Consider the following 115,343-nt stretch of genomic DNA (forward strand, 5'->3'; position numbering starts at 1 on the left):
GAGCCAGGATCAAACTCTCCATAATAGAGAACTTAAAAAGCTCATTTTGTTTTGCTGGCATCATCATTAAATGATGTCAAAATTGTTTTGCTATCGGACTAACCAAGTTAGTCTATCAAGCTATATGTCTTAACGTTTTGCATGTTCAGTTTTCAATGTTCATGTTGTCGACTTGTTTTGGCGACTTCTATATAATATCAAGGTTCAATGAATATGTCAACTCTTTATTCAAATAAAATATTAAACTCTTTCCTTCTTCAATAGAAACAAGGAAAGAGTTACTTTTATATCAATCTAGAATACTCTCTATGTATAAAGATCTTTTGGCAGCCAAATCAATTATTTGACCTGTTTCTGTTAAACGTATCATTGGTCTCATCGGAGAATCTCTATGAGAAAATATCACTTCTCCTGTTCTTCCATCTGATAGATGAACACGGGTTGAAATTGGCAAATCACCCACAAGTGAAATTAATGCATGTACAGCTTCGATGTTGTACTTACCAAACTCCTCTTCCCTAATCATCTCCAATACTTTGAACGAGGAACTTTTTGCACGATAAATACGCTCAGATGTCATTGCATGATAAACATCAGCTACAGCAATTATTTGTGAATAAACAGATATGTTATCCAATTTTTCACCTTTTGGATAACCACTGCCGTCTAAACGCTCGTGATGCTGAAAAATAGCGAGTTTAAGTTCAGACTTTAATAAGGGACTGTCTTGTATCATTTGCAAACTATATATAGTATGTTTTTTTATCTCTAAAAAATCTGCTTCGGTTAAATATGATTTTTTTTCTCTAATCTTGACATCTACTTTGGACATTCCTATATCAGCTAGTAAACCAGCAGTCGCTATTTGCTTAATCATCCCTGGAGGGTAATGCATTCTTTTTGCTATTGCACCAGAAATTATTCCAACGGCTATAGAATGGTGAGCAATATAGTTATCTAAAGAGGAAAAACTATTTAAGTGGGAAAATATTCTTTTGTCGGCCATGGCGCTTTCTACTAGTGGCATGATTATGTTACGTAATTTTGCTACGTCTACTTTCATTCCGGCTTCCCACGAAGTAAATTCTTTATAAAAACTAGTTACTGCATTGTTATATAACTTTACAAAACTTGTCTGGATATCTGGTTCGTTTTTTTCTTGGATAGTATTTACTTTTTCTTCATTTAATTTATTTATCTCTTCTTCGGTTCTACTAAATACATTTTCTACAACTATCGGTACTCTATTGACATTAAATGCACGTAATACTTGAATATGTTCTCTCGTTATTTTAGTGTCTTTTCGGATGATAGGATTTTTTGTGTTAACTAAAATATCTTCAGCAAGGACACTACCTAGTCTCAATTCCTCTAAATTTTCTAGAGTTTGATGCATTTTGTTCCCTCCTTTTTCTAAATGTTTCTTTAATTATACTAAATATTACCGGTTACTGTATATGTCAGAAAAAAACACTCTTAAACGAAAGTGTTTAAGAGTGTTTCTAGTGTTTTTTCCTTTATTCACTTGTTTCTTCATTAGGCGATGATTCTATGGAAGGAGAACTTTCTTCTACTTCTGTGTCATCATCTTCTTCTTCTTTTTCTACTTTTGCGACTGTAGCTATCAGCTCATCGTCTGCAAGTCTCATTAATCGGACACCTTGAGTACTTCTACCAGTTATAGAAATATCATTTACATCCATTCGAATGAGCATACCATTGATTGTGATTAACATTAAATCTTCTGTTCCATCTACTGCTTTAACAGCGGATAAGGGACCATTTTTCTCGGTAATTTGACACGTTTTCACACCCATACCACCGCGACTTTGCAAACGATACTCAGATTCTGGTGTACGTTTTCCATAACCGTTTTCTGTAACAACTAGGATTTCTTGGTCTGGTTCTATAATTTCCATACCTACAACATAATCATCGTCTTTTAAGCGGATACCTCTTACTCCACCGGCTGTTCTACCCATAGAGCGAATATCGCTTTCTTCAAATCGTACTAACTTTCCTTGTCTTGTTCCAATGATTACTTGTTTCTTTCCGTCCGTTAAACGAACAGCGATTAGTTCGTCTTCCTCTCGCAACGAAATGGCGATCAAACCATTCGCTCGAATATGCGCAAATCCAGAAACAGGGGTACGTTTAGTTACACCATGTTTTGTCGTAAAGATGAAATAACTATCTTCTTCGAAAGATGCCATTGGAATCATTGCTGTAACTTGTTCATCTTTTTCAACGCCCAAAAGATTAATAAGTGGTAATCCTTTTGCTGTCCGACCATATTCAGGAATTTCAAATCCTCTTGCACGATAAACTTTACCTTTATTCGTAAAGAACAAAATAGTATCGTGTGTCGATGTGTACAATAGATGTTCTACGAAGTCATCTTCGTTTGTTCCCATCCCTTGAACTCCTCGACCACCACGCTTTTGACTCTTATACGTGTTTGCAGGCAACCGTTTAATATATCCTTTATTCGTCAATGTTAGTACAGAGTTTTCAACAGGTATTAAATCTTCGTCCTCTAAAACTTCTGCTCCTCCAGCAACAATTTCCGTTCTACGTTTATCTGCATATCGGTCTTTAATTTCCGTGATTTCTTCTCGTATAATTTCAAGTACTCGATATTCATTTGCTAAGATGAATTTTAGTTCTTCGATTAGTTTTACTAAAGCTGTATATTCATCTTCAATCTTATCCCGTTCTAATCCCGTTAAACGCTGCAATCGCATATCTAAAATTGCTTGCGCCTGGCGTTCGGACAAGTTGAATTTTTCCATCAAACCATTTTTCGCTTCTTCTCCTGTTCGAGAAGCGCGAATTACCGCAATGATTTCATCAATATGATCTAAAGCAATTCGTAAACCTTCTAAGATATGAGCTCGATCTTCTGCTTTGTTTAATTCATATTGTGTACGACGACGGATAACTACTTTTTGATGTTCTAAGTAATAATAAAGCATTTCTTTTATGTTTAATACTTTTGGTTGGTTATCGACGAGCGCAAGCATATTAACACCAAAGCTAGATTGCAGAGCCGTTTGTTTATATAGATTATTTAAAAGTACATGTGAGTTTGCATCTTTTCGCACTTCGATGACAATTCGCATACCATTACGGTCGGACTCATCCGCTAAGTGTGTAATCCCATCAATTTTTTTATCGCGAACTAATTCTGCAATTTTTTCTATTAAACGAGCTTTATTTACTTGGTATGGTAACTCTGTAACAATAATTACTTCTTTACCACTGGCTTTTTGTTCGATTTCGACTTTTGCACGAATTAGTATAGAACCTCTACCTGTTTCGAATGCACGACGAATACCACTTCTTCCTAAAATAATACCACCCGTTGGAAAGTCAGGGCCTGGGATTATTCCCATCAATTCCTCTATCGTAATCGCAGGGTTTTCAGACAATGCTAAAACTCCATCAATTACTTCTCCTAAATTATGAGAAGGAATATTTGTTGCCATTCCAACTGCAATCCCAGAAGCTCCATTTACAAGTAAGTTAGGAAATCTACTTGGTAATACAACAGGCTCTTTTTCCTGTCCATCATAGTTATCTTTGTAATCTATTGTATTTTTATTAAGATCTCGTAATAACTCTAAAGCGATTTTAGACATTCTGGATTCGGTGTAACGCATTGCAGCTGCTCCATCACCATCAACCGAACCAAAGTTACCATGTCCATCTACTAACATATAGCGGTAGCTCCAATGCTGTGCCATACGTACCATCGCTTCATAAATAGATGAGTCACCGTGTGGATGGTATTTCCCCATTACATCCCCTACAATACGGGCAGACTTTTTGTGAGGTTTATCCGGAGTATTTCCTAATTCTTGCATTCCGTATAAAATTCGTCGATGAACAGGCTTTAACCCGTCTCGAACGTCTGGTAATGCACGGGATACGATGACACTCATTGCGTAGTCAAGAAATGAAGTTTTCATTTCTTGACTAATATTGATCCCTTTAACACCTTTATTCGGTATTTCTGACATGCTAAAGACCTCCAGTCATACACATTCTTAAATATCTAAATTTTTCACATATACAGCATTTTCTTCGATGAATTGACGTCTCGGTTCTACTTCTTCACCCATTAGCTGTTCAAACACCGCATCTGCATCCATTGCATTATCTAAGTTTACTTGGAGTAAAGTACGTACATCTGGGTCCATCGTTGTTTCCCAAAGTTGTTCTGCGTCCATTTCTCCTAGACCTTTATAACGTTGAATATTTGGTTTGGAGGTTTTTGGTAAGCGATCTAAAATCTCTTTTAATTGTTCATCATTGTAGCAATATTCGACGTGTTTTCCTTGTTTTACTTGATATAAGGGTGGTTGTGCTGCATATACATAACCAGCTTCAATTAACGGTCTCATGAAACGGAAGAAAAAGGTAAGCAATAAAGTTCGAATATGTGCACCATCAACATCAGCATCCGTCATAATAATAATTTTATGATAACGAGCTTTTTCTAACGTAAATTCTTCTCCAATGCCGGTACCAAGTGCTGTAATCATTGCACGGATCTCAGCATTTCCTAAAATTCGATCTAAACGAGCTTTTTCTACGTTTAAGATTTTCCCTCTTAGCGGCAAAATCGCTTGGAAGTGACGATCACGGCCTGATTTCGCTGATCCTCCGGCAGAGTCACCTTCTACGATATACAGTTCACTTTCCGCAGGTACACGGGAAGAGCAATCGGCCAGTTTACCAGGAAGACTAGAAACTTCTAATGCTGACTTTCTACGTGTAAATTCACGTGCCTTTTTTGCAGCAACCCTTGCTCTTGCAGCCATCAGTCCCTTTTCGATGACTTTACGGGCAGTTTGTGGATTCTCTAGTAAAAACCGATCAAAGCCTTCTGAAAATAAGCTATTAGTAATCGTACTTACTTCTGAGTTACCAAGTTTCGTTTTCGTCTGTCCTTCGAATTGAGGATCTGGATGTTTAACCGAGACAATAGCCGTTAAACCTTCTCGCACATCATCTCCAGTTAAATTGGCATCCGCTTCTTTTAACAGACCATTTTTTCTAGCATAGTCATTAATAATACGAGTTAATGCTGTTTTAAATCCTGACTCATGCGTTCCACCTTCATACGTATTAATATTGTTTGCAAAGGACAATATATTAGATGCGTAACCAGAGTTGTACTGCATAGCAATTTCAACGGAGATTCCATCTTTTTCTCCTTCTACAAAGATTGCTTCTTCTGTGATTGGCTCTTTGGATTTGTTTAAATCTTCTACGTAAGATTTTATTCCGCCCTCATAGAAATATTTAACGGATTTTTCTAAACCATCTCTCTCGTCAGCGATAGTAATAGACAACCCGCGATTTAAATAAGCTAATTCACGAACACGGTGTGCTAATATATCAAATTCATATACGGTAGTTTCTGTGAAAATCTCTGCATCTGCTTTAAATCTTGTCGTAGTACCAGTAATTTCAGCATCACCTATAATTTCTAAAGGGGAAACTACAGCACCACGTTCAAATTTAATACAATGAATTTTTCCATCACGTTTTACATATACTTCTGTAAACTCAGAAAGGGCATTTACAACCGAAGCACCAACACCATGAAGTCCCCCGGATACTTTATAACCGCCGCCGCCAAACTTACCGCCGGCATGTAGAACAGTCATAATAACTTCAACAGCAGGTTTTCCCATCTTTTCTTGTGTATCTACTGGAATACCACGGCCATTGTCTTCCACTCGAATCCAATTGTCTTTTTCAATGGTGACGATAATATGATCACAGTATCCAGCAAGTGCTTCGTCAATACTGTTATCAACGATTTCCCATACAAGATGGTGAAGTCCTTTTGAACTGGTAGTACCAATGTACATCCCTGGACGTTTTCTAACAGCTTCTAATCCTTCTAATACTTGTATTTGATCGGCATCATAAGATTTTTCTAACTCTTTTTCTTCCATAGCCAACTTGCTCACCTACTCTTTCATCACTTCAATAATGGTGAATCTTATTTTTTAAAAATATTAAATGCTAATTATTTTAACGGAGAACTGCTCCTTGTTCCACATGAAACATTTTTGCGTGTTGAATTGTTTCATGTGCAATTCCTTCTACACTCGTTGTGGTGACAAATGTTTGAACATCTCCTTGAATTGTGTTTAATAAATGGGATTGTCTAAAGTCATCTAGTTCAGATAGAACGTCATCCAGCAATAAAACAGGAGCTTCACCTACCTCCTGTTTTATCAGTTCAATTTCAGCTAATTTTAAAGATAAGGCTGTTGTTCGTTGTTGGCCTTGCGATCCATATGTTTGAACATCATAATCATTAACAAAAAATTGAAGATCATCTCGGTGAGGACCAGTTAAGGTTACCCCTCGATCGAGTTCTCTTTTTTGACTATCGACCAATTTTTTTTCAAGATGTTCTTTCATCTCATTTTCTGACCAATCTGCTTTAATACCAGACGTAGAATTATACGAAACGGTCAACTTTTCTAAACCTCTAGAAATACCGAAATGGATTGGCTCAGCCCACTTCTGTAATAAATCCATGAATTGAAATCGTTTTTGAATTACTTTCACAGCGGCATCTATATATTGTTCAGTGTATACATCAAACATAACGTCCTTTAGAAAAGCCTTCCCTTGATTTTGTTTTAGTATATGATTTCGTTGTTTTAATATCTTTTGGAATTGAAGTAAATCATGTAAATAAACAGGGGAAATTTGGCCGATTTCCATGTCTAGAAACCGCCTTCTAACTTGTGGACTTCCTTTTACCAAATATAAATCTTCTGGTGCAAACATGACGACATTTAGCTGTCCGATATAATTACTTAATTTCGTTTGCTCCAAATGATTAACTTTTGCTTTTTTTCCTTTTTTCGATAATGTTAGCTCTAAAGGTAAATGACCATACTTTTTTTGAATAGCCCCTCTTATTTTACCATAGTCTGCTTCCCAACGTATCAATTCTTTATCGTTGGAGGTTCTGTGTGATTTTGCCATAGATAATACATAAAGGGATTCCATCAAATTTGTTTTACCTTGAGCATTTTCGCCAATAAACACATTTATTTTGGAGGAAAACTCCAACTCGATTGATTCATAATTACGGAAATCTTTTAACTCTAAACGTTCAATATACATATTAATCCCCGTTCTCTGGTCCAATCATTTGGAATCTTCCTACTCCCGGAATATTTACAACGTCCTTATGACGAAGTTTGCGGCCTCTACGATCTTCCACCTCACCATTTACATAAACAGTGTGTTCACTTAAAAACCATTTGGCCATTCCACCTGAATCTATTGCATCTGTCATTTTCAATAGTTGACCAAGTGTAACAAATTCTGAGTCAAAACGAATCTCTTCCAACAATAATTCAACCTCTTCTCATTTTCATTATCCCTTTATTTTACTCCAAATAACCGAATAAGTAAAAAAAAGCGTAAGTGGCCTTTAAGTATATCTTGTTTTCCGAAGCTTTCGGTGAAGGATCGTTTGAGCAATATAGGGATAATGCGTCGTAAATAGCTTTATCAGGTGACCGTTGTGATTTTCGCTGCAGGCGGACATTTTTTTTAACTTGCTAAGACGCATTATCCCTAAAAAGTCTTACACCTTATTTTGCTGAAAAAGTTATCCACATAACCTATATTCCATAGTTTCCTAAAGAAAAAAAGATAGTCACATCGTGACTATCTTTTTTTCACATTTTATTAATTGTGAATTAATAAGTTCTTACCGGTAAAATAAGCTGCAAAATAGAATCATCATGAACGGATTTTAGTACAAAAGGTCTCATGGCTCCAGAAAATAAGATTTTTACTTCTTGACCATCTATTGCTTTTAAAGCATCCATCATATATTTTGCACTGAAAGAAAGTTTTAATTCTTCCCCGTCTATGGACTCTGCTTGAATTTGTTCTTCTACGTTTCCTATTTCAGGTGAATTAGAAGATACCTCAACAAAACCTTGTCCAATAGTCGAGAAACGAACGACATTATTTCTTTCTTCTCTAGCAAGTAAAGATGCACGATCAATCGCTTGGAGCAATGATTTTCCATTAACTAAAATAGTTGTTTTGTACTCACTTGGGATTAATCGAGATGTATCAGGATAATTACCTTCTAACAATCGGGAATAGAACAATACATCTCCTGTTTTAAACAGAATTTGTTGTTGCGTCATAACAATTGCGACTTCAGAAGATGTTTCTTCTAAAATTTTGTTTAATTCATTCAAGCTTTTCCCAGGAATTACAACGCTATATTCTTCCTCCGGTAAACCATTTAGAGCTGTTTTTCTTTTCGCTAAACGATGACTGTCTGTTGCTACGCAGTGAAGCTCTCCTTCTTTTACTTGCCAATTTACACCTGTTAATACTGGACGACTTTCTGATGTTGATACAGCAAATACTGTTTCTTTAATAATCGACTTCAATAAATCGGAAGCGATAAAGAACTGGCGATCCTCTTCAATTTGAGGAAGTAAAGGATATTCGGAAGCATCTAACCCAATTAAACTAAACTCAGATTTGCCTGATCGAATATGCGTTTGAAATTGATTTGTTACTTCGATTTCTACATCGTTAGTAGGAAGTTTTCGTACAATCTCATTGAATACGCGAGCTTGTAAAACAATAGAACCTACTTCTGTCACATTAATAATTTGTTCTCCATTTTTTTCAGTAGGTATATACGTTTGAATAGTGATATCCGAATCACTTCCAGTAATATAAAGTCCCTTCTCAGAAACCTCTAATTTAAGACCAGTTAAAATTGGGATTGTTGTTTTGGAACTTACTGCTTTCATTACATCATTTAATCCCTCTAATAAACTATCTCTCATCACTTCGAATTTCATTTTTGTACCTCACTTATATAATTATATTTATTTAAAAGATTAATAGATATAGTAATAGGTCCTGTGGATATGTTGATAAGTATATTTTAACCCATTCATACCGAACTATCCACATGTGTATAAGTTGTTCTTAAGTAAAGTCAAAAGAAATACACTTATCCACATAGATCTTATCTTCCTAAAATAGATTTAATTTGTTTTAAATCATCTTGCAAATTTAAATCATCCTTCAGCATCTTAGAAATTTTCTCGTGCGCATGAATAACTGTAGTATGATCACGACCACCAAATTCTTCGCCAATCTTAGGAAGTGAGAAATCGGTTAACTCACGTGAAAGATACATAGCAATCTGACGCGGAAAAGCAATAGATTTGGTCCGTTTTTTAGCAGAGAAATCTTCCAATTTAATGTGAAAATGCTCTCCCACTACTTTTTGAATGTCTAATATCGTAATAATTCTTGGACGTGCATTAGGCATAATATCTTTTAAAGCTTCTGTTGCAAGTTCAGGGTTTATATCTTTATTTACAAGAGAAGAATAAGCAACTACACGTATAAGTGCACCTTCTAATTCTCGAATATTCGAATCGATCTGATTTGCTATATAGGCCATTACTTCATCGGAAATATCTAGTCCGTCGGCTCTTGCCTTTTTCCGTAAAATGGCGATTCTTGTTTCTAAGTCTGGCGGTGCGATATCTGTGATTAGTCCCCATTCAAAGCGAGAACGCAGTCGATCTTCCAGTGTAGGAATTTCTTTTGGAGGTCGATCACTTGATATAATAATTTGTTTAGATTCTTCGTGTAATGCATTAAAAGTATGAAAAAATTCTTCTTGAGTTGATTCTTTTCCTGCAAGGAATTGAATATCATCTATTAACAGGACATCTATATTCCGATATTTATTACGAAATTCAATTGTTTTATTGTCACGAATAGAGTTAATAAATTCATTTGTAAACTTTTCAGAAGATAAATAAACCACTCGTGCATTTGGATCGTGTTCTTGTACATAATGACCAATCGCATGCATTAAGTGGGTTTTACCTAATCCTACTCCTCCGTATATAAATAGAGGATTATATGCTTTTGCAGGTGCTTCTGCTACAGCTAATGAAGCAGCATGAGCGAAGCGGTTACCTGATCCTATAACAAATGTATCAAATGTATATTTGGAATTTAAAATTCCGGGTGAAAACTCAGATTGTTCCCCATTATTTATAGCAATTTTCGGTTTTGGTATTTCAAAGTCTTCTACATCTTGGTTCTTTGGTACAACAAAAGAAATAAGAAGTTCGTTACCTGTCACTTCTGTTAAAATTCCGGCAATTAGATGGACATAATGATTTTCAAGCCAGTCCCTCGCGAAGGAATTAGGCGCAGCTATTGTAACGGTCTCTCCTTTATATGAAAGTAGCTTCGTCGACTTTAACCAAGTTTCAAAACTAGGTTTCGATGTTTTCTTTTCTACTTCAGAGAGAACCTTTGCCCAAAGTTCTTCTAAATGTTCCAATAATCTAGTCTCCTTTTTTAGAGTAGTAAAACGTTCTTATTTACAACTTGATTTAATAATTAATATGTATAAATAAAGACATATACACAAATCCACTCTCTGTGGATAAATATTGTGAACGTACGTGGAAAAACTTATCCACAGATTATTAACAACTGTGGATAAGGTAAAGTGGTGAAATTCATTTGAAAAAGTAAAACACAAATATCGTAACAAAAAACCATTGTAATTACAAGAGATTTAAGAGTTATCCACAATAATCAAATTATTAACAAATCGAATTATCCACATCGTATGATTATGTTTAGAACATGTTCATAACTTATGTGGATAATTTTTTTGCGTATTTTTTTATGCACAAGTAAAAATAGGAGTTTGAAAATAATTGTGGATAAACTTCTTTTTCAAGAAGTGTAGCGGATTTGAAAAGGAATTGACAAACTTCATTACTTTATATATAATATCGGAGACTGTCTAAAGAAGATTGAAAGATGATCACTCAGGAGGTGTCATATAGATGAAACGTACATTCCAACCAAATAGCCGTAAACGTAGCAAAAACCACGGTTTCCGCGCACGTATGAGTACGAAAAACGGTCGCCGCGTATTAGCAGCACGCCGTGCAAAAGGAAGAAAAGTATTATCAGCATAAGTCCACTGACCATTCAGTGGTCTTTTTTTCTTTTATAACGATTAGTCGGAGCAGGTGAAACGATGAATAAGAGACAACGAATAAAAAGAAATGCAGAATTTCAAGAGATCTTTAAAAAAGGTAAGTCTTTTGCTAATAGACAATTCGTTGTCTACTGCTTAGCAAAAGAAGAGGATTATTATCGAGTTGGATTATCCGTGAGTAAAAAAGTAGGTAATGCAGTAGTTCGTAATCGTATTAAAAGATATATAAGACAAACCTTTTTAGAAATACATGATGGAGTATATTCGAAAATGGACTATATTATTATCGCCAGAAATCCGGCGGCCAAGCTAGATTTTCATGAAACAAAAAAAAGTCTAGAGCATGTTCTCAAAATTGCAAAGGTTATCCAAAAGAAAAGCTAGTGTAGACTTTTGTGAGAAATGGTAAGATGAAATGAACATATATAATAGGGGGAAAGAAGGTTGAAAAAAAGATTATCTTTAGTACTGTTGCTAATAGTGGCAACTGCACTACTTGCTGGTTGTACTGAATTTAAGGAGCCGATCTATTCTAATTCTGAAGGATTTTGGAATCAATACATCGTTTGGCCACTAGTTTCAGCTATAACTTATTTTAAAGATTTATTAGGTACGTATGGTTTAGGAATTATTACGGTAACGATTCTTATTCGATTAATAATCTTACCATTAATGATTAAACAAACAAAAAGTTCTAAAAATATGCAAGAAGTACAACCCGAATTACAAAAGTTAAAAGAAAAATACAGTTCAAAAGATGCAGTAACTCAACAAAAATATCAACAAGAAATGATGGCTCTTTTTAAAGAAAGAGGAATCAATCCAGCTGCCGGGTGTTTACCGGTATTTATCCAAATGCCTATACTAATCGGATTTTATCATGCGATTAGTCGTATGAATAATACACCAGAAATAAATTTAGGTGAATTTTTAGGATTTGCATTAGCGGAGCCAAGTATTATACTTGCAGTTCTTGCTGGTATTATGCAATTGATCGTTTTACGTACAGGTCCAGCTATGGATAATCCTCAAATGAAAATAATGATGTACATTATGCCATTTATGATTATAGGATTTGGTATTGTATTGCCAGCAGCATTAACATTATATTGGGTTATCGGAAATATTATCTCTATTATTCAAAATTTATTCATTTATAAACCTTGGAACAAGAAGGAAACAAAACCTGTTAAATCGGGAGGGGCCAAAAAATGAATCAGATTACGCAAACTGCACCTACAAAAGAAGAAGCTATAACTATTGCACTAGAAAAGCTAAGGGTACCTATGCAAGATGTGTCAATTACAGTAGTGGAAGAGGGTAAAAAAGGTTTTCTAGGATTTGGCGCAAAACCTGCAGTTGTACAAGTAACTGTTTTAACAAGAGAAATAGTAGAAGAAGTTCCGAAAAAAGAAAAAGTTGAAGTAGAAGAGCCACAACTGGTGCAAGATGCAGAAGTGAACATGCCCCGTGTGGAAGATGAACTACCTTCAAAAGAACAAACAAATGAGTTAGCGGTAGAAGAAACGATTCAATATATTAATGAAATAGCTAAAGAGATGAAAATAGATGATTTAGTAATAACAAAAAAAAGAGATGGTAAGTTTATTCATCTTCATCTAAATAGTGAAAAAGCTGCTTTGTTAATAGGGAAGCGTGGACACACCCTAAATGCACTAGAAAATTTAGCTCAGCTTGTCGCAAATAAGTTTTCAAATTCCTACATCATTATTAAATTGGATGTTGGCAATTACCGTGAGCGTAGAAGAGAATCTTTGGAGCAGCTTGCAGAAAGAATGGCAGACAAAGCAATTCGAACAGGTAAAAAAGTAGAATTTGAACCGATGTCTTCTTTTGAAAGAAAAATAATTCATCATGCACTATCTGTTCGTGTAGATATAGAAACCTATTCAGTAGGAACAGATCCGAATCGTTATTTAGTTATAGAACCAATAAACTAAGTCAAAAATGGGTTTTAGCTCTTCATAGCTGAAATCCATTTTTTATAGAAGAAAGAAGTATATAATTTACAGCTTCAGGCGGACTCTTTATTTATGCTAATTTTCTACTACTGGTAAAAGAGTATATGACCAAAAAATAGTTAGCATCAATTGCATAGAGGAGTACTAGAGCACCCGAAATTGCATCTTTGGGTGCTTCCTTTATGAGTTGGAAAGCATCTTTTGTCGGTAATGATATAGCAAGAAGTCTGTCTAAAGCCTTCCTAAAACGATGCAAAACAAGTTTTGTACTTAGAGTGTGCTTGAACTTTTCTTAAGAGATAAGAAATTATATACTTTTTTACTTAGTATCGATCCAGATCCAGCTCCAGCGCAAGCTCGTCGCAAACAAAAGCGTTTGTGGTGGCTGAGAAGCTGCCTCCTCACTTTTCCCTATTTGCCTGTCGCTTTCTTATATGGTCAAATTGGTACATTTTGTTCACACGAATAAAAGTATCTATACTTCTGATTTTGGGTATTTTGTGGTATCGTTATATGTTAGATAGTCGTGTTCGTTTACTTATTCACATGTGGATAAGTGGTAAACTGTAAGGAGGTAGACACTTGTGGAATTTGATACAATAGCAGCGATTTCTACGCCGCTTGGAGAAGGGGCTATAGCAATAGTAAGAATCAGCGGGACTAATGCAGTAGCTATAGCAAATAAAATTTTTCGTTCACCAAACGAAAAAGATTTACTAAAACAAGCATCTCATACGATTCACTACGGACATTTAGTTGATCCTAAAACGGGTGAGGTAGTAGAAGAAGTAATGCTGTCCTTAATGAAAGGACCAAAAACATTTACAAGAGAAGATGTAATAGAGATAAATTGTCATGGAGGACTTGTATCGGTCAATCGTGTCTTACAACTTATTTTAATAAATGGTGCACGACTTGCGGAGCCTGGTGAGTTTACGAAACGTGCGTTTTTAAATGGAAGAATCGACTTATCGCAAGCAGAGGCTGTTATGGATTTAATAAGAGCAAAAACAGATAAGGCCATGAATGTTGCTTTAGGACAAATGGATGGACGATTATCTAGGCTTATTAACACATTAAGACAAGCTCTACTTGAGACATTGGCACAGGTAGAAGTAAATATAGACTATCCAGAATACGACGATGTGGAAGAAATGACACTACCGCTTATGATTGATAAATGCACTTGGGTAAAAGAAGAAATTGATAAATTGTTAATAACGTCATCTCAAGGAAAAATACTTCGCGAAGGACTTTCAACCGCAATTATTGGAAGACCGAACGTAGGAAAGTCTTCTTTATTAAATAGTTTAATACAAGAAAACAAAGCAATCGTTACAGATATTGCAGGAACAACAAGAGATATTATAGAAGAGTATGTTAATGTACGCGGAGTTCCGTTAAAATTAGTAGATACTGCTGGTATCCGAGAAACGGAAGATATAGTAGAAAGAATTGGTGTAGAAAAGTCGCGACAAGTCTTAAAAGAAGCAGACCTTCTATTACTTGTACTAAACAATGCGGAACAATTAACAGATGAAGATCTGCGACTATTTGAAGCAATTGAAGGTATGGATTACATCATTATTATTAATAAAACAGATTTACCGACCGAAATCAGTATAGATAAAGTGAAGCAACTGGCAGGAGATAAACGAGTTGTCACAACATCATTACTTCAAGAAGAAGGGGTCGATGAATTAGAAGAAGCAATCGCTTCTCTATTTTTTGAAGGATCGATTGAAGCATCCGATTTAACATATGTATCGAATGCACGTCATATATCTTTATTGCATTTAGCAAAAGCAACTGTGACTGACGCAATTGAAGCTGCACATAATGAAGTGCCAGTGGATATGATTCAAATAGATGTGACAAGAACTTGGGAAATACTAGGTGAAATAGTAGGGGATACTGTGGAAGAAAGTTTAATTGACCAGTTATTTGCACAGTTTTGTTTAGGAAAATAAAAAATGAGAGGAAGAAACGAACATGCCAAACTTTGAAGCAGGCAAGTTCGATGTGATTGTTGTTGGAGCAGGACATGCCGGTGTGGAAGCAGCACTAGCAGCTGCTAAAATGGGTGCAAAAACGCTTGTTTTAACAATAAATCTTGATATGATTGCATTTATGCCATGTAATCCATCCATCGGAGGGCCAGCGAAAGGAATTGTTGTGCGTGAAATTGACGCATTAGGCGGAGCCATGGGGAAAGTAATAGATAAAACACATATTCAAATGAGAATGCTGAACACAGGAAAAGGTCCTGCCGTTCGAGCACTTCGAGCTCAAGCAGATAAAGTGTTGTATCAAAATGAAATGAAACGACTTATGGAAGACCAAGAAAATTTAACGATTCACCAAGCAGTTGTAGAAGAATTACTTGTAGAAGATGAAAAAATTATTGGACTTGTAACACAAGTGGGAGCTATTTATAGAGCAGAAACGGTTGTCATTACTACAGGTACATTTTTACGTGGAGAAATAATCATTGGAGACTTAAAATATTCAAGTGGACCAAATAATCAGCAACCCTCCATTAAGTTAGCGGATAGTATCCGAAATTTAGGATTTGATTTAGTTCGATTTAAAACTGGTACACCACCGCGTGTGAATAGTAAAACAGTTGACTACAGTAAAACAGAAATTCAACCTGGCGATGATATTCCTAGAGCATTTAGTTTTGAAACAACTGAATTCATTATGGATCAATTGCCATGTTGGTTAACATATACAAGTGAAAAAACACATCAAATTATTAACGACAATTTACATTTATCGCCTATGTATTCTGGTATGATTAAAGGTACTGGTCCAAGATATTGTCCATCTATTGAAGATAAAGTAGTTCGTTTTAATGATAAACCACGTCATCAAATCTTCTTAGAACCGGAAGGACGAAATACAAAAGAAGTGTATGTGCAAGGTCTATCGACTAGTTTACCAGAGCACGTTCAACGTCAGCTGATAGCGTCTGTTCCTGGATTAGAACATGCAGAAATGATGCGTGCTGGATATGCAATTGAATACGATGCGATGGTTCCAACTCAATTATGGCCAACACTCGAAACGAAAAAAATTAAAAACTTATACACTGCAGGGCAAATTAATGGAACTTCTGGATATGAGGAAGCAGCTGGTCAAGGTTTAATGGCAGGTATTAATGCTGCACTGCGGGTACTAAAAAAAGAAGAAAAAGTGCTAAGTAGATCAGATGCATACATTGGAGTATTAATTGATGATTTAGTTACAAAAGGAACAAATGAGCCATATCGTTTACTTACTTCACGTGCAGAATATCGATTATTATTACGCCATGATAATGCTGATTTAAGATTACTTGAAATGGGCTATCAAATCGGTTTGGTTCCTCAAGAGAGATATGACCAGTTTTTAGTTAAAAAGAAACGAATAGAAGATGAATTAGTTCGTCTTCGTACACTAATCATTAAGCCAAATGAAGCAACACAGGCATTAATACGAAGTGTAGAGGGTAGTGAGCTTAAAGATGGTATACGTGCTGCAGATCTGCTTAAGCGAACAGAAATGCACTATGATTTAGTTGCCGAACTGGTACCTTCAGAAGTAGAATTAACATTAGAAGAAAAAGAACAAGTTGAAATTCAAGTAAAATATGAAGGGTATATTGAAAAATCTCTTCAACAAGTAGAAAAACTTAAAAAAATGGAAGACAAAAAAATTCCTGACCAACTTGATTATGATGCAATATCTGGAATTGCTACTGAAGCTAAACAAAAATTAAAGCAGGTGCGTCCATTATCTATCGCACAAGCATCTCGTATATCAGGAGTAAATCCAGCCGATATTTCTATTCTACTTATTTATATTGAACAAGGAAAAATAGCTAAGATTACTGGATAGTCTAAAATGATAAGGAGAACTACATGAACGAAGAACAATTTAAACAAGCCCTTCATGAAAAAGGAATTACACTAAGCGATGTTCAAGTAGAACAATTTAGAAAGTACTTTGAATTATTAGTTGAATGGAATGAAAAAATGAATTTAACTGCAATTACGGATGAACCTTCTGTCTATTTAAAACATTTTTTCGATTCTATTAGTGCTTCTTTTTATGAAGATTTCAATGGCCCTTTCTCTGTTTGTGATGTAGGAGCAGGGGCTGGATTTCCAAGTATCCCACTTAAAATTTGTTTTCCCGGTTTAAAAGTAACAATTGTTGATTCATTGAATAAAAGAATTCAATTTTTAACAAATTTAAGTAAAGAATTGAACTTATCCAATGTTCAATTTGTGCATGCTCGGGCAGAAGAATTTGGACAAAATAGCGAATATAGAGAAAAGTATGATATCGTAACAGCGAGGGCTGTAGCAAGACTTTCCGTTTTGTCTGAACTATGTGTTCCCCTTGTAAAAGTTGGGGGCAGATTTATTGCGATGAAAGCTGCTAGTGCTTCCGATGAGTTAAAAGATGCGAAAAAGGCACTAAGCGTACTTGGATCTGAGAAAAATGCTGAGTATTCATTTCTTTTACCGATTGAAAATAGTGAAAGAACGTTGTATGTCTTTTCTAAAACAAAAAGCACACCGAAAAGATACCCTCGAAAACCAGGTATTCCAAACAAAACGCCTATTATTTAACCTTACTCGGCATCTTGCTTCCTTTTCTACTTCAGTAGTATATTAAATGCTACTAATATAGTTAATATCTTTGATGAAGGAAAAACAGGAAGCAAGTATGTTAAGGTGCATTAAATTGAGGAACGTTCCACGTGAAACATTTATAGTAGTGTTATTTTTTCGTGAATATTAAGTGTATAGAGTTTCTAAAAGGTGGTGCTTGTTAGATGAAAAGTCCTTTTTCTCGTTTTTTCGGAAGTTCTGAAAAACAAGGACAAGATGTAGTTGTGGAACCAACACAACATCATTTAGAAGAAGTAGTAAATATAGCAATTGAAAAAATCGTACCGAATAGATACCAACCGAGAACTGTTTTTGATGAAACAAAAATAGAAGAACTTGCTCGGACTATTCATACGCATGGTGTCATTCAACCGATAGTCATCCGTAAAATGGATGATGAAAAGTATGAAATTATTGCCGGGGAAAGACGTTTTCGTGCAATGTCAAAATTGCAGTGGACAGAAGTACCAGCAATAATTCGAAATTTAAGTGACAAAGAAACCGCTTCTATTGCTTTGATAGAAAACTTACAACGGGAAGAATTAACTGCAATCGAAGAAGCAGTAGCATATCAAAAGTTGTTAAAACTACATGAACTTACCCAAGAAGCATTGGCACAACGTCTTGGTAAAGGCCAATCTACTGTTGCTAATAAACTAAGACTGCTGAAACTCCCAGAAGAAGTACAAGAAGCAGTTATGAAAAAAGAATTGTCGGAAAGACATGCAAGAGCATTAATGCAAATTAAAGAAAAAGAAATGCAGTTACAGCTGATGAATATGACGATGGAAAACCATTGGAATGTGAAACAATTGGAACAAAAAGTTGAGGAAATTTTAAATCCTCCATTGAAAGAAGATAAAAAAGCAGCTAAACCGAAAAGGAAAGCTGTCAGTAAAGATGTACGAATTGCATTAAATACGATCAAACAATCTTTATCTATGGTCACGAAGAGCGGTATTAATATTAAGACCGAAGAAGAAGATATGGAAGAATTTTATCAAATTACTGTAAGAATACCTAAAAAGAAATCATAAAATACTAATTAATTCAAACTCTCGCATTTTTGCAAGAGTTTTTCTTTTGTTACAAGAATAACACCCAATTTCCTTACGAAATTTGATAGAATGGAATAGAGTCAAAAAATTACGACGAAAGTAGGTGCAAGAGTGGGAAGAATTATTGCAATAGCCAATCAAAAAGGTGGTGTGGGGAAGACTACTACATCTGTTAACTTAAGTGCCTGCCTTGCATACTTAGGTAAAAAAGTTTTGCTAGTGGATATTGATCCACAAGGAAATGCTTCTAGTGGCGTAGGTGTGAATAAAGGCGATGTAAGTCAATGTATTTATGATGTTTTAATAGATGATGTAAGTGTTTTAGAAACAATTCAAGAGACAAAGGTGGAAAACTTACATATTGTTCCCGCTACAATCTCATTAGCAGGAGCAGAAATAGAACTTGTTTCGACTATTTCACGAGAAGTACGATTAAAAAAAGCACTACAAGAAGTTGAAAGTAAGTACGAGTATATCATTATTGATTGTCCGCCATCACTTGGTTTATTAACGATTAATTCGTTGACTGCTTCGAACGCTATTATCATACCGGTTCAATGTGAGTTTTATGCATTGGAAGGTTTAAGTCAATTATTAAGTACGATACGCCTTGTGCAAAAGCATTTAAACAAAAATTTAGAAATTGACGGTGTTTTATTAACCATGTTGGATGCTAGAACTAATTTAGGTATTCAAGTAATTGAAGAAGTAAAAAAATACTTTCAAGACAAAGTATATAAAACAATCATTCCTAGAAATGTTCGCTTGAGTGAAGCACCAAGTCATGGAGAACCAATTATTATTTACGATCCGAAGTCTAGAGGTGCGGAAGTATACTTAGAACTAGCGAAGGAAGTGATTCGTAATGGCTAAAGGTTTAGGAAAAGGTATTAATGCACTCTTTCCTGGGGAAGATTTAGAAAAAGCAGAGAAAGTAGAACAAATTAGTTTAACGGATATTAAGCCCAATCCTTATCAACCTAGAAAGATTTTTGATGTAGAAGCGATGAAGGAACTTACAGAGTCTATTAAAGAACACGGTGTACTACAGCCTATAATTCTTCGTAAAAAGGGTTCTAAATATGAAATAGTAGTAGGTGAGAGAAGATATAGAGCATCTCAACATGCTAGTTTAGATGTAATACCTGCTGTAATACGAGAGTTAACGGACCAACAGATGATGGAACTTGCAATTTTAGAAAACTTACAACGAGAAGATTTAACACCAATAGAAGAAGCAGAAGCTTATCAAAACTTAATGGAACACTTAAATTTAACACAAGAGCAACTTGCGTTTAGATTAGGAAAAAGTAGACCACATATTGCTAACCACGTACGATTACTTACATTACCAGAAATCGTAAGAAATACAATATCTGATGGCATTCTATCAATGGGCCATGGAAAAGCATTACTAGGTTTGAAAAAGAAAAAAACAATTCCAATTATCATGCAAAAAACGATTAAAGAGAACTTAAACGTTCGACAATTAGAAGCTTTAGTGCAAAAATTAAATGAGAATGTTCCACGTGAAACAAAAAAAGAAGAAAAAGATATTTTCACGAAAGAAAAAGAATCTGAGTTAAGAGATTTCTTTGGGACACCTGTTTCTATAACAAAAGGTAAAGACAAAGGCAAAATTGAGATTGAATTCTATTCAGAAGATGACTTAGAAAGAATATTAGAATTATTAGAGAATTAACCAACCTATTTCTAGGTTCTCCTAGAAATAGGTTGTATTTTTAGAGATGAGATGAGGAATACGGATGGTATTGTTGGGGACTTTTGTGAATGCTCTATTAATAATTATTGGAGCTATTGCTGGAAGATTATTAAAAGGAATACCTGATAATATGAAGCAGACAGTAATGGGTGCAATCGGGATAGTGGTGACCGTTTTAGGTATTCAAATGGGCTTAAAAAGTAGTAATTTTGTATTGATTATTATTTGTATAGTGTTTGGTGCGGTTATTGGCGAATGGATTGATTTAGATAAATGGTTAAATAGAATAGGTCAGTTTATAGAAAAAAAGTTTGGATCAAAAGCCTCTCAGGAAGGAAGTATTGCACAAGGGTTTGTAACGAGTACGCTTATATTTGTTATTGGGGCTATGGGAGTATTAGGAGCATTAAATAGTGGACTACAAAATGATCATGAACTACTCATTAGTAAAGGAATAATAGATGGCTTTACTTCCGTTATTTTATCAGCAACTTTAGGGATAGGGGTATTACTATCGGCAATTCCGGTGGCAGTGTATCAAGGATTAATTGCTTTATTTGCCACACAAATTACAAAAGTTATACCAGAAGCTGCGCTTGATTTATTTCTTCAAGAAATGACAGCTACTGGTGGAATAATGATTATCGCTATTGGTTTAAATTTACTAGGTTTAACGAAAATTAGAGTAGCGAATCTCTTACCGAGTTTAGTCGTTGTTGGCATTGCTGTTGCTTTTATTTATAACTTTTAAATTATATCGATGCCAAGCTAAGAGAAGAGAACGGGAAATAACTTTTCCCATTTCAAATGTTAGATTGAGTCGGGTACTTTGTAAAACATTGTATTCCATAAAACCTCCAATATTCACAACTGCTTTTATGGAAACTTCTCCAATTGGAGGTAATTCTTTTTTTACTGCTTTTCCTGGGTAAAGTGGACCAGGATGCACGATAATCTGTCCGATATTGTCTGCATTTCCTAAACAAGCATCAATTGCAATAATATATGGGGAATCAGGTGAGCTTTTTAACTCTTCTGTAATTTCCTCTAAATTTAAAGCATGTAATGGGTCATCCAAAGTTCCGACAATTTGAAAAGGGAAAGAAACGAGTTGAGTTAAGAAAGAACCGGTCATTGGTCCAAGAGCATCACCTGTAGAACGATCTGTCCCTATACAACAAAAAACTAAGTTTGGATGATCAAAAGGAATATGTTCTAAAAAGTAGTTGCTTAATCGCCAAACTACTCCTGTTTCTTTATAATAGATAGTAGATGGATGTTGAATAGATGTTGCTTGAGAATTCATATATTTACTCGCTTTCTTTTTAATATAGTATATGCATCTAGAAAATTATTTATTCAAGTAGAGGTGACAAATGGCTTTATGGAAGTGAAATTACAGGAACTAAAAGATTATTTAATAGCAGAGCAGACTTGGCTGGATCTTGGTATTATTTTTGCTAAAATACTTGTTATTTTATTACTAACTACTATTGTGGTGAGGGTCGGTAAAAGTATTATCAAAAGGTTGTTTTTAGTTAGACAAAAGAGTCCTTTAGGCTATTCGGAACGCAGACAAAATACACTAGAGAAGCTTCTTCAAAATATTATAGCTAACGTTGTATATTTCACTGCTATTATAGCTATATTAAGCACTTTTGGTATAAATGTGGTTGGGCTACTTGCAGGAGCAGGTATTGTAGGACTTGCGGTTGGTTTTGGTGCACAAAGCTTAGTAAAAGATATTATTACGGGGTTTTTTATTATATTTGAAGATCAATTTGCTGTAGGGGATCAAGTACAGATTGGTACGGCTAATGGAATTGTGCAGGAAATTGGCTTGCGTACTACGAAAGTGAAAAGTTATACAGGAGAACTTCATATTATTCCGAATGGAAGTATTACAGTCGTTGTTAACTATTCTATTTACAATTCTTTAGCTTTAATAGACGTTAGCGTTGCAGCGGAAACAGATATTCCAACATTAGAGAAGAATATACAAGAATTTCTTAAAGACTTACCGAACAAATACGAAGATCTTGTTAAACCACCTAGTTTTCTAGGAGTACAAAGCTTTAGTGCAACCGAGATAGTTGTGCGTATTACCGCCGAAACAATACCGACGAAACAAGCTGGAGTTGCTAGAAAAGTACGAAGAGATTTAAAAGAATTTCTTGAAAAAAAAGGTATTCAAATTTCATAATTTAGCTGGCGTAATTGATCATAGTAGAAGTAGGTGATGGAAATGGAGAAAAAGCAGTTTCAACTAAATGATATTGTAGAAATGAAAAAACAGCATCCATGTGGAACGAATGCTTGGAAAATCATTCGAATGGGAGCAGACATCCGTATTAAATGCGAAGGGTGTCAACACAGTGTACTAATTCCACGAAAAGAGTTTGAAAAAAAGATGAAGCGACTATTAAAACAAGCAGATACCGAGTAAAGATAGACTTTTAGTTTCAAAATCAATATAATGAACAGGTTATAATTAAAAAAAGTGTAGGTTAATATAGAGAAGGGTTGTGACATATATGGCATTGACGGCAGGAATTGTAGGATTACCAAACGTAGGAAAATCCACACTGTTTAATGCAATAACGAAAGCGGGGGCACTTGCAGCTAACTATCCGTTTGCGACGATTGATCCGAACGTAGGAATTGTAGAAGTTCCGGATGCACGTTTAGATAAATTAACAGAGCTAGTAGTTCCAAAGAAAACAGTTCCAACTGCATTTGAGTTTACAGATATTGCAGGAATTGTAGAAGGTGCTAGTAAAGGTGAAGGTCTTGGTAACAAGTTCTTAGCTCATATTCGCGAAGTAGATGCAATTTGCCAAGTAGTACGTTGCTTTAATGATGAAAATATTACACATGTCTCCGGTAAAGTGGATCCAATCTCCGACATAGAAGTAATTAATCTGGAGTTAATTCTGGCAGATTTAGAAAGTGTAGATAAGCGTTTAGCTCGCGTTGCAAAAATGGCGAAACAAAAAGATAAAGATGCAATGGTGGAAGAGCCGATTCTATCACGCTTAAAAGAAGCATTTGAGGCAGGAAAATCGGGTCGTTCTGTTGACTTTTCCGAAGAGGAGCTTCGAGTAGTAAAAGGTCTTCATTTATTAACAATTAAACCAATGCTATACGTTGCAAATGTTTCGGAAGATGATATTATGGCAGATGGTGAGAATGAATATGTACAAAGAGTACGTGCATTTGCAGCAGAAGAAGGTGCACAGGTAATTGTAGTTTGTGCAAAAATTGAGGAAGAAATGGCAGCTTTAGAAGATGAAGAGAAGCAAATGTTCTTGGAAGAATTAGGGATTGAAGAGTCTGGATTGGATCAATTAATTAAAGCATCTTATTCATTACTAGGATTAGCTACCTATTTTACTGCAGGTGTACAAGAAGTACGTGCATGGACGTTCCGAAAAGGGATGAAAGCTCCTCAATGTGCAGGAGTAATTCACACTGACTTTGAAAAAGGATTTATACGAGCGGAAACAGTCGCTTACGATGATTTAGTTGCTACTGGATCTATGGCAGCAGCAAAAGAAGCAGGAAAAGTTCGTCTAGAAGGAAAAGAGTACATTGTACAAGATGGCGACGTTATGTTATTCCGCTTTAACGTATAATAAAAATGGAGGATTAGCTATTTTTTGCTAATCCTTTTTTAGAACATACAGTTTTGGTTTTATAGGATCATCTTTAATTAATACATATTTTGGATATTTTCTTAACTCTTTATACATTGCAAAGTCACCAGCTGCACCAGCAATTAACCATGCTCCTAAAAGAACAAGCACTGGCATTTCTATTATATAACCAATGAACATTGGAAGAACACCCGTCATCCAAAAAGGTAGCAGTAATGCTTTTTTCATCGCATGATTGGGTAAAGGAATACTTGTTGTTGCGTATGCAATCCCCATCTTTAGATTAACACCGTACTCCATACTACTCCAAGGAACTTTCCCAAAAAGATAAAAACCGATTAAATGAAAACATTCATGCAAGATAATGAGAAGTATATATCCAATACAAACTAAGAAAAAATCTAAAAATGTAAAAGTTAGTCGTATATCTCCCTGTAAAAATGTATAGACGATCAGTCCGACAATTGAAAGAATAACGGTCATCAATAAACTGACCCAAGCTACTCTTTTTAAATCAATTTCAATGATGGATAAAAAATTTTCTTTATTTTCCATGAACGATCCCTCCACTAATGTAAATATACATGAATCGTAAAAACAATGACAATCAATCTTGAAATAATTAATTCTTTATGATACAATTCATTGATGTGAGTAATAGAATTACTTGCTCCTTGTCGATTGTTGACCAATCGACCAAAGACCATAGGGAGGTGTAAATAGATGAGAACGTACGAATTAATGTACATTATTCAACCAGCAATCGAAGAAGATGCGAAAAAAGCTTTAGTTGAGCGTTTCAATGAAATCCTAACTTCAAACGGTGCTGAAATCATCGAAGCAAAGGACTGGGGTAAACGCCGCTTAGCTTACGAAATCAATGACTTACGTGAAGGTTACTACCAAATCGTTAAAGCAAACGCTGATTCAAAAGCAATCGATGAATACATTCGTTTAGCTAACATCAATGAGGACATTATCCGTCACATTGCTGTTCGTATCGACGATAAATAATAAAATCGACTAACAAAAGCTGAATGAGGGAGGTTGTACACTGATGATTAACCGTGTCGTTTTAGTTGGAAGACTAACAAAAGATCCGGAACTTCGCTATACGCCAAGTGGTGTTGCAATGGCAAGATTTACACTAGCTGTCAATCGAACATTTTCCAACCAACAAGGTGAAAGAGAAGCTGATTTTATCAACTGTGTCGTTTGGAGAAAGCAAGCGGAAAACACAGCTAACTTCTTGAAAAAAGGTAGTTTAGCAGGTGTTGAAGGACGCATACAAACAGGCAGTTATGAAGGACAAGATGGAAAACGTGTTTATACAACGGACGTTGTCGCAGACAGTGTTCAATTTTTAGAACCACGTAGTAGTTCTGGAGACCGTGGCCAATCGGGACAACCATATGGTGGCGGACAACAGCAACAACAGCAAAATCCATATCCAACATATCAGCAAAACCAACCAATGAATCAGCAAAATTATACACGTGTAGATGAAGATCCTTTTGCAAATAGTAGTGGACCAATCGAAGTATCGGATGACGATCTACCATTCTAAGGACTTCACGCATGTTACTTTAATCGAAAAGGAGGCAATCTATTATGGCACCACGTCGCGGAGGCAAAAGACGCCGTAAAGTTTGTTACTTCACAGCTAACAACATTACACACATCGATTACAAAGATGTAGATTTGTTGAAAAAATTCGTGTCAGAACGTGGGAAAATTCTTCCACGTCGTGTGACAGGAACTAGCGCGAAGTACCAACGTAAGTTAACACGAGCTATTAAAGTATCTCGTATCATGGCTTTACTTCCATTCTCTTCTGAAGAGAGATAAGTTTATAAATCAAAGGACCGGGAAACCGGTCTTTTTTTGTTGCAAAGGAATTGATAATTAGTCACCGCGCTGATTTTCGCTACAGGCGGACGCTTTCCGCCGGGTGATAGATGAGCCATCCCGCCGCTTCGCGTTCGTTTTGATGGCTCATCTATCTCACTCATCCGGCTAGAGTCGCCGCCTTCTGCTGCAATCAATAGAACTTGCTTACTAATTTAGCATATACACTTATCAAAGCTTTAGATTTATCAGGTCGACTGTGCAATAATTATAAATCTAATGAGAAAATGCCGTCCTAATTAAGTAAAGCATTTAATAGGAAAAGTTTGATGTATTAAACCATTTTTAGGGGAATTAAACAGTCATTCATCTGCGTCTCACTTCAAGTAAACTTGTTATGTTGAAAAATGGTTGCTCTCGTGCTAACTTAGTTGCTTTCCGAATAGAACTAGTTGCTTTAGTGACTGGTTTGTTGCTCATATCCAGTTATTAGACCGTATTTTTAGGAAATTCTATATAAGATTGGATTTAGGGTAACGACACTGCTTAGTTAAGAAGCTCAAATGGATTGGAGCGATTAGCGACGAGGAGGCTGAAGCCATGCCCGCGGAAAGTACCCGCCTGCAGCGGAAATCTTAGCGGTAAATTCATTATGAAGCATTATTCCTATATTGCGCGAACTATCCTTTATAAGGGTAGTTTTTTTATTACTATGACTTGAAAAAGGAAAGTTGGCAGAGTATGGAGTTTTAGTTGAGGTAATAAATCTGTTACAATGAATAGATGACTAGGATAAAGGAAGGTACTTCATGCAAAAATATCAGTCAAACTATTTAACATATGGGTCTATGATGATTGCACTATTTGTAATTACTTTAGCAATAGTTGTATATGTTCCATTTGTAAGTATTTTAATTTCATTTATAGTACCATTACCAATTGCTTGGTACAGTGTAAAGTTTGAACGGAAGCATGCACTTTTAGTTACGCTTATCGCTGTTATATTATCTGGATTGATAGGTGGGATTGCTGGACTAATATTTGGAGTAACTTTAGCTCCATTAGGTTTTATTATAGGAAACTCCATTAGAACAAATCAATCTAAGTTTTATGTACTAATGGCTTCAGGTATATATTTATTAATCATTACCGCAATGCAATATATTGTTTCAATTTTAGTATTAAATATTAATATTTTGACGCAATTTTTAGAGGCCCTTGAAATATCCTATAAACAAGTAGGAAATATCATGGAACTAGCTGGACAGTTGCCAGCTAATTACGATGAAATGGTGGATCAACTTTTATTGCTATTTAAAATGATCATACCTTCTTTATATATTGGAACCGTATATATATATGCCTTTCTTTACGTGATTATTAATTTCTCTATATTGAACAAGTTAAAACTAGACGTTCCAAAATTTTCAAAGTTCATGGATTTTAGACTACCAAAAGCAGTGTTATGGTATTATTTAATCGTATCCATTTTCACCCTGTTCGTGACATTTGAAATTGGAACTTTTGGTTATTTACTATTTGTGAATGCGGCACTTATATTAAAAGTTCTTTTGTTTTTACAAGGTGTTTCGCTCATTCACTACTATTTTTATGTGCAAGGATGGCCAAAATGGTCGATGATTCTAGCAAGCATTCTTGCCGTACCACTTTATACGTTCACGATTATATTAGGTGTGTTAGATTTAGGGTTTAATTTGCGAGCGTATTTAAAAGACAGGTACAAAAAATAAGGAGCTGATCAAGTGGCATCTTTTTTTAGGAAACGCCCAATTCGATATCCACTCGTCTTGTTCATGTTACTCGGTGGGGTGGCAGCTTATTTACTGTTGACTAACAATTTGTTAGTTGGGTTGTTATTTGCTTTATTAGTAATTGGCGTATCCATTTATGCATGGATACTAGAACAGCGTGTATATGAAGAGACAGAAAGACATATAGAAACCCTCTCTTATCGGATGAAGAAAGTAGGGGAAGAGGCACTTTTAGAAATGCCAATTGGTATTTTATTGATAAATGATCAATTTGTCATTGAGTGGGCTAATCCATATATGATGGAAAAATTGCCATTCGATACAATCATAGGAGAAGAGTTATTTTCTATATCAAAAGATTTTAAGCAGCTTTTGAAACAAGAGGATATAAAAGAAATGGTCATATCTTTTGATGACAATAACTACAAAGTGTTGTATAAAGCAGAAGAAAAGTTATTGTACTTCTTCGACATTACAGAACAAGTAGAAATGGAATCTCTATATTATGGGGATCGTACAGTTATTGGAGTTCTGTATATTGATAACTATGATGAAATTGCCCAAGGGATGGATGATCAAACCCGAGGACAGTTAAATAGTATTGTTACCTCATGTGTGAATGATTGGGGTGCAAAATACGGAATTTATGTGAAACGCATTTCTTCGGATCGTTTTTTAGCGGTTTTTAACGAATCCATTTTAGTAGAACTAGAGAAAAATAAATTTTCGATTTTGGATGACATTAGAGAGACTACTGCTAAGTTCGGATTTTCATTAACGTTGAGTGTTGGCGTTGGTGCTGGGTCTATTTCACTTGTTGAACTTGGTGAATTAGCACAGTCAAGCCTGGACTTAGTACTAGGACGCGGTGGGGATCAAGTAGCGATCAAACACCCAAGTGGAAAAGTGAAGTTTTACGGTGGGAAAACAAATCCAGTAGAAAAAAGAACGCGTGTTAGAGCTAGAGTTATATCACACGCCCTTCGAGATTTAATCCAAGATAGTGATCAAGTGTTTGTGATGGGACATCGCATGCCTGATATGGATGCCATTGGTTCCGCTGTAGGAGTGAGAAAAATGGCCGAGATGAATAAAGTAGATGGCTACGTCGTGATTGACTTTAATGAACTAGACAATAGCGTTACTCGATTAATGGATGAAATAAAAGAAAAACCAGAGCTCTATGATCGTTTTATCAGTCCAGAAGAAGCGATGAATAAAATGACCGATAAAACATTACTAGTTGTAGTAGATACACATAAACCAAGCCTAGTTATTGATGAGAAATTACTTCAAAGAGCAGAAAAAATAGTCGTAATTGATCATCACCGTAGAGGAGAAGAATTTATATCCAATACGATGCTTGTTTATATGGAACCGTACGCATCATCTACCTCTGAGCTCGTTACAGAATTAATCGAATATCAGCCGAAACACCAAAAGATAACTAGCTTAGAAGCTACGTCAATGCTTGCAGGAATAATAGTAGATACGAAAAGTTTTACACTTCGTACGGGGGCTAGAACATTTGAAGCAGCTTCCTATCTTCGGACTAATGGAGCAGATACGGTACTTGTACAACGTTTACTAAAAGAAGACATTGATACGTATATTGAGCGGTCGAAAATCGTACAAACAGTAGAATTTTTTGGAGAAGGCATTGCCATTGCCCATGGTGCAGATGATATCGCTTATAGTCAGGTGTTACTAGCCCAAACTGCCGATATTTTATTAACGATGAATAATATTACAGCTTCGTTTGTTATTGGGCGTAAAAGTGATTCTCAAGTAGGCATAAGCGCAAGATCGCTCGGAGATGTAAACGTACAGTTAATAATGGAACGACTGAACGGCGGTGGTCATTTAACGAATGCTGCATGCCAATTAGAAGATATAACAGTAGAAGAAGCAATGACGTTATTAAAAAATGCAATTACAGAAACAATCAAAGGAGGAAATACAGAATGAAAGTCGTATTTTTAAAAGATGTAAAAGGTAAAGGAAAAAAAGGGGAAATAAAAAACGTAGCAGATGGTTATGCACATAACTTTTTATTGAAAAATAAACTTGCAGTGGAAGCAAATACTGCTGCCATTAGCGCACTAGAAGGTCAAAAGAAAAAATCAGAAAAAGAAGCTGCTGAAGAGTTAGCGGAAGCAAAAAAATTAAAAGAAGTGTTAGAGCAACTTACAGTTGAACTGAAGGCAAAATCAGGTAGCGATGGTCGTTTATTTGGTTCAGTAACAACCAAACAAATTGCAGCACAATTAGAGAAATCACATAGTATTAAACTAGATAAGCGCAAAATGGAGCTGGACGATGCTATTCGTGCATTAGGATATACAAATGTTCCAGTTAAATTACATCATGAAGTAGTAGCAACATTAAAAGTACATGTCACAGAAGAAGCGTAAGGAGAGAGATGAATGAGCGATCCATTGTTGGACCGTGTACCGCCACATAACCAAGAAGCTGAACAGTCTGTCCTCGGAGCAATATTTTTAGAACCACAAGCATTAATAACAGCTGCAGAAATCGTCATGCCGGAAGACTTTTACCGTGTAGCACATCAAAAGATATTCCAAACCATGCTACGGTTAAGTGATCAGGGGAAGGCTATAGACGTTGTAACTATAACCGAAGAGCTTTCAGCTAAAAAAGAGTTGGAAGATGTCGGAGGTATTTCATACATTAGTGAGATTGCCAATAGTGTTCCTACTGCAGCCAATATTGGTCACTATGCAAAGATAGTAGAAGAAAAGTCTATTTTGCGTCGACTTATTCGTGTGGCTACTACGATAGTAGAAGACGGATTTACGAGAGAAGACGAAGTAGAAGCCTTATTATCAGAAGCTGAAAGAAAAATGATGGAAGTCGCTAACCGAAAAAATGCTGGTGACTTTAAACATATTAAAGATGTGTTAGTAGAAACATATGATAACATCGAAAAGCTTCATTCACAAAAAGGTGAGGTTACGGGAATACCTACAGGATTTCGCGATTTAGATCGTATAACTGCTGGTTTCCAAAGAAATGACTTGATCATTGTAGCTGCACGTCCTTCGGTAGGGAAAACAGCATTTGCACTCAATGTAGCACAAAATGTAGCAACTAAGACGGATGAAAATGTTGCCATCTTTAGTTTGGAGATGGGAGCAGAACAATTAGTAATGCGTATACTCTGTGCAGAGGGAAATATAGATGCGCAAGTTCTTCGTACTGGTTCACTTACAACGGAAGACTGGCGTAAGCTTACGATGGCTATGGGAAGCTTATCAAACGCCGGTATTTATATCGATGATACGCCTGGTATTCGAGTAAATGAAATCCGAGCTAAATGCCGTCGATTAAAACAAGAATCTGGACTTGGAATGATTTTAATTGATTATTTACAACTTATTCAGGGAAGCGGTGGAAGCCAAGCAAACCGCCAACAAGAGGTTTCAGAAATTTCCCGTTCTCTAAAAGGTTTAGCTCGTGAACTAAAAGTACCAGTCATTGCACTTTCACAGCTATCTCGTGGAGTGGAACAACGACAAGATAAACGACCAATGATGTCCGATTTACGTGAATCTGGTTCGATTGAGCAAGATGCGGATATTGTATCTTTCTTATACCGTGAAGATTATTACGATAAAGAAACGGAAAATCAAAATATGATCGAAATTATTATTGCAAAACAACGTAACGGTCCAACCGGAACAGTAACGCTTGCTTTTGTGAAGGAATTTAACAAATTCGTTAATATTGATTGGAGCCAACATCAAGCTCCACCAGCATAACTATAACACGAACATAGTGTGGTGAATACCACTGAATGTTCGTGTTTTTCGTTTGAATTAGTTGACGATGATTTAGAGTATTGGTACAATTACACTGATTTTATTCAGGACATATTATGTCTGACGGAGGTGTCGGCAATGCCATCAGTAGTAGTTGTTGGAACACAGTGGGGAGACGAAGGAAAGGGAAAAATTACAGATTTTCTCTCTGAAAACTCGGAAGTAATCGCACGGTACCAAGGTGGAAATAACGCAGGCCATACCATTATTTTTGGAGGTAAAACGTACAAGCTTCATCTTATTCCTTCCGGTATTTTTTATCAGGACAAAATCTCTGTTATTGGAAACGGCATGGTAGTAGATCCACGGGCACTAGTGAAAGAAATAAATGGACTACATGATCGAGGGGTAAACACGGATAATTTACGTATTTCCAACCGGGCACATGTTATCCTTCCGTATCATATTAAACAAGATGAAGAAGAAGAAGCTCGTAAGGGTGCAAATAAGATCGGAACAACAGGTAAAGGTATTGGACCAGCCTATATGGACAAAGCGGCTCGTGTCGGTATACGTATTGCAGATCTTCTCGATTATGGAGTGTTTAAAGAAAAATTAGACCAGAACTTAGCTGAAAAAAATAGAATGTTCGAGAAGTTTTATGAAACAGAAGGCTTTACCGTTGAAGAGATTTTAGAAGAATTTTATAGCTATGGGCAAGAAATAGAGAAATACGTAACAGATACTTCAAAAGTATTAAACGACGCATTAGACGAAGGTCGTCGTGTACTTTTTGAAGGTGCTCAAGGGGTCATGTTAGATATTGACCAAGGAACATATCCATTTGTTACTTCTTCTAATCCTGTGGCTGGTGGGGTAACGATTGGCGCTGGAGTAGGACCAACTAAAATATCTCACGTAGTAGGAGTATGTAAAGCTTATACTTCTCGTGTAGGCGATGGACCATTTCCGACGGAGCTATTTGATGAAGTTGGTAGTCAAATTCGTGAAGTTGGGAAAGAGTATGGGACAACGACTGGTAGACCACGCAGAATTGGTTGGTTTGATACTGTAGTAATTAGACATGCTGCCCGAGTAAGCGGCTTAACAGATTTAACGGTTAACTCAATTGACGTTTTAACTGGTTTAGATACTCTGAAAATATGTACGGCTTATAAATACAAGGATGAATTAATCACGGAATATCCAGCAAATCTTCGTATGCTTGCGAAATGCGAACCGGTATATGAAGAGCTACCAGGCTGGAATGAAGATATTACAAAATGTAAAACGCTTGATGAACTACCAGCGAATGCTCGTCGTTATCTAGAGCGAATCGCACAACTAACCGGCGTGCAAATATCGATCTTTTCAGTTGGTCCGGATCGTACACAAACAAACATTATTTCGAGCGTTTGGAGATAATGAAACAAGTTAATGATTAATAAAAGCCGTCGAGAAGTAAACACTTTTTGACGGCTTTTTGTCGTTTTCTTCAAACATAGTGAAAAAATAGCGTTTTAAATCTTCTAATATGACAAATATAACAAAGAATTAAGTAAATTCATGTATAAAACATAGTTATTTTAGCAGAAAATAACATAAGCGAATCGATTAACTAGAAAAATAGATTATCTTTCTGCTATTTTTTTCAAGCTAATAGAATATATTGGAACTAATACTACAGTTTCTTTACAACTACTTGAATTAGTTCACTTCTCTATTTTAAATATGTTAAATTAAAGTAGTGTGAAAAATAGAGTAGATTGTAATTAGTTTGGAAGGGGCTTTACCATGTTTTTGAAAAGAAAGAATAAGGAACAGCAAATTCAACAAACTGTTCTGACAAACAGAAAATCAAGTATAGTGAAGAAAGCAACCGTATCAATTTTGCTCATTTCTAGTTTATCCTTTAATATCGCATTTGCAAATGAAGATGACAGTCATACGTTGAAAGAAATTTATCATATATATTCCAATGGACAATACGTAGGAGCATTATCTGATCAAACAGAAATGGAAACAATGATGGATCAGAAAGTTCTAGATTCGCGTTCCCAGTACAAGGATTTCTCTTTAAAAGCTGGCTCTAACTTATCGATTGTACCAGAACAAGTTTTTACAGCTTCCACAGATGATGAGGCAACACTTCAAAAACTAAATGAGCTAATAGAAGTAAAAGCAAAAGCATTTGCATTATCTGTTAATGACGAGATGGCGGTCTACGTCAAAGACTTAGATGCTTACCGAGATGCAGTACATAAGTTAAAGTTACATTTTGTTTCGGAAGAAGAGCTACAAGCAGTAGAAGCGCGAAAAGATTCTACTGAAACTTTACCCAAATTAAAAGAAAATGAAACTCGTATTATGGATTTAATTTTAAAAGAAAAAGTATCAGGTGTTACGGTTGATGTTAGTCCAGAACAAGTTGTTTCATCAGACGATGCAGTTAAACTGTTATTAGAAGGAACACTAGAACAAGAAACATATAAAGTAGCTGAAGGTGACGTATTAGGAACAATAGCTAGTAAGCATAATTTATCAACTTCTGAGCTTATGGCATTAAATCCAGGTGTTTCAGAATCTACAGTATTGCAAATAGGTCAAGAGTTAAATGTAACAGTCTTAAAACCACTTATTAACGTAGAAGTTCTATATGAAAAAAGAGCCGAGGAAGTCATCAAACATACGAAAAAAGTAGAAGAAACAGATGAAATGTATAAAGGTGATACAAAAGTAAAACAAGAAGGTTCGGATGGGAAGAAGATAGCTACTTATTTAGTCCGTAAAGAAAATGGCATAGAAGTAGGTCAATCCGTAATCGAAGAGACAATTCTTGAAGCACCTAAGGATCATATCGTTTTAAAAGGAACAAAGGTGATACCTTCTCGTGGTTCTGGTCAATTTGCTTGGCCAGCGGAAGGTGGATATATTTCAAGTAAAATGGGTTATCGTTGGGGTCGTCAGCATGAAGGGATAGATATTGCACGTCCTAATGGTTATACGATAAAGGCTTCAGACAATGGGGTTGTGGAAGCAGCAGGACAGGACGGAACATATGGTAACCGAGTAATTGTAAATCACCAAAATGGTTATAAAACGACGTATGCTCACCTTTCTTCTATAAGTGTCAGTGTAGGAGATGTTGTGCCACAAGGTTCTAAGTTAGGTGTAATGGGAAGTACGGGTCGTTCAACCGGTACACACTTGCATTTTGAAGTGGAGAAAAATGGTGTAACGATCAATCCATTATCTGTGTTAAACTAAAAAGGTAGAGACGGTCACTTGTTTGGCTGTCTCTTTTTTTAATTTCCTAGGAAATAATTCGACAAACATCGACTATAACATCTCTCATTACCAACTACTTCCTTCAAGGATGCGAAGAGTTGAAAAGAATGATAGAGTAAATACATTAAGAAAAAATTTATTTCTACAAACATATAGAGAAAAGTACGAAAGGGGATCCATATATGAGTAAAAAAATATTAGTAGTAGACGACGAGAAACCAATTGCAGATATACTGCAATTTAATCTAAAAAAAGAGGGTTACCAAGTATTTTGTGCCTATGATGGCGATGATGCATTAAAAAGAATTGAAGAGATACAACCAGATCTCATGTTATTAGATATAATGCTTCCAAATAGAGATGGTATGGAAGTTTGTCGAGAAGTAAGAAAAAAATATGATTTTCCCATCATCATGTTAACTGCAAAAGATTCAGAGATCGATAAAGTGCTCGGCTTGGAGCTAGGAGCAGATGACTATGTAACCAAGCCATTTAGTACAAGAGAGTTAATAGCAAGAGTGAAAGCAAATATGCGAAGACATCAAACGATACATGGCGATTCTGAAGTTACAACGAATGATATCGTAATAGGACCACTCACGATACAACCAGATGCTTATTTAGCATTAAAAAGGGATGTAACAATCGAACTGACCCATCGTGAATTTGAACTATTACATTATTTAGCGAAACATATTGGACAAGTGATGACCCGAGAGCATTTATTACAAACAGTATGGGGTTATGATTATTTTGGAGATGTTCGAACTGTAGACGTAACGATTCGTCGTCTGCGAGAGAAGATTGAAGATAATCCTAGTCATCCTACTTGGATTGTAACTAGAAGAGGCGTTGGTTATTATTTACGAAATCCTGAACAGGAGTAAACAAACAAATGCAAAAGGTTGGTTATTTTAAATCAATTCATATGAAAATTGTCTTTATCTATATATTACTAATAATTATTGCGATGCAAATTATTGGTTTATATTTTGTTCGAGAGTTGGAACAAACATTAAAAGATAATTTTCAAACATCCATAACGGATCGTGTAGGCATATTGGAATTTAGTGCAAGGGAAGAAATAATTAAAACTAGAAATGAAGAAGATTTAACTAAAGAACAAAGCCTACGCTCGATTCTGTCAGGTATAAATTCAGACGATATTAAAGAAGTACGTGTCATAGATGCAAGATATCAAATTTTAGCAACTTCGGATCTAAGCAACCAATCAATCGTTGGACAAAGATCCATGGATGAATTAGTGAAGCTATCCATAACAGCTGAAACTGAACAAAACAATATTTCGCTGGATAAAGAAACGCGTAAACGAATTTGGATTTTAGCAACACCGATCATCTATCAAGGAGAAGTAATTGGTTCTTTATATATCGAATCGAATATTGAAAATGTATTTGGACAGATGAATGAGATAAACCAAATTCTTGCTGGGGGAACAGCCGTTGCACTTGCGATAACTATTGTTCTTGGAATATTAATCGCACAAACGATTACTAGACCAATATCCGATATGAGAAAGCAAGCGCAAGCAATGGCGAAAGGGAATTATTCACGAAAAGTTCGGGTATATGGCAACGATGAAATCGGACAACTAGCTATTGCATTTAACCATTTAACGAACCGTTTACAAGAAGCGCAATCGACAACAGAAGCAGAGCGTAGAAAACTTGCATCGGTACTTGCCAATATGACGGATGGCGTTATTGCAACGGATCGCAAAGGAAGAGTTATCCTTATTAATGACCCAGCCATCAGGCTATTACGCATTCCGAGAGAAATGGTTTTAAATCGTCCTATTATATCGGTTCTTGGAATTGATTCTGCTCATTCATTTGAAGATTTAATCCATTTAAAGGAATCGATGAATTTAGATTTAAGTACACAGGAGCGCCCGTTTATATTACGTACAAACTTTTCCGTTATTCAAAAAGAGACAGGTTTTGTGAATGGATTAATCGCCGTGTTACACGATAATACGGAACAAGAAAAGATAGACATGGAACGAAGAGAATTTGTTGCAAATGTTTCGCATGAATTACGAACTCCACTAACGACGATGAGCAGTTATTTAGAAGCACTTACTGAAGGGGCATGGAAAGATGATGAAATTGCACCGACATTTTTACAAGTGACACAAACCGAAACACAACGAATGATTCGCCTAGTAAATGATTTGCTACAGTTATCTAAAATGGACAGTAGGGACTATGACTTGAACCGAGAAATTATGAATTTCAATCAATTTTTTAATCGAATAATAGACCGATTCGAACTTTCTAAATCTCAAAATGTTACTTTTCATCGGATGCTGTCAGATACATCTTATTATGTAGATATCGACACGGATAAACTAACACAAGTAATGGATAATATCATTTCGAATGCTATGAAATACTCCCCTGATGGAGGCAATATCCGATTTGGGGTTGCGGAGAAAGATAATATATTAACTGTGATGATTTCAGACGAAGGTATGGGGATACCTCCTGAAAATGTCAATCGAATTTTTGATCGCTTTTATCGCGTAGATCGTGCGAGAGCAAGGTCGATGGGTGGAACTGGTCTGGGACTTGCTATTGCCCGGGAAATGATAGAGGCACACGGTGGAAGGATTTGGGCAGAAAGTGAAGAAGGACATGGTACTACCATATTCTTTACATTAAAAGTTGAAATGGACGAGGAAGGTGAGTGGGATTGAAGTACATTGAACAAGTAAAATCAGTTATTTTACTCTTACTTATCTTGCTTAGTTTAACACTGACTTTTACGATATGGACATACTCTCCCTCATACGATACGAACGAAACCCCAGTGGTAGATATTGCGATTGCAGAAAAAAAGAAACTGGAAGACGTGGTGAAACCATATCGATTACTGCTTAGTCAAGAAGAGTTATTAAAGGGTTCCGATGATAAGCAAATCATTGATAATATATTAGATGTGATGAAAGAATGGGAAATTCAAACGGTAGAGCTTTTGAATAATCAAGCGAGTGATCAGCAAATAAATGATTATACGAAAACACCAAATCGGATTACATTCTTTTTTCCAGCGGAAGTGCCAATTAAAACATATGGCAATATCTTAACCTTTACGGATTATAATTTACCAAACGCTTCGTTCAATCGTTTAATCGTTGAATGGAGCGAAACTACTAGTGAAAAAATGCATATATATTTTATTAATGCGGTAACTAATAATGTCTATATGGCCAACATAGGGAAGGTTGATCGAGAAGACTTCATCAAACACGCCAAAAGACAAACGATGGATCAACCGGTGTATAATGAGATAGAGAGAGCAAATCGACTTTCACTTTATATTTCAGCAACCCCTAGAACAATGGCGAGCTATTCGTATTTTGTAGAAGAAATTGCGCCAGAGAAATTTAAAAATGCATTATTTACTAATCCAAGCCTTGTGCGCAGTAATCCATTAGGCGTAAGTGGGCAGGAGTATACGGATGATAGTGCACTGATGAACGTCGACTTTTTATATAAAAGATTAAGTTATGTACACCCAGCTTCAGAAAGTGATAGTGTTGGGAAACCGGACGAGCTCATTCAACAAAGTTTGAACTTCATCAATGAGCATAATGGATGGACAGACGATTATCGATATAGTCGTATGAATTCTTCTACTAAACAAGTAAGTTATCAGCTCTATTTTCATGGAGTACCCGTTTACAGTAAAGATACTGCAACCGAGATAACACAATATTGGGGAACGAATAGTGTATATCGGTATATTCGACCATATTATACGTTGGATGATTCTTCCCCTGAAGAAAGAGAAGTTCAGTTGCAATCTGGACAAGACATATATGACTTGATTTACTCCTTTTATGATAAAAAAGTTCAATCCATAGATGATATTGCAATAGGATACAGCTTGTCTCAGGACAGTCATCAGCCATTACTGAATCTAGAGCCTTCATGGTATTACTTAGCAAATGGTTCTTGGACTAGAATTACTCCAGAACTATTAGGAGGTGGCAAATTTGGATTGGAATAAAACTAAAACCATATTTATAATTGTGTTTTCCATTTTAAATGTGTTTTTATTTTCTCTTTATTTGAATAGGTACAATGATGCGCTGAATATAGAAGAGCAAAACGATACTCCTATTGAGGAAAGTCTTCTTTCAGATAATATTAAAGTGCCAAAAATAGAATCATTTATTCAAGAGGCATCGTATGTTTCTGGGAACGTACATCTCTTTAGGGTAGAAGAGTTAAATGAATTAACAAACCAGACCCTAGAAGTAAAAGACGGATATGAACTAATAGGCACATTCAAAGAGCCACTTCCAATAACAACCGAAAATTCGTTGGAAAAGCTAGTCAAAGAAAATGTTATCCGTGGTGATTCATACAGGTTATGGAAAATAGATGAAGAGGAACAATCTGCTACATTTTTTCAAGAAGTAAATGATCGGCTTGTGTACCACAATCAAAATGCACAAGTAATTGTATATTGGAATGATGAAAAAGAACTTCTTCGATATGAGCAATCGATATTGGACAATCTAGAAGATTACAATGAATCGAGAAAGTTAGTGTCGCCCACGTTTGTAATTAGAGTTTTGTATTCCAGCTCATTATTAAAAGCAGATTCGACTGTAAAAGATATTAAACTAGGGTATTCCACGTTAGCCCAACTAACGGAGACTCAAGTATTTGCACCAACTTGGTATGTACCAGTTGAACTTTCAGACGGGACGATGGAAGAGTATTTTGTTAATGCAGTAGAAGGAAGAGTTAGTGAAATCCCCAAAAAGACGGAACAACCTGAAGTAAAGTAAGGAGTTTTAACAATGAAGTTTAGTGTATTAGCAAGTGGGAGCAGTGGGAATGCTATTTATGTCGAAAGTGAGGAGCATTCTTTTTTAGTAGATGTAGGCTTAAGCGGTAAGAAAATGGAGCAACTTTTTTGTGAGATAGACCGAGATATGAAAAAGTTATCCGGCATTTTTATTACCCATGAGCATAGTGACCATATTAAGGGACTAGGTGTCGTTGCAAGAAAACATGGTATCCCTATTTATGCAAATGAAAAAACATGGCTAGCGATGGATCCCCTTATCGGTAAAGTGCCAGTTGAACAACGATTCCAATTTGATATGGAAACAGTTAAAACATTTGGAACGATGGATATCCAGTCATTTGCTGTATCGCACGATGCAGTGGATCCAATGTTTTATATTTTTCATGAAAATGGTCGTAAACTTGTCCTAATTACAGACACCGGGTACGTTAGCGACAGGATGAAAGGGCATATTAAAGGAGCAGATTCGTTTGTTTTTGAAAGTAACCACGATGTGAGTATGCTTCAAATGGGGCGGTATCCTTGGTCTATTAAAAGAAGAATATTAAGTGATGTTGGACATGTTTCCAACGAAGATGCAGCGGTAGCAATGAGCGAAGTAGTTGATACCAAGAACACCCATATTTATTTATCTCACTTAAGTAAAGATAATAACATGAAAGATCTTGCACGTATGAGTGTTGCGCAAACATTAAAATCTTGCGGAATTGTTGCAGGAGAATATGTACATCTACACGATACAGATGCAAATATTCCAACCGAATTAGTAACCGTTTAACCGGCGTAATTGATTATAAAAGGTTCCAAAGTTTAACTTTGGGACTTTTTTTATTTATCTTTAAAAGAATTTTCATCTTATTTTAATGTTAATTGGGTAAATTAACAGTACAAACAGTTATTTAAAAAGAAAGGAAGGCAGACGATGGACCCAAATAATCCATATGGACCACAAGAAGAATCGAAAGTAGAAGAGAACATAGTAGAAAAAAGAGCACCAAAAATGGAAAAGAAACGAGGTGCAGCTGGCTATTTCTTCAGTGCATTAGCGGGTGTATTAGTAGGTGCTTTACTTGTATGGTTTTTAATCCCTTCAGTCGTAACAAATTTACCAACAGACAACGCAGCGAATACTATAACAAAAACACAACAGCTTTCCGTAGATATAACAACAGATGTAACAAGTGCAGTAGAAAAGGCTTCACGGGCAGTTGTTGGTGTTTCCAATATCCAATCGGTTACGAATTTCTGGAGCCAGTCCCAATCAGAGCAGGAGGCTGGAACAGGTTCTGGCGTTATTTATAAAAAGGAAAATGGAAAAGCATACGTCATTACGAATCATCATGTAATTGAAAATGCCAAAGCAGTTGAGGTAACTCTAACGGATGGAGCAAAAGTGGATGCCAAATTAGTCGGAAGCGACATATGGACAGACTTGGCCGTTTTAGAAATTGACGATAAGGGTGTGGATACCGTTATCGAATTCGGAGATTCAGATGCGCTAAAGCAAGGGGAAACTGTTATTGCAATTGGTAACCCACTTGGATTGGATTTTTACGGTTCCGTTACTACCGGAGTTGTATCTGGTAAGGACCGTGCTATCCCCGTTGATATTAATGGAGATGGTATTGAAGATTGGCAAGCAGAGGTGTTACAAACAGATGCGGCGATTAACCCCGGTAATAGTGGTGGAGCTTTAATAAACCTTGCTGGTCAACTTGTAGGAATTAACTCTATGAAAATTTCTGAGGCTGCTGTTGAAGGAATGGGTCTCTCTATTCCAGTTAACTCTACCATTCCAATTATCGAAGACTTGGAGGCAAATGGAAAAGTAAATCGTCCGTCTATGGGGATTACATTGGTTGATGTAACAAATGTACCTGCTTTCCATCAACGGGAAACGTTAAAATTACCGGCTGAAGTAACAACTGGGGTTGTAGTAGATCAAGTAATAGAAAATACACCAGCAGCTTTAGGAGGTATGAAACCGTACGATGTTATTGTAGAAATGGACGGTCAAAAAATAGAAAACACGATTGACTTAAGAAAACATTTATATAATGAAAAAGAAATTGGCGATGAAATGAAACTAAAAGTATATCGCCAAGGTAACTTAGTGGAAATAACGATTATGTTAAAAGAAACGGATACATTATAAACATGTGGATAACTGCACTTTGTAAATAAAAGATTTACACAGCGAGTAGGAAAAGAAAAGCTGTTCTTTCCTACTCGTTTTTCTTTTGATAAAATAGACTGTGGATAAGAATGGACGATTTGTGCATAACTAATTAAATTATTCGGAAAACGAAAGGAAGTTAAAAATTGAAATTATTTAGCTGTGAAACTCATATAAATCAAGCTTTAGACATGTTTGTGGCGGAGCATAAAACCTTCCCAATGCTAGAAAAATTAAAAGAGGAAGAAAAGTTATCCACAAAATGTACATACTGTGATGTCGCAGCAGTATATATTGTAGAAAAGGAAAAATGAGACACAATATGTAGATAAGTGTTGTGGATATGTGCATAAGTTATGTGTATAACTTGTTTGTAAACGGAAAGTAAAGGTGGATAACTTGTGAATATACAAATTGTATCGGTTGGGAAATTAAAAGAAAAATATTTAAAATTGGGGATAGAGGAATATACAAAGCGATTAGGTAGCTATGCAAAAATCGAGTTAGTGGAAGTACCTGATGAAAAAGCACCGGAAAATTTAAGTGATGCAGATATGGAAATCGTGAAGAAGAAAGAAGGAGACCGCATTCTTTCAAAAATCGGAGCGGATACTTATGTCATTGCACTTGCGATTGAAGGAAAGATGAAGTCATCTGAACAACTTGCTAGCGATATAGAATCTTTAATGACATATGGCCGAAGCAAAATCGCATTTGTTATTGGAGGATCACTTGGTTTGCATGACGATGTAATGAAACGTTCTGATGAAAAACTGTCTTTTAGTAAAATGACATTACCGCATCAGTTGATGAAGTTGGTGTTGGTGGAGCAGATTTATCGGAGTTTTAGGATTATGAAGGGTGAACCGTACCATAAATAAATGAGGTATTTTAGATCGTAGGCATTTTAGGCATTATTCGCGACAAAGAGAAACACTTTTAGAAAAATATAAAATAAAAAAATTTGACTAATAATTTACTATACTCAAAGTGGTCGATCTACTTTTATTAAGTTAATACAAATTTGGTAGTCCACCACATAATAGTTCTAGTGTCAGACTTTTTTAGCTTTTAACCCTACAAGATCCTGGGATCTTGTAGGGTTTCTTTAATAAGAGTTATTATTCCTAGATTAATGAATATTTTACTCCATACATGTTTATATACACGCTATCATATACATTTGAAAATGGGCTGATTTTATAAAATCCTAACCTTCATGCAGAATTCGGAGTTCGGATACTAAGCAAGTAATTATATTTCTAATGAGTAAAGGTGATAAAGGGAGGATCAAGATGTATCTAACTGAACGTGAAAAGGATGGGTTACTGATTGTAGTTGCTGCGAATTTGGCAAAAAAAAGAAGACAAGAAGGTTTGAAACTGAATTATCCCGAAGCAGTGGCGTTGATTACATATGAAATAATGGAAATGGCAAGAAGGGGAGGTAAAACAGTACCGGAAATGGAAAACGCCGGAAGAAAGATTTTAAGAGAAGAGGATGTAATGGATGGTGTTGCATTCATGGTCAAACAGATCAATGTAGAAGCGACTTTTCCAGATGGAACACAACTAGTCGTAATTTATAACCCTATTCAACCATGATAAAGGGCTATTAGCCATAATCGAAAGGAGAACGTGCATTGAAACCAGGTGAATATATTTTAAAAAAGGGCTCAATTCCTATTAATGCAGGAAGAGAAACCCGGCTGATTAAAGTGGTTAATAGAGGGGATCGCCCAATCTTTGTCGGTTCGCATTATCATTTCTATGAGACGGATCCAGGATTGGAATTTAACAGAGAGCTTGCCAAAGGAATGCGTTTGAATATTGCCTCTGGAGAAAATGTGCAATTCCCACCAGGAGAAATAAAAGAAGTTGAGCTTGTAGAAATTGGCGGGCGTAAGGAAGTTTATGGTTTTAGAGGATATGTAAATGGACCTGTTAAAAGCATAGCTTCCCCAACAATAAGTGAGAAAAGCATTTCAAAGGAAAATTATGTCAAGAAATATGGTCCGACTGTGGGTGATAAAGTTCGTTTAGCTGATACGAATCTTGTGATAGAAGTGGAAATGGATTATACCGTGTATGGAGAGGAATTAAGGTTTGGAATGGGGCAAACGGTACGTAGTGGAATGGGGATGTCTGCACGAGCAACAAGGAAAGAATCCCTTGACCTTATCATTACCAATGCCCTTATTGTAGATTACTGGGGCATTATTAAGGCGGACATTGGCATAAGAAATGGGCGCATTCATGGAATTGGTAAAGGTGGAAACCCCGATTACATGGATGGAATTAGCCCGAATATGATTGTTGGAACATCAACAGAAGTCATTTCCGGTGAAGGAATGATTGTTACAGCTGGAGGAGTTGACTCCCATGTTCACCAAGTATCTCCTGAGATTGTCCTAATTGCTTTGCAAAGTGGAGTTACAACACTGCTTGGAGGCGGAACAGGTCCTGCGACTGGAACAAGGGCGACCAATATTTCCCCAGGTAAGTGGAATATTCAAAGAATGCTAGAAGCGTATGAAGCATTCCCAGTCAACGTTGGGATATGGGGAAAGGGTAATGCGTGGTCGCTTAAACCGTTGGAGGAGCAGATTCTAAACGGGGCGGCTGGATTCAAAATTCATGAGGATTGGGGAGCAACACCTGCAGTGATTGATAGTTGTCTTAAGGTAGCTGATGAGTACGATGTCCAAGTGTCGATCCATACCGATTCATTAAACGAATCCGGGCATGTTGAAAGTACGATAAGTGCGATCAACGGTAGGGCGATTCATACGTATCATACGGAAGGGGCTGGTGGGGGGCATGCACCTGATATTATGGAAATTGCCAAAGAAAGCTATGTGATGCCAGGTTCGACAACACCGACTCGTCCATTCACCATTAATACTGCTGCCTCCAATTTGGACATGGTCTTTGTGGCTCATCATTTAAATAGGGATGATCCCACCCAAATAGCGATGGCGGAAGCAAGAATACGTCCAGAAACACAGGGGGCAGAAGGAATTCTCCATGATTTAGGCGTGTTAAGTATAATGGGCTCAGATTCTATGGCGATGGGACATATGGGGGAGATGATTACGAGAACATGGCAAACCGCTTCCGTTATGAAAGCTAAGTTTGGTCCTTTAAAGGAAGAACAAGGTGATAACGACAATTTTCGGGTCAAACGGTATGTCGCAAAGTATACGATAAACCCCGCAATTACACATGGTATATCGTATGTCGTAGGCTCCATTGAGTTGGGGAAATTGGCTGATCTTGTCCTATGGAAGCCAGAATTTTTTGGAGTCAAACCAGATATGGTGGTAAAAGGAGGGGTTATTGTATCTAGTGTTATTGGAAATGGAAATGGGTCTATTGCAGAAGTTCAACCGATTACGTATCGACAAATGTTCGGCTCTTTTGGAAAAGTGCCAAAAAACATCTCGATTACATTTATGTCTCAAGCTGCAATTGACTGGAATGTTCCTCAGAAATTAGGTCTTGAGAAGATAATTGCTCCTATCCGCAATACTCGTACGATCGGCAAGAAAGATATGATCCTAAACAATGAGACGCCAAACATCGAAATCGATCCAGAAACATTTGTTGTATACCTCGATGGAGTGCCAATACATAATCCCCCTGTTGACCGTGTTCCAATGGGGCAACGTTATTTCTTATTTTAGGGGGTTGTGATGGAAAAGACTTATTTTCTTTTTCAACTTGTCGATTCGGCTTTTCCAACCGGAGCATTTTCCCATTCGTTTGGTTTAGAAACAACTTTTCAAGAAAATAAAATTAACAAGCCCATTGAACTTTATAGCTGGTTAAAGACTTATATATCTGGAAGTCTAGCACCTACAGAAGGAGTTGTTGTGTATCTTATCTATCAAGCGAAAATAAAAGACTTCCTTAAGCAAGAAAAATCAGAAGACACCGAGAAATATATTCAACGGCTAGATCGGAAATTAACAGTAAGTAAAATGTCATCGGAATCGCGAAACGGCGGGATTAAGATAGGAAAAAGATATTTAAAGAATGTTCATACATTATATCCGCAATCAGGGCTTATACAGTATTCACGCTGGATTGATGATCAGCTTTGTTTTGGAAATGCTGCGATTGTCCATGGCTGGATCACTGCTTATTTAGAGGTTCAGGCTGAATTATCGGTGTTCACACATCTCTATGTAAATGTTAATAATTTGTTACAAAGTGCGATACGGCTCACTGTAATTGGTCAAACTGCAGCACAGATGATTTTGCAAAAACTGTACCCTTTTTTAGTAGAAGAAACAGAGAAAATTATTCAGTCATGTCCGAATGAAGACGAATTATTCACATATTCTATTATTCAAGAAATTGAAGCGATGCGACATGAAACGCTATACTCAAGGCTATTTATGTCATGAGACATAACGCTCTTTCTCTAAATTGTTAGGATATCGCACACTATAAACTTCATAAAAAAATTGAGGAGTGAAAATAATGGGTCATCACCATGATTTTAATTGGAATTATCAAGAGTTCAAAGGGGATCGACCAATGCGAATTGGGGTTGGAGGACCTGTTGGTTCGGGGAAGACCGCTCTTGTTCAAAGTTTGGCGTCTGTTTTAAAAGAAAGCTATCAAGTTGGTGTCATCACCAATGACATTTATACGAAAGAAGATGGCGAGTTTTTGATAAAGAGTGGCGTGCTTCCAGCGCATCATATCATCGCAGTTGAAACGGGTGGGTGTCCTCATACGGCCATTCGGGAAGACATTTCTATGAATCTAGAAGCGGCAGAGGAACTAACAAAGAAAATCGATAAGCTTGACTTGATTTTTATCGAAAGTGGTGGCGACAATCTTGCTGCAGCATTTAGTGGGGAATTGGCAGATGTTTTTCTTTATATCATTGATGTTGCCCAAGGTGGCGATATTCCAAGAAAGGGGGGACCTGGGATTAAGCAATCAGATCTCCTAATTATCAATAAAATTGATTTGGCTCCTTATGTTGGTGTGGATTTGCATTTGATGGAGGTCGATTGTCAAAAACAACGAAACGAAAAACGGACCTTTTTTACAAATATGAAAGAAGGAATAGGCGTGTCAGAGATTGCAAATTGGATCGTTCAAGAATATGTTGGGGAGAGGTAATCTGCAACGTGGGAATGACTGGAGAATGGAAAGGAACCATTAGCGTGATAGGAGAAAAAAATTATCTAATCGATTCCTTTCGCCGTCCCCCTTTAAACGTAGTGAATTTTACGGGAGAAGACGGTGAAAGTATCGTATATTTAGCCTCAAGCTCTCCTGGACTGTTTAACGGAGACGAACAAGAAATTTCCTGCCGATTAATGGAAGGGGCGCATTTATTTTTAACCGATGTGTCTGCAACCGAGTTACATCCGTCTTTAACGCAACAGGAATGCCGGCAGAATCAGATTTTCCAATTGGGCAAAAATAGCAAATTTGAATATATGCCAGAACCGTTGATTCCTTTTAAAGGGTCGAATTATGCCGGGAAAATGTCTATTTATATGACGGAGGGAGCGCAAGCGATAGTAGGGGAGATGATTACAGCTGGTAGGGTAGGCAGAGATGAGATCTTTGAATATCAATGTTTGCAATCAAGATTCGAAATGTACTGGGATGAGCAATTGCAAGTATGGGATTCGATTCGCCTTACGCCAGAATCGAATCTAAAAGAAAATGGGGTTTTAGGCGATTTCACCCATATGAGCACATTATGGATACTGTCTGAGCAAATCAATACTGACCACTTGCAACATATACAAAATGAGATTCTTAAAGACGATGAGCTATCAGATGTATATGGTGGGGCAAGCTTTTTGGAAAATAAGGGAATAGTAATTCGTTTACTAGGTCATTCTGTGCAAACTTTGCAAAAGACTCTTAAAGCCTGTTGGAATTATTTTCGATTAGAACTTTTTCACTTGCAGCCACTTGATGTATTGAAATAAAAGTTTTGCAGCTTTCATTGGATATTACCATAATCGGTGGTCTAACGGGTTCGACATTAAAGCGTTTCAAATCTAGTTACGAGAAAGTTTTAAGCATTAGCAACTAAGTGAGTCCATTTTGCCAGATAAAAAGTCCAATTTCCAAAGAACATTTAAAGGAAATTGGACTTATCTTTAGTAGGGTAATTGAATTCTTACATAAGTATTCTAAATTTTATTCGTGAGAGGGTTTCTCAAATGTGAAATACCCACACGACAATTGGTCCTAAAAAGGAGCCAATGATCGCACACAATGTCATCGTAACAGAGCTCATCGAAAAGGTAAGTTCACTGTATTCGGCAGCTTTAGAAGTTCCCATGGCATGTGATGCACTACCAAGAGCGATACCTCTACCGATGGGGCTATGCACTCGCATAATTTTGAAGATAGTAGGAGCTACTATTGCACCAAAGATCCCTGCAATCATAACGCCAACAATTGCCATCGAGGTATTTCCTCCCAATCCTTTAGATACTTCTATTGCAACAGGAGTAGTAAGGGATTTAGGGATAATAGAAAGAATTAATGTGTGATCTATCCCGATTATCTTAGCTAGGAGGCCAACACTGACCATTCCAGAAATTGCACCTATCAAAACTCCTCCTAATATAGGGAATAAGTTATTTATTAAAAAATGACGTTGCTTATACAAAGGGTAAGCAAGTGCTACAACGGATGGACCTAAGAGGGAACTAATCCATTGTCCACCAATCATATAGTTTTTATAAGGAATATGAAACACTAAAAGGATAACGATAATAAGAGTAGTTGCAGTTAGAACCGGAATTAAAAAGGAGTAAGAATACTTTTTATATAATTGAGTCATGAAAAAATAAGCCACAAAGGTTAATAATATCATGCAGAATGCGAAGAGAACTTGTTGCATTTCTTATCATCCTTTCTTTTTTGAGCTTTTTTTTCCAAAAATTGACTTGCTTTACCTGTTATAGCAATGGAGATGGTAGTACTTAATAGAACGGCTATAACGAGCAATGCACCTTGAATAGAAAGTAAGGAAGGATAGTTCATGATACCAACTGTTGATGGAATAAAAAATATCATTAATGTACTTAACAGAAAACTTGCCCCATTCTCTATATACTTTATTGGAACTATTTTTAAGCATAAACAAATGAAAAGAAATAGGAGAGCTATTATACTACCCGGAATGACTAGGTGAAATAGGTTGTGAATAACGGTTCCGATGTAGGAAAAAATAAATAAAATACATATTTGCAAAAGGATATTGAGAATTTTTTTCATGCTGTGTTGCTCCTCTTTTAGGTAGCAACTTCCCTTCTTTCGTTTAAAATTGACTAAAAAATGAACATCATCATACATAGCAAAATGAATGATTCTAACCTTTTCGTCTTTTCCTTTTACTCCTTAAGATTTGCTATTATGCTGCTATATGTGTTATCAAGATGGCTCAAAACAGCATCTGTTGTCTGGCGTAAATTTCTTGCTCTTAGCCCCTCAATAATTAATTTATGTTCGTAATGAGCCTTCTCTAAGCTTAATCCTGTCTTTAATGCAGCGAATCCATACCAATTAAAATGGTCAATGAGGTTTTGAATTAATTGATGTAGTCGATTATTTTGACTTAACTCCGCTAGAAACAAGTGAAAAGAAGTATCATAGTACACAAACTTTATAGGATCTTCCTTAAAGTTGGATAGTTGTTTATCCATCTTCTCAATCTTATAGATAGTTTCATCATCGAGAAGAGGAATCAGTAGTTCGATGACCAATACTTCATTAGCCTTTCGCAGCTGGAAAACTTCATTAACATCGTGTCTATTAATGGTTTTTACCAAAATCCCTTTTCTTGGTACAGATTGAATCCAACCTTCAAGTTCAAGCTGTTGCAAAGCTAATTTTAATGGGGTACGGCTAATACCAAGGCTTTCACTAAGTGAACGTTCATATAACATGGATCCAGGTTCGACTTTGTGTTGAATGATTCCTTTTTTAATTTCTATATATGCATGATCCTTAAATAATTGAGGTTGTTCCGCTTTTAAGAAGCTCATCAGTTTTCACCCTTTTTCATAATAGTAGTTAGATCTTAAGGGATTTTCGATATTGTTGGTAATCTACCGAAAAGAGGAAAAGAATTTTTGGTATCTGGTATACCAGATACCAATGAAAATAGTATATCATTGGTTTCATCTTTTTACAACCTTTGATAAAGGTTAGAAGACTCTATCTATTGATTGAGAGTTAAATGGGGGTATAAAATAATGAGAGACCATTGTTAAACGGTCCCTCATTGTTTTTATTAAACTTGTATTTCACTCATTAATGCATGAATATTACTCTCTGAGTCTTTAAAAAACGCCATCCACGTTTCTGTATTTTCCATTTTTGCTACAATATGTGGTTCATCGATAAAAATAACTTCTTTATTTACTAGGTCTTGATACGTTTTTTTTATATTTTCCACTTGAAAATAAATAACTGAACTAGAATAAGCAAATTGCTCTTTTTCTGGTAGGCTTAATAGGAGTCGTAGTCCGTTACATTCAAAGAAGGCCATACTATTAGTATTAAACAAAAGAGAAAGACCAAGTTTATCTTTATAAAAGTGTATTGCTTTTTCTAACTCTTTAACTGGTACCCCAATTTGTCCGACTTTTTGAATCATACTTTTATTCAATGAGAATATCCCCTTTCAAATATCATTTCATTATAAGAATATACGAATCAACTTAGCATTTCTTATCCAAAATCACCTTTTTTCTAAATTCAATAGGAGAAACCCCCACATGCTGTTTAAACATCTTGCTAAAAGATACTGGGTTTTGTAATCCAATTTCAAATGTTATATCAGTCATATTAAAATCTAGTTGTGTTAATAGTTTTTTTGCTTTTAGTATTCTAAACTCTGAAATATGTTGGAAAGGAGTTCTCCCATATATTTGAGAGTAAGTTCTTAGTAAATGGTTTGGAGATAGGCAGGCAACCTGTGCTATTTCGTTTAATTTAATTGGTTTATTGTAAAAAGACCTTATGTAATCATGGGCGGTACTAATCCTTCTATATAATTCTTCACGTGTAGAATTACGTATTGCACTCAATGTATCTACTTCCATTAAAGTATTTAAATGTCCGCTTAAAATAGTTTGCATTAACTTGTGGAATTGTTCTTCATAACCAACTGGATCATTCTCGAGAAGAGGTAAGCTTTCTTTAAAATTATGTATTTGAGAAGAAAGAGTTTTACTAGTATGATATGTTTTTTCAAAGAATCCGATAGAACTCATATCCTTAAAAGGATCACTTAGAAGTTTATCGTTTGATTCCCTAAATGATCTTAGTACTTCCTCTGCAAATCCATCTTTAAAGAATAAACAAAAAGATTCCACTTCCTTATTTTCTTCAATTGAAATTGTGTAATCTCCTTCATTAAGCAGTAAGTATCTACTCTCCTCCACAGCAAAAAAACCTTTACTGGTCTTGTAATGTGCTTTCCCATTAGAGAATGTCTTAATAGATAGTTGGCCGTTTCCTTCCCAGTAAAATTGATTGCTTCTTGCATGTAAAACAAAATTTGTTGAAGCATTATCATTCATAATACGACCTCCATAAAAGTGCTGTAATTTACAGATATATTAATTATACAGAATAATGGAAAATATTACTTATGAAAGATAGAACAATGGTATACTTTTAGTAATATGCTGCATCGAAGGAGGCATAATGTGAAACAACTTTATATAAAGCAAAAGGTATTCAGTCTAGGTGAAAAATTTACGGTAAAAGATCAGCAGGAACAGGATGTTTATTACGTGGAAGGCAGTTTTATGCAAATTCCAAAGACGTTCTCCATTATGGATACAACAAGAGAGGAAGTCGCGCTCATTACGAAAAAGGTGTTCAGTTTTTTACCGAAATTTTTTGTTGAGGTGAATGGTCGAGAGGTGTTAGCGATTAAGAAGGAGTTTTCCTTCTTTAAAGCACGCTATACGATTGATGCGGCAGGCATGCAGGTACATGGAAATTGGTGGGATATGAATTTTCAGGTGTTGCAGCATGGCGAAGTCGTCGGTAAAGTAAGCAAGGAATGGTTCACTTGGGGCGATAGCTACAAAGTACAAATATTGGATGAAGAGATGGAGGCCATCATCATTGCGCTTGTTGTCGCAATTGATTGTGTGAAGGCTGATCAATCATCTGCTTCCTCAGCGGCTACGATGTAAAGTAGAGATGAAGCCAAACTAACATAACATTAAAAAAAGCTGGAAATCACGAATGGATTTCCTGCTTTTTATGTTTCCTAATTCTAAAAATATTACTACCGAGCTCATTAAATACGATGGCTACAAGTATAATAGCCGTGCCTAACCACTGAAGCGGCGTTACCGTTTCTGACAAAATAATGCTAGCTGATAGGATTGCGATAGGTAATTCAATGGATGTTAATATATTGGCAAGTCCTCCAGAAACTAAAGGCGCACCTACTGCGAAAAATAGTGGTGGAAGAACTGCTCCAAATAACGAAACTCCTACGGCTGTAGTTAACAGGTTTTTCTCCAAAGGGAGTACAGATGGGATGTCATGCATGAATAGGACAAACACTAAAATGGTTGATCCTGTTACCATCAAAGAGCTCCGAGTCCATGGATCCACATCGACAGCGACCTTTCCACTGAAAAAAATAAATCCCGCATAAGTGAATGCGGATAGAATCCCAAAAATGAACCCTATCAAAGGAAGACCTTGAATGTCTCCATTTAAAACATTTGAAGCAAAAAAGACTCCTACTAGGATCAAGATAATGGATATTATGGTCATAGGAGCAGGCTTTATTTTGCTGAAAATCCATTCTAAAATGATCCCTATCCAAACAAATTGGAACATTAAAATGATGGCCAATGAAGCGGGCAAATATTGCATCGAACCATAATAAAAAATACTCGTTAACCCGATAAAACAACCGGTAATCATTATTTGAAGTATTTTCTTCTTATTAAGTCCTTTGAAACTAGAACGTTTCAATAGCGTAAAAGACCATAATAATATAAAGGAAATCGTCATTTGAACGATATTAATTTGACCAAGTGAGTAACCGTAACTGAATCCCAGTTTAGCAAATATAGGTGTAAAACCAAAAAATGAAGCACCTAATAATATAAATAAAATACCTTTATTTAGTTTCAATATGAAACCTCCTTGCTGCTCAAAAACAACCATACTATTATATCATAAATAAGCACAAGATTGGCTGCGCCTATCCAAAATGATCTATAAGAATTGACGATTAGAGATACAAAAAGCCGATCTTCTGATTGACCAGAAGATCGGCTTTTCACTAACTATATTACTTAGCAGTATAACCGCCATCAACGTGAATTGTAGTACCTGTAACGAAGTCATTTTCTGCTAAGAAGACAACTGCGTGAGCTATTTCCTCGGGGTTACCAAGACGACCGATTGGGTGTTTTGCTACTAAACCATCATAGAAATCACCTAAAGCCTCTTTGTTTACTAAACCTGATTCGATGAAGCCAGGAGCAACAGCATTTACTCGAATATTGCGATCAGCATATTCAAGTGCAACAGATTTAGTAATTAAGTTTACGGCACCTTTACTTGCTGCGTAAGGGATGGATGTTGGTTCACCGACTGTTCCTAAAATAGAGGATGTGTTAATGATTGCTCCGCCGCCTGTTTTCAGCATTTCAATAAGTGCATATTTAATACCATAGAATACGCCATCTTGATTAACCGCGATAACACGTTTGTATTCTTCGTCCGTTAATTCATGTGTAGGTTTTTGAATACCGATACCCGCATTGTTGAAAATAACATCTAATTGACCAAATGTATCAACCGCTGTTTTTACAGCATTTTCAACTGATTGTTCATCTGCAACATTTGTTTGTATGAATAGTACGTTTTCGTAAGTTTCTTTCAATTGTTGTTCTACTGTTTTACCAGCTTCTTCGTTGTAATCTGCAATGACGACTTTTGCGCCTTTGTCTAAAAATGCTTTTACGGTTGCTAAACCAATACCTGAAGCCCCACCTGTTACAACTGCTACTTTATTTTGTAAGTTAGTCATAATGTATCCCTCCGATATTTTTTTGAAAATGTGAACAATTTAATTGTAATCCTATATTAAAATATCTTCAATTAAAGTGTCTCAAATATGAGGGAAGTTTATAGTTTCTTAGCCAATAGCTCTATTTCTTCTGCTACCGAAGTTAAATTATGCATTGCACTAGAAATTTCGTTTATAGAGTCGAATTGTTGGTTAGAAATACCGTTCGTTTCGTTGACAATATCTTTCACTTGTTCCACCCTTGTTTTTAACAGATCCATCAATTGGCGGATTTCTTTAACTGATTGAGCACTTAAATCAGCAAGTTTTGTAATTTCTTTTGCAACCACACTGAATCCTTTTCCGTGTTCACCAGATCGTGCTGCTTCAATACCCGCATTAAATCCGAGAATACGTGTATTTTTTGCTACATTATTTATCATTTCTAACATCTTGGATGAATTTTCTACTTGCTTTAACATCTCAGCTTGCGCATTTGACAAATCTTTCATATATTTCAACAACTCATTAGCCGTGTTAGATAGTTCATCTGTTGACGCTTGCACTTCTTCTGATGACATCGTAAATTGCTCTGCAACCTCGATTAAATGAGTTTGATTTCTCAAACTCGTATTCAAAGATATACTTCCAATAACTTCACCTGTGTTAGAAGTTATAGGCGCAATAGCTCCTCTAAATGGTACTCCATACATTTCTTTTGGTACATCCATTACTTGTACTTTTTTTGTTCGTATAACAGTATACATTGGATCTTGTTCTGTTAGCTTGTTATTGTTAATGTCCCCAAAATTTATTTCGTGTGAGAACATTTGATAAACTATTTTTTCACAATCCGAAATAACTAAGGCAACGTCTGAATTAACTAATTTTTTAAGAGTAGGTGCAAAATTCACTATGCTTTCTAATTCCGGATGTATAACAGTATTGTAAGTACTCATATAATTTCTCCTAATCTAAAATTTTGTATTATTATTATAACCTGCAATTAGAATATTCTGTTAATTAATACAATTTAAAAATAAGAAGCCGTTTTATATAATTAATCGCCAAAGCGAAACCGAATCTGATTTACCTTGGACGCCGGAGATAGTAAAAACGTTAGGCAATCGATTTCAAGTCAGTGCTTAAAATCAATCAAATTAAACACATTATCATTAATACTCGAATAAGATGTCAATGGGAAATAACATAGAGTCAGGAGTAAGATAGTGTGAAAATATGGTTGGTTGGAGTATTAGTTTTATGTTCTATAGGACTGTCAGCTTGTCTAGAAAAAAACGAAGAATTAGCAAAAAATGATGATGAACAGAAACAACCGATGGAGGAGCTAAAAACACCTGTAACCTATAAAGTAGACACTAAAAAGGAAACAAAGCCTTTAGTTGTAAATATCATTGATCCAAATACGCTAGAAATAATTAAAACCTTAATACCACAAGATTTAGGGTACGAAACAGATTTTGAAACTTATAAAAAGGAAATTGAGCAATTAGCTTATGAACTGGCAAGGGGTACAGAAACAGAAGCAGGTTATGACAAGAGAATGGTTCTTGATAGAATGGGCGAAGACGGTCAGATCGTTAAAGGAAGCCCAAGAATTATTTTAAAAGAAAGTGAATTGGTAGATCGGGTTCTAGAGGCATCAATTAATGGGAACGACGTTAAAATTCCCTTGTATGTGACAGAAAGTGATTATTATGTGGAAGACATTCCTCATTTAGAGGAAGTATTAATTGCTTCTTATACAACTTATTTTAATATCTCGGATGTAGACAGAAACAAAAATATTGAACTTTCAGCAAAGGCTATTAATAATGTTGTCGTTGGAAGTGGGGATATTTTCTCGTTTAATACGATGACAGGACCGAGAGATACTGAAAATGGTTATCAACCCGCTCCGGAAATTATAAATAAGAAACTTGTCATGGGTATCGGTGGAGGTGTTTGCCAAACTTCCTCCACACTTTTTAATGTAGTCGATCAACTTCCGGTAAAATACGTGGAAAGACATCATCATTCATTGGACGTGGGCTATGTGCCAAAAGGAAGAGATGCAACTGTTTCTTATGGTTCATTAGATTTCAGATTTCAAAATACAAGTAGAGCGCCTTTTCTAGTAAAAGCAATTTATGGGAATGGTTTGCTTACGATAGAAGTAAGAACGTCGAAGAAATATGAAGATACTCTTACTGCAGAGTGAGCCTGTAAAGAAAATAGGAAAGCCCATCAACGTCTAAAATCAATGGGCTTTTCTGGTTATTCTAGATCAAACGCCTTTTTTCATAATAAAACTCAGATGTCTTCCACTTTGTTTGTCTTGTCGATAGGAGAATCCATTTGGGCTCAAAAACGTACAAGTACGGTCTATTGTAATTTGCTCAGACGGTATTCTCGCCAACTCGCATTGCTTTTTCACGGTTAGCTGATTGTCTATGTGATATTTATTATTTTCGTCATTGTAATAAATAAAATCATCCGCATAGCCAAGGTCTTTAAATTTTACATATACATCTTCATCAACTTCGAATTTTTCTTGGCTTAACGCTGCACCAAGCTGAACGTGTAAATCGCTCGGATTACACTTTTCTATTTGTGTTAAATGTTCAAAAAGTTTCAAGGTAATTTCTTTGACGGTACCTTGCCAGCCGGAATGGATAACACCAACGAGACCCGTCGATTCATTGTAAAAAATTACCGGGACACAGTCAGCAGTGAAGCTGCATAATAATAGATTTGGCTCATACGTATACAAGGCATCTGTATCAGCAATAGCGGTATCCATTCGATCTGCGCCTCGGCCTTTGTCATCTAGCGTTACTCGGTGGAAATTAGCGCTATGCGTTTGATTGGCACAAACGAATGTCCCTAGTTCGCAATGTAAGGATGCAGCTAGTTTCTTACGGTTTTCCAATACATTATCTAGGTTTTCAAATACATGAAGTGCCATATTGTTGTTTTCGAGTTCATTCCTATTTTTCAAGCTCATTCCTGCAATAAACTTATCATTATTTAAGTATATTTTTGTTTTCATCTCATCACCTAATATAAATATATAGTAGTACACAGAGAAAGATAAATAAAAAGGTCCTCAACATTATGGGATGGCACTGAAGAACCATAACTAAAACTACCATATAAAAGAGAGAATGAGAGGGAAATGTTTTAATCTTGAAATAATTATGATACACTAAATAAGAATATTGATACAGAAAAGATGTGTTCCTAGGTTGCGTCTTGTCTTACTGCAACGCCAAAGAAGGAGCGTCTACATCCTTTCTACAAAACTTAGGATATAAGGATATGGTAAAAATGAGTAACGGACAAACAAAAACAGATGTTATCTTAATTGGTGCCGGAGTCATGAGTGCAACTTTGGGAACACTGCTGAAAGAACTAGCACCAGACTGGAAAATTACAGTATTCGAAAAACTGGATAAACCAGGAGAAGAAAGCTCTAATGAGTGGAATAATGCGGGAACGGGGCATTCTGCACTGTGTGAGCTTAACTACACCGTTGAAAAGCCAGATGGATCGGTAGATATAAGCAAAGCGATAAAAATAAACGAACAGTTCCAACTTTCTAGACAGTTTTGGTCTTATCTTGTAGAAAGTGATCTAATTCGTAATCCGCAAGACTTTATAATGCCATTGCCACATATAAGTTATGTACATGGGGAACAAAATGTGAAATTTTTGAAAAATCGTTTTGAAGCGCTTTCAAATAATCCATTGTTTGAAGGAATGGAGTATTCGGATGATCCCGAGAAACTGACGGAATGGATTCCACTAATGTTGAAAGACCGAACTTTGGATAAACCTATAGCGGCAACAAAAATAGATTCTGGAACAGATGTTAACTTTGGTGCCTTATCCCGTATGTTGTTTGACCACTTAGCGAGTAAAAACGTAGATATTAAATACAACCATCAAGTAGATGATATTAAGCGTACGAGTGATGGCTTATGGGAAGTGAAAGTGAAGAGCGATGGCGGTAAACTCGAATATCTTAATGCAAAATTCGTCTTTATCGGGGGCGGGGGTGGAAGCCTACCTTTACTGCAAAAGACAGGTATACCTGAAAGTAAACATATTGGTGGATTCCCGGTTAGTGGATTATTCCTAGTATGTAACAATCCAGAGATTGTAGAGCAGCACCATGCAAAAGTATATGGTAAAGCTGCAGTTGGTGCACCTCCAATGTCGGTTCCACACTTGGATACTCGATATATAGACAATAAAAAATCATTACTATTTGGACCGTTTGCTGGCTTCTCGCCAAAATTCTTAAAAACTGGTTCCAATATGGATCTATTAGGTTCCGTAAAGCCAAATAATGTATTCACAATGTTATCGGCAGGAGCAAAAAACATGGGATTAACAAAATATTTAATTCAACAACTGATGTTATCAAAAGAACAACGTATCGAAGAATTACGAGATTTTGTTCCGAACGCCAAAAGCGAAGATTGGGATATCGTAGTAGCAGGACAACGTGTACAAGTGATTAAAGATACTGAAGCTGGTGGCAAAGGTACGCTTCAATTTGGTACGGAAGTTGTCACTGGGGCCGACGGATCAGTTGCTGCATTACTAGGCGCTTCTCCAGGTGCATCTACTGCTGTTCACGTTATGCTTCAAGTAATCAATAAATGCTTCCCACAACATGTAAAAGAGTGGGAGCCGAAAATTAAAGAAATGATTCCTTCCTACGGTAGATCTCTAGTGGAAAACCCAGACCTTTTCCGTGAAATTCATGCCTCAACTGCGAAGACGCTTGGTTTAAGCGAAGACTTACCGAACCAAGTAAATTCTTCCGAGGAAGAGACGCAAGAATTAGAAAGAGTATAATGAAAGTGATTTACGCATAAAAGAATTGCTCATCCTTTTACTGGATGGGTGATTCTTTTTTATTTGCATATTAGACTACTCACGGGGTCTTATTTGTCTCGTTAATAGTTGTCAAAATAACTAGGCATGGTAGTATAGAGGCGTAATAGAACTTGTTTGTAATGGAGGAAATAAAAAATGGCTAAACTACCTAACTGCCCGAAATGTAACTCAGAGTATACATATGAAGACGGAAATCTTTTCGTTTGTCCAGAGTGTGCACATGAATGGACTGTAGGCGGAGCAGAAGAAAACGAAGATACGCAAATTGTTCGAGATGCGAATGGTAATATATTAAATGATGGAGATTCTGTTACTGTCATAAAAGATCTTAAAGTAAAAGGTAGTTCTTCTACTTTAAAAATAGGTACAAAAGTTAAAAGTATTCGCTTAGTCGATGGGGATCATAATATCGATTGTAAAATTGATGGTTTTGGTGCAATGAAGTTAAAATCGGAATTTGTTAAAAAGGCATAAAAGTTGGAAAAAAAGGGGAAGCGTATGAATGTATAACCCGTTCAGTTCAGTGGTACAAACATTCAAAATAACATTCCAATTAGCAAAATTAACATAGTAATTCCTATATCTTATGACACATAAGATGGCTTAGTTCTTGCTCAAGGGAGAACTAAGCCATAACTATTTCGATATTCGGTTTAGAGATACTTTCTTCAAATAACGATGCACATCGTTTCATTTTATTTTTCAATGTTTAAGCTTCAAACTGTTTAAAATGATGGTCAAGGTGCTTGTATATTCCTTTACCCCATTGCTCAGAAGTTAGTTTTCCAAAAAAAGGATGAGGATGAGTTGTGCACTTCTCTGGTCCGTTATTTTGGAATGTGATAATTTTTTGTTTAAGCTTTTCTTTTTCTGTGTCAAATTCTCTATCATCTGCAATCAAAATGGTTGGAATAGTAGACATATTATGGGGCAATGTCTTGTCATTGTAAATGATTTGTTTTGCAAACCTCCCTACTATTATTCCTAACCAACTCCTTGGTGGAAAAGAATTTCCCATTGCAATGTCTTGGAAAGATGAACAATGCGCTAACATTTGGGCAACATCCATTTTACCCCATTGTGGTTGTGAATTTGGACTCAATTTGTCAATACGCTTTAAAATTTCTGCTGTAACCATAGGATTAAAAATATTTTTCATTAGTGCATATCCCCTTTAATTATAAATGAGCCAACCTTCATAACTTATTTGGACCGATAGTTGAACAAAAGTTAAACAACACACTTAAACTAAACTCCCCCGTTACTTTAAGTGAAGTGTTTCACAAAAATACGGTTGATATCAGAAGTGCTGTGAATACTCTTTATTTATAGTAGTCTTCTTGAAGCATTCCCATAAGGACTTCATCAGAGTATTTATTGTTCATGTAAAGGGATTGTCTCAATGTTCCTTCTTTTTTAAATCCTGCTTTTTCATATGCTTTTATGCCACGAATATTGTGAGAAAACACCTCTAATTCCAAACGATTTAGTTTAAGCTCCTCGAAAGTAAATTTTTGTGCAAGTTGAGTTGCTTCAGTACCATAACCTTTGTTCAAAGTATTTTTACTATGTAGTGATATTCTAAAACCCGCCTTTTTATTGTCTTGGTCAATGTCTAAGATGGCTAAATCACCTATTATTTCATTATTATCCAATAAACAAATGGCAAAATCATATCTTGTGGGGTCTTTGCTAAACTGTTTATAACTATCAATAATTTCATCAAGTGTAAATGACTTACGTGTGCCAGTCATATATAGAAACTCTTCATCCTGACAAGACTTATAGATACTTTGCATATCTTCATCTTTAATAGGTCTTAAGTACAAAAATTTTCCCTTTATCGCCATAATAACTCCCTCTTTCTATTTCATAAATAGCACATTTTGTAAAATTCTTTAACTTTGCAAATCTCCTTTAAGATTTTATTCAAGTATCCTGTCCCTTGACTTTAATACGTTTAAAACCAATAGGAGTTTCAATCTCAAATAAATTTTCCATTTGTGTGTTTAATTTGTGTTTTGTACCATTCAAGTGAGCGGATTAATGAATGTATGTTTCGTCTTTTTTTCATCTCTATTGTTCGATGTTATACTCAAACTAATAAATAAGCCTTTCAGGAGGGTTTCATGATTTTACGAAATAGTAAGTTTGCAATCGTTCTGACTGTCCTGTTGACTGTATTGGCAAGTGAGTTTAAGGTTATACCTTTTAGTGGAGAAGATTTTCGTTTTGGTTTAGGGAGTATAACGTTCTTTTTACTTATTCTTATCAGACCACCCGCCTCGCTCCTCTTCACTGGGTCTATTACGGGAATCGCTGTTGTGATTGCTCGTATGGTAAGGGATAAATTGATATATGAAGATTCATTTGAGTTAAGTCTCATGAGTCATGCGCCTGCTTTTATGTTTTACTTTTTGTTCGCGCTAGGGTTTCGATTGATAAATATGGAGAAATATAAAGCTACTCCATTTCTTTTAGGGATCTGGGGCGTTGGATTTGAATTTATCGCAAATGGTGCAGAGCATCTTGTACGAAACTGGTTTATGTATGGAGAGAATTTAGGCTTGGAAGAATGGGCATTACTACTAGGAGTGGCAGTACTTCGAAGCTATTTTGTCGTAGGACTCTATAGCTCCATTGCTATTACGGAGCAAAAGAAACGGATGGAAGAAATGCTTGGCGTAAATTCTGAGCTTTATGCGGAAACGCTTTATTTGCAAAAATCGATGAATCATATGGAGCAGATTACCGCCGCTAGTCATGACTTGTACCGAAAATTAAAGCACCAGGATTTGCACGAATTAAGCGTCCAAGCATTACATATTGCGCAGGAAGTTCATGAAGTAAAAAAGGATTCCCAACGAATTTTAGCAGGGTTGAAGAACATGACAGATGGAGAGACAGATAACCCAATCCGGATGTCAGAAGTACTTCAACTCGTAATTCATGCAAATGAAAAATATAGCGAGTTATTAAGGAAACATATTCACTTTTCCATGTCAACAGAGACTGATTTTGAAACAGATCAACAAATTCCATTACTAGCTTTACTAAACAATATAGTGGCTAATGCCGTAGAAGCTATTTCGGATAAAGGAGAAATACATATAAACATGTATGAAGAATCTAGTTATACTTATTTTTCGATAAAAGATTCCGGAAAAGGAATTCCGGAAGAAGATAAAACAATTATTTTTGAACCGGGATATACGACAAAGTATAATGACGAAGGAGTTGCCGCGACTGGGATTGGTCTATCACATGTAAAAGATATTACTCAAACGTTAACAGGCGCAATACACGTGGAAACGATGAAAGAAGGAACGGTTTTTCAAATCCAAATCCCAACGAACAATTTAAGAAAGTGAGTGAAACAACCTGCGTTACTTTATAGTAGATGACGATACAGCAAGCAGAAAAATGCTAAAACAAATAATAACAGAAGGGGATCTTGGTTTAGTAATTGGTGAAGCAGAAAGTGGTAGCAGCTCACTATCCCTAATTTCTACCATGCACCCAGATGTTGTGTTAATCGACTTTTTAATGCCTGAATTGGACGGGATTGAAACAATCGAACAGTTAAGAAAAAAGGGATACCAAGGGCAATTTATCATGATCTCTCAAGTTGTGAATAAAGAAATGGTCGGCGAAGCTTATGAAAAAGGGGTAGAATTTTTTATCCATAAACCGATTAATCGAATTGAAGTTCATAGTATTTTAAGAAAAACGGCAGAACAATTTCGATTGCAAGATTCGCTACTTGCGATTAGAGAATCTTTGGCGAATATTACTACTCCATCTAAACCAGTTTATAAAAAACAAAGTGTGAAAGAAATCGTCTATTCCATATTAAGTGATATGGGCGTAATTGGAGAAGTAGGTAGTGATGACATCGTAGCAATGATAGAGTTTCTGTTCGATCAACATGATTTAATGCCCCAATTGCCCCCGTTAAAAAAATTATACGAAGCCGTTGCGACACAATCAGGAATTGCTTCATCCAATATCCAAAAGGAAAGTAAAGCAATGGAACAACGCTTACGTCGGACAATACTAACTGCGATGAACAACGTAGCTTCTCTAGGTGCCATAGATTACACAAATCCGGAATTTGAACATTATGCCCCTCGTTATTTTGATTTTCAAGAAATCAGAAATCAAATGATTCAAATGCAAGAAGGAAGGAAAAGCTTTACCAAAATGAAAGTAAATAATAAAAAATTTCTTCAAGTTCTCTATTTAGAAGTACAAGAAAAGTACCAACAAATTCCGACGAATAGATAACTTTGAAAAGTATTCAATAATATATTTGTCGGATTTTGTCGGATTTTGTAGGTTGACCGTAAAATATTCCTTAAGCTTACTCTTAAAGTAGGAAAGCGTTTTCATTAAATTAAGGGGGGACTTACAGATGAAGAAAAAATTTAAATTTACATTGGCCTATCAAATCCTAGTTGGGCTTGTCCTAGGTATCATTGTGGGTGCTATCTTTTTTGGTAACCCGGCAGTAGAAACCTATTTACAGCCAATTGGTACGATTTTTATAAACATGATTAAAATGATCGTTGTTCCAATCATTGTGTCAACGCTTATATTAGGTGTAGCAGGAACTGGAGATATAAAGAAACTAGGTAAACTTGGTGGGAAAACGTTAATATATTTTGAAGTTGTGACAACAATTGCGATTATTGTTGGTCTACTAGCGGCGAATATTTTCAAGCCTGGTGAAGGTTTAGATATGTCGACACTTTCAAAAGGAAATATTGATCAATATGTTCAAACGACGGAAGAAGTACAAAATCATGGATTCATGGATATTATTGTAGGAATTGTTCCAAGTAATATTGTTCAGTCCTTGGCAAGTGGCGATATGCTTGCGATTATTTTCTTTTCTGTTTTATTTGGTTTAGGTATCGCTGCAATTGGAGATAGAGGAAAACCAGTTCTTGCCTTCTTCCAAGGAACGGCAGATGCGATGTTCTGGGTGACAAACTTTATCATGAAATTCGCTCCATTTGGTGTGTTTGCTTTGATCGGGGTAACCGTCTCTAAATTTGGGTTGGAATCATTATTACCACTCGGTAAGTTAATGATATTAGTTTATGCGACGATGATTTTCTTTATCATTGTTGTGCTAGGTGGAATTGCCAAGCTTGTTGGCGTGAATATTTTCCATCTTATCAAAGTGTTGAAGGACGAGTTACTCCTTGCATATTCAACTTCTAGTTCGGAAACAGTATTGCCAAAAGTGATGGAGAAAATGGAAAGATTCGGTTCTCCAAAAGATATTGTATCGTTTGTTATACCGACTGGATATTCATTTAATCTAGATGGTTCTACATTATATCAAGCACTTGCGGCAATTTTTATTGCTCAAATGTATGGAATTGATTTAAGCATTATGCAACAAATTACGTTAGTGCTTGTGTTAATGGTTACTTCAAAAGGAATTGCTGGTGTACCGGGCGTATCGTTCGTTGTATTATTAGCTACGTTAGGAACAGTAGGTATTCCTTTAGAAGGACTAGCGTTTATCGCAGGTATCGACCGACTATTAGATATGGCACGTACTGTTGTAAATGTTGTAGGAAACGCATTGGCAACCGTTGTTATGGCTAAATGGGAAGGTAGATTTGATAAAGAAAAAGAAGAAAAGTACGTTGCTTCTATGGACGAACTAGCATAACTTCACAAGAACGAAACCGGCAATCCATTAGGAGGCCGGTTTTTTTAGATAGATCTGTCTTAATTTTTCTGTTTATAGAACCTTCTTTGTATTGAAGAACTCTTTAACTAAGATTGCAGACTGCGCAAATTGTAATCCCAATTGCCAAGCTCCAGCACCTTTTAAACGATACTCAACTACTAGTTCGAGTTTTTCAGCACGAGCTCTGGAATCCTCATACCATACGATATGTCTTTGCCCATTCGAATCCCAATATTGATAAAAGGGCTGCTGGTACTCGGTAGAATAGGAGATAGGTACTTGAGCTATCATTGCATTTTCAACTGCTTCAGCTACAGAAACTGCTCTAGCACTGACTGCATTTCCATTGTCCATTGTCCAATCGTACCCATAGCGCGGGACACCGAGAATAATCTTATTTCTGTTCATATGTTGAAGTGCAAACTCGATTGTTTTTCTAACTTCATTTATCGGTGCTACAGGACCAGGCGGACTACTTGCTTCGTGAAAGTCATAAGCCATGATAAAGACAAAATCTACTGATGCTCCAATACCGCCGTAATCATACCCTTTTAACCAGGGGATATCATTATTCATCTTCGGTGGAATTGCAACAGACGTATAATATCCTTCTGGCTTTAATCTAGCTCTTAATGCATGTAAAAAGCCAGTATATAGATCTCTTAGCTCCTCCGGTACTAGTTCAAAATCAATATTTACTCCCGCGTAGCTGTTGTTTTTAACCAACTGATATATATTGTTGATAACGCGATTTCTTATTTCGGTTGAACCTAATACCCGCCGCGTTAACTCGGGGTCAAAACCAGTAGAAGTCAGATTTGTTACAACGGCAAGAGGGGCTATTCTATTCGCACGTGCTGTTCGAATAATTTGCTGATCATCTAATGTGCTCAAACTTCCATTTGCTAAAATATGATGTTCAAAAATGCCTAAAAAAGTATTAATAGGTGCAAAACTCTGTACGAGCATAGTATTTCTTTCAGGTGTCGATGGCGTTAAATAGCTAAAATTTTCAGCACTGTACTTTTTTCTTGGGGGCAAATAAAGCTTCGTTCCAACCATTAATACATCTGAATGTAAGCCATTAAAGAGGCTTATTTTTTCAATCGGAATGAAACTCATTCGGGAAATAATATAAAGTGAATCTCCTGGCTGCACTGTGTACATATCTGTTGGTATAAGTAAATCCTGTCCTACTACCAATTTGTCCGTTGTTAAACCATTAATGCCCCGTACACTATCCATTGAAACTTGGTATTTGTTTGCAATGGAAAATAAAGAGTCGCCTGTTTTAACAACATAAATGAATATAGAAATCCCTCATCTCCACTTTAATGATTCTTTTAACCTTATGTTATTGCTTTTTTATTCATAACTAATGGACCGATTCTGTTAAAAAAAAAACAAGCACCCACCATGAGAGGTGAGTTCTTGTTTTTAATTTTTTTCATCTATTAATGCAAAAATTGGATAAATGATTCCGGTTTCAGGCAAGAAGGTTTCATATGGTCCTTGCAGCAACTCTGGAGTGAAACCGTGTAACGGAATAGTTACTTTTGCTTGCATGCTATCTGCTAACCATTTTATTTGCGCAGCGGCTGCATGACCAGATACGCCTAAGACAACTAGCTCCATCTCAAGCTTGTCAATCCATTCCAATAACTCATTATACACCGGGTCAAAGCTTCCTAGTGGCACACCATTTGAATGCACATACGTAGCACCTTTAACAGGCAACTGCTGTAGTGTAGTTATATGGTGATACGAAGACTGAAGCCATACTTGTGAAAAGTCACGATTCAATTCTGCTAATGTAATGGGTTGGATCGTATGGATTAGGTCGCTTATTCTAGAATCACTTTGTTCGACTTGTAAAAAACGTACATGAGGGGCTTCCATTTGGAATGCCTGTACTAAATAAGCCGTTTCAGGTTCAAAGACAATTAGTTTTTCTTTTTGTCTTGCTGCTTCTATTAATATTTCCAAACGCTTAATATTTCGATGATATATATTAAAAACTATTGGTGTATCAATCTTCAGTAAAGCTTGTATTAATACGTCTTTCTCACTAGGAATGACTGGGTTTACATCGAGAAATTCCTCTTGTACGTTAGTTGTCTCAATGATTAAAAGATCAGGTGATCCAGCGACTTTTGGTAAATTTGCCGTATCTATATCCGCTTCGTGTAGACGTACGTCACCAGTGTAAACAATCGTTGTATCTGGGGTTATAATTCGCATTGCGGAAGCACCTGGTGCATCGTGATTGACTGGGAAAAACTCTACTTGTATATGTTCAGATACTAATATAGGTTGATGATATGGCACACTCTTCACTTGTCGTTCTACATCCACATTCGGCTCTTCACCAATTGTATGCAAATGCTCATACAATGTTTTGCTACCTTCACTCATGATTATCGGTACATCTGGGTGTACATATTGTAACAAGCCTATATGATCTAGGTGTAAATGAGAGATTGCGATTGTTACATTTTCATCAATCTCATCCGTTTTCAGCACACCGCTAATTGGGGGAATCACACCAATTGCTTGCAATTCTGAAATGGTAGTTTGAGGGCGCAGTTGCACGCCCTCTTTGTTTTGAAAAATCATCCCAAAATCTGCTATAAATCTTTCATCTTTGTACTTTATTTCAAAAATAGTTCCACCGATTGTTTTTAAGCCAGCATAAAATTGAATGGTAGTATTACTGTTTTTGATAGGGTTTTCTACTGTCATTTAGCTTGATCTAATGCTTCTTGAGCTTTTGTGCTCATTGCTTCTAAAGTATCTGCTGGCGTTGCGTTTTCATATAGCATTTTATCTAATTCTGCTTGCATAGCATTTTTCATTGCAAAAGATCCAGGTAGACGAACATCGATAAATCCGTATGCATATTGAGCATTACCTGCCTGGTATGGCTCGTTTGCTTCAATGAAAGATGTCCAATCCGCACCCTTTTGAGCAGATTCACGAACTGGCAGGTAGCCTGTTGTTTTCGCCCAATCTACAGTGTTTTCTGGTGTAATCAAGTATTTCATGTATTCAAATGCTCCGGCTTGCTCAGCTTCTGTGCTGTTAGCGAACATCGTGATATTTGTTCCTTGGAAAGGAGCAGCTTGTTCTACACCTTTTGGAAGTGGAGTAGTCGACCAAGCCATATCTCCAGCATCTTTTGCTACATAGGCAATACCAGCACTTGAACCGATATACATTGCAACGTCACCTCTCGTGAAAGGACCAGACATGTAACCATCTTCACCAGCCATACGAGCAGAACCGTTTTTAAGCATTGTATCGATAAATGTTAAAGCATTTAAACCAGCTTCTGAGTTAAATAACACTTTTCCTTCTTTTTCATCAACGAAATCTCCGCCTGCTTGTTCAATCCACATACTAAGTTCAGAACCCATTCCGTTTTCGAAGCCCATTCCAATAACTTTTTTACCGTCAATTTCTTTTGTTAATGTTTTAGCTGCAGTAGCTAACTCATCCCATGTTGTAGGAGGTGTTAAGCCGTTATCTTCAAAATACGTTTTGTTGTAGAAAAGTACACGTGATGATTTATTGAATGGTAAACCTAAGATTTTATCGCCAAACGTATTATCGTTACGGAAAACTTCGCTAATATCTTCATAGCTTTGATCAGCAGAGAATCCATTTTCTCCGTTAATCATTGGAGCAAGGTCTACTACCAAGTTATTTTTATTATAATCTGTCATCCACTCAGCGTAAGCTTGAGCAATGGTAGGAGAAGTTTTTGCTTTAGCAGCAGCTAATAACTTTTGTGACAAATCGCCGTAGCTACCTTGGTTTACTAATTTTACTGTAATATTTTCATGTTCAGCATTGAATTTTGCTGTTGCATCTTCTAACCATTTTTCATGTGTGTCACTCATTGCATGCCAAAATTCCACTTCGACTGGTTCACTTACCTCTGTTTTTGCCGTTTCTGTTGGTTTTGTTTCTTCTGTTGCATCGGTTGAAGTATTGCTTTCGTTTTTACTGTTACTACAAGCGGCTATCAATACACTTACCATCATAACAAACAATAATAAAGATAGTTTTTTCATGTTTAAATCTCCCTTATTTTTTAATGTTTTGAAACATGTAGAATTCTTAATTATCAATACTTCAAAATCCCTAAGCAACACCTCCTCAAATGCATGTTTTTTTACTTATCCCTTAATACCAGCTCCTGCAATTCCTTTGATGATGTACTTCTGTAAGAAAATGAATAATATAATCATCGGGAAGATAATCATCGTCGATGCAGCCATAAGCAGCTCATACACAGTACCAGCCTCTGTTGTAAAGCTCGTTAATCCAACGGGTAATGTTCTCATTTCTTTTGAGTTCGTGACGATTAACGGCCACAAAAATGCGTTCCAAGATCCGATTGCTTTCAATAAAATAATCGTAATTAACGCAGGTTTGGCAATTGGGATCATAATCGACCATAAAAATCTAAAATTCGTACATCCATCCACACGAGCGGCATAGTTTAACTCTTTCGGAATCTTTAAGAAAAACTGACGCAGTAAAAAGATAGAAAATATACTTGCGGTCCATGGAACGATTAATGCCTCATACCGATCAATCCAACCTAAATCAGAAAGTAAAACAAAATTAGGAACTAATAACACTTCTCCAGGAACCATCATCGTTCCAACTAAAAGTGCAAATAACGCATCTTTCCCCCAAAAGTTTAAACGGCTAAATGCATAGGCAGCTAAAATAGTTGTGATAACCTCGCCTAATGTGCTAAAAACCATCACAATAACCGAGTTAACAAAGTAAGTTGCAAAAGGCGCTTTTTCAAAAGCTGCTGCAAAATTATCAAAACGAAATGTTTCCGGTATCCAAACAGGTGGCATGATCATGACTTCATTTCCACTTTTCAGTGAAGTGGAGATCATCCAAACGAAGGGTAATAGCATTAAAATGCTACCAATACCAAGCATGACGTATATAAATGTCTTCGAAAGAGGACTGGTTTTCATGAGCTTACTCCCTTAATAAGTGATTTTTTTCTTACTAATATAAAACTGGATTAATGTAAAAATGAAGATAATCAGGAATAGAACATACGCAGCTGCTGATGCAACGCCAAAGTTCCACTCTCCGTAAAACTTATTGAATACGTAATACACAACGGTTAACGCACTATTAGACGGTCCAGCTTGCCCATCAAATAATGCATAAATTTCATCAAATACTTTAAATGAATTGATAATCGAAATAATTGTTATAAAGAATGTCGTAGGAGCAAGCTGCGGCACCGTGACATGTATAAATCGATTCCAACGATTCGCTCCGTCAATTCTAGCGGCGTTGTAATAGGAATCTCCAATCGTTTGTAGGCCTGCTAAAAAAATAATAATGTTATAGCCTAATCCCTTCCAAATGGCCAAAATGATCAGTGCAGGCATTGCCCATTCTGTACTTGTTAACCATTGAATTGGATCGACCCCAAAGAACCCGAGAAAATAATTCATAATTCCATAGTTCGAGTGAAAAATCCAACGCCATACAATAGATACTGCTACGACACTCGTAACAAATGGAATAAAATAAATCGTTCTAAAGAACTTACTCAGCACGGTAATAGAGTTCAGCATTAACGCAATCCATAAGGATAAAATAATTGAAATTGGTACTACACCTAGCACAAAGATAAGTGTATTTTTCAATGCTTGATGAAAAACCTGGTCATGCCACAAATAAACAAAGTTATCAAATCCATATCGATAAACGACATCATTGAAAAAGTCATAGTCTGCATAAAAACTCATTAGAAATGATTTAATCATTGGATAAATGACAAATACTCCGATAATGAGCAGTGCAGGGAATAAGTAAAGAAAGGCTTTAGCTGTATCTTTAAGTTTCATCGTACCTTTACCCCTTTAAATAGATTCTTTCCCCAGTTTTTTGGAAAACACGAATGGCATCTTTATCTGCTTGCACATATACTGCTTGTCCAACTTCTATTTGTTCCCCTTTTTGCAGGAACAGACGTTTTTTATCTGTTTCAGAACCAATAACGGCAAGTGTATCTTTTCCTACACGCTCCACTAATCGTACTTCGTCTTGGAATCCGCTAGTAGAAAGATAAAGGTTTTCAGGACGAACCGCAATTTGAACCGGTTGATTAGGTGCTTCCATGGCCACGTCATATCCAAATGGCGTTTTCAATGTTCCATTCACAATCTCCCCTTCAAAATAATTCATGGACGGGGAACCGATAAAACTTGCGACAAATTGATGATTCGGCTCATCATATAAATTTTCAGGAACATCAAACTGCATAAGCTCTCCTTGATTCATCAAAAGAACATGATCGGATATACTAAGTGCTTCTTCTTGGTCATGCGTAACGAAGACAGTCGTAATTTTTAGTGCTTGTTGGATTCTTCTAATCTCTTCCCGCATTGTTAAGCGTAAGCGTGCATCTAAATTAGATAGTGGTTCATCTAGTAATAAAATTTCAGGTTCTCTCACTAAGGCTCTTGCAATCGCTACACGTTGTTGTTGACCACCTGACAGCATACTAGGTTTTCGATCCAATAGATGATCAATTTCTACAAGCTTAGCCATTTCTATCGCTTTTTTCTTTGCTTCTGCTTTTTTCACTTTGTGCATTTTTAAAGGAAACATAATATTTTGTAAAACAGTCATATGCGGATAAAGGGCATAGTTTTGAAATACCATTCCTATCTCACGTTTTTCCGGTGTAAGCTTTGTAACGTCTTTATCGTTAAATAAAATTGATCCATCGGTTGGTTGATAAAGTCCAGCAAGCATAAATAGTGTTGTACTTTTCCCGCAACCACTTGGTCCTAATATAGAGACAAGCTCTCCTTTAGGAATAGTGACAGATAATTGGTTTACTGCGGTTGTATTGTTAAATTTCATAGAAATATTATTTAGTGTAATGGTCATCGTAATGCTCCTTTGATTATTTTTGTGTAGCAGTTCAGTATAGCAGTGAAAGTGCATTTGAAAATTGATGTAGTGTAAAGATTCAATTAACGTTGTGTAAATAAAAAAGAAGAGTTGATAAGCTCAACTCTTCTGAAGGTGTAATTTATAGTTTTTTTCTTAACTTGACTACCAAATAACCTTCCAATTATGATTGATCGTTGCTTTTACTGTTTGTCTTTCGCGTATATAATTTACAAGTATTTCTGTCATATCCATTGGAATATCTTTGATAACGGATTTATCTTGGAACATCATAAAGTTTCCTCCCCCACCAGCGCGGTAATTATTCATCACAACATCGTATTCACCGTCTAACTGTATAGGAGCACCTTTAACATTCAGTGTGGTAACCCGTTTTCCAACCGGATTACGAATGTCCAATACGTACTCGATACCTTCCCACATATCATAGTTATAATGTTGCGGCTTTGGATATATATAAGAAGGGTTTACTTCTAGCGAGCCTTCTTCATTCAAGGTAAAGTATTGTGCACTTTGTTCCAACGCTTCTTTAATATCCTTACCGGACAGGCGAAGAACCTTTAGTGTATTCGGGAACATGTAATTAGAAATAATGTCACGCATCGTTACATTTGGTTCGAATCCGGGAGTTGCATTGTTAAACATAGAGGTGTTGGAAATTTCTACTCCAGCAATGTCCATTTGTACGTTGTTTATAAATTCGATAGCAGCATGGTCACTTGTTCGAACTAAAAGGGGATCCTTTATTAACATATCGCCTTCGATCTTTCCAATTGGTTGATCCAACCACTTTTGTGTCTCTTCTTCAATGCTAGCAGTGATTTTTAGCATTTCTTCATCTGCCTCTACATCGTCTACTACTAATAATTCGGATGTTTTATGCATAATTTCATTTTCTTCATTTAGCGTTAGCACAATTTTACCTATCATTTGTCCATTATTAGATGGTTGAACAATTTCTATGCCATTAATATTGCCAGTCAACGAACGATGTTGGTGCCCAGTGAGCAAAACGTCAATTCCTTCGATCTCTTTACATATAGCATACCCTTGATTTTCCCCGGTTAAGTTTTCAGTTGGTTCGCCAGTTTCGAGATCCCGTTCAAAACCACCATGATAGGAAACAATAAGTACATCTGGATTTTCTTGTTCTTTTATATACGCAACCCATTTTTTGGTTTCTTGAAGGGCATCATGAAATGCTAGACCTGCGATATTTTGTTCGTTTTCCCAATTTGGAATGTAATGAGTTGTGACGCCTAATATAGCTATTTTTGCGCCTTCTACTTCTTTTATTATATAAGGGCGACCAAAATAGGGTTGTTTTGATTGTTCATCTACAATGTTTGCGGATAACCAAGGGGAGTTGGATTCATCTATCGCACGGTTTAATACGTCCATGCCATAGTTAAATTCATGGTTTCCAATAACCGACGCATCGTATTTCAAGTGATTTAAAAGACTAATCATTGGGTTAGGTAGATCTTGTAAAAATTGAACATAATAATAGGTTAGAGGCGTTCCTTGGATTAAATCTCCATTATCGATCAGGATTAATTGGTCATCTATAAGGCGTTCCCGATGTATGACTGACGCTATTTTCCCTAGTCCAACATTTGCGTTTTCATTATTTCCATAGTTTATAGGATAGACACTACCGTGAATATCGCTTGTTTGCAGTATCGTTATTTTTTTCATGAATCATTTTCGCCACTTTCTATAGAGAGTTTCATTCATCATAACAAAGTTTTGAAGGAAACTTGCTTGGTTTACAAAAAATTTACAGTGAATATCTCGGTAAAAATTTGTCTGAAGAATTAAAAGTAAATAAGAGTAGCCAACCTATCTTAGGCTGGCTACTCGATTCTTTATATATGTGGAAAAATGTTGAGGTATATAGGTTGGAGGAACTACGAATGAAAAACCAATCAAATGACCAGCATACTATAAACACAGCTTCACCAAAAGAAGTGTGCATATAGCGTGAAACGAATCAAATGCCTCGTCAAAAAGGCAACATGGAAATCAGTCGAGAAAATGAATGGCGGGCTGATCGATTGGTTAATAGAAGTTAAAGAGGTAATCTATTTTTACCTATTAAGCAATGTAATCTTCCTTAGGAATGTCTGTAGGGGTTTCACCTTTGCTATAGTACTTTCCTTTAGTAGAAATTGCTAAAATAACCGTAAGTATAGATGCTAAGATCGCTGCAAAAAATGCCGCGGTACTTTGCAAAAATGATCCCATATATCCTAATGCAGCTATCGTTCCTAATCCACTAGAGATAAGTAGAGAAACGACTCCAACAGGATTCCATTTATATAAAAACTCGTGTCGAGCTTCATAATAACGTGGTCCAATTTTTAATAGCTTTTTCACAATCATTGCGTCGGTAACTAATATAGTAGCCCAAGCAAGTAAAAAGACTCCTTGGAACGTCATCGCCGTATCTAGATGATCTACAATACCACAAAGCATTAAGCCAATCGCAACTAATCCAGTGACAACTACCCAAAAGCGTCTACCTGGTGTAAATTTAAAAATGTTTTCGAAGAAATTAGCAAGGGATAAGGAACTACTGTATATATTTGTAACGTTTATTCGTAATTGCGTTAACATCGTGAATAACACGCCACCAATACCTAAAAGCAGAACGATGTAAACACCTGGATTTGGTTCACCTAAACGAACACCAAACCATATACCAAGTCCACCCATTACGCCAAAGCAGAAAATTTGGGGAACAAACCCAATGGCTAAAGATCCAAATTTAATATCTTTTGGTTTAAGAAAACGTGCGTAATCCGATGATAGTAATGCTGTAAGACCCATTATTCCATGTTGCATTCCGATACAAAGCAATAAAGCTTGTCCACCCATTTGGACACCTTCTGGCATATATGTCCAAAAAGCTCCATCATAAACGGAAGGTTTGTAGAATGACATAATAATGGCAGCCACTAAAAAAATAACGAAAATCGGCAATGACCACTTTTGTAGTTTATCGAGCTGTTTGACTCCAAACCAATTTAATGGAATAACGATTAATCCGAAGAAAATGATTAGAGCCCATTCTGGTAGTACGGGGAAAAAGGTGTGAACTGCGGAAACTAAAATTAGACCTTCAAATGCACAGTACATGATGAAGTTTGTTGCATAAATGAATGAGGTTAACGATGCACCTATGTAACCAAAACCTCCACCCCTAGATAATAAATTGACATTCATACCGGATTTTGCTGAAAGATAAGCAATGAATGTTCCGAGTATACCAGCAACGATTATCGCATATATGGAGGATATGATGGCATTGATGGCTCCGAATTGGAGTGCCATAACGCTTCCCATTTGAAAATAAAAAATTGCCGTTGCGATACCAAAAGTGATGTTAGTAATACTAAACCAACCTGCTTTTCTCTGATCTCTTGGCACTCTGTCTAGTGAGTAATCATCTTTCATTTCTTCTGACACTTTGTGATCTGCGACTTGGACAGATCCCATAATATCAACTCCCTTTTTGTATATAAATTTGACTTCCATTTTTGTTTATATATTCGTATCCCAATTCATTCATCCTCTATAATACCAGAAAAAGCAAGGGTTTATCAAATTAAGTGTTAAAAGAGGGGGAGTTTATAGCTAATTTTACGTAGTATAAACAATAAATAATACTCACTAAAAGTAAAATATTGGATGAATTTTTGAGGGGAGACCGGTTGACACATAGTACCTGATGTTGTAGACTATGAACAATAATTAAATACAACCTCACTTAAACAGTGAGGTAGAGGCGCGATATTTATTAGTCCTTAGTGGAGTTTGAGAAGCAATGATGCTAGGGAGAAGGAAATATCGCCGAAGTTTGTAAATATTTCTCCGTATTACATGCTGGGTCTGCAGTGAACAATTGCAGGACTGTCCACTTTAAACGTCCCGGTTTATCGTGGTGTGCTATCTCATTTGGGTAAAGTAGAGGATTTAGGGCAACTATACAAATTGCGACCTGAGTTCATCTCAGATCTTTTTTGTAGGTTGTCCTTTTTTATTGTTTTTAAACATAAACTAAAAATAAAAGGAGAGAAATACAAGTGAAAAACAAATTAGCATTATTAACAATATTCATATCTGTCGTGCTATTTTTAGCAGCATGTGGAACGGATAATACAGAAAAAACGGGATCTTCTTCACAAGAAAGTGATAATACATTTACAGTTGGCTTGGAAGCTGGTTACCCACCGTTTAACTGGACTCAGCTTGACGATGCAAACGGTGGAGTGAAAATCTCTGGAAACGCAGAATACGCTGGTGGATACGATGTAGAAATCGCTAAAAAGATTGCAGAAGGTTTAGGGAAAGAATTAGTTGTTGTCAAAACAGAATGGGATGGATTAGTACCATCATTACAGTCAGGTAAAATAGATGCAATTGTTGCAGGTATGTCACCAACGGCAGAGCGCAAACAGTCAATCGATTTCTCTGATAATTATTACACATCGAACTTTGTAATGATTGTTAAAAAAGGCGGACCATATGAAAATGCTACATCTATTCAAGACTTTAGTGGAGCGAAAATCACTGGTCAATTGAATACTTCCCACTATGGTGTTATTGATCAAATCAAAGGTGTCCAAAAACAACCAGCGTCTGATAATTTCTCTGCAATGCGTGTAGCTTTGGAATCAGGTGTGATTGACGGGTATGTATCCGAGCGTCCGGAAGGTATTAGTGCTTCCGCTGCAAATGAAAATTTTGCAATGGTTGAATTTACAGATGGATTTGTTGCGGATGAAGAAGAAACAGCAGTAGCAGTTGGTCTTAAAAAAGGTAGCGAATTAACGGACAAGATAAATGAAGTATTGGCAAAGATTTCGGAAGAAGAACGTCAAGAAATCATGGACAAAGCAATTCTAAATCAACCAGCTGCTCAATAATGAAGACGAGCGAACCGGCTGCGACTTATTGCAGTCGGTTTTGATATATAAGGGAGTGAAAGTATGAGTATTGAGTGGATTATAACGATGGTTATTAATAATTGGCCACTGTTTCTTCGCGGAGCAGGTATGACACTCTTAATCTCCATAATAGGTACAATCATCGGTGCGATTATCGGTTTATTAGCAGGTGTTATTCGTACAATACCAACACCTGAGAGAAAAGTTAAAAGAGTTTTATTAAAAATAGTCAATATTATTCTATCAGTTTATATAGAGTTTTTCCGTGGAACACCAATGATTGTACAAGCGATGGTTATATTCTATGGGTCCGCAATGGCGTTTGGAGTAGATATGGACCGAACTGCAGCAGCTATCCTTATTGTATCCATTAATACAGGAGCGTATATGGCAGAAATAGTCCGTGGTGGAGTGATTTCTGTTGATAAAGGTCAATTTGAGTCGGCTCAAGCAATCGGTATGAATCATGTACAAACGATGCTTCACGTTGTATTACCACAGGTTATTCGAAATATTTTACCTGCAACAGGCAACCAATTTATCATTAATATTAAAGATACCTCTGTACTAAATGTAATAGGGGTAACGGAACTATATTTCCAAACTAAAACAGTTGCGGGAATGAGTTTCAAATACTTTGAACCATTTTTCGTAGCATGTATTTTGTATTTCGTTATGACGTTCACGGTAACATTAATACTACGTTATTTTGAAAGAAAACTAGATGGACCGGAAAACTACAGCATGATTGGTCAACCGGCACAAGTAGCTTTAACAAATACGAAAGAAAGCTAAGACGAAGGAGGAGCAATAATGGAAAAAGTAATTGATATACAACATTTAAGCAAATCCTTTGGAGCACGTGAAGTACTAAAAGACATCGATTTCTCTGTAAACAAAGGAGAAGTGGTTAGTATCATCGGTTCGTCTGGATCTGGTAAATCCACGCTTCTTCGTTGTATTAATCTATTAGAAAAACCAAGTGGTGGTCAAATTATTTACAATGGTGAAAATATTTTAGACGACAAACACGATATCCACGCTTATCGTACAAAGTTAGGGATGGTTTTCCAACAGTTTAACTTGTTTAACAACCATAATGTGTTGAGCAATTGTGTCGTTGGACAAATAAAAGTGTTAAAACGTTCTAAAGAAGAAGCAGAAAAAATAGCGATGAATTATTTAAAGGTCGTTGGGATGGATCAATACGTAAATGCAAAAGCAAACCAGCTATCTGGAGGGCAAAAGCAACGTGTGGCAATCGCTCGTGCACTTTCGATGGAACCAGACGTGATGTTATTTGATGAACCAACATCGGCACTGGATCCTGAGATGGTAGGAGAGGTTCTAAAAGTCATGAAGGAACTTGCTGAGTCAGGGCTTACGATGTTAATCGTTACGCATGAGATGGAATTTGCGAAAGAAGTTTCTGACCGTGTCGTGTTTATGGACAAAGGAGTTATTGCAGAAGAAGGAAGCCCAGAGCAAATTTTCAATAATCCTACACAAGAACGTACGAGAGAGTTTTTAAAACGTACATTAAAGTAAAAAAGGATATGACATCCATTTATGTTGAATCGTAAACGGATGTCTTTTTTTATAGAAAAAAAGTACGTAACCTTTTAGGGATAATGCGCCTTAAGATGACCGCTAGCCTTCGCACTTGCCGCACCTTGCATGAGCCAACTCGTGTTGCACACGAGTGGGTCTCATGACTGCGGCTCATGCGGCCCGGCGCGCTGCGGCAAAAATATTCGGCTTATTTTCATAGTGAAGACTCTTCCCGATAATGCGTAATATTTCTTACTGCTAGTATGCTAAGTAAATAGCAAGCTCTACTGGATTGTAGCGGAAGGGCGGCGACTCCAGTGGGATCAAGTGAGTAAGATGAGACTTCACAACGTACGCGCAAGCGTCGGTGAAGGCTCATCACTCACCCCACGGAAAGCGTCCGCCCTGCACGGAAATCCTAGCGGTAATCTCCTTAAGACGTATTATCCCTACACTGTCTACTTGTTATTATTCATTTTTCTATATTAATTGTAAAACATAATTGAAATTTACGCCCAACTAATTCATTATTAATAATAGACAGTCTTTTACCAAGAATTTGTGTAAAAGAAATATACTCAACGAAGGAAGAAACTTGTGAGAGAAGAGAATATTACTCGTATAAACTTAGACGGTAAAGAAATAATATTAATCGGAACAGCGCATGTATCTAAACAAAGTGCAGAACAAGTAAAAGAAGTAATTGAAGCAGAAAGACCAGATTCTGTCTGTATAGAACTAGATGACCAACGATATCAATCGGTGATGGAAGGAAGCAAGTGGAAAGAAACAGACATCTTTAAAGTGATTAAAGAAAAGAAAGCCACATTGCTTTTGATGAATCTAGCAATATCCTCTTTCCAAAATCGTTTAGCAAAGCAATTTGAGATAAAACCTGGGCAAGAAATGATTCAAGGGATTGAATCTGCTAAAGAAACGGGAGCAGAGCTAGTGCTTGCAGACCGCAATATTCAAATCACCTTTTCTCGGATTTGGCATAACCTTGGATTTATGGGGAAAGCACAACTACTTAACGGAGTAATCTTTAGTATTTTTAGCAAGGAAACAATCTCAGAAGAAGAACTAGAAAAAATGAAAACGCAAGATACGTTAAATGCCGTTCTTGCTGAATTTACGGAATCTTTCCCTAAGTTAAAGACTCCTTTAATTGATGAACGAGATCAATATCTAGCTCAAAAAATAAAAGATGCTCCAGGAAATAAGATAGTTGCTATATTAGGGGCTGCTCATGTCCCGGGTATCACGAAAGAAATACACAAAGAACATGACCTAGAAGCGTTGGTCGAGATACCTCCCAAATCAATTGTGCCTAAGATTATAGGATGGGCAATACCGGTCCTTCTTATCGCAATTGTTGTTTACACCTTTTTAGCCAACCCTACTGCTGGGTTAGATCAAGCTTTAAGTTGGATACTGTGGACTGGTACTACGGCAGCTATCGGAGCGGCTATTGCTTTGGCACATCCGCTTGCTATACTATCTGCTTTTGTGGCAGCACCAATTACTACATTACATCCTCTAATAGCATCTGGTTGGGTATCAGGGATTGTGCAAGCATATATTCGTCGTCCTAATATAGGGGACTTTGAAACTCTTTCGGAAGATGTATTTACGATAAAAGGTTTTTGGCGTAATAAAGTTACACGTATTTTATTAGTAGTCGTTCTAACTAATTTAGTTGGATCTTTAGGTACACTCTTAGGCGGCGCAGATGTTATTCGCTTATTCTTTAAAAATTTTTAAAAATCATAAAAGCCAGCTATTCCAAAGGATAGCTGGCTTTTCGTATTAGTTTTTCTTTTTAGTATCTGTTTCTTTGTCGTCTAACTTAAATTCTTCTGCTACTTCATCCACGATATCTTTTGTAGAGTTTTTGAATTCTTTTAACGTTTGTCCTACCGCTTTACCTAATTGAGGTAGTTTAGAAGGTCCGAAAACGATTAAAGCAATAACTAAAATGATGATTAACCCTGGTACACCGATATTTGGCATGGGATGTTCCTCCTCGAATAATAGGTTATTTTGCTAATTTTTCTTCCTCAAGTGCTCTTTTTGCTAGTTGTTTTTTATACGACCAGCTAGAAACAAGAATACTTATTTCAAAAAGTAATAGTAATGGAACAACGATGATAAAATCAGAGATAAAGTCTGGTGGTGTGATAGAAACTCCCACTACTACTAGTATAAAGTATGAAACCTTTCTCATTTTTCTCAATCGATCTGGTGTTATTATACCCAACTTTGTTAGGAATAAAATAATAACTGGCAATTCAAAAACAATGCCTACAGGAATAATTAAGTTAAACATAAATGTAAAGTATTGTTGCATTCCATAAGTTTCTAAAGCTCCTATAGAATCGTTGATACTAGACATAAAGTTCAACATAAGAGGAAAAAGAATAAAATAACTAAAACTTATCCCTGCTAAAAACAAAAAGAACGAAACGGGTATAAAGAAAATTGTTCCTTGTGCTTCTTTCTCCAATAAACCTGGTTTTACGAATAACCAGATTTGATACATTGCAATGGGTAAAGTGATTAAAATAGCTAAAATTAGAGCACATTTAACATAAATCATAAGACCATCTGTATAACCAAACACGTTCCATTCAACATGGGCGGCTGTAGGTTGTTTTTTTATAAAAGTTAATGTCTTTGGAGCAAGCCAAAATCCTAATGCAAGTGAAAGGATAAATGTTGTTGCTACAATGATAAGCCTTTTTCGTAGTTCTGTTAAATGTTCGACAAGTGTCAATTCTGGTTCTTGTGTCATTAGGTTTTACCACCCCATCTTCTCAAACAAAGTGAAGTTTGCTTTTATTTTATTAGAATTCATTTAGTCAAAAATAGATTTTACAGTGAGTAATATAGACTTACGTCACCTTCACATTATACTCTTTCCAGTGAATTTGTAAATAAAAGTACCCGCTATTTACTTAATAATTGATAAAAAACTCCTAAATTGCTTTATACGGCAATTTAGGAGTTTTTGATTTAGCTTTGAGCAACTTCGTCTTGGTAAACTGGTACCCAGCCTTCTGTTGTGACGAAGATTCGAACTGCAACTACTTTACGATCTTCCGAAAGTGTAAAGTAATGCGTAATATTTTCAGGAACAGAAATCAGGTCCCCAGGTGTTAAATGTACTTCAAAGAAACGCTCATCTTTTCCTTGGATGATAAACACGCCATGGCCGCTTACAATATAGCGCACTTCGTCGTCTGTGTGAATATGCTTGCGTTCAAAGTTTTTCAAAAGTTCATCTAAGTTAGGATTAGAATCAGATAACGAAATTATATCGGATGCTTGATAGCCACGACGTTCTGAAATGTCATCAATCTCCGTTTGAAAAGCTTGTAGAATTTCCACTTTTTCTGCATCGCTTAGATCAAATTTTTCACGAAGGTGTACCGGTAACTTTTCAATATCCCAATGTTCATAAACAACCTCTTGATCTTCTAAAAATGCTGCAACCTCGTTTTGTGCTTCAATTGTTTCATTTGTTCCCTGAATTTTAATGATAGCCATTTCAATCTTCCTCTCTTATTTTGATGTTATTTGAAGTAGTGCTAGTTGATACTGAAATAAAAACTCACAGGCTTCTAATAGTTTCTTTGCTTCGAAAACGTCTTTTCCCCAAACAGTGATACCGTGGTTTCGTATTAGTACGGCTCCTTTATCAGCATGTATATGGTAACAAAATTCTTCTGCCAGGCTTGGAATATGCGCGTGATTTGGAATGATAGGGATAGAGAGCAACGCATCCTCTTCCCATAAACCAAAAGCTTTAATAAGCTCTTGACCTTGAAAGTCAATTTTTCCCTCATCACCATATATTTCAGAAATAACATTATTCGCCACTGTATGTACATGAAGACTACATCCAGCTGATGTTTTGTCGTATATGGCACAGTGCAGTAATGTTTCTGCAGATGGTTTTAAATCGGTCTTTTCAACTGGAAGTCCATTAGTGTCTACGAGTAAGAAGTCTTCCATTGTCCGCTTCTTTTTATCTTTTCCACTAGCTGTCACTAAAAAGTGTAGTGGATGATTGCTCACTTTTATCGCTAAATTCCCACTAGTCCCCATGAACCAATCTCTTGCGGCTAGTTCGTCTTTAATGTCAGCTAATTCTTCCCATTTGTTTTGAAGTGCTGTCATATTTCTACACCTAATTTTGCATCTATTATGTTTATGACATCATGGAAACTTTCAAACGGTTCATATGGAATAAGAAGTTCTTCGCATTTTTCTATCAGGAAATCTCGTGCAATGACGATGTCTGCTAATTTAGCAGCTTCTAGATCTGTTATAGAATCTCCAATGACAACGCTTAATGCATCACTGTCTTGGAGCCTGCGAATAATAGATGGCTTACAGCAGCCACAGCCTTTGTTTGTACATTGCTCATCGCATCCATGTGGAAAATTAATCTGTATCGTATCCCCCGAAAAGTCCGATTCGTTACAATAAACATCGGAAAACGGTCCGAACGGCTCAAGCATTGGATTCACAAAAAAATCGATTCCGCCACTCACAATATAAAGCGAAATTTTGTTTTGTTTTGTATAAGAAACAAATTCAGCAAAACCTTCGCGAATTTGTGCTTGTTCTAGCAAAAAAGTTGTAATTTGATCTTTCAGTGAAACAGGAAGTAGTGCGAACATATCCGTGACACCTTTACGAATCGATTGCTTTTGTCCCAGAATATTCTCTTTGATCTGCAAATACTCGGGAGGAGCAAATTGCTTCATAATAGAGATAATATTATCTTGAGTCGTAATCGTGCCATCAAAGTCGCAAAAGATGACTAGTTTTTTCATTATGCTTACCCCCATAATTCGATTGCTGATTTGAGTTCAACATGCTGCTTTGCCGCTTCTGAAAGCGGAATTTCAGCTAGGACAGCTTCCACGGCTTGTCTGAAGGCAAGCCCACCGCCAATCGCACCAGTAGGATGTCCATGTATCCCACCCCCAGCATTAATGATGCTATCGATTCCATAATCTTGCATTAAAAGAGGTACTAAACTTGGATGAATACCTGCAGAAGGAACTGGAAAAGTTCTTTTTACAGAACTTGCTTTTGTTAGCTCTTCGCCTAGAGTAAGTGCCACTTTTTTCTCGAGTGCAACACTTCCATACGGAGAAGGAAATAACGAAAAATCAGCTCCTGCGTAGCGCGTTAATTTGCCAAGTAAAAGGGAAGTTGCGACCCCGTAAAATGGAGAAGAAGTGAAAGCCCCGCTATATGCAGGATGCGCCATAAGTGGTAATTGAATATCATCATCTTCAACAAGCTCTTGTAGTACGTCTAGCCCGTATGCATGAACATTTAGTAGCAAAGCATCTGCTCCAAGTTCTTTTGCCCTTCTAGCTTTTTCTCTTAACTTCGACGTTCGTCCAGATAAATTCACTGCATAAAGCGTTCGATGTCCAGTTTCTTCATAAACTTGCCGTAACACTTCTTTGGCAGTTGTTATTCGCTTTTCAAAAGGAGTTAATGGGTTGTCAAAAAGTATCTCATCGTCTTTTACAAGATCTACCCCTCCAAGCGCTTGATGTTGAAGTTGCTCTGCTAAATAATCGATATCTCGCCCAATAACCCCTTTGAATATACTCATGATTAGTGGTCGCTCATGTACATTTAGTATGTTTCGAATATGTTCGATACCAAATCTCGGTCCAGGAAACTTTGCTAAAAGCTCCGGTGAAAATTCTAAGTCTAATAGTTTCACTTCCCCGTCTAATGATAATTTGCCAAAAACAGTTGTTAAGATGGCAGGCAAATCTGCTGAAAAGTTGGCACTAGGATACTCTACTTTGATCTCTGCTTTCACTTGATCAGTCTTAGATGGGTGGTGTATATTTTCAAACTGCGTAATGGAAACAACATTCCCTTTATGCTGTTTTAATTGTTCTTGTTCCAGTAAAGGTAGGTCGGTCCATGAGCCAATCGTCAATCCTAAAGCGATGCCCTCTGCTTTTTTTTCGAATGATCCAGGATTTCCGTACAATTGATATACTGAAGTTACTCCACTCATAATTTCAATCCCCTTTTAAAAAAATCAAATTAAAAAAACCTCTTCAAATAAGAAGAGGTTAAATAGTTAACAACTTCTTATTTCTCAGTCAACCGACTGCAAGAATTAGCACCGTGTTCAAAGTATGAATCGGTTGCCGGGTATCATTGGGCTCGTCCCTCCACCTGCTCTAAATAAGAAAATATTATTCAATTGAAATTATTATTATTGTCAAATTACTAACGATTATTTCACGCAATAAGAAAAATGTCAATACAGTTTTTAGATTTTTATAAAATTTTAAAAAATATGTTGACGGAACTTTTTGAATTATGTTAGGATTCAAATCAACAATATAAAGTTACAAATAATAGCACTCTTATCAAGAGCAGGCTGAGGGTAATGGCCCTATGAAGCCCAGCAACCGACTGTAATTCCGTTGTGAGACGGGGCGCTTTTTTTGCGCCGAGATGAACATCTCGTAAGGCACGGTGCTAATTCCATCAGAAAGGGAACTTTCTGAAAGATAAGAGGCGAGAAGTCTCTTATTCTACGCCTCTTTCTTTGGAAAGAGGCTTTTTATTTTGTACAGGAAGGTAGAGAAGAATGACGGTAGTTACGAAAAAAGAGTATGAATCATTAACAGAAGAAAAGGCAATTTTATACGCAAAAAGGCTGGAGCTTTTTCCAAAAGACGCGGAGTTGGAATGTCGTGAAATCGGTGATGGGAATCTAAATTATGTTTTTCATATCAAAGAATTAGAAAGTGGAAAGGGAATCATTTTAAAACAAGCTTTGCCGTATGCAAAAGTAGTTGGTGAAAGCTGGCCTCTCACGTTAAAGCGTGCACTAATTGAAGCAAAAGCACTTCAAAAACATGGAGAATTTGCAGTGGGACTAGTGCCCAAAGTATATGCAGTCGATGAGGAATTGGCGATTACAGTGATGGAAGATTTATCACATTTGACTATTGCACGGGAAGGGTTGATCCGTCTAGAAGCCTATCCTAAGTTAGCATCCCATATAGGGGAATATCTAGCACAAACTCTATTTCATACATCTGATTTTGCATTACATCCATTTGAAAAAAAGAAACTAGTTTCCGAGTTTTCTAATCCGGAACTGTGTAAAATTACAGAAGATCTCATCTTTACCGATCCATTTTTTGACCATGAAACAAATGATTTTGAGCCTTCTTTACGAGAGGCAGTAGCAGCAATTTGGAGTAATGAACCTTTAAAGCTAGAAGTCGCAAAATTGAAGAAAAGTTTTTTGACAGAAGCGGAAGCATTACTTCACGGAGATTTGCATACAGGTAGTATTTTTGCGAGTGAAACGGAAACAAAAGTGATTGATCCTGAATTTGCCTTTTATGGTCCGGTTGGTTTTGATGTTGGATTATTTTTAGCTAATTTAATAGTTCAAACGATTACAAGAGATGGGGAACAACGGGAGGTAATCCTCCACCATATTGCAGAAACATGGGATGTGTTTTCTGCGGAGTTTTCAAAACTTTGGGATACGAAGGCAGTGGAATCGTATAAAGATACGAAAGGATTTAAGGCGTATGTTCTGGAGAAAGTTTTCCAAGATACACTCGGTTTTGCTGGTTGTGAGTTAATACGCCGTACAATCGGTTTGGCACATGTGAAAGATTTGGACGGTATTGAAGACGGTGAAAAAAGAACGGTTTCGAAAAAACAAGCTTTACTGTTAGGTGAAGTGTTTATATTGAAACGAAGAGAAATTAATTCTATACAAGCGGTAATTGAATTACTTGAGGAGCTGCACAAATGAGTATTCCCTTATCTATCAAATGGAACAATCAGAAGCTTGAAATATTGAATCAGCAGAAACTACCACTAGAAGTGGAATACTTAACACTTGAAACATTGGAAGATGTATACGATGCAATCATTACGTTAAAAGTACGAGGAGCACCAGCAATTGGTATAACAGCTGCTTATGGATTAGCCTCAGCTGCACAACATTACAACACAAATTCTTTGGATGAATTTCAGCAGTTATTAGTTAAGGATGCTTTGTATTTAGCAGGGTCTAGGCCGACAGCTGTCAATTTAGCTTGGGCTTTAGAGCGTCTGAAAGGTTCTAAACCGCTCACTTTAACTGTACAGGAAGCGAAGGGACGGTTGTTAGAAGAGGCTATTAGCATACACAAGGAAGACGAAGCTTCTTGCCGTAAAATTGGTGAATTTGCCTTATCATTGCTTGGAAATCATACAAAGGTTATGACCATTTGTAATGCCGGAACCATTGCAACAGCGAAATATGGAACTGCCCTAGCACCTTTCCATCTTGGTAAGGAACAAGGAAAAAAGTTTCAAGTATTTGCTTGCGAAACTAGACCAGTGTTTCAGGGTTCAAGACTTACTGTATGGGAGCTTCAACAATCTGGAGTAGATGTCACGCTAATTACAGATGGTATGGCTGCACATACAATCAGTGCAAAAGGGATAGAAGCTATTATCGTTGGAGCAGATCGAATAGCTACAAATGGCGATACTGCAAATAAAATTGGAACGCTTAACTTGGCTTTATTAGCCGCAGCATATCAAATTCCATTTTATGTAGCAGCTCCTATTTCGACGTTCGATTTAACGATTGAAAGCGGCAAAGCAATACCAATAGAAGAACGTCCAGCGGAAGAAATAACGCATGTTGCTGGGAAGCAGGTAGCCCCTCCTAATACAAGAGTATATAATCCTGCTTTTGACGTGACACCAGGCCGTTTAATAACAGCAATCATAACTGAAAAAGGAATCATTCATCCAGAATACAACAAAAATATTGTGACATTACTACGTACACAAAAAGGAGAAGAATCATGAAGACAAAAACAAGTTGGTTACTATCAATTTTATTGATCATCGGAATTATATTAACGGGTTGTCAGCCAAAGGGGAATGCGAAGGAAGAAGCATCCACTTCTACCAAAACAGAAACGTCAGAGAATCCACTAGTAGGCAAGAAAATTGCATTGATTTTACAGCAAAACCTTGGTACTTTTTCTGCACAATACATTGAAGGTGTTAAAGAACAAGTAGAAAAATTCGGTGGCACTGTTACCGTTTTTAACTCAGAAGGTGATTTAGCAAAAATGGCTTCCAATCTAGATGCGGCAGTAAATCAAGGCTTAGATGGGATATTAATTGATCATGGTACAAAAGAAGCGTTAAACCTAGGAGTTCAAAATGCTATTGATAAAGGAATCCCAGTAGTAGCATTTGATGCGGGTGTCGATGTAGAAGGAATAACAACATTAGAACAAGGCGATCAAAAAATGGCTGAAATGACATTACAAAAATTATCGGAAGATGCAAATGGTGAAGCGAACATTGTGAAAATTTGGGTTGCAGGTTTTGCCCCGATGGAAAAAAGACAAGTTGCTTACGAGAAGTTTTTATCGGAAAATCCGGGAATAAAAGAAATTGCTACTTTTGGAGCGGCGACACCAAATACTGCTTTAGATACACAAGCACAAATGGAAGCCATATTAAAACAATATCCAAATGAAGGAGATATTACGGCAGTTTGGGCAGCTTGGGATGAATTCGCAAAAGGTGCAGTTCGCGCGATTGAACAGGCAGGTAGAACAGATATTAAAGTGTACAGTATTGATATGAGCGATGAAGATTTGCAAATGATTCAAAAAGAAAATAGTCCTTGGGTTGCTTCTGCTGCCGTAGATCCTATGGATATAGGGCGTATTCAAGTACGCTACTTATTCCAAAAGATTAACGGAGAAAATCCAACAGCAAATGTTGTACTAGATCCAGTGTTTGTGGATGCTTCTAAACTTCCGGAAGAAACAGTGACGACTAATAGTTTACATGAGTTTGTCGAAGGATGGGGTGCAAGTGAACAAGGGTATACAGATGCATTAAAAGGGTTGGAAAATTAATAAACTCAACTACTAGCAGCTGTCCTGAAACAGGATAGCTTCTTTTTGAGAAAGGAGCATATTTGTGGCAAATCCTTTTCTTTCGATGAATTCGATACGTAAGTCATTTGGAAATGTGACAGCACTAGAGAATGCAAATTTTCACCTAGAAAAAGGGGAAGTACATGCATTGTTAGGCGTAAATGGTGCAGGAAAAAGTACGCTTATGAAAATTTTATCGGGAGTGTATGAGCAAGATGAAGGGGAAGTCTTATTAGATGGTAAGGGTGTTCATCTACGTTCCCCAAAAGCAGCAAAAGAACATGGAATTTACTGTGTTTATCAGGAAGTAGATACAGCATTAGTTCCCGAATTATCGGTTGCTGAAAATATAATGCTTGATACTATTGCGACTCATAATAACTTGTTTATCTCCACTCCGAAACTAAACAAAGAGGCGAGGAGTGCACTGCAACAATTGCAAGCGGAGAATATCTCCGTACAACAACCTGCCTTTAAGCTTACATTAGCAGAAAAACAATTAGTATTAATTGCAAGGGCACTTGTTAGTTCAGCCAAAATAATTATTTTCGATGAACCAACAGCTCCTTTATCACTTCATGAATCAACTAAACTGTTTTCCGTTATTCAACATCTGAAAGCACAAGGAGTAAGTTGTGTATTTATTTCACATCGACTTCCCGAAGTGTTTGAGATTAGTGACAAAATTACCGTCATGCGCGACGGGACGCTGGTGGACGTTTTTCAAACGGCAGATGCAACTGCCGAGGATATAATTGAAGCAATGCTTGGTACTTCATTTCATCAAGAACAACATACTAGAAATTACCCTTTAGGTGAAACGTTACTGGATGTAAAAGAACTGTCTGACGGTCACAAGTTAAACAATCTTTCATTTACTGTTTCAGAAGGAGAGGTTGTTGGTATTGTTGGTCTTGTAGGAGCGGGAAAAACGGAGTTAGCGAAAACATTATTTGGCTTAGAGCCACTAACAAATGGAAGTGTGAAACTTTCAGGCAAGGAATTAAGAGTGACACATCCGAAAGATGCTATTAGTGCAGGGATGGCACTTATTCCAGAAGAACGTCGAAAAGAAGGGCTATTCGTACACGAATCATTGCAAACGAATGCTTCTTTTCCAAACTTACGAAAGTTTTCCAATCTATTATTTATGAATAAAAGCGCTGAAAAAAGTTTTGCGAAGGATATTATTAAACGATTACAGATTAAAACAGACAACACGGATACACCAATTGTTCATTTAAGTGGAGGAAACCAACAAAAAGTAGTAATCGGTAAATGGATTTCGCGTGATTCCATTTTATATTTGTTTGATGAACCGACAAAAGGCGTTGATATTGGGGCAAAAGCAGATATTTTTGCGCTTATTCGTAAACTAGCGGAGAGTGGAAAAGGCTGTCTTTATTTTTCAAGCGAAATTCAAGAAGCAATCGGTATTTCCGATCGCATTATAGTTATGTATAACGGTCAAATCGTGAAGCAGTTTTCACGGGAAGATGCGACCCAGGAGAGGATTTTGTTGTATGCAAGCGGTGGGAAAGAAGAATAAAGTGAAGGAAAGTGGCATTCAATTTCTATTTAAGTACGGGGCTATTGCTTTATTAATCATCATTATTTTGTATTTTAGTTCCATTAGTCAAGCATTTTTAACTTATGCTAACTTCACAGATATTTTGCGTTCGATATCTATTGTTACGTTACTCGCATTAGGGGTTACCTTTACATTAGTGGTAGGCGGATTCGATCTGTCGGTTGGATCCACGATGTCGTTGTCTACAGTCGTAACAGCTTCTTTAATGGTATGGTATGAAATGCCACTTTGGCTCGTTATCATTTTACCGATTTTAATAGGAGTTTTAGTAGGGGTACTTAATAGCTTTCTAATTGTAGTATTAGGAATTCCAGATTTACTTGCAACATTGAGTATGATGTATATCGTTGCAGGATTTCATCGCACATACACGGAAGGTTATTCTATTTATAATAATATGCCACTTACTGCTGGAGGTACTGCTCCTGGTCAGTTGTCGGAGGCATTTCTTTGGATTGGTCAAGGAAGAATGCTTGGCTTGCCAGTTCCCGTATGGATCATGTTAGGAATGGTATTAATCGCTTATGTAGTACTCCACCATACTCGTTGGGGACGAGTTTTATATATGACAGGTGGAAATGCGGAAGCTTCGACTTTGTCTGGGGTGAATACCCGTAAAGTGAAATTTGCAGCATATGTGATTTCTGGTGTGTTTGCTTCCATGGCAGGCATATTGTTTACTGCACGTGTCGGTTCGGGTCAAATTGATGCTGGTGCACCCATGTTAATGGAAGCAGTAGCGGCTGTTTTTGTCGGTTACTCCGTTCTTGGGGCAGGGAAACCAAATGCGATCGGAACGTTTTTTGGAGCAGCAGTTATCGGTATTTTACTAAACGGCTTAACCATTTTGAACTTGCCCTATTACGCATTCGATATTATTAAAGGTGCCGTGTTAGTTTCAGCACTTGCTGTGACGTATGTTTACGCGAAAAAAAGATTTAGCCAAACAGGATAAATTTTGTGTCCCGAAGTACTTGTTTTCTTCTTATACGAGTATATAATTCTAGCATATCCTTTTTAACTTTATTCAGTGGGGGTATAAAAACCCCTACTGAATAAAGTTAAAGCCTCCGGCGGATGCCACAGATTTTTAGAGGAATTTCTCGAGCAAGCTCGAGAAAAATCTGGGCGCACTGTTTTCTGCGACGAGCTTGCGCAGGAGCAAATACGCCGAGGCGTATTTGATCTTGGAATGGGTGGAATTTATGAAAACGTATAATGAAAAGATTAGTATTTATCATGGAATGGCTTCGACTATAGCGCTTAATTTTTCAAATAACTTTTTTCCAATCTTCGCGATTACAATATTAGGGGCTACTAACTATCAGGTTGGATTAATTAGTTCATTGCCCCCACTCATCGCGTTGTTAATGACAATACCGGCAGCAGTGTTATTAAACCGAGCAAACGCTCAAAAGAAATTAGTGGCAATGTCTGTGTTATTAGCTAGGTTAATGTTTTTGTTAATCGTACTTGTTGTTTATTTACCTTCTTCTTCTCTTCAGGCTTGGGTATTTTTGGCCATTATTGCCTTCATTAGTGTACCGAATACGGTAGCAAATGTTGGCTGGCAAACATTAATTAGTGGAATGATTAAGGAGTCTAGAAGAGGACAGTTTTTCAGTGACCGCAATCGCTTACTGACGATGATCGGTTTAGTGTCAACATTGCTTGTTGGGATTTTAATGAGAGATGCTTCTGAAAGCATAATTGCCTATCAGATTTTGTTTGCAATTGCTTTTGGCTTTGGATTATTGGAAGTATTTTTCTTATTGAAACATGAAGAGGACGTCGTACCAATAGATAGTGGTCAAATAAAGAAGAAGTCCATGGATTGGAGTATTTTTCAAGATGCCAATTATGTTTGGTTTTTAGTAGCAGCGCTGTTTTTTAACTTTGCTTGGCAGTCAGCATGGGGTTTGTTTAATATTTACAATGTTCGGGTAGCTGGAGCAACAATCTTTTGGATTAGTATGTTTTCAGTTGGTAGTATGCTTATGCAATTTTTAACATTTCCCCTTTGGAAAAAGTGGGCAGATAAGTATTCCAATTTACGCATTTTTATATGGGCGGCAGTTGGTATGGCAACAACTCCTTTTTTAGTAGTGCTCTCTACAAACTTGTATTATTTAACACTTATCCAAACGACTTCAGGATTCTTTCTATCTGGTACAGTATTGATTTTATTTAATCTATTGTTAGAGAAGTCTCCCGAACAGTCTCGCACGTATTGTATAACGACGTACAACGTCTTGCTGGCCTTTGTTGCATTCATTGCACCACAAATTGGTATTTGGTTATTGGATCAATTAGGTATGAACATGGCAATGTATATTAGCTCAGCACTCCGGTTGTTAAGCGCTGGAGGATTTTTATACGTGTATATTCGACGATAGAAAAAAGGTGTTCCCAAAACATTTTGGGAACACCTTTTTTACAGATTATCTAGGCAATATATCTTTGTATTTCCTTCTCAATTCATTCAATTCTTCAAGCTTTGCAATAGAGTGTTCTTTTTTTTGCATTCCTACTGCAATTATTAAATTCTCAATAAGAAAAGTTGGAGCAACCATTGAATGAAACTCCCATAGTTCTCCTCTACTTGCGTATAAAACGATATCGGCGTTTGTATTAAAATCCGAAATGAGCCTATCTGTTATTACAATTGATTTGCATCCAATCGTTTTGGAATGATCTAATATTACTTTTGTCTCTGGGTGTAATTGAACAAAACCGAATATTAATATCGTATCATTGTTCGTCATGTGAACGAGTGTTTCAAAAATTTCATGTCCGCTTTTAGGCATCAAGTGGATAGATAGACCGAACCGTGAGAGTCTAAATTGAATTAGATTGGCGAGACCTTCGGATGGACCAGGACTATATATATAAATATTGTTGGAATTACTTAAAAGGTCGATAGCTTGTTGAAAAGTCTCCGAAGAAAAGTAGAGAAGCGTTTCTTGTAAATGCTGCAAGCTTTGTGCTAGCAGCTTATTTTGCATTTCGTTTGACTCGACTTGTTTTAAAATATTTTCTAGTTTATTTGCGGGAGAAATTTCGGTCTGTTCTTTTAAATGGTTTTTGAAATCCTTGAAATTTTCATATCCGACTGTTTTCCAAAAACGTGATACGGTAGCATTACTTAAACTCAGTTGCTCCGCGATTTCTGATTCCGTTGTATAAAGCAATGCATGAATATTCTTTTGAACATAATCTGCAATTGTTTTTTGATGGGGGGTTAATTCTTCTAAGTTCCAATCTAATTGATACATCTCGTTCACTCCTGACGCTAGCGGTTTTCTCTGTTGAAGTAAGTGTATCATATTTCTTTTCTTTATGAAAAATATTTTTCATCCAAATATTATTGAAAATTTATTTACATACGTTTTATATTGTCTTAACATTCCGTTAACAACTGCTTGATACGATTCTGTTATAAAAGGAGGAGTTAACAATGACGAAAAAGAGTGCTTATCAATTAACGCAATCGCAAAAAATGATGGTCTTTATTCTATCTATGTCGCTTTACGGTCTTTCGAACATGTTTACAGAACTAATTCCATCAGTGCAGCTCGGTGTTATTGAATTATCAGTGGAATATTTTGCATTCATCCCACTAACATTATGTATTTTGTTCCATCCACTATATGCAGCAGTTGGAGCAGCATTAGGTGAAATTATCTTTGGTGAACTAATGCTCGGCCAGTTTGGTGGAATAGGAGAGATAGAAAAATTCATTACATTTTCTTTAGGAATGTACATTGCAGGAATTTTAGTTAGAAATCCATTAAATCGATTGCAAGTTGGTATTGCTGTCATGTCAGGGTTAATCGTCCACCATCTGCTTGGAACAATAGTAGATATGGGGAAAGTTTGGGTTGGAATAGAAGAGTTAGAAGCAGTAGAAGGATTAGCGCAAAGTGTACTAATTGTAGAAGGTGTTGCATTCTTTAATGACTTACTGTTTTCGGGAATCTTATTTGCCCTACTACCAACATTGTATTTAGTTCCTCGACTTTACGGGAAAATTGAACCTTTACTTGGTATGAAACCTAGGGATAATAAAGTTCAATACTCATTGAATGAACTCATTACTCCAAGATTAGTTGTAATTGGTGTTGTATTAGCTGCTATTGCAATTGTGACGGAATTTATGGCCGAATCTGATATTAATATTGGCGTTTGGGAACCAGATTTCTTAGAAACATTCGGTGATGCATTCATATGGATTGTTATTGGAGTGGCAGCAATCATTGCTATTTTCACAATAGGAATCATGTTAAATAAATCCAAAAATAAGAAAAACGTAAGAGATGTTAGTAATGTCGGTTAAACCAATCATTGAGCTGAAAGAAGTTACGTTTACCTATCCAGGTTCAGAAATGCCTGTATTAAATAATGTAAACTTAACCATAAATCCTGGCGAGTTTACAGCTATTATTGGTGGAAATGGATCAGGAAAATCGACTTTATGTAAAACGTTTAATGGACTAATTCCGCAGTTTTACGTTGGTGATTTTGAAGGAGAAGTAATCGTGAATGGTTTAACTGCGGCAGATCATTCCGTATCCGAGCTTTCCCAAAATGTTGGTTATGTATACCAAGACTTTGAAAATCAACTATTACGACCAACTGTCATAGATGATGTTTGTTTTGTACCATTAAACTACGGTTTGCAAGATTACAAAGAGCGAGGAGAATGGGCCCTTGAAGTAACAGGGCTCTCTTCACTTCGCAATGAGTTCATCTGGCAGTTAAGCGGCGGACAAAAGCATCTCCTCGCATTAGCAGGGGCACTTGCTATGAAGCCTAAGATCCTTATTGTGGATGAACCTATTGCCCAGCTCGATCCGAATCACGCTAAAAGAATATATGACATATTAAGAGAATTAAATTTTAAATACAATATGACGATTATAGTCATTGAACACCATACCGAATTTATAGCAAATTATTGCACTCAAGTTGTGTTAATGGATCAAGGTAGCTTACGTTGGAAAAAGCCGGTACAAGAAGCGTTGTCGCAAGTAGATGAATTGATGGCACGGCAAATCTACCCACCACAAGTTACACAAGTGGCTCATTCTTTGAAAGTGGACGGATCAACGAATATTTTTCCGATAAAACTCGACGAAGCAGTCACTCATTTTTCTGTATCTAATCGAAGTATTGCGCATGTAGCAACTTTAAGTGAACCATTAGTAGAGATATGTTTAGATAACCAAAGTGAAACCCTTATTGAATTTAGGGATGTGCACCATTCTTACAGAACGCTTAAAAGAACAGCTAAACAAGTATTATACAATATTAATATTTCGTTTCAAGCAGGTGACCTCGTTGCGTTAGTTGGAAATAACGGTGCAGGGAAGTCATCACTTATTAAACTAATTACTGGAATTATGAAACCAAATAAGGGCGAAGTATTCGTTAAAAATAGAACTACGAGAAAAATGACACCAGAAAAACTTAGTGAAGTCGTAGCCTATGTATATCAAAATCCAGAGGAAATGTTCATCAATGACTCGGTGCGAAAAGATATTGAGTATTTTTTAAAAGTAAGGAAGGTTCCAAACTATGATGAAGTAGTTAGCCAATTAATAGAGGATTTTTCGCTTACTGAAATCCAAGACCGAGATGGCCGACTTCTAAGTGGTGGACAACAACGTAGAGCATCCTTAGCAATTGGGGCAGCGATGAATCCTGAAATTATACTACTAGATGAGCCAACAGCTAATTTAGATATTGCAACCAAAAAACAAATGATTTTCATGCTTTCTCAGTTAAGAAAACATGTCAAAACAGTCATTATTGCTACACATGATATGCAGCTTGTTTCAGAGTGGTCTAACCGCGTAATTGTCATGAATCAAGGGGAAATTATTCGGGATGCTGATCGAAGAGGCGTATTTCAAGATGAAGCACTATTAATGCAGGCCGGGCTTGAAAGTCCTCAAATTTTACAACTAAGTCGAGAGTTAAATATGCATCCATTATGTTATACCGTAGAAGAATTTACGGAGTATTGGTTAGGGAGTAAGGAGCGAGTGAATCTTGGATTATGCAAGGAGTATGCGTGAGAAATTATCCGTTGAATATGTGAAGGAAGAGCTATTAAAAACGGCATATGGAAATGGTGATACCTTTTTAGCAAGACTAGATCCACGTACACTTATTGGATGGTACTTGTTTTTTGGTGTTGTACCTTGGTTCCTTCACAATAGAACGATTTTAACAGGTCTTCTGCTGTTTACCATATGTACAACAATCATAGCTCGAACAAGTCCGCTCATATTAATTATTTTATGTACAGGTTTGTTAAGTGAAATTGGTTTTTTGTTTATTATTTCATTATTTTTTGGTGGAGGATTTGAGTCTGTTACACCGATGTTTTGGCTAACGGTGAAACTAGCCATTATTTCGTTAGCGAGTATTTCTGTATTTTCCAGCATCGATCCTGAAAAGTTTAGTGATGGTTTACTTAGCTTAGGTATGCCAGCACAAGTTTCTTTTAGTATTGCGTTCGGTTATCGTATTTTACCAACGCTAATGGAAGAATTTCACCAGATTTTCTTATCATATCGACTACGCGGAAAAGCACCCCATTCCAAAGGGTTTTTATATTGGAGATCTATCTATTATTTTATGAAAATACTTATTATGTCTTTTTATCCGCTCATATTAAATGGTGCAAAAAGGTCTAGGACAACAGTAGAAGCACTAGAAACAAAAGGGTTTAGTTACTCAGCTTCAAACCCAAAGGTGAAAAAATTAAAACTTGCATATATGTCTTTTACAAATAGAGATTATTTCTTTACAGTGGGCTCCATTGTCTATGTATTATTCGTATTTTGGATAGGAACCATTTATCAGTTTTAACTTCGTTCAGTAGAAGTCTCCCACTCCTATAAGTGGTGAGATGAATGCAAATTCGCCGAGGTGAATTTGATCAACAAGGAGAGAGCCTAAAATGAAAATAGATTTTCATACACACGGAAAGTTATCAAAGAAAGTGGAATTTTCACTTGAGTATTTTATCGATATGGTAAATGCAGCGAAAGAAAATGGTTTAGATGGTTTTGCACTTACGGAACATTTTAATACACACCGATTTTCAGATGTATACGATACGCTAGATAATGAGTTTCCGTATGTCGAGCAGTATTATGAAGTAAATGGTGTAAAGGTCTTCCCGGGAATGGAAGTGGATATTAGGGAAAAAGGACATATTTTAATGATTGGTAGTAGAGAAGATATACGTGGACTTCGTGCTAAATTGAATACTTATACGGAAAAGGATCACTTTATCCCTTTTGCGGAACTATTAGAAGAAGCATCGAAATTTAATTTATTGAAAATCGGTGCACATCCTTTCCGTGAGACTACGCCGCTCCACCAAATTGATGATAATTTATTAAAACAATTAAATGCATTTGATTTAAATGGAAAGGATTTACACGAACAGGGTGTAGACGGTAATTCTGATAAAGTATATCCGTTTGCAAAGGAACTAGGTCTACCTGTAGTTGGTGGTAGTGACACACATCAAAGTTTGCAATATGGAAGTGTCGTGAATATTTTAGAGTCGGAATGTAGCAATGTAAATGAAATAAAAGAATTACTCACTACAGGACGTTATAAAATCGAAATTTCATCAGACATTCATACGAAAGTGGAAGCGGCACAGAAGATGAAAGCAGCATTAAAAGAAAAGATGGAAAAAATAGCTCAGTAAATGAAAAAACACATGATAACAGACCAGTAATGGCTGAAGTCATGTGTTTTGTTTTAACTATTTTGTTCCTAACCCGTGCATAATAAATTGAACAGTACGCTCTGTTTCGAGTTCATCGTCCCATTCGCTGTCTGGAAAGAAAATATATCGGGAAATTAAAAAGCCGAATATGCTCGAAATAGCAAGCCTAGCTGCGCTAAATGTCGGCATTTCGATTAGTTGCCCTTTATCTTGATATCCTTTAATGACCTGCAAAATATGATCGAAAGTTTTTCGAGCCACTTGTTCTATAAACTGTTCTCTTAACTCTGGTTGGAATGGTATTTCCTGTATTACAATTTTAATAACGGGAAGCATCTTTTTAATAATGTCGCTTCGATTTTTAATCGCCGCTCTTAAAAAATCTTCTACGTTTTCATAGGGACGATCAAGTACTTTATGAAAATCATTTACAATGAATGGGCCGATTAGCTTTGTCATAAGGGGAGCGACGATCGAAACAAGCAGCTCTTTTTTCGTTTTATAATGTCTAAAAATAGTTCCTTCTGCTACCCCCGCTTTTTTCGCGATCTCATTAGTAGAAGTTCCAGCATACCCTTTTTCGGAAAATGATTCTATAGCAGCAATAATAATCTTTTTTTGCTTTTCGGTTAACTTTTCTTCTTCAAATAATTGTTGTAACATTACTTCATCTTCGGACATTAGGTACTCCTTTCAAATTTTTCGATATTTCTTTAAAGCGAGTATATTTAACACAATGAATACAATGGCAAATCCTAATAATACAAAGAGTTCGTTTTTAATATCACTTAAACCAAAACCTTTATACATCACGTCTACTAGCGCATTTCCACCATAGTACATTGGCATGCACTTCGCAACAATTTGCATCCATTCGGGCATTCCTTCAAACGGTAGGATCCCTGCAAAAAAGACTTGGGGAACAATCGCAATCGGTATAAACTGCATCATTTGAAATTCGGAATTCGCAAAAGCCGACAGTAAAATACCAAGCAATAATGCAACAAGCGCTAGTGATAAATTAATCAAGATCACATTCCAAAGGGAACCAACAAGCATAATATCCAATACTTTCGTAGCGTAAAAAACAACGATTATTGTTTGAATGATTGCAAATAAACCGTATCCGATTAAATAGCCAAATACAATATCTCTTCTTTGAATGGGTGTTGCCATCAATCGGTCAAGCGTTCCAGTAGTTCGTTCCCTCAATAACCCAATTCCTGAAATGAGAAAGACAAAGAAGAATACAAAGAAACCGACTAGAATAGGGCTTAATTGATCAAAAAAAGTAGTGTCGCTACTCCCATAAATATAAGAAGTATTTATTTCTGGCGTTTTTCCTTGATTTATATTTATTGGTGCATTTGGCAGTTGGTGCCTGATATCTTCAACGAATTTGGATAAATTAGTTGCTTGTTCTTTTGCATTTACGGTAGAAATAGCTTGCATCACTTTCGTTTGTAACAATTTTGCTTTAGAAGGATCGTCATTTGTAATGGTTAAGTTCATTTGGTCTCCTTCTATTTGAAGTACAGCGTCTAAACTTTCATCCTTAATAAGTTGACCTGGATTTTTTAGTTGTTCGAATTGGATAATTTCTATTTCTTTTTCTTTTAGTTCATCCAGCAGAACTTCTTCTACACCATTTACGCCTAATCTTGGGTTAGTTGTTTCAGAGGAAAGTAAGAAATGCAACAACGTTAAAATGACTAAAGGCGCGACCATCATTAACGCAAGTGTTCGTTTATCTCGTATCATTTGGATACAAACCCGTTTAACTAAAGCGATTGTTCTCACTTTTTTCACCTCCTGCTTTCAAAAATACTTCTTCTAAACTGTTAATGTCATAACGGTTTTTCAAATCTACGGGAGAACCGCTCGATATTATTTCTCCATCTCTAACCATCGCAAGCTGATCACATTTTTCCGCTTCGTCCATTACATGTGTCGTTATTACAATTGTTTTCCCTTCGTTTTTGAACCGATTTATTTCCTCCCAAATAGACTTTCTAAGCTCTGGGTCAATTCCTACAGTAGGTTCATCTAGTATTAATATTTGTGGATCGTGTATTAATGCAATGGCTAGTGATAATCTTCGCTTCATGCCGCCGGAATAGTTCTGAACCTTTTTAGTAAGATGAGGAGTTAGGTCCACTAAATCGGCAGCATACGCAATTCGCTTTTTTTGTACCTCTTTGTTCAATTTATAAAGAGACGCAAAAAAAGCAAGATTTTCTTTACCAGTCAAATCGTTGTAAAGAGCATCCGCTTGTGCCATATAACCGATACTTTGTAATAAACTCAAATTGGGCACTTGCGTATTTAGCACTTGCACTTGGCCAGTGGAAGGTTGGTCCATTCCTACAATCATTTTCACTAATGTTGTTTTGCCTGAACCAGAAGGACCGATTAATCCAAATATTTGCCCGGCCTCTACGCTAAAGTTAATGTCATTTAACACTTTCTTTTTGCCAAAGCTTTTACTTACTTGTTCTAATACAATAGTCGAAGTCATGTATAAAACCTCCTATTTATAAAGTGAGTGATTACTCACTTTTAGTATATGCTTAATTTATAATAGGTCAATAGCGGTTTGGAAAAATAAAAGATACAATGAAAAGAGCGCATAAAACTTCAAAAAAAAAGTAGATGATTAAGAGGGAGGTGCTTCTATGAAAACATTAATTTCATTGCTAGTTATACTGATTTCGGTCTTATTTTATTTTAACCTGCAAATAAAAGAACCCTTTCATGAAAAGTTCCACGGGAAACATTATTCGACATTTCATATCGATTATCGGGAAGATACGATAGAAATCGGTATGATTGGAGATATTTTGTTGCATCATCCACTGTATAATTATAAAAGCTTTCTATCCTCATTTGATCCTATTAGGGAAGAGCTAGAATCATTAGATATACTACTAGCTAATCAAGAATCTATCCCAGCCGGTGTTGAGTTTGGACTATCAGGGTATCCTGATTTTGCTAGTCCCACGCATATTATTGATGACTTAAAGACGGTTGGTGTTGATATGATATCGATGGCTAATAATCACACGCTCGACCAAAATGAACAGGGAGTATTAGCAGCTATTAATCATATGAAAACAGTTGACATGCCTTATATTGGTGCATACGAATCATTCGATGATTTACAAACAGATCGTATCTTGCAGGTAGATAATATTGACTTTGGATTTCTTAGTTATACATACGGTACGAATGATCATGGAACCCCAGCTGGTAAAGACTATTTAGTAAACCGTATCAATGTAGAGCGAATTGTAAAAGATGTTCGTTTGCTCAAGCAAAAAGTTGATTTTGTCGTGGTAAGTATGCATTGGGGAACGGAATATGAGCTGGAATCCAATGAAGAACAAAAAAGTCTTGCAAATACGATTGCAGATGCGGGAGCGGATATTATTTTCGGGCATCACCCGCATGTCATTCAACCATATGAGATGATTACGACAAGTAGTGGTCACCGAGCACATGTTTTTTATTCGCTAGGAAACTTTTTTTCCGCGCAAACCAAGGAGAATACGAATATTGGCGGGATTGCCAAATTAGAAATATTAAAGAAAACTATTAATGGTAAACAAGTGTTAAGCATAGAGAATCCAGGTTTTGTATCTACCGCTGTTGTAAGAGGAGAGCCATTTAAAGTAAATCTGTTAGATAATGTTGAAAATGAAATCGGGAAATCGGACAAATGGGTACAGCAGCATGTATTTGGTGAGTGATTTAAGAATATTGTGTCTTGAGGAAGCTATCGCTTGGATTTCCGCTCCAGGCGGACGCTTTCGCGGGCACGGCTTCAGCTCGCGCTGTTCCCGCCGGAGTCGCCGCCTTGCGCTTCAATCAACAAAAATACGCTGACTAATTAGCATTAACATAGATGAATCATCTAATAATGCAATTTTACATTCCAATAATTGTCGTTTTCTATTAGTAATTTCTTCAATATGGGAATTGGTTGCTCTCATGCTAATTTAGTTGCCTTCAACATAGAAATGGTTGCTTTCAATGATAATTAACTGGCCTTAGCCTTATAGTGGATTTTTACTGCTTTTCTAATAAACCTTTTTGTTTTAAAGTGAGAAATTAAATACTCAGCAAGCTTCATCGCTCACCCCGCGGAAAGCGTCCTCCCTGTAGCGAAAACCATTGCGGACACTTTATTCAACTTGCTAAGACGCACTATCTCTATATTTTGAAAGAGGAGGCCTACCATGAAAGAACAAGATCATGATCGGTTATTACGGATAAAAACAGAAGGAGTTCGGGAATGGCAACATCAATCCGCACATTACAATCGCTATGAAGCAACTCCTTATAAGGCGCTGGAAGCTCTATTTGATGCATACGACTGCGGAAGTAATGATAAATTTGTAGATTTCGGTTGTGGTAAAGGAAGGTTTCCGTTTTATATTCATCACCATCTTCATGTTTCTGCAACAGGGGTGGAGATGAATGGACAACTTTATCAGGAGGCTTTAGAAAATTTAAATAAGTACATGGAGCGAGCAAAGCATTCAAGGTCATCTATTCGGTTTGAGCATATTTTTGCCGAAGGGTATGATATAGAACCAGAAGATAATCGATTTTATTTCTTTAATCCGTTCTCTATTCAAATTTTTCAAAAGGTTATCCATAATATTCTTTTATCGGCCGAACGCTATCCGCGTTCAGTCGATGTTATACTTTATTATCCGACAATAGAGTACATACGGTTTATGGAAGTGAATACTGCATTTGAGTTGTTAAAGGAAGTAAGGGTGCCGGAATTATATATACAAAATACGAATGAACGGTTTATGATTTACCGATATGAATGATAAAAGCACCTCTCAACGTGAAAGGTGCTTACTAAATGTTATTTTACAAGTCTATCGAGAAGCTCTTTGTATTTCACATACCAGACTTCCCATTCCTCTTTTCTAGCTATTGACCTATCGTCTAATAATGCTTCAATTACGTCCAAGCAGACGTGCCAGCCTGCTAGGTCTCTTGCTGTATGTTCTGTGATCGATGTCATCGTTTCGATGAAAGTTAATTGACAGCCATCAGAAACAGATGATAATTCAAATCGGGCAATGTCTTTGTCCCATTCAAAAGCTAGAGTTTTTAAAGGTTCATAATCTAAAATTTGCATATCAATGAAAGTTCCATCTTGCATATCGAACTTGATAAGCCCCCCTTGACGTAAATCCACGACTTGAAGTTCTATAAACCATTGTTGCAACTTATCATTTTCCGTTAACATAGCCCAAACTTCTTCTACTGAATGATGGAGTTTTCGTTCGTAGCGAGCTGCATAAATATCTTTTTCTTTTTGAATCGTTGCGATCATTTGTCTTTCCCCCTAGGTTTGAATTATAGGCAGTGCATTGCTTCTTCCGCTTCATTCCATGGAACTTTATATCCTTTTCCTTTTGCACAAAAAATAGAAGTGGAAGTGTATTCTGGATCTGCTTCTTTATTGTAGCTAACTTTTTCAATTACTTCCTCTTTATTGTGACAACGATCGTATCCTCCATACAGCAGGCTAAGCGTTCCTTTGCCCTGTGTGAAGGAAGCGAACGTTGTACTGTAATGCATGAAGGTTGCGACAGGTACACGGCCTTTAACGATTACTTGTTCTCCTATGTTTTCAGGGGAGTTAAAAGTTCCGTGTGCTTGTTGAATATCAGATAAAACTCTACCAATGTGGTTCATATCGACTTTTATTTTGAAGTCATAGAAAGGTTCTAAGAGTACATTTTTGGTTTTTTCTAAACCTTGTCTTAAAGCTCGGTAGGTTGCCTCTCGAAAGTCACCTCCATGCGTATGTTCGTTATGCCCACGACCAGTAAGCAGTGTAATCTTTACGTCCGTTAGTGAAGAACCCGTAAGAAGTCCGTGATGCTCACGTTCCAATAAATGATGTAACACTAAGTTTTGGTTACCGATAGATAAATCATTCGCATGACAAACGTTGTCCAAGGAAATACCACTATCACGTTCAGCAGGCTCGATTAAAAGATGTACTTCTGCATAATGTTTAAGTGGTTCAAAATGACCGTAGCCTTTTACTGTTGTGTCAATTGTTTCTTTATAAAGAATCCTCGGTTCGCCAAAAGAAACGGAGAAATGAAAACGTTCTTGGACAATTTGTTCAAGTACTTCCAGCTGAATAACACCCATCACATGCACATGTATTTCCTGAAAATGCTCATCCCAATACACACGTAAAGAAGGGTCTTCTGCATCTAACAAGCGAAAGCATCGCAATACTTCTTTGACATGGACAGAGGGGTCAAAAATTACTTTTGATTTTAAAGTAGGAATCATATCGAATGTTGTTTTCTGTGCAAGTGTACCAATACTATCGCCAATGGAAGGGATAGATAGCCCTGTTACGGCAACTAGCTCTCCAGCAAATGCTTGCTCGACGGTTTTATATTTGCTTCCATTGTACACGCGAATTTGCGTGATTTTTTCTGTAAGCTTACCCAGAGTCACTTCATCTCGTACTTTTAGTGAGCCATTTAATAATTTGAGGAAGGTTATTCTGTTTCCGCTTTCGTCATGACGAATTTTGTAAACTTGTGCTGCGAAATCATCTTCAGGGGCGTAGGTAGTTTCCGTTAACCAATCGAGTTTCTCTAAAAACTGGGTGACGCCTATATCTTTTAGTGCTGAACCATTTGCACAAGCGAAAATCTGATTTTCCTTTATCATTCGTTTAAATGCCAGCTTCCACAATTCCTCGTCAAAGCCGGTGTCCATGAATTGTTCCAAAAGCGCTTCGTCCCGTTCAGCGATAAATTCGATAAGCTCCTCATTAAAACCATTCGTCATATTACATACATCTTCGGATAAATTAGCACGGATTTCTGCTAATACTTTTACTACATCGATGCCTTCATAGTCGGTTTTATTGATAAAGAAGAACGTTGGTACTTGATGTTTCCGAAGTAGCTGCCAGACAGTTTCTGTATGTCCTTCTACTCCATCTACCGCACTAATAATGATAATCGCGTAATCCATCACTTGGATAGCCCGTTCCATTTCCGGAGAAAAATCGACGTGACCAGGAGTATCTATGACGTAATAAGTGGAGTCGTTATACGTAAAGATTCCTTGATCTGCAAATACGGTAATGCCTCTATTTTTTTCTATTGAATGGCTATCGAGGAAAGCATCCTGATGATCGACACGACCTCTTTGTCGAATGGTCTTTGTATGATAAAGTATTTGTTCGGAAAAAGTTGTTTTTCCAGCGTCTACATGTGCGAGTATCCCAATTGTTTTATGCATGAAGTCACCTCTGTTCATTTGTAGCGAATGACTTTATTATAGCAAAAAGCAAAAATGGAATAAGGTGATAGTAAAATTATTTTTGTGACGAGCTTTCTGCGTAGCTACACGAAGAAGAGCCACAGTGTATTTTAAGTTACACTGTGGCTTATTAGTATTAGGATTCCGCATGAACGTTTGTATCTTTTAATTTCATACGTTTGAACATTTTCCATGTCAATCCATCATGTGGCTTAAGTAAAAAAACGAGCATAAATAATACACCTATCATTGCAGCCATCATTCCAGCAATGGATGTATTCCATAGCTTTGCCAGATAATATCCCGTAATTGCTGCAGTAACACCAATAGTCATACTCCATGCAATCATTCCCGGAACACTTTTACTCATAAGGTATGCTGTTGCAGCAGGTCCGATGAGCATCGCCACAACGAGCACTGCACCCACACTATCGAATGCGGCAACTGTTGTTAAAGAAACAAGCGTCATGTATGAATAGTGCATCGCTACAATCGGTAATCCAATAGATAATGCAAAAACCGGATCAAATGTAGAGAGTTTGATTTCTTTGTAAAAGAAAACTAGATATAACACGTTCAATGAAAAGACGATTAATAGCATCCAAACTGCTTTTGGCATCGTTAAACCAAATACATTCCAAGTATCCCAAGGAACAAATGTAATTTCCCCCATTAATACATGCTCTACATCTAAATGAACGTTTCCAGCAAATAATGTAATAAATAATATACCTAACGCAAATAAGGTGGTGAATACAACTCCAATTGCTGCATCCTCCTGTAATCCCCCTGTTTGTAAAACTTGCACGAGATAGGTTGTGAGTATACCTGCAATAGCAGCACCGACCAACATCCAAAATCCATTTAACGATTGTGTAATCATAAACGCAACAACAATTCCAAATAATACAGTGTGGCTAATGGCATCTGCAATCATCGCTGTTTTTCGTAAGATTAAAAAAACCCCTGTTAATCCACAAGTGATGCCAACTAATGAACCTGTTAAAATCACCCATAATTCATTCATGGCTTGTCGCCTCCTGCACTATTCTACGTTGTTTAACTGCCTTTTTCTTGAGTGACTTGGACAAAAGTCCCCTTGTCGGTGCAAAGAAGTAGGACAATAAAAAGAGACTAGAAGCGCTAAGTACAATGATTGGTCCTGTTGATAATCCCACTCGTAAAGAGCTAATAATCGTTCCTAACGCACCAGAAAGAGCACCAAAAAAAGCACTCGTTACAAGAATAATTCCAAGATGATTGGACCAAAATCTAGCTGCTGCAGCCGGTATGATGAGCATTGCTGCCATTAAAATAACACCAACCGCTTGAATTCCTGTCACGATCGTGAGTACAGTAAGGGCTGTTAGTAAAATTCGTAATCGCTCGACAGGTAATCCAATACCTTTTGCAAATACTGGATCAAAAATCATCAACTTCCATTCTTTAAAGAAAAGCAAACACATTAATATGATTAATAGTGCACTTCCTGACAACCAAATCAGGTCATTTTTCGCCATTATGGCAGCTTTTCCAAATATAAAATCATTCAATCCACTCTGGTTCCCTGATCCACCTTGGTTTACAAGAGTAATTAATACAACTCCAAAACCAAAAAATACAGATAACACAAGCCCAATCGCCCCATCAGCTTTTAACTTAGATCGACTGACAATCCATTGAATCATGTAAACCGCTAATGTAGAAGTAATAGCAGCACCTAACATAAGAATAGGTAAATCTTTTTGTTGGACAATTAAATAAGCAAGTGCAATTCCAGGGAGAGCGGCATGTGCAGCTGCATCCCCTACCAAGCTTTGCTTTTGAAGAAAGGAAAAAGTTCCGTTTAAACCAGCAGCTATCCCTAACAAAATCGCCCCAACAAGCACCCAAAGCAAGTTTCCAGTTAATATCATTTCCTCACCTCTCTTAACTTAATGTTTTGTTCGATTTCGTCTGATCCATAAAAAATAGCTTTCCGCCGTATGCATCTTGTAGGTTTTCTTCTGTGAATGTTTTTTCGGTCGGACCGGATGCAATAACAGATTGATTCAATAGAATTATCCAATCAAAGTAGTCAGATGCAGTTTGTAGGTCGTGATGAACAACAAAAACAGATTTACCTTTTGCCTTTAAATCTTTTAATATAGCAATAATCGTACGCTCAGTTGCAGCATCAACACCAACGAATGGTTCATCCATAAAATAGACTTCTGCCTCTTGTGCGAGTGCTCGTGCCAAAAACACTCGTTGCTGTTGTCCTCCTGATAATTGTCCAATCGATCGATCGGAAAATGATTCCATTCCAACGTTTTTTAAACAATCCATTGCAATTTGTTTATCTTTTGCAGAAGGTTTCTTTATCATTCCTGTATGTCCGTAGCGCCCCATTAAGACAACGTCTAAGGAATTTGTTGGAAAGTCCCAATCAACTGCATTTCGTTGGGGTACATAACCAACTGTGCGATCTTTTGGATTAAGAGGGCGTTCCAAAACGTGGACAGCCCCTGATTTGTTTGGTAATTGGTTTAGTATTGCTTTAATTAATGTGGATTTCCCGGCACCATTTGGACCAATAATCCCTGTTAGACGCCCCATTGGAACAGATAAATTTACTTCATTTAAAACAACTTTTTCCTCGTAAGCGACAGTTAAACTTTTCACTTGTAATGCGTTCATTTTGCTCACTCCTATTTTAGTGAATCGACAATCGTGTTGACATTATGTTTGTACATCCCGATGTAAGTACCTTCCTCTGTACCTTCCGCACCCATGGCATCCGAATAAAGCTCCCCACCAATTTGAATGGTATGCCCTTTTTCTTTTGCCCCTTCAATTACCGCTTTCATTGCTTTATCAGAAACACTGGACTCTACGAAAACTGCTTTTATATTATTTTCTACTAGAAAATCTACAACGTTTTGAATGTCTTTTAATCCGTATTCAGAGTCTGTACTTATCCCTTGTAAACCACGTACATCCAATCCAACACTATTTCCAAAATAGTGAAATGCGTCATGGGCTGTTATAAGAATACGTTGTTTTTCTGGAATTTCACTAATACGACTAGCCGTCCAATCCGATAAATCAGCTAGTTTTTGAAAATACGCCTGTTCGTTTTTTACAAATGTATCTTTTTGATCAGGTAGTTCTTCTATAAGCGTTTTTGTAATTTCTTCTAGCGCTATTTGCCAAATTTCTATACCAAACCAAATATGTGGATCAGCAAGATCTGGATTCTCTTCATTGCTTAATATTCGATCTTTAGGAATAGCTTCTCCAATCCCGCGAACGGTTTTTTCTTTCTCCATTTTTTCAAAAACATCGCTCATTTTTCCCTCAAGATGCAAACCGTTATAAAAAATAATGTCTCCCTCTTCTAAAGTTTGCAAATCACCTTGTGTTGCTTTGTATAGGTGGGGATCCACTCCAGGCCCCATTAATGATTTTACTTCCACAAGATCTCCGGCAATTTCTTTCACTGCGTCTGCAATTTGCCCAGTTGTCGTAATAACTAGTGGCTTTCCTTCTTTATCTGAGCTTCTTTCGGTGTTGTTGCTACATCCTACTAATAAAATAGTAGTAATGAATAAAAATAAAATCTTTTTCACTATAAACACTCCTTTTCCCTTACACTATTTTATTTCCCAAAAGAAACTTTTAGACTAAAAAAATTTAATTTTTCTAAAGTGCCATTAAATTTCCTCGAGGAAACATTTGTTCATTAGGTTAACATCTAATTATTGATTTGTCAAAATACTTTATGTAAGTTTTTTAAAAAAGGTGATTATAAGAAAATAATTCCCTTAGTGTTATACTGTAAAGACAAATTGAATTGAAAGGAGTTATCTATTTATGCAATACTCGAAAACAAAAATGGAGCAACTAGTGAAACATAGTGCGGATCTTTCCAAACGGTTGAAAGAAGTAATGAAAGAGCATGACTTAGAAAAAAGTTTTGCACTAAAAGCTTTGTATCACTCAGAAGTAAAAGACGGCGGCAAATATCAGAGGGATTATCAGGAGTTATAGTTATTTAAAAGGTGTTAAGTTCAATTGAACTTAACACCTTTTTCTATGTGCGAATAAAAACAATTCTTAACAATTTGATAATAATAAATTTACAAAAAACTCACACCAGATTAACAATTCGGAAATATTATTTTAGTTGGAGATGTTCATTAAAAACGGGAAGGAGAGTTTCCGTACGAAATTGGTATAAAAAGTAAAGATGAGCGACCAAATTACATGGGGGAATGAAAATGAAGCGTAAAATTTCAAATTTAGTAATGGCTACTGCTGTGTTAACGGGAAGTGTAATCACGCCTGTAGCGGTAACTAATGTAAGTGCAGCAACTGCTCAACAGCAAAATACGCAAAAAGAAACAATTGTTGTAAATGGTCAAGAAAAAGTAATTAATGTTACACAATCAAACAAGACAAAACTATATTCAATCGATCAGCTATCTCAAATCATGGCTGCTAATGTGAAATACAATAGCAATACAAAGACTTATGAAGTTTCCAAAAAAAGCGGTAAACAAGTTAAGAAAGTTGACTACAAAGTAGACTCTGCAACTGCATTGATTAATGGTAAAAATACTAAACTAAATACACCTACTAAAATGGTTGAGAAAACATTATTTGTAGAAGTGGATTCTTTCGTAAAAGCATTAGGTGGAGACTTACTAGTAGATAAAAACCTTCAACTTACAGTGGCAGGGACTTTTAATTTTGCAGATAGATCATTATTAGTTGATGGAACTGCTAAAAATGTAAAAGCTCTAAATATAGGTGGAAAACAACTATATTCCGTACAAGACATTGCAAAGTTATTCTCTGCGACCGCTACATTAAACAATAATGAATTGCTTGTTACGCAAAAAGATAAAACGATTAAATTGAAATCATCCAATAAATCAATGGTAGTAAATAATAAGTCAGTAAATTTAAAAGAAAATCCTGTTTTAGTTAAAAATGTCGTGTATGCGGAGCTTTCCGATTTAATTTCCGCATTAGGTGGAGATCTAGTTAAACTTCAAAATGGTTTCTTTGTTGCAACAGCAGGACTAGTAAATGGAGATACATTTAATCCACAATGGGTTGATAACGGAACAGTTCTTGTAACGAATGAAACGGAAACAGAAAGTCGTTCATTACTTTTCAATCTCGCTTCTAAAAAAGGGACATTCACAGTAAATGCAACTGAATTAGTAGTTTCTCCTAACGGTAAACAAGCTATTTATTCAGATGAAAACGGTTTTGTATATTTAGTAGATTTAGTAGCTAAGAAAGTAAACGAATTGAACATAAAAGACGACTCTTCAAAATTGGAATTTGTTTGGTCACAGGATGGGCAAAAAGCTTATTTCTTACAAGGTTCTAACAGCGATGTAGTATCTTCTATCAATGTAACAGACGGTTCTATTAAGAAACTTGTTGATGATAAACAAAACTACAAAACGGATCTTCGTTTGTCAGTTGATGGTAAAAAACTTCTTTACGTAGTAGGAAAAGAAGGAAAAACAACACTTACAGAAGGTGAAGATCCAGAAGTAGATAGCATTGACTTAACAGATACCGAGGAACAAATTTATGTTATTAACTTAGAAGATGCTGAACCAAAAGCTGTTTCCGTTACAACTACAAAAGATAACAAAGTTTTCCCAGCCTTTTTAGGGAACGGAAACATTGTATATGTTAGTTCAGACTCGGAGAGTGACAAACTTCCAGAAGTAAAAGTGATTGACGGAGAAAATGTTGTTTCAACTATTATTACGAATAAAGATATTACAAGCCTCTTTGTAACTTCTAAGGGAGAACTAATGATATTGGTGAGCGAAGGTAATGGTTCTGTCATTTATGAGTGGAATACTTCTACGAAGGAGTTAAAGAACATTGCCCAAACGAAATTAGAATTAACATCTTTCTCTGTTTCGAATGATGGAACTTCCATCGTTGCAACAGCACCAGGTACACAAGGGGAAAAATTAGTTTTATTTAAAAATGGAGTAATGGAAGTTTTAACAAAATAGGATAAGGGGTAGGTAAACAATGAAGATTATGAAAAAAATAGTAATAACAACGCTAACATTAGCACTAGCGGTAGGTTTTACATTTAGTGGAGTAGCTTCTGCAGAGACATCAGGGAAAATTGTTGTAGCGGGATCAACAGCACTACTTCCATTAACGCAACAAGCGGCGAAAGAGTTCAAAAAAATTAATCCTAAAGTGTCCGTATCTGTTTCAGGTTCTTCATCAATAGCTGGACCACAATCAGTAACAAAGGGTGCTGCAACGATTGGTGCGGTTGACTGGGATGCGACAAAAGAAGTTCCTGGATTTAAAGCGTTTAAAGATTTGAAAGCACATAAAATTGCGGTTATTCCATTTGCAACAATTGTTCATAAAACAAATCCTGTTAAAAATTTAACGACTAAACAATTACAAGACATTTATGCAGGTAAAATTACTAACTGGAAAGAAGTTGGCGGAAATGATGCGGCAATCGTTGTAGTAAACCGCAAACATGGTTCTGGTACACGCGTAAACTACCAAATGAAAGCTCTAGATGGAGCAGCTTTTATGACAAAAGGTGACAACTATAAAGAAGTTGGGAAAAGTGGAGAAATGGTTACGGCTGTTGATTCAAACCCAAATGCAATTGGTTTTGTAGACTTTGCATATGTAAAAGGGAATATTAAAGCAGTTGATTTCAATGGTGTAGCAGCTACGACGGATAACGTTATTAAAGGAACATACAAAGTTTGGAGTTATGGTTACCTAGTAACGAAAGGCGATCCAAAAGGCGCTGATGCGGAATTTATCAAGTATATTCAAAGCGGTAAGTTCCAAAATGGTTCTTTAACTAAATTGAAGTTTATTCCAATTGATAAAATGAAGTAAGTTCTATTTAAGTAAATAGGTTTAAATGCCAGCCTTTAATAGGCTGGCATTATGTTAGTATTTGGGGGATATTATGGCGAAAATGGAACAAGAGTTGCGGCAACCTTATTTGATAAGCAAATCTGAAAAACGAATTATTTCTAGGACTTATTTTCGAAATCGAATGTTTCGTCTTTTTTGTTTCTTAAGTGTTTTAGTTTTAGGAGTAGCATTATTATCCATTATTGTTTTTGTAGGTCGTACTGGACTTTTAGTATTTAAAGACGTTTCTTTCCAAGAATTCTTTTTTTCAACGATTTGGGAACCGTATGATGACAAATTTGGTGCAGCAATTTTTATATTGGGAACACTTGCTTTAACAGGTCTAACATTGTTATTCTCAGCACCAATTTCCATCGGAGTAGCAATCTTTACTGCCGAAATAGCTCCTAATTGGCTAAAGCGAATATTGCGTCCTGTGCTAGATTTATTAGTAGGCATTCCATCTATTGTATACGGATATTTAGGCTTAACTGTACTTATCCCTTTTTTACGAAATATAACAGGAGCTACGATGGGGGATGGACTGCTTGCTTCAGCTATTGTGTTAACTATCATGGTATTACCGACTATTTCAAGAATAAGTGATGATTCTATTACTTCTGTTCCTTTAGAGTTAAGGGAAGCAAGTTATGCACTTGGGAGTACAAGAATGCAAACAACCCTAAAAGTTATTCTACCAGCCGCAGCACCTGGAATCTTCACTGCTGTTATTTTAGGAATGGCACGTGCAATAGGCGAAACGATGGCAGTGGTTATGGTTATAGGTAACACTCCTCAACTACCATCTGATTTATTCACTCCAACATCTGTTTTAACAAGCAATATTGTGAATCAAATTATTGATGTAGAGTTTGATTCAACTTGGAATAATGCTTTATATATGATGGCATTCTTATTACTAATTATTTCAAATTTATTGATCATAATTATTAGAAAGCTTCGAATAAAAGGAGCATGAGTATGAATGGAAATTCGCCTAATAAATTTTATAAACAAATAAAAAAAGCAACGGATAAAACGTTCACGATAGGTTTATGGATAATTACTTCACTCATCTTATTGCTTATTTTTGCATTACTTATTTATATTTTATCTAAGGGGATACCTAAAATATCCTTTCAATTTTTAATAGGGTTACCTAGTGAAATCGATGCTGGTGGTGGAATTGGTCCATTTTTAATTAATTCTTTTTATGTGTTAATCATTTCTTTATTGATCTCCCTACCAATTGGAATTGGATCCGGAGTATATTTATCTGAATATGCACCTCAAAATAAATTTACAGAATTCATAAGAACCTGTGTGGAAAGCTTGGCATCGGTCCCTTCCATTGTCATTGGTTTATTTGGTTACGTGTTATTTGTGGATCTATTTAATATTGGTTTAACGATTATTGGTGCAGGTATTACGCTGTCTCTTTTAAACTTACCTGTTATTACTAGAGTCACGGAAGAAGCAATTCAAGCTGTACATAACGATTTAAGAGAAGCTTCCTATGCACTAGGAGCAACAAAATCACAAACCATTTTGAAAATAGTGATACCTGCTGCTTTAAATGGAATTATTAGCGGGATAAGTCTAGCAGCGTGTAGAGCATTCGGTGAGTCGGCCTTAATATTATTAGTAGGGGGAACAGGGACATCCGGTGATATGTGGGATTGGAATTTCCTATCGCAAGGAGGAACTTTACCTGTATACTTATGGTATGTACAATCGGAAGCATTGGTAGAGGACGCATCCGAAATTGCGGATAAAGCTTCTGCTTTGTTAGTTTTAATAACTCTCATATTGAGTTTATCCATAAGACTACCGTTATGGATAAGAGATTTTCGTTTTCATGACAAGTTTAAATAAGGTTGGGTAGCCTTTCTCATAAAAACTGTAGTGTAGACGTTTTCTAGATATCAGGAACTATAATTCTAAAACGAAAAGCGTACCGATCATTTGTTGACTCGGCACGCTTTCCTTTCCCTTCCTATTAAGGATTAACAGTGGATTTGAGAGCCTTATTATCCGAAAATCTGTGCTGCAATGCTATACAACGTATTATTCCGTAATGGTAATTCATTTGAATTTATTAGCATAATCGGTGGTTGGCTTACTTTTATAAAACCGCATTTCTCCAGTTTAGACATATAAATGTCATTCCCTGAAGGAACATCAATTCTTAACTTCCCAGGGTGATTTTTCGCTAGTTCATTAATTATTAAAAGTGCTGTTTCGGAATCAGCAGCCACAATTGGACCTAAGATAAGATTAACAGGCCCTTTAACTGACAAACCATAGCCAATAATTGCTCCATCTAGACTTTTAACAACTAAGGAATCTTTTGACTGATTTATTCGATTCATAAGAAAGGTTTCTCTATTAACTCCGAATGCTTCTGTATCGAAACTTATTACTCCGGATAAATCTTCCTCACTTAACGGACTAATATTAGAATATAAGTCACTACTTGTAATGAGGGGTTCGTAGCTATTACAAAGGTACTTAGAAACTATATCTATCGTATGGAACCCCATTTTCTCATACATAGGTTTTCCATCTTCCGTTGCAATTAACATAATCGGTGTATTGATTGGAACAGATTCCAAGCATTTCTCGACAGCTTTTCTTCCCAAACCCATTCCCCTGTAATCTTCTCTAACAATAACCATACCAATGGATGCTAATTTTGAACTGTAATCAATAATTGCTGCACTGGAGACTATCTGACCTTCATCATTTTTATGACCATAAATTCTTCCAGAGGACATTACTGTTGTAACTTCATCTACGTCATAATCCCACCCAACTGAATTGGATAAATCAATTAATCCAAGAATATCATGTGTCTCAAATTGCTCTAAAAAGAGTTCTGTAATATTAAGTGGACGCATATATATAACACTCCAAATTAACCTGTTCTATTGCGAGATAAGATATTTTTCTTTGAATTTTGGACTTAATTCACTCCAGACATCAAATTTATTGCCATCTAAGTCATAGAAAACAAAGTTATTTCCTGCATGTCCTCTGTCTTCTATTTCTCCTACTTTTATCTGTTTATCAATAAAATCCTTATGAATAACTTCTAGTGAATTTAATCCATCCACTTCAAATGTTAAAGAGAAACGCTCTTGACCGTAAATATCATAGAAGTTAGAGCTTTGATCTTCTTTAGATTTAACAAGAAAAATACTTTGGTTTGCAAAGTTTAGAATTGCTTTGTCTTCATCTATATAACTTAACTCAGCGCCTAACTTGTTTACATACCATTTTGAAGAAATTTCAACATTAGCTACAGGTATATATGTAGTCCCTATTCTTAATAATTTGTCGTTCATCTAGTTTCCTCCTTTTATTGATCCATAAATAGTAATATTCTCTATTTAAGACACTTTTCCTTTATTTAAATCTTAATAAAATTATAAAGCCTCACTCAAAGTTGAGTGAGGCTCCTATCTGACTATCCGTATGGTCAAATATATGAGAAAAACGAAGGGAGATCTTTTCAGATAGTTAATCTGTTTCTCCCTATCTATATACCACGAGGGCAATAGATAAAACTAGAAATATTTTCCGTAGATTTTGATAACCAATCCTTCATAGAATATCTTATCAGTAGATAATAACCATTAATATACGAGGGGGATAAAGGGTGAATACATTATCAAATAAGATTCGCGATTTAATTGGGCAGTCAAGGGGGACATGGGGTGTTGTTTTAGAA

Annotated in this window: 111 protein-coding genes and 3 riboswitches (1 of these 114 running past the window's edge); of the genes, 65 read left to right on the plus strand and 46 right to left on the minus strand. The window is 36.4% G+C overall.

The features are described from left to right. Nucleotides 1-289: 289 nt before the first annotated feature. The 7 genes from ACIQYS_RS06485 to dnaA form a co-directional block, all read right to left on the minus strand. The gene (locus tag ACIQYS_RS06485) at nt 290-1,396 is read right to left on the minus strand and encodes an HD-GYP domain-containing protein (protein WP_402976410.1); all 1,107 of its coding nucleotides are present in this window, start codon (nt 1,394-1,396) and stop codon (nt 290-292) included. A gap of 121 nt (nt 1,397-1,517) precedes the next feature. Next, on the minus strand, nt 1,518-4,022 hold the full coding sequence (gyrA, locus tag ACIQYS_RS06490; protein ID WP_402976413.1) for a DNA gyrase subunit A: 2,505 nt from the start codon (nt 4,020-4,022) through the stop codon (nt 1,518-1,520). Nucleotides 4,023-4,049: 27 nt separating this feature from the next. After that, nucleotides 4,050-5,972 (minus strand): DNA topoisomerase (ATP-hydrolyzing) subunit B, encoded by a 1,923-nt coding sequence (gyrB, locus tag ACIQYS_RS06495; RefSeq protein ID WP_402976958.1) that lies wholly within the window; start codon nt 5,970-5,972, stop codon nt 4,050-4,052. A 79-nt stretch (nt 5,973-6,051) separates the two neighbouring features. Beyond that, nucleotides 6,052-7,164: a DNA replication/repair protein RecF gene (gene recF / locus ACIQYS_RS06500; RefSeq protein ID WP_402976416.1), complete on the minus strand. Its 1,113-nt coding sequence runs from the start codon at nt 7,162-7,164 to the stop codon at nt 6,052-6,054. 1 nt (nt 7,165) lies between these two features. Continuing rightward, nucleotides 7,166-7,393: a S4 domain-containing protein YaaA gene (yaaA, locus tag ACIQYS_RS06505; protein ID WP_402976961.1), complete on the minus strand. Its 228-nt coding sequence runs from the start codon at nt 7,391-7,393 to the stop codon at nt 7,166-7,168. A 355-nt stretch (nt 7,394-7,748) separates the two neighbouring features. After that, a complete protein-coding gene (dnaN, locus tag ACIQYS_RS06510) occupies nt 7,749-8,885 on the minus strand; it encodes a DNA polymerase III subunit beta (protein ID WP_402976419.1) in 1,137 nt (378 codons plus the stop codon). Between the two features lie 170 nt (nt 8,886-9,055). Continuing rightward, nucleotides 9,056-10,399 (minus strand): chromosomal replication initiator protein DnaA, encoded by a 1,344-nt coding sequence (gene dnaA, locus ACIQYS_RS06515; protein WP_402976422.1) that lies wholly within the window; start codon nt 10,397-10,399, stop codon nt 9,056-9,058. Nucleotides 10,400-10,916: 517 nt separating this feature from the next. Here dnaA and rpmH point away from each other — a divergent pair. The 11 genes from rpmH to ACIQYS_RS06570 all read left to right on the plus strand — a co-directional run bounded on the left by rpmH (nt 10,917) and on the right by ACIQYS_RS06570 (nt 21,252). Next, the gene (gene rpmH, locus ACIQYS_RS06520; RefSeq protein ID WP_142540824.1) at nt 10,917-11,051 is read left to right on the plus strand and encodes a 50S ribosomal protein L34; all 135 of its coding nucleotides are present in this window, start codon (nt 10,917-10,919) and stop codon (nt 11,049-11,051) included. Nucleotides 11,052-11,113: 62 nt separating this feature from the next. After that, on the plus strand, nt 11,114-11,458 hold the full coding sequence (rnpA, locus tag ACIQYS_RS06525; RefSeq protein ID WP_402976425.1) for a ribonuclease P protein component: 345 nt from the start codon (nt 11,114-11,116) through the stop codon (nt 11,456-11,458). 60 nt (nt 11,459-11,518) lie between these two features. Further along, on the plus strand, nt 11,519-12,289 hold the full coding sequence (gene yidC, locus ACIQYS_RS06530) for a membrane protein insertase YidC (protein WP_402976428.1): 771 nt from the start codon (nt 11,519-11,521) through the stop codon (nt 12,287-12,289). After that, on the plus strand, nt 12,286-13,035 hold the full coding sequence (gene jag / locus ACIQYS_RS06535) for an RNA-binding cell elongation regulator Jag/EloR (RefSeq protein WP_402976431.1): 750 nt from the start codon (nt 12,286-12,288) through the stop codon (nt 13,033-13,035). The genes yidC and jag overlap by 4 nt, the downstream gene beginning before the upstream one ends. Before the next feature lie 605 nt (nt 13,036-13,640). Then, complete coding sequence (gene mnmE, locus ACIQYS_RS06540) at nt 13,641-15,026, plus strand: tRNA uridine-5-carboxymethylaminomethyl(34) synthesis GTPase MnmE (RefSeq protein WP_402976434.1); 1,386 nt, start codon at nt 13,641-13,643, stop codon at nt 15,024-15,026. Nucleotides 15,027-15,048: 22 nt separating this feature from the next. Beyond that, entirely contained in the window at nt 15,049-16,938 is a 1,890-nt protein-coding gene (gene mnmG / locus ACIQYS_RS06545; RefSeq protein ID WP_402976437.1) for a tRNA uridine-5-carboxymethylaminomethyl(34) synthesis enzyme MnmG, read from the plus strand. A 23-nt stretch (nt 16,939-16,961) separates the two neighbouring features. Next, nucleotides 16,962-17,678 carry a 16S rRNA (guanine(527)-N(7))-methyltransferase RsmG gene (gene rsmG / locus ACIQYS_RS06550; RefSeq protein ID WP_402976440.1) on the plus strand — a complete coding sequence of 239 codons (717 nt, stop codon included), beginning with the start codon at nt 16,962-16,964 and terminating at the stop codon, nt 17,676-17,678. Between the two features lie 206 nt (nt 17,679-17,884). Then, a complete protein-coding gene (gene noc, locus ACIQYS_RS06555) occupies nt 17,885-18,757 on the plus strand; it encodes a nucleoid occlusion protein (RefSeq protein WP_402976443.1) in 873 nt (290 codons plus the stop codon). A gap of 132 nt (nt 18,758-18,889) precedes the next feature. Then, a complete protein-coding gene (locus ACIQYS_RS06560) occupies nt 18,890-19,651 on the plus strand; it encodes a ParA family protein (RefSeq protein ID WP_402976446.1) in 762 nt (253 codons plus the stop codon). Then, complete coding sequence (locus tag ACIQYS_RS06565; RefSeq protein WP_402976449.1) at nt 19,644-20,480, plus strand: ParB/RepB/Spo0J family partition protein; 837 nt, start codon at nt 19,644-19,646, stop codon at nt 20,478-20,480. Before ACIQYS_RS06560 ends, ACIQYS_RS06565 begins: the two co-directional genes overlap by 8 nt. A 64-nt stretch (nt 20,481-20,544) precedes the next feature. Further along, nucleotides 20,545-21,252: a DUF554 domain-containing protein gene (locus ACIQYS_RS06570; protein ID WP_402976452.1), complete on the plus strand. Its 708-nt coding sequence runs from the start codon at nt 20,545-20,547 to the stop codon at nt 21,250-21,252. Here the strand turns inward: ACIQYS_RS06570 and yyaC are convergent. Beyond that, entirely contained in the window at nt 21,208-21,807 is a 600-nt protein-coding gene (gene yyaC / locus ACIQYS_RS06575; RefSeq protein WP_402976455.1) for a spore protease YyaC, read from the minus strand. The genes ACIQYS_RS06570 and yyaC overlap by 45 nt on opposite strands. Nucleotides 21,808-21,885: 78 nt before the next feature. On the opposite strand from yyaC, the gene ACIQYS_RS06580 reads away from it, so the two are divergent. The 3 genes from ACIQYS_RS06580 (at nt 21,886) to ychF (ending at nt 24,136) form a co-directional block, all read left to right on the plus strand. Further along, on the plus strand, nt 21,886-22,704 hold the full coding sequence (locus ACIQYS_RS06580) for a mechanosensitive ion channel family protein (RefSeq protein WP_402976458.1): 819 nt from the start codon (nt 21,886-21,888) through the stop codon (nt 22,702-22,704). 42 nt (nt 22,705-22,746) lie between these two features. Further along, the gene (locus tag ACIQYS_RS06585; RefSeq protein WP_402976461.1) at nt 22,747-22,947 is read left to right on the plus strand and encodes a DUF951 domain-containing protein; all 201 of its coding nucleotides are present in this window, start codon (nt 22,747-22,749) and stop codon (nt 22,945-22,947) included. 88 nt (nt 22,948-23,035) lie between these two features. Beyond that, a complete protein-coding gene (ychF, locus tag ACIQYS_RS06590) occupies nt 23,036-24,136 on the plus strand; it encodes a redox-regulated ATPase YchF (RefSeq protein WP_402976464.1) in 1,101 nt (366 codons plus the stop codon). Nucleotides 24,137-24,163: 27 nt separating this feature from the next. Here ychF and ACIQYS_RS06595 read toward each other — a convergent pair whose 3' ends face one another. Continuing rightward, nucleotides 24,164-24,712, minus strand: a complete 549-nt coding sequence (locus ACIQYS_RS06595; protein ID WP_402976467.1) for a DUF3267 domain-containing protein — start codon at nt 24,710-24,712, stop codon at nt 24,164-24,166. Nucleotides 24,713-24,880: 168 nt separating this feature from the next. Between ACIQYS_RS06595 and rpsF the strand changes: the two genes are divergently transcribed. The 22 genes from rpsF to ACIQYS_RS06705 all read left to right on the plus strand — a co-directional run bounded on the left by rpsF (nt 24,881) and on the right by ACIQYS_RS06705 (nt 47,839). Then, the gene (gene rpsF / locus ACIQYS_RS06600) at nt 24,881-25,171 is read left to right on the plus strand and encodes a 30S ribosomal protein S6 (protein WP_402976470.1); all 291 of its coding nucleotides are present in this window, start codon (nt 24,881-24,883) and stop codon (nt 25,169-25,171) included. A gap of 43 nt (nt 25,172-25,214) precedes the next feature. Continuing rightward, on the plus strand, nt 25,215-25,724 hold the full coding sequence (ssb, locus tag ACIQYS_RS06605; RefSeq protein WP_402825293.1) for a single-stranded DNA-binding protein: 510 nt from the start codon (nt 25,215-25,217) through the stop codon (nt 25,722-25,724). Nucleotides 25,725-25,768: 44 nt separating this feature from the next. Beyond that, nucleotides 25,769-26,005: a 30S ribosomal protein S18 gene (gene rpsR / locus ACIQYS_RS06610; RefSeq protein ID WP_142540806.1), complete on the plus strand. Its 237-nt coding sequence runs from the start codon at nt 25,769-25,771 to the stop codon at nt 26,003-26,005. A gap of 809 nt (nt 26,006-26,814) precedes the next feature. After that, nucleotides 26,815-27,756 carry a YybS family protein gene (locus ACIQYS_RS06615; RefSeq protein ID WP_402976473.1) on the plus strand — a complete coding sequence of 314 codons (942 nt, stop codon included), beginning with the start codon at nt 26,815-26,817 and terminating at the stop codon, nt 27,754-27,756. 12 nt (nt 27,757-27,768) lie between these two features. Beyond that, nucleotides 27,769-29,745 (plus strand): DHH family phosphoesterase, encoded by a 1,977-nt coding sequence (locus tag ACIQYS_RS06620; protein WP_402976476.1) that lies wholly within the window; start codon nt 27,769-27,771, stop codon nt 29,743-29,745. Beyond that, the gene (rplI, locus tag ACIQYS_RS06625) at nt 29,742-30,191 is read left to right on the plus strand and encodes a 50S ribosomal protein L9 (RefSeq protein ID WP_402976479.1); all 450 of its coding nucleotides are present in this window, start codon (nt 29,742-29,744) and stop codon (nt 30,189-30,191) included. The genes ACIQYS_RS06620 and rplI overlap by 4 nt, the downstream gene beginning before the upstream one ends. 12 nt (nt 30,192-30,203) lie before the next feature. Next, nucleotides 30,204-31,559: a replicative DNA helicase gene (gene dnaB, locus ACIQYS_RS06630; protein ID WP_402976482.1), complete on the plus strand. Its 1,356-nt coding sequence runs from the start codon at nt 30,204-30,206 to the stop codon at nt 31,557-31,559. 138 nt (nt 31,560-31,697) lie between these two features. After that, complete coding sequence (locus ACIQYS_RS06635; RefSeq protein WP_402976485.1) at nt 31,698-32,984, plus strand: adenylosuccinate synthase; 1,287 nt, start codon at nt 31,698-31,700, stop codon at nt 32,982-32,984. A gap of 369 nt (nt 32,985-33,353) precedes the next feature. Further along, nucleotides 33,354-34,826 (plus strand): peptidoglycan DD-metalloendopeptidase family protein, encoded by a 1,473-nt coding sequence (locus ACIQYS_RS06640; protein WP_402976488.1) that lies wholly within the window; start codon nt 33,354-33,356, stop codon nt 34,824-34,826. 203 nt (nt 34,827-35,029) lie between these two features. Further along, nucleotides 35,030-35,734, plus strand: coding sequence for a response regulator YycF (yycF, locus tag ACIQYS_RS06645; protein WP_402976491.1), 705 nt, complete (start codon nt 35,030-35,032; stop codon nt 35,732-35,734). Between the two features lie 8 nt (nt 35,735-35,742). Continuing rightward, a complete protein-coding gene (gene walK / locus ACIQYS_RS06650; protein ID WP_402976494.1) occupies nt 35,743-37,566 on the plus strand; it encodes a cell wall metabolism sensor histidine kinase WalK in 1,824 nt (607 codons plus the stop codon). Further along, on the plus strand, nt 37,557-38,882 hold the full coding sequence (locus ACIQYS_RS06655; protein ID WP_402976498.1) for a YycH family regulatory protein: 1,326 nt from the start codon (nt 37,557-37,559) through the stop codon (nt 38,880-38,882). The genes walK and ACIQYS_RS06655 overlap by 10 nt, the downstream gene beginning before the upstream one ends. Continuing rightward, nucleotides 38,860-39,672 (plus strand): two-component system regulatory protein YycI, encoded by an 813-nt coding sequence (locus ACIQYS_RS06660; protein WP_402976505.1) that lies wholly within the window; start codon nt 38,860-38,862, stop codon nt 39,670-39,672. The genes ACIQYS_RS06655 and ACIQYS_RS06660 overlap by 23 nt, the downstream gene beginning before the upstream one ends. A gap of 12 nt (nt 39,673-39,684) precedes the next feature. After that, nucleotides 39,685-40,473 carry an MBL fold metallo-hydrolase gene (locus tag ACIQYS_RS06665; protein ID WP_402976508.1) on the plus strand — a complete coding sequence of 263 codons (789 nt, stop codon included), beginning with the start codon at nt 39,685-39,687 and terminating at the stop codon, nt 40,471-40,473. Between the two features lie 144 nt (nt 40,474-40,617). Beyond that, a complete protein-coding gene (locus tag ACIQYS_RS06670; RefSeq protein WP_402976511.1) occupies nt 40,618-41,850 on the plus strand; it encodes a S1C family serine protease in 1,233 nt (410 codons plus the stop codon). 167 nt (nt 41,851-42,017) lie between these two features. Then, on the plus strand, nt 42,018-42,185 hold the full coding sequence (locus tag ACIQYS_RS06675) for a CxxH/CxxC protein (protein WP_402976518.1): 168 nt from the start codon (nt 42,018-42,020) through the stop codon (nt 42,183-42,185). 87 nt (nt 42,186-42,272) lie between these two features. Then, nucleotides 42,273-42,752, plus strand: coding sequence for a 23S rRNA (pseudouridine(1915)-N(3))-methyltransferase RlmH (gene rlmH / locus ACIQYS_RS06680; protein WP_402976522.1), 480 nt, complete (start codon nt 42,273-42,275; stop codon nt 42,750-42,752). A gap of 414 nt (nt 42,753-43,166) precedes the next feature. Next, nucleotides 43,167-43,475 carry an urease subunit gamma gene (locus tag ACIQYS_RS06685; protein WP_402976525.1) on the plus strand — a complete coding sequence of 103 codons (309 nt, stop codon included), beginning with the start codon at nt 43,167-43,169 and terminating at the stop codon, nt 43,473-43,475. Nucleotides 43,476-43,513: 38 nt separating this feature from the next. Beyond that, nucleotides 43,514-45,556, plus strand: a complete 2,043-nt coding sequence (ureC, locus tag ACIQYS_RS06690) for an urease subunit alpha (RefSeq protein WP_402976528.1) — start codon at nt 43,514-43,516, stop codon at nt 45,554-45,556. Between the two features lie 9 nt (nt 45,557-45,565). Beyond that, on the plus strand, nt 45,566-46,282 hold the full coding sequence (locus tag ACIQYS_RS06695; protein ID WP_402976531.1) for an urease accessory protein UreF: 717 nt from the start codon (nt 45,566-45,568) through the stop codon (nt 46,280-46,282). Nucleotides 46,283-46,358: 76 nt separating this feature from the next. Continuing rightward, nucleotides 46,359-47,012: an urease accessory protein UreG gene (gene ureG, locus ACIQYS_RS06700; RefSeq protein ID WP_402976534.1), complete on the plus strand. Its 654-nt coding sequence runs from the start codon at nt 46,359-46,361 to the stop codon at nt 47,010-47,012. Between the two features lie 14 nt (nt 47,013-47,026). Then, entirely contained in the window at nt 47,027-47,839 is an 813-nt protein-coding gene (locus ACIQYS_RS06705) for an urease accessory protein UreD (protein ID WP_402976964.1), read from the plus strand. 233 nt (nt 47,840-48,072) lie between these two features. On the opposite strand, the gene ACIQYS_RS06710 is transcribed toward ACIQYS_RS06705, so the two are convergent. The 5 genes from ACIQYS_RS06710 to ACIQYS_RS06730 all read right to left on the minus strand — a co-directional run bounded on the left by ACIQYS_RS06710 (nt 48,073) and on the right by ACIQYS_RS06730 (nt 51,454). Next, nucleotides 48,073-48,765 (minus strand): LrgB family protein, encoded by a 693-nt coding sequence (locus ACIQYS_RS06710; protein WP_402976537.1) that lies wholly within the window; start codon nt 48,763-48,765, stop codon nt 48,073-48,075. After that, nucleotides 48,735-49,142 carry a CidA/LrgA family protein gene (locus ACIQYS_RS06715; RefSeq protein ID WP_402976540.1) on the minus strand — a complete coding sequence of 136 codons (408 nt, stop codon included), beginning with the start codon at nt 49,140-49,142 and terminating at the stop codon, nt 48,735-48,737. Before ACIQYS_RS06715 ends, ACIQYS_RS06710 begins: the two co-directional genes overlap by 31 nt. 116 nt (nt 49,143-49,258) lie before the next feature. Next, nucleotides 49,259-49,912: a GntR family transcriptional regulator gene (locus tag ACIQYS_RS06720; protein WP_402976543.1), complete on the minus strand. Its 654-nt coding sequence runs from the start codon at nt 49,910-49,912 to the stop codon at nt 49,259-49,261. Between the two features lie 248 nt (nt 49,913-50,160). Beyond that, nucleotides 50,161-50,526, minus strand: a complete 366-nt coding sequence (locus ACIQYS_RS06725; protein ID WP_402976967.1) for a VOC family protein — start codon at nt 50,524-50,526, stop codon at nt 50,161-50,163. A gap of 64 nt (nt 50,527-50,590) precedes the next feature. After that, complete coding sequence (locus ACIQYS_RS06730) at nt 50,591-51,454, minus strand: helix-turn-helix domain-containing protein (RefSeq protein WP_402976546.1); 864 nt, start codon at nt 51,452-51,454, stop codon at nt 50,591-50,593. Nucleotides 51,455-51,583: 129 nt separating this feature from the next. On the opposite strand from ACIQYS_RS06730, the gene ACIQYS_RS06735 reads away from it, so the two are divergent. Then, the gene (locus tag ACIQYS_RS06735; RefSeq protein WP_402976549.1) at nt 51,584-52,081 is read left to right on the plus strand and encodes an LURP-one-related/scramblase family protein; all 498 of its coding nucleotides are present in this window, start codon (nt 51,584-51,586) and stop codon (nt 52,079-52,081) included. Between the two features lie 46 nt (nt 52,082-52,127). On the opposite strand, the gene ACIQYS_RS06740 is transcribed toward ACIQYS_RS06735, so the two are convergent. From ACIQYS_RS06740 to ACIQYS_RS06750, 3 genes are all read right to left on the minus strand, one after another. Next, nucleotides 52,128-53,042: an EamA family transporter gene (locus tag ACIQYS_RS06740; protein ID WP_402976552.1), complete on the minus strand. Its 915-nt coding sequence runs from the start codon at nt 53,040-53,042 to the stop codon at nt 52,128-52,130. A gap of 160 nt (nt 53,043-53,202) precedes the next feature. Further along, nucleotides 53,203-53,946, minus strand: a complete 744-nt coding sequence (locus ACIQYS_RS06745) for an SDR family NAD(P)-dependent oxidoreductase (RefSeq protein WP_402976555.1) — start codon at nt 53,944-53,946, stop codon at nt 53,203-53,205. A 98-nt stretch (nt 53,947-54,044) separates the two neighbouring features. Continuing rightward, nucleotides 54,045-54,884, minus strand: a complete 840-nt coding sequence (locus tag ACIQYS_RS06750) for a methyl-accepting chemotaxis protein (RefSeq protein WP_402976558.1) — start codon at nt 54,882-54,884, stop codon at nt 54,045-54,047. Between the two features lie 272 nt (nt 54,885-55,156). On the opposite strand from ACIQYS_RS06750, the gene ACIQYS_RS06755 reads away from it, so the two are divergent. Next, the gene (locus ACIQYS_RS06755; RefSeq protein ID WP_402976560.1) at nt 55,157-56,146 is read left to right on the plus strand and encodes a VanW family protein; all 990 of its coding nucleotides are present in this window, start codon (nt 55,157-55,159) and stop codon (nt 56,144-56,146) included. 66 nt (nt 56,147-56,212) lie between these two features. Here the strand turns inward: ACIQYS_RS06755 and pgeF are convergent, their stop codons facing one another. Further along, nucleotides 56,213-56,977 carry a peptidoglycan editing factor PgeF gene (gene pgeF / locus ACIQYS_RS06760; protein WP_402976562.1) on the minus strand — a complete coding sequence of 255 codons (765 nt, stop codon included), beginning with the start codon at nt 56,975-56,977 and terminating at the stop codon, nt 56,213-56,215. Nucleotides 56,978-57,255: 278 nt separating this feature from the next. Here pgeF and ACIQYS_RS06765 point away from each other — a divergent pair, with 278 nt between their 5' ends. Further along, complete coding sequence (locus tag ACIQYS_RS06765; RefSeq protein ID WP_402976564.1) at nt 57,256-58,794, plus strand: malate:quinone oxidoreductase; 1,539 nt, start codon at nt 57,256-57,258, stop codon at nt 58,792-58,794. A gap of 177 nt (nt 58,795-58,971) precedes the next feature. Further along, complete coding sequence (locus ACIQYS_RS06770; RefSeq protein WP_402976567.1) at nt 58,972-59,310, plus strand: zinc ribbon domain-containing protein YjdM; 339 nt, start codon at nt 58,972-58,974, stop codon at nt 59,308-59,310. Nucleotides 59,311-59,545: 235 nt separating this feature from the next. Here the strand turns inward: ACIQYS_RS06770 and ACIQYS_RS06775 are convergent, their stop codons facing one another. Both ACIQYS_RS06775 and ACIQYS_RS06780 read right to left on the minus strand, forming a co-directional pair. After that, nucleotides 59,546-59,995, minus strand: coding sequence for a DUF1569 domain-containing protein (locus ACIQYS_RS06775; RefSeq protein ID WP_402976570.1), 450 nt, complete (start codon nt 59,993-59,995; stop codon nt 59,546-59,548). Nucleotides 59,996-60,158: 163 nt separating this feature from the next. Continuing rightward, on the minus strand, nt 60,159-60,686 hold the full coding sequence (locus ACIQYS_RS06780; protein WP_402976573.1) for a GNAT family N-acetyltransferase: 528 nt from the start codon (nt 60,684-60,686) through the stop codon (nt 60,159-60,161). 279 nt (nt 60,687-60,965) lie between these two features. Between ACIQYS_RS06780 and ACIQYS_RS06785 the strand changes: the two genes are divergently transcribed. The 3 genes from ACIQYS_RS06785 (at nt 60,966) to ACIQYS_RS06795 (ending at nt 64,525) form a co-directional block, all read left to right on the plus strand. Continuing rightward, nucleotides 60,966-62,207: an ATP-binding protein gene (locus ACIQYS_RS06785; RefSeq protein WP_402976576.1), complete on the plus strand. Its 1,242-nt coding sequence runs from the start codon at nt 60,966-60,968 to the stop codon at nt 62,205-62,207. A 10-nt stretch (nt 62,208-62,217) separates the two neighbouring features. Continuing rightward, nucleotides 62,218-63,123, plus strand: coding sequence for a response regulator (locus ACIQYS_RS06790; protein WP_402976970.1), 906 nt, complete (start codon nt 62,218-62,220; stop codon nt 63,121-63,123). Nucleotides 63,124-63,250: 127 nt separating this feature from the next. Continuing rightward, nucleotides 63,251-64,525 carry a cation:dicarboxylate symporter family transporter gene (locus tag ACIQYS_RS06795; protein WP_402976579.1) on the plus strand — a complete coding sequence of 425 codons (1,275 nt, stop codon included), beginning with the start codon at nt 63,251-63,253 and terminating at the stop codon, nt 64,523-64,525. Nucleotides 64,526-64,597: 72 nt separating this feature from the next. Here ACIQYS_RS06795 and ACIQYS_RS06800 read toward each other — a convergent pair whose 3' ends face one another. The 8 genes from ACIQYS_RS06800 to ACIQYS_RS06835 form a co-directional block, all read right to left on the minus strand. Continuing rightward, complete coding sequence (locus ACIQYS_RS06800; protein WP_483880181.1) at nt 64,598-65,791, minus strand: glycosyl hydrolase family 18 protein; 1,194 nt, start codon at nt 65,789-65,791, stop codon at nt 64,598-64,600. Between the two features lie 192 nt (nt 65,792-65,983). Beyond that, entirely contained in the window at nt 65,984-67,288 is a 1,305-nt protein-coding gene (locus ACIQYS_RS06805; RefSeq protein WP_402976582.1) for an MBL fold metallo-hydrolase, read from the minus strand. Further along, on the minus strand, nt 67,285-68,622 hold the full coding sequence (locus ACIQYS_RS06810; protein ID WP_402976585.1) for an ABC transporter substrate-binding protein: 1,338 nt from the start codon (nt 68,620-68,622) through the stop codon (nt 67,285-67,287). The genes ACIQYS_RS06805 and ACIQYS_RS06810 overlap by 4 nt, the downstream gene beginning before the upstream one ends. Nucleotides 68,623-68,727: 105 nt before the next feature. Then, nucleotides 68,728-69,552, minus strand: a complete 825-nt coding sequence (locus tag ACIQYS_RS06815; protein ID WP_402976588.1) for a carbohydrate ABC transporter permease — start codon at nt 69,550-69,552, stop codon at nt 68,728-68,730. A gap of 12 nt (nt 69,553-69,564) precedes the next feature. Beyond that, nucleotides 69,565-70,443, minus strand: coding sequence for a carbohydrate ABC transporter permease (locus tag ACIQYS_RS06820; RefSeq protein WP_402976591.1), 879 nt, complete (start codon nt 70,441-70,443; stop codon nt 69,565-69,567). A gap of 7 nt (nt 70,444-70,450) precedes the next feature. Then, a complete protein-coding gene (locus ACIQYS_RS06825) occupies nt 70,451-71,494 on the minus strand; it encodes an ABC transporter ATP-binding protein (RefSeq protein ID WP_402976594.1) in 1,044 nt (347 codons plus the stop codon). A gap of 168 nt (nt 71,495-71,662) precedes the next feature. Then, the gene (locus tag ACIQYS_RS06830; protein ID WP_402976597.1) at nt 71,663-73,216 is read right to left on the minus strand and encodes a bifunctional metallophosphatase/5'-nucleotidase; all 1,554 of its coding nucleotides are present in this window, start codon (nt 73,214-73,216) and stop codon (nt 71,663-71,665) included. Between the two features lie 399 nt (nt 73,217-73,615). Next, nucleotides 73,616-75,019 carry a purine-cytosine permease family protein gene (locus tag ACIQYS_RS06835; protein WP_402976599.1) on the minus strand — a complete coding sequence of 468 codons (1,404 nt, stop codon included), beginning with the start codon at nt 75,017-75,019 and terminating at the stop codon, nt 73,616-73,618. A gap of 276 nt (nt 75,020-75,295) precedes the next feature. Further along, nucleotides 75,296-75,480: riboswitch (Lysine riboswitch) on the plus strand. 126 nt (nt 75,481-75,606) lie between these two features. On the opposite strand from ACIQYS_RS06835, the gene ACIQYS_RS06840 reads away from it, so the two are divergent. The 4 genes from ACIQYS_RS06840 to ACIQYS_RS06855 all read left to right on the plus strand — a co-directional run bounded on the left by ACIQYS_RS06840 (nt 75,607) and on the right by ACIQYS_RS06855 (nt 79,785). Then, on the plus strand, nt 75,607-76,449 hold the full coding sequence (locus ACIQYS_RS06840; RefSeq protein WP_402976602.1) for a transporter substrate-binding domain-containing protein: 843 nt from the start codon (nt 75,607-75,609) through the stop codon (nt 76,447-76,449). A gap of 63 nt (nt 76,450-76,512) precedes the next feature. Continuing rightward, entirely contained in the window at nt 76,513-77,265 is a 753-nt protein-coding gene (locus ACIQYS_RS06845) for an amino acid ABC transporter permease (RefSeq protein WP_402976605.1), read from the plus strand. 18 nt (nt 77,266-77,283) lie between these two features. Next, nucleotides 77,284-78,018 carry an amino acid ABC transporter ATP-binding protein gene (locus ACIQYS_RS06850; RefSeq protein ID WP_402976608.1) on the plus strand — a complete coding sequence of 245 codons (735 nt, stop codon included), beginning with the start codon at nt 77,284-77,286 and terminating at the stop codon, nt 78,016-78,018. 600 nt (nt 78,019-78,618) lie between these two features. Further along, nucleotides 78,619-79,785, plus strand: coding sequence for a TraB/GumN family protein (locus ACIQYS_RS06855; protein WP_402976611.1), 1,167 nt, complete (start codon nt 78,619-78,621; stop codon nt 79,783-79,785). 45 nt (nt 79,786-79,830) lie between these two features. Here the strand turns inward: ACIQYS_RS06855 and tatA are convergent, their stop codons facing one another. The 6 genes from tatA to ACIQYS_RS06885 form a co-directional block, all read right to left on the minus strand. Then, the gene (gene tatA / locus ACIQYS_RS06860; protein WP_402976614.1) at nt 79,831-80,034 is read right to left on the minus strand and encodes a twin-arginine translocase TatA/TatE family subunit; all 204 of its coding nucleotides are present in this window, start codon (nt 80,032-80,034) and stop codon (nt 79,831-79,833) included. A 25-nt stretch (nt 80,035-80,059) separates the two neighbouring features. Next, complete coding sequence (gene tatC, locus ACIQYS_RS06865; RefSeq protein WP_402976617.1) at nt 80,060-80,815, minus strand: twin-arginine translocase subunit TatC; 756 nt, start codon at nt 80,813-80,815, stop codon at nt 80,060-80,062. Between the two features lie 221 nt (nt 80,816-81,036). After that, nucleotides 81,037-81,570, minus strand: a complete 534-nt coding sequence (locus ACIQYS_RS06870; protein WP_402976620.1) for a 1,2-dihydroxy-3-keto-5-methylthiopentene dioxygenase — start codon at nt 81,568-81,570, stop codon at nt 81,037-81,039. Nucleotides 81,571-81,585: 15 nt separating this feature from the next. After that, on the minus strand, nt 81,586-82,203 hold the full coding sequence (locus tag ACIQYS_RS06875) for a methylthioribulose 1-phosphate dehydratase (protein ID WP_402976623.1): 618 nt from the start codon (nt 82,201-82,203) through the stop codon (nt 81,586-81,588). After that, entirely contained in the window at nt 82,200-82,865 is a 666-nt protein-coding gene (locus ACIQYS_RS06880; RefSeq protein ID WP_402976626.1) for a 2-hydroxy-3-keto-5-methylthiopentenyl-1-phosphate phosphatase, read from the minus strand. Before ACIQYS_RS06880 ends, ACIQYS_RS06875 begins: the two co-directional genes overlap by 4 nt. 5 nt (nt 82,866-82,870) lie before the next feature. Continuing rightward, nucleotides 82,871-84,085 carry a 2,3-diketo-5-methylthiopentyl-1-phosphate enolase gene (locus tag ACIQYS_RS06885; protein WP_402976629.1) on the minus strand — a complete coding sequence of 405 codons (1,215 nt, stop codon included), beginning with the start codon at nt 84,083-84,085 and terminating at the stop codon, nt 82,871-82,873. A gap of 74 nt (nt 84,086-84,159) precedes the next feature. After that, nucleotides 84,160-84,265: riboswitch (SAM riboswitch) on the minus strand. Nucleotides 84,266-84,440: 175 nt separating this feature from the next. Then, a riboswitch (SAM riboswitch) is annotated at nt 84,441-84,597 on the plus strand. 73 nt (nt 84,598-84,670) lie between these two features. On the opposite strand from ACIQYS_RS06885, the gene mtnK reads away from it, so the two are divergent. The 6 genes from mtnK to ACIQYS_RS06915 all read left to right on the plus strand — a co-directional run bounded on the left by mtnK (nt 84,671) and on the right by ACIQYS_RS06915 (nt 91,994). Beyond that, the gene (gene mtnK, locus ACIQYS_RS06890) at nt 84,671-85,861 is read left to right on the plus strand and encodes an S-methyl-5-thioribose kinase (protein WP_402976632.1); all 1,191 of its coding nucleotides are present in this window, start codon (nt 84,671-84,673) and stop codon (nt 85,859-85,861) included. Then, nucleotides 85,858-86,913 carry an S-methyl-5-thioribose-1-phosphate isomerase gene (gene mtnA, locus ACIQYS_RS06895; RefSeq protein WP_402976635.1) on the plus strand — a complete coding sequence of 352 codons (1,056 nt, stop codon included), beginning with the start codon at nt 85,858-85,860 and terminating at the stop codon, nt 86,911-86,913. The genes mtnK and mtnA overlap by 4 nt, the downstream gene beginning before the upstream one ends. Further along, nucleotides 86,910-87,986, plus strand: coding sequence for a sugar ABC transporter substrate-binding protein (locus ACIQYS_RS06900; protein WP_402976638.1), 1,077 nt, complete (start codon nt 86,910-86,912; stop codon nt 87,984-87,986). Before mtnA ends, ACIQYS_RS06900 begins: the two co-directional genes overlap by 4 nt. 64 nt (nt 87,987-88,050) lie before the next feature. Beyond that, the gene (locus tag ACIQYS_RS06905) at nt 88,051-89,556 is read left to right on the plus strand and encodes a sugar ABC transporter ATP-binding protein (RefSeq protein WP_402976641.1); all 1,506 of its coding nucleotides are present in this window, start codon (nt 88,051-88,053) and stop codon (nt 89,554-89,556) included. Further along, nucleotides 89,531-90,553 (plus strand): ABC transporter permease, encoded by a 1,023-nt coding sequence (locus tag ACIQYS_RS06910; protein ID WP_402976644.1) that lies wholly within the window; start codon nt 89,531-89,533, stop codon nt 90,551-90,553. The genes ACIQYS_RS06905 and ACIQYS_RS06910 overlap by 26 nt, the downstream gene beginning before the upstream one ends. A 250-nt stretch (nt 90,554-90,803) precedes the next feature. Continuing rightward, nucleotides 90,804-91,994, plus strand: coding sequence for an MFS transporter (locus ACIQYS_RS06915; RefSeq protein ID WP_402976647.1), 1,191 nt, complete (start codon nt 90,804-90,806; stop codon nt 91,992-91,994). 45 nt (nt 91,995-92,039) lie between these two features. On the opposite strand, the gene ACIQYS_RS06920 is transcribed toward ACIQYS_RS06915, so the two are convergent. After that, nucleotides 92,040-92,873: a MurR/RpiR family transcriptional regulator gene (locus tag ACIQYS_RS06920; protein ID WP_402976649.1), complete on the minus strand. Its 834-nt coding sequence runs from the start codon at nt 92,871-92,873 to the stop codon at nt 92,040-92,042. Between the two features lie 182 nt (nt 92,874-93,055). Between ACIQYS_RS06920 and ACIQYS_RS06925 the strand changes: the two genes are divergently transcribed. The 4 genes from ACIQYS_RS06925 (at nt 93,056) to ACIQYS_RS06940 (ending at nt 97,333) form a co-directional block, all read left to right on the plus strand. Next, nucleotides 93,056-93,934 carry a DUF8171 family membrane protein gene (locus tag ACIQYS_RS06925; RefSeq protein ID WP_402976652.1) on the plus strand — a complete coding sequence of 293 codons (879 nt, stop codon included), beginning with the start codon at nt 93,056-93,058 and terminating at the stop codon, nt 93,932-93,934. Continuing rightward, nucleotides 93,924-95,678 (plus strand): ABC transporter ATP-binding protein, encoded by a 1,755-nt coding sequence (locus tag ACIQYS_RS06930; protein WP_402976655.1) that lies wholly within the window; start codon nt 93,924-93,926, stop codon nt 95,676-95,678. Before ACIQYS_RS06925 ends, ACIQYS_RS06930 begins: the two co-directional genes overlap by 11 nt. After that, nucleotides 95,653-96,477, plus strand: coding sequence for an energy-coupling factor transporter transmembrane component T family protein (locus ACIQYS_RS06935; RefSeq protein WP_402976658.1), 825 nt, complete (start codon nt 95,653-95,655; stop codon nt 96,475-96,477). The genes ACIQYS_RS06930 and ACIQYS_RS06935 overlap by 26 nt, the downstream gene beginning before the upstream one ends. A gap of 91 nt (nt 96,478-96,568) precedes the next feature. Further along, nucleotides 96,569-97,333: a PHP domain-containing protein gene (locus tag ACIQYS_RS06940; RefSeq protein WP_402976661.1), complete on the plus strand. Its 765-nt coding sequence runs from the start codon at nt 96,569-96,571 to the stop codon at nt 97,331-97,333. Between the two features lie 57 nt (nt 97,334-97,390). Here the strand turns inward: ACIQYS_RS06940 and ACIQYS_RS06945 are convergent, their stop codons facing one another. Genes ACIQYS_RS06945 through ACIQYS_RS06955 form a run of 3 tightly spaced genes read right to left on the minus strand, consistent with a single transcriptional unit; the run spans nt 97,391 to nt 99,872 of the window. Continuing rightward, nucleotides 97,391-98,035, minus strand: coding sequence for a TetR/AcrR family transcriptional regulator (locus ACIQYS_RS06945; protein WP_402976664.1), 645 nt, complete (start codon nt 98,033-98,035; stop codon nt 97,391-97,393). A 12-nt stretch (nt 98,036-98,047) separates the two neighbouring features. Beyond that, complete coding sequence (locus tag ACIQYS_RS06950) at nt 98,048-99,154, minus strand: ABC transporter permease (RefSeq protein WP_402976667.1); 1,107 nt, start codon at nt 99,152-99,154, stop codon at nt 98,048-98,050. Beyond that, nucleotides 99,132-99,872 carry an ABC transporter ATP-binding protein gene (locus ACIQYS_RS06955; RefSeq protein ID WP_402976670.1) on the minus strand — a complete coding sequence of 247 codons (741 nt, stop codon included), beginning with the start codon at nt 99,870-99,872 and terminating at the stop codon, nt 99,132-99,134. The genes ACIQYS_RS06950 and ACIQYS_RS06955 overlap by 23 nt, the downstream gene beginning before the upstream one ends. A 157-nt stretch (nt 99,873-100,029) precedes the next feature. On the opposite strand from ACIQYS_RS06955, the gene ACIQYS_RS06960 reads away from it, so the two are divergent. Further along, entirely contained in the window at nt 100,030-101,103 is a 1,074-nt protein-coding gene (locus ACIQYS_RS06960; RefSeq protein ID WP_402976673.1) for a CapA family protein, read from the plus strand. 489 nt (nt 101,104-101,592) lie between these two features. Further along, nucleotides 101,593-102,198 carry a class I SAM-dependent methyltransferase gene (locus ACIQYS_RS06965; RefSeq protein ID WP_402976676.1) on the plus strand — a complete coding sequence of 202 codons (606 nt, stop codon included), beginning with the start codon at nt 101,593-101,595 and terminating at the stop codon, nt 102,196-102,198. Between the two features lie 38 nt (nt 102,199-102,236). Here ACIQYS_RS06965 and ACIQYS_RS06970 read toward each other — a convergent pair whose 3' ends face one another. The 6 genes from ACIQYS_RS06970 to ACIQYS_RS06995 all read right to left on the minus strand — a co-directional run bounded on the left by ACIQYS_RS06970 (nt 102,237) and on the right by ACIQYS_RS06995 (nt 108,294). Continuing rightward, nucleotides 102,237-102,713: an SRPBCC family protein gene (locus tag ACIQYS_RS06970; protein WP_402976679.1), complete on the minus strand. Its 477-nt coding sequence runs from the start codon at nt 102,711-102,713 to the stop codon at nt 102,237-102,239. A 23-nt stretch (nt 102,714-102,736) separates the two neighbouring features. Then, nucleotides 102,737-104,662 (minus strand): GTP-binding protein, encoded by a 1,926-nt coding sequence (locus ACIQYS_RS06975; protein WP_402976682.1) that lies wholly within the window; start codon nt 104,660-104,662, stop codon nt 102,737-102,739. Between the two features lie 157 nt (nt 104,663-104,819). Further along, nucleotides 104,820-105,710, minus strand: a complete 891-nt coding sequence (locus ACIQYS_RS06980; RefSeq protein WP_402976684.1) for a metal ABC transporter permease — start codon at nt 105,708-105,710, stop codon at nt 104,820-104,822. Beyond that, nucleotides 105,703-106,599: a metal ABC transporter permease gene (locus ACIQYS_RS06985; protein WP_402976687.1), complete on the minus strand. Its 897-nt coding sequence runs from the start codon at nt 106,597-106,599 to the stop codon at nt 105,703-105,705. Before ACIQYS_RS06985 ends, ACIQYS_RS06980 begins: the two co-directional genes overlap by 8 nt. 13 nt (nt 106,600-106,612) lie before the next feature. Beyond that, on the minus strand, nt 106,613-107,362 hold the full coding sequence (locus tag ACIQYS_RS06990) for a metal ABC transporter ATP-binding protein (protein ID WP_402976690.1): 750 nt from the start codon (nt 107,360-107,362) through the stop codon (nt 106,613-106,615). Between the two features lie 11 nt (nt 107,363-107,373). Further along, nucleotides 107,374-108,294 (minus strand): metal ABC transporter solute-binding protein, Zn/Mn family, encoded by a 921-nt coding sequence (locus tag ACIQYS_RS06995; RefSeq protein ID WP_402976694.1) that lies wholly within the window; start codon nt 108,292-108,294, stop codon nt 107,374-107,376. Between the two features lie 244 nt (nt 108,295-108,538). On the opposite strand from ACIQYS_RS06995, the gene ACIQYS_RS07000 reads away from it, so the two are divergent. The 5 genes from ACIQYS_RS07000 to pstA all read left to right on the plus strand — a co-directional run bounded on the left by ACIQYS_RS07000 (nt 108,539) and on the right by pstA (nt 113,485). Then, on the plus strand, nt 108,539-108,715 hold the full coding sequence (locus tag ACIQYS_RS07000) for a hypothetical protein (RefSeq protein WP_402976697.1): 177 nt from the start codon (nt 108,539-108,541) through the stop codon (nt 108,713-108,715). A 230-nt stretch (nt 108,716-108,945) separates the two neighbouring features. Continuing rightward, on the plus strand, nt 108,946-110,718 hold the full coding sequence (locus ACIQYS_RS07005) for a stalk domain-containing protein (RefSeq protein WP_402976700.1): 1,773 nt from the start codon (nt 108,946-108,948) through the stop codon (nt 110,716-110,718). Nucleotides 110,719-110,737: 19 nt separating this feature from the next. After that, a complete protein-coding gene (locus ACIQYS_RS07010) occupies nt 110,738-111,589 on the plus strand; it encodes a phosphate ABC transporter substrate-binding protein (protein WP_402976703.1) in 852 nt (283 codons plus the stop codon). Nucleotides 111,590-111,671: 82 nt separating this feature from the next. Continuing rightward, nucleotides 111,672-112,589, plus strand: coding sequence for a phosphate ABC transporter permease subunit PstC (gene pstC, locus ACIQYS_RS07015; protein ID WP_402976976.1), 918 nt, complete (start codon nt 111,672-111,674; stop codon nt 112,587-112,589). A 2-nt stretch (nt 112,590-112,591) separates the two neighbouring features. Continuing rightward, complete coding sequence (pstA, locus tag ACIQYS_RS07020; protein WP_402976706.1) at nt 112,592-113,485, plus strand: phosphate ABC transporter permease PstA; 894 nt, start codon at nt 112,592-112,594, stop codon at nt 113,483-113,485. A gap of 155 nt (nt 113,486-113,640) precedes the next feature. Here pstA and ACIQYS_RS07025 read toward each other — a convergent pair whose 3' ends face one another. Together ACIQYS_RS07025 and ACIQYS_RS07030 are read right to left on the minus strand one after the other, a co-directional pair. Next, nucleotides 113,641-114,510: a GNAT family N-acetyltransferase gene (locus ACIQYS_RS07025; protein ID WP_402976709.1), complete on the minus strand. Its 870-nt coding sequence runs from the start codon at nt 114,508-114,510 to the stop codon at nt 113,641-113,643. A 27-nt stretch (nt 114,511-114,537) separates the two neighbouring features. Then, nucleotides 114,538-114,957: a VOC family protein gene (locus tag ACIQYS_RS07030; RefSeq protein ID WP_402976712.1), complete on the minus strand. Its 420-nt coding sequence runs from the start codon at nt 114,955-114,957 to the stop codon at nt 114,538-114,540. 314 nt (nt 114,958-115,271) lie between these two features. Between ACIQYS_RS07030 and ACIQYS_RS07035 the strand changes: the two genes are divergently transcribed. Next, on the plus strand, nt 115,272-115,343 hold the start of the coding sequence (locus tag ACIQYS_RS07035; protein WP_402976715.1) for a serine hydrolase. The gene runs 747 nt beyond the window's last position; the window shows 72 of its 819 coding nt (coding positions 1-72); it begins with the start codon at nt 115,272-115,274; its stop codon lies beyond the right edge, outside the window.

The organism is Psychrobacillus sp. NPDC096426, from assembly GCF_044762745.1.
In the GTDB taxonomy this organism is placed as follows: Bacteria; Bacillota; Bacilli; order Bacillales_A; family Planococcaceae; genus Psychrobacillus.

What these genes read in the sequence shown, in the direction of transcription:
- ACIQYS_RS06485 (WP_402976410.1), bottom strand. Translation starts at nt 1,396, where the DNA reads ATGCATCAAACTCTAGAAAATTTAGAGGAATTGAGACTAGGTAGTGTC.
- gyrA (WP_402976413.1), bottom strand. Translation starts at nt 4,022, where the DNA reads ATGTCAGAAATACCGAATAAAGGTGTTAAAGGGATCAATATTAGTCAA.
- gyrB (WP_402976958.1), bottom strand. Translation starts at nt 5,972, where the DNA reads ATGGAAGAAAAAGAGTTAGAAAAATCTTATGATGCCGATCAAATACAA.
- recF (WP_402976416.1), bottom strand. Translation starts at nt 7,164, where the DNA reads ATGTATATTGAACGTTTAGAGTTAAAAGATTTCCGTAATTATGAATCA.
- dnaN (WP_402976419.1), bottom strand. Translation starts at nt 8,885, where the DNA reads ATGAAATTCGAAGTGATGAGAGATAGTTTATTAGAGGGATTAAATGAT.
- rpmH (WP_142540824.1), top strand. Translation starts at nt 10,917, where the DNA reads ATGAAACGTACATTCCAACCAAATAGCCGTAAACGTAGCAAAAACCAC.
- rnpA (WP_402976425.1), top strand. Translation starts at nt 11,114, where the DNA reads ATGAATAAGAGACAACGAATAAAAAGAAATGCAGAATTTCAAGAGATC.
- jag (WP_402976431.1), top strand. Translation starts at nt 12,286, where the DNA reads ATGAATCAGATTACGCAAACTGCACCTACAAAAGAAGAAGCTATAACT.
- mnmG (WP_402976437.1), top strand. Translation starts at nt 15,049, where the DNA reads ATGCCAAACTTTGAAGCAGGCAAGTTCGATGTGATTGTTGTTGGAGCA.
- rsmG (WP_402976440.1), top strand. Translation starts at nt 16,962, where the DNA reads ATGAACGAAGAACAATTTAAACAAGCCCTTCATGAAAAAGGAATTACA.
- noc (WP_402976443.1), top strand. Translation starts at nt 17,885, where the DNA reads ATGAAAAGTCCTTTTTCTCGTTTTTTCGGAAGTTCTGAAAAACAAGGA.
- ACIQYS_RS06565 (WP_402976449.1), top strand. Translation starts at nt 19,644, where the DNA reads ATGGCTAAAGGTTTAGGAAAAGGTATTAATGCACTCTTTCCTGGGGAA.
- ACIQYS_RS06570 (WP_402976452.1), top strand. Translation starts at nt 20,545, where the DNA reads ATGGTATTGTTGGGGACTTTTGTGAATGCTCTATTAATAATTATTGGA.
- yyaC (WP_402976455.1), bottom strand. Translation starts at nt 21,807, where the DNA reads ATGAATTCTCAAGCAACATCTATTCAACATCCATCTACTATCTATTAT.
- ACIQYS_RS06580 (WP_402976458.1), top strand. Translation starts at nt 21,886, where the DNA reads ATGGAAGTGAAATTACAGGAACTAAAAGATTATTTAATAGCAGAGCAG.
- ACIQYS_RS06585 (WP_402976461.1), top strand. Translation starts at nt 22,747, where the DNA reads ATGGAGAAAAAGCAGTTTCAACTAAATGATATTGTAGAAATGAAAAAA.
- ychF (WP_402976464.1), top strand. Translation starts at nt 23,036, where the DNA reads ATGGCATTGACGGCAGGAATTGTAGGATTACCAAACGTAGGAAAATCC.
- ACIQYS_RS06595 (WP_402976467.1), bottom strand. Translation starts at nt 24,712, where the DNA reads ATGGAAAATAAAGAAAATTTTTTATCCATCATTGAAATTGATTTAAAA.
- rpsF (WP_402976470.1), top strand. Translation starts at nt 24,881, where the DNA reads ATGAGAACGTACGAATTAATGTACATTATTCAACCAGCAATCGAAGAA.
- ssb (WP_402825293.1), top strand. Translation starts at nt 25,215, where the DNA reads ATGATTAACCGTGTCGTTTTAGTTGGAAGACTAACAAAAGATCCGGAA.
- rpsR (WP_142540806.1), top strand. Translation starts at nt 25,769, where the DNA reads ATGGCACCACGTCGCGGAGGCAAAAGACGCCGTAAAGTTTGTTACTTC.
- ACIQYS_RS06615 (WP_402976473.1), top strand. Translation starts at nt 26,815, where the DNA reads ATGCAAAAATATCAGTCAAACTATTTAACATATGGGTCTATGATGATT.
- rplI (WP_402976479.1), top strand. Translation starts at nt 29,742, where the DNA reads ATGAAAGTCGTATTTTTAAAAGATGTAAAAGGTAAAGGAAAAAAAGGG.
- dnaB (WP_402976482.1), top strand. Translation starts at nt 30,204, where the DNA reads ATGAGCGATCCATTGTTGGACCGTGTACCGCCACATAACCAAGAAGCT.
- ACIQYS_RS06635 (WP_402976485.1), top strand. Translation starts at nt 31,698, where the DNA reads ATGCCATCAGTAGTAGTTGTTGGAACACAGTGGGGAGACGAAGGAAAG.
- ACIQYS_RS06640 (WP_402976488.1), top strand. Translation starts at nt 33,354, where the DNA reads ATGTTTTTGAAAAGAAAGAATAAGGAACAGCAAATTCAACAAACTGTT.
- yycF (WP_402976491.1), top strand. Translation starts at nt 35,030, where the DNA reads ATGAGTAAAAAAATATTAGTAGTAGACGACGAGAAACCAATTGCAGAT.
- walK (WP_402976494.1), top strand. Translation starts at nt 35,743, where the DNA reads ATGCAAAAGGTTGGTTATTTTAAATCAATTCATATGAAAATTGTCTTT.
- ACIQYS_RS06665 (WP_402976508.1), top strand. Translation starts at nt 39,685, where the DNA reads ATGAAGTTTAGTGTATTAGCAAGTGGGAGCAGTGGGAATGCTATTTAT.
- ACIQYS_RS06670 (WP_402976511.1), top strand. Translation starts at nt 40,618, where the DNA reads ATGGACCCAAATAATCCATATGGACCACAAGAAGAATCGAAAGTAGAA.
- ACIQYS_RS06685 (WP_402976525.1), top strand. Translation starts at nt 43,167, where the DNA reads ATGTATCTAACTGAACGTGAAAAGGATGGGTTACTGATTGTAGTTGCT.
- ACIQYS_RS06695 (WP_402976531.1), top strand. Translation starts at nt 45,566, where the DNA reads ATGGAAAAGACTTATTTTCTTTTTCAACTTGTCGATTCGGCTTTTCCA.
- ureG (WP_402976534.1), top strand. Translation starts at nt 46,359, where the DNA reads ATGGGTCATCACCATGATTTTAATTGGAATTATCAAGAGTTCAAAGGG.
- ACIQYS_RS06705 (WP_402976964.1), top strand. Translation starts at nt 47,027, where the DNA reads ATGACTGGAGAATGGAAAGGAACCATTAGCGTGATAGGAGAAAAAAAT.
- ACIQYS_RS06710 (WP_402976537.1), bottom strand. Translation starts at nt 48,765, where the DNA reads ATGCAACAAGTTCTCTTCGCATTCTGCATGATATTATTAACCTTTGTG.
- ACIQYS_RS06715 (WP_402976540.1), bottom strand. Translation starts at nt 49,142, where the DNA reads ATGAAAAAAATTCTCAATATCCTTTTGCAAATATGTATTTTATTTATT.
- ACIQYS_RS06720 (WP_402976543.1), bottom strand. Translation starts at nt 49,912, where the DNA reads ATGAGCTTCTTAAAAGCGGAACAACCTCAATTATTTAAGGATCATGCA.
- ACIQYS_RS06725 (WP_402976967.1), bottom strand. Translation starts at nt 50,526, where the DNA reads ATGATTCAAAAAGTCGGACAAATTGGGGTACCAGTTAAAGAGTTAGAA.
- ACIQYS_RS06730 (WP_402976546.1), bottom strand. Translation starts at nt 51,454, where the DNA reads ATGAATGATAATGCTTCAACAAATTTTGTTTTACATGCAAGAAGCAAT.
- ACIQYS_RS06745 (WP_402976555.1), bottom strand. Translation starts at nt 53,946, where the DNA reads ATGACTAACTTACAAAATAAAGTAGCAGTTGTAACAGGTGGGGCTTCA.
- ACIQYS_RS06750 (WP_402976558.1), bottom strand. Translation starts at nt 54,884, where the DNA reads ATGAGTACTTACAATACTGTTATACATCCGGAATTAGAAAGCATAGTG.
- pgeF (WP_402976562.1), bottom strand. Translation starts at nt 56,977, where the DNA reads ATGAAAACAAAAATATACTTAAATAATGATAAGTTTATTGCAGGAATG.
- ACIQYS_RS06765 (WP_402976564.1), top strand. Translation starts at nt 57,256, where the DNA reads ATGAGTAACGGACAAACAAAAACAGATGTTATCTTAATTGGTGCCGGA.
- ACIQYS_RS06770 (WP_402976567.1), top strand. Translation starts at nt 58,972, where the DNA reads ATGGCTAAACTACCTAACTGCCCGAAATGTAACTCAGAGTATACATAT.
- ACIQYS_RS06775 (WP_402976570.1), bottom strand. Translation starts at nt 59,995, where the DNA reads ATGAAAAATATTTTTAATCCTATGGTTACAGCAGAAATTTTAAAGCGT.
- ACIQYS_RS06780 (WP_402976573.1), bottom strand. Translation starts at nt 60,686, where the DNA reads ATGGCGATAAAGGGAAAATTTTTGTACTTAAGACCTATTAAAGATGAA.
- ACIQYS_RS06785 (WP_402976576.1), top strand. Translation starts at nt 60,966, where the DNA reads ATGATTTTACGAAATAGTAAGTTTGCAATCGTTCTGACTGTCCTGTTG.
- ACIQYS_RS06795 (WP_402976579.1), top strand. Translation starts at nt 63,251, where the DNA reads ATGAAGAAAAAATTTAAATTTACATTGGCCTATCAAATCCTAGTTGGG.
- ACIQYS_RS06800 (WP_483880181.1), bottom strand. Translation starts at nt 65,791, where the DNA reads ATGGATAGTGTACGGGGCATTAATGGTTTAACAACGGACAAATTGGTA.
- ACIQYS_RS06805 (WP_402976582.1), bottom strand. Translation starts at nt 67,288, where the DNA reads ATGACAGTAGAAAACCCTATCAAAAACAGTAATACTACCATTCAATTT.
- ACIQYS_RS06810 (WP_402976585.1), bottom strand. Translation starts at nt 68,622, where the DNA reads ATGAAAAAACTATCTTTATTATTGTTTGTTATGATGGTAAGTGTATTG.
- ACIQYS_RS06815 (WP_402976588.1), bottom strand. Translation starts at nt 69,552, where the DNA reads ATGAAAACCAGTCCTCTTTCGAAGACATTTATATACGTCATGCTTGGT.
- ACIQYS_RS06820 (WP_402976591.1), bottom strand. Translation starts at nt 70,443, where the DNA reads ATGAAACTTAAAGATACAGCTAAAGCCTTTCTTTACTTATTCCCTGCA.
- ACIQYS_RS06825 (WP_402976594.1), bottom strand. Translation starts at nt 71,494, where the DNA reads ATGACCATTACACTAAATAATATTTCTATGAAATTTAACAATACAACC.
- ACIQYS_RS06830 (WP_402976597.1), bottom strand. Translation starts at nt 73,216, where the DNA reads ATGAAAAAAATAACGATACTGCAAACAAGCGATATTCACGGTAGTGTC.
- ACIQYS_RS06835 (WP_402976599.1), bottom strand. Translation starts at nt 75,019, where the DNA reads ATGGGATCTGTCCAAGTCGCAGATCACAAAGTGTCAGAAGAAATGAAA.
- ACIQYS_RS06845 (WP_402976605.1), top strand. Translation starts at nt 76,513, where the DNA reads ATGAGTATTGAGTGGATTATAACGATGGTTATTAATAATTGGCCACTG.
- ACIQYS_RS06850 (WP_402976608.1), top strand. Translation starts at nt 77,284, where the DNA reads ATGGAAAAAGTAATTGATATACAACATTTAAGCAAATCCTTTGGAGCA.
- tatA (WP_402976614.1), bottom strand. Translation starts at nt 80,034, where the DNA reads ATGCCAAATATCGGTGTACCAGGGTTAATCATCATTTTAGTTATTGCT.
- tatC (WP_402976617.1), bottom strand. Translation starts at nt 80,815, where the DNA reads ATGACACAAGAACCAGAATTGACACTTGTCGAACATTTAACAGAACTA.
- ACIQYS_RS06870 (WP_402976620.1), bottom strand. Translation starts at nt 81,570, where the DNA reads ATGGCTATCATTAAAATTCAGGGAACAAATGAAACAATTGAAGCACAA.
- ACIQYS_RS06875 (WP_402976623.1), bottom strand. Translation starts at nt 82,203, where the DNA reads ATGACAGCACTTCAAAACAAATGGGAAGAATTAGCTGACATTAAAGAC.
- ACIQYS_RS06880 (WP_402976626.1), bottom strand. Translation starts at nt 82,865, where the DNA reads ATGAAAAAACTAGTCATCTTTTGCGACTTTGATGGCACGATTACGACT.
- ACIQYS_RS06885 (WP_402976629.1), bottom strand. Translation starts at nt 84,085, where the DNA reads ATGAGTGGAGTAACTTCAGTATATCAATTGTACGGAAATCCTGGATCA.
- mtnK (WP_402976632.1), top strand. Translation starts at nt 84,671, where the DNA reads ATGACGGTAGTTACGAAAAAAGAGTATGAATCATTAACAGAAGAAAAG.
- mtnA (WP_402976635.1), top strand. Translation starts at nt 85,858, where the DNA reads ATGAGTATTCCCTTATCTATCAAATGGAACAATCAGAAGCTTGAAATA.
- ACIQYS_RS06900 (WP_402976638.1), top strand. Translation starts at nt 86,910, where the DNA reads ATGAAGACAAAAACAAGTTGGTTACTATCAATTTTATTGATCATCGGA.
- ACIQYS_RS06910 (WP_402976644.1), top strand. Translation starts at nt 89,531, where the DNA reads ATGCAAGCGGTGGGAAAGAAGAATAAAGTGAAGGAAAGTGGCATTCAA.
- ACIQYS_RS06915 (WP_402976647.1), top strand. Translation starts at nt 90,804, where the DNA reads ATGAAAACGTATAATGAAAAGATTAGTATTTATCATGGAATGGCTTCG.
- ACIQYS_RS06920 (WP_402976649.1), bottom strand. Translation starts at nt 92,873, where the DNA reads ATGTATCAATTAGATTGGAACTTAGAAGAATTAACCCCCCATCAAAAA.
- ACIQYS_RS06925 (WP_402976652.1), top strand. Translation starts at nt 93,056, where the DNA reads ATGACGAAAAAGAGTGCTTATCAATTAACGCAATCGCAAAAAATGATG.
- ACIQYS_RS06930 (WP_402976655.1), top strand. Translation starts at nt 93,924, where the DNA reads ATGTCGGTTAAACCAATCATTGAGCTGAAAGAAGTTACGTTTACCTAT.
- ACIQYS_RS06940 (WP_402976661.1), top strand. Translation starts at nt 96,569, where the DNA reads ATGAAAATAGATTTTCATACACACGGAAAGTTATCAAAGAAAGTGGAA.
- ACIQYS_RS06945 (WP_402976664.1), bottom strand. Translation starts at nt 98,035, where the DNA reads ATGTCCGAAGATGAAGTAATGTTACAACAATTATTTGAAGAAGAAAAG.
- ACIQYS_RS06955 (WP_402976670.1), bottom strand. Translation starts at nt 99,872, where the DNA reads ATGACTTCGACTATTGTATTAGAACAAGTAAGTAAAAGCTTTGGCAAA.
- ACIQYS_RS06960 (WP_402976673.1), top strand. Translation starts at nt 100,030, where the DNA reads ATGAAAACATTAATTTCATTGCTAGTTATACTGATTTCGGTCTTATTT.
- ACIQYS_RS06965 (WP_402976676.1), top strand. Translation starts at nt 101,593, where the DNA reads ATGAAAGAACAAGATCATGATCGGTTATTACGGATAAAAACAGAAGGA.
- ACIQYS_RS06970 (WP_402976679.1), bottom strand. Translation starts at nt 102,713, where the DNA reads ATGATCGCAACGATTCAAAAAGAAAAAGATATTTATGCAGCTCGCTAC.
- ACIQYS_RS06975 (WP_402976682.1), bottom strand. Translation starts at nt 104,662, where the DNA reads ATGCATAAAACAATTGGGATACTCGCACATGTAGACGCTGGAAAAACA.
- ACIQYS_RS06980 (WP_402976684.1), bottom strand. Translation starts at nt 105,710, where the DNA reads ATGAATGAATTATGGGTGATTTTAACAGGTTCATTAGTTGGCATCACT.
- ACIQYS_RS06985 (WP_402976687.1), bottom strand. Translation starts at nt 106,599, where the DNA reads ATGATATTAACTGGAAACTTGCTTTGGGTGCTTGTTGGGGCGATTTTG.
- ACIQYS_RS06990 (WP_402976690.1), bottom strand. Translation starts at nt 107,362, where the DNA reads ATGAACGCATTACAAGTGAAAAGTTTAACTGTCGCTTACGAGGAAAAA.
- ACIQYS_RS07000 (WP_402976697.1), top strand. Translation starts at nt 108,539, where the DNA reads ATGCAATACTCGAAAACAAAAATGGAGCAACTAGTGAAACATAGTGCG.
- ACIQYS_RS07005 (WP_402976700.1), top strand. Translation starts at nt 108,946, where the DNA reads ATGAAGCGTAAAATTTCAAATTTAGTAATGGCTACTGCTGTGTTAACG.
- ACIQYS_RS07010 (WP_402976703.1), top strand. Translation starts at nt 110,738, where the DNA reads ATGAAGATTATGAAAAAAATAGTAATAACAACGCTAACATTAGCACTA.
- pstC (WP_402976976.1), top strand. Translation starts at nt 111,672, where the DNA reads ATGGAACAAGAGTTGCGGCAACCTTATTTGATAAGCAAATCTGAAAAA.
- pstA (WP_402976706.1), top strand. Translation starts at nt 112,592, where the DNA reads ATGAATGGAAATTCGCCTAATAAATTTTATAAACAAATAAAAAAAGCA.
- ACIQYS_RS07025 (WP_402976709.1), bottom strand. Translation starts at nt 114,510, where the DNA reads ATGCGTCCACTTAATATTACAGAACTCTTTTTAGAGCAATTTGAGACA.
- ACIQYS_RS07030 (WP_402976712.1), bottom strand. Translation starts at nt 114,957, where the DNA reads ATGAACGACAAATTATTAAGAATAGGGACTACATATATACCTGTAGCT.